This window comes from Clostridioides sp. ES-S-0123-01 (genome assembly GCF_020658415.1).
In the GTDB taxonomy this organism is placed as follows: Bacteria; Bacillota; Clostridia; order Peptostreptococcales; family Peptostreptococcaceae; genus Clostridioides.
Map to the genome: position 1 here is coordinate 346,029 of NZ_JACVWD010000001.1, position 115,343 is coordinate 461,371.

The 115,343-nt window shown below is 27.4% G+C and carries 106 protein-coding genes, 2 pseudogenes, 1 riboswitch and 1 other annotated feature (1 of these 110 only partly in view); of the genes and pseudogenes, 42 read left to right on the forward strand and 66 right to left on the reverse strand.

Annotated features, from left to right (window positions below; translation table 11 throughout):
• On the forward strand, window positions 1-215 hold the 3' portion of the coding sequence (locus IC175_RS01500; protein WP_227851025.1) for an ABC transporter permease. Its footprint begins 2,341 nt before the window's first position; only the last 215 of its 2,556 coding nucleotides appear in the window; the start codon falls outside the window, past its left edge; its stop codon occupies window positions 213-215.
• A gap of 139 nt (window positions 216-354) precedes the next feature.
• Here the strand turns inward: IC175_RS01500 and IC175_RS01505 are convergent, their stop codons facing one another.
• The gene (locus tag IC175_RS01505; RefSeq protein ID WP_227851026.1) at window positions 355-1,554 is read right to left on the reverse strand and encodes a coenzyme F420-0:L-glutamate ligase; all 1,200 of its coding nucleotides are present in this window, start codon (window positions 1,552-1,554) and stop codon (window positions 355-357) included.
• A 118-nt stretch (window positions 1,555-1,672) separates the two neighbouring features.
• Between IC175_RS01505 and IC175_RS01510 the strand changes: the two genes are divergently transcribed.
• Together IC175_RS01510 and IC175_RS01515 are read left to right on the forward strand one after the other, a co-directional pair.
• Window positions 1,673-2,560, forward strand: coding sequence for a LysR family transcriptional regulator (locus tag IC175_RS01510; RefSeq protein WP_227435156.1), 888 nt, complete (start codon window positions 1,673-1,675; stop codon window positions 2,558-2,560).
• Window positions 2,561-2,814: 254 nt separating this feature from the next.
• On the forward strand, window positions 2,815-3,369 hold the full coding sequence (locus IC175_RS01515; protein ID WP_227435157.1) for a GNAT family N-acetyltransferase: 555 nt from the start codon (window positions 2,815-2,817) through the stop codon (window positions 3,367-3,369).
• A 158-nt stretch (window positions 3,370-3,527) separates the two neighbouring features.
• Here the strand turns inward: IC175_RS01515 and IC175_RS01520 are convergent, their stop codons facing one another.
• A complete protein-coding gene (locus IC175_RS01520) occupies window positions 3,528-4,388 on the reverse strand; it encodes a YitT family protein (RefSeq protein ID WP_227830556.1) in 861 nt (286 codons plus the stop codon).
• 502 nt (window positions 4,389-4,890) lie between these two features.
• Between IC175_RS01520 and IC175_RS01525 the strand changes: the two genes are divergently transcribed.
• From IC175_RS01525 to IC175_RS01550, 6 genes are all read left to right on the forward strand, one after another.
• Window positions 4,891-6,297: a sensor histidine kinase gene (locus IC175_RS01525; protein WP_227851027.1), complete on the forward strand. Its 1,407-nt coding sequence runs from the start codon at window positions 4,891-4,893 to the stop codon at window positions 6,295-6,297.
• A 242-nt stretch (window positions 6,298-6,539) separates the two neighbouring features.
• Window positions 6,540-9,056, forward strand: a complete 2,517-nt coding sequence (locus IC175_RS01530) for an FtsX-like permease family protein (RefSeq protein ID WP_227851028.1) — start codon at window positions 6,540-6,542, stop codon at window positions 9,054-9,056.
• Window positions 9,057-9,072: 16 nt separating this feature from the next.
• The gene (locus IC175_RS01535; protein ID WP_227851029.1) at window positions 9,073-9,762 is read left to right on the forward strand and encodes an ABC transporter ATP-binding protein; all 690 of its coding nucleotides are present in this window, start codon (window positions 9,073-9,075) and stop codon (window positions 9,760-9,762) included.
• Between the two features lie 343 nt (window positions 9,763-10,105).
• On the forward strand, window positions 10,106-10,426 hold the full coding sequence (locus tag IC175_RS01540) for a Fe-S cluster assembly protein HesB (protein WP_227435162.1): 321 nt from the start codon (window positions 10,106-10,108) through the stop codon (window positions 10,424-10,426).
• Window positions 10,427-10,565: 139 nt separating this feature from the next.
• Window positions 10,566-11,210, forward strand: coding sequence for a tRNA (guanosine(46)-N7)-methyltransferase TrmB (trmB, locus tag IC175_RS01545; protein WP_227851030.1), 645 nt, complete (start codon window positions 10,566-10,568; stop codon window positions 11,208-11,210).
• 148 nt (window positions 11,211-11,358) lie between these two features.
• On the forward strand, window positions 11,359-12,090 hold the full coding sequence (locus tag IC175_RS01550; RefSeq protein WP_227830552.1) for a hypothetical protein: 732 nt from the start codon (window positions 11,359-11,361) through the stop codon (window positions 12,088-12,090).
• Window positions 12,091-12,236: 146 nt separating this feature from the next.
• Here IC175_RS01550 and IC175_RS01555 read toward each other — a convergent pair whose 3' ends face one another.
• Window positions 12,237-12,515, reverse strand: a complete 279-nt coding sequence (locus IC175_RS01555) for a hypothetical protein (RefSeq protein ID WP_227851031.1) — start codon at window positions 12,513-12,515, stop codon at window positions 12,237-12,239.
• Window positions 12,516-12,785: 270 nt separating this feature from the next.
• On the opposite strand from IC175_RS01555, the gene IC175_RS01560 reads away from it, so the two are divergent.
• From IC175_RS01560 to lexA, 10 genes are all read left to right on the forward strand, one after another.
• Window positions 12,786-13,232, forward strand: a complete 447-nt coding sequence (locus IC175_RS01560) for a hypothetical protein (protein ID WP_227435171.1) — start codon at window positions 12,786-12,788, stop codon at window positions 13,230-13,232.
• 268 nt (window positions 13,233-13,500) lie between these two features.
• Window positions 13,501-13,953, forward strand: a complete 453-nt coding sequence (gene accB / locus IC175_RS01565) for an acetyl-CoA carboxylase biotin carboxyl carrier protein (protein ID WP_227435173.1) — start codon at window positions 13,501-13,503, stop codon at window positions 13,951-13,953.
• Between the two features lie 15 nt (window positions 13,954-13,968).
• The gene (gene accC / locus IC175_RS01570; protein ID WP_227851032.1) at window positions 13,969-15,330 is read left to right on the forward strand and encodes an acetyl-CoA carboxylase biotin carboxylase subunit; all 1,362 of its coding nucleotides are present in this window, start codon (window positions 13,969-13,971) and stop codon (window positions 15,328-15,330) included.
• Window positions 15,331-15,344: 14 nt separating this feature from the next.
• Window positions 15,345-16,199 (forward strand): acetyl-CoA carboxylase, carboxyltransferase subunit beta, encoded by an 855-nt coding sequence (gene accD / locus IC175_RS01575; RefSeq protein ID WP_227435179.1) that lies wholly within the window; start codon window positions 15,345-15,347, stop codon window positions 16,197-16,199.
• Window positions 16,200-16,219: 20 nt separating this feature from the next.
• Window positions 16,220-17,164 (forward strand): acetyl-CoA carboxylase carboxyltransferase subunit alpha, encoded by a 945-nt coding sequence (locus tag IC175_RS01580; RefSeq protein ID WP_227435182.1) that lies wholly within the window; start codon window positions 16,220-16,222, stop codon window positions 17,162-17,164.
• 188 nt (window positions 17,165-17,352) lie between these two features.
• Window positions 17,353-17,613 carry a stage V sporulation protein S gene (locus tag IC175_RS01585; protein WP_003424039.1) on the forward strand — a complete coding sequence of 87 codons (261 nt, stop codon included), beginning with the start codon at window positions 17,353-17,355 and terminating at the stop codon, window positions 17,611-17,613.
• A gap of 153 nt (window positions 17,614-17,766) precedes the next feature.
• Entirely contained in the window at window positions 17,767-18,138 is a 372-nt protein-coding gene (locus IC175_RS01590) for an ACT domain-containing protein (protein ID WP_227435185.1), read from the forward strand.
• A 29-nt stretch (window positions 18,139-18,167) separates the two neighbouring features.
• Window positions 18,168-19,013 (forward strand): hypothetical protein, encoded by an 846-nt coding sequence (locus IC175_RS01595; RefSeq protein ID WP_227823935.1) that lies wholly within the window; start codon window positions 18,168-18,170, stop codon window positions 19,011-19,013.
• Between the two features lie 328 nt (window positions 19,014-19,341).
• Complete coding sequence (locus IC175_RS01600; protein WP_227482655.1) at window positions 19,342-20,469, forward strand: tyrosine-type recombinase/integrase; 1,128 nt, start codon at window positions 19,342-19,344, stop codon at window positions 20,467-20,469.
• 102 nt (window positions 20,470-20,571) lie between these two features.
• The gene (lexA, locus tag IC175_RS01605) at window positions 20,572-21,207 is read left to right on the forward strand and encodes a transcriptional repressor LexA (protein ID WP_227435195.1); all 636 of its coding nucleotides are present in this window, start codon (window positions 20,572-20,574) and stop codon (window positions 21,205-21,207) included.
• Between the two features lie 164 nt (window positions 21,208-21,371).
• On the opposite strand, the gene IC175_RS01610 is transcribed toward lexA, so the two are convergent.
• Window positions 21,372-22,535: a ComEC/Rec2 family competence protein gene (locus tag IC175_RS01610; protein ID WP_227823933.1), complete on the reverse strand. Its 1,164-nt coding sequence runs from the start codon at window positions 22,533-22,535 to the stop codon at window positions 21,372-21,374.
• A 449-nt stretch (window positions 22,536-22,984) separates the two neighbouring features.
• Here IC175_RS01610 and IC175_RS01615 point away from each other — a divergent pair, with 449 nt between their 5' ends.
• Entirely contained in the window at window positions 22,985-24,391 is a 1,407-nt protein-coding gene (locus tag IC175_RS01615; RefSeq protein WP_227851033.1) for a sensor domain-containing diguanylate cyclase, read from the forward strand.
• A gap of 361 nt (window positions 24,392-24,752) precedes the next feature.
• Here the strand turns inward: IC175_RS01615 and IC175_RS01620 are convergent, their stop codons facing one another.
• A complete protein-coding gene (locus IC175_RS01620; protein WP_227435201.1) occupies window positions 24,753-25,385 on the reverse strand; it encodes an OmpA family protein in 633 nt (210 codons plus the stop codon).
• Window positions 25,378-26,736 (reverse strand): hypothetical protein, encoded by a 1,359-nt coding sequence (locus IC175_RS01625; RefSeq protein WP_227851034.1) that lies wholly within the window; start codon window positions 26,734-26,736, stop codon window positions 25,378-25,380. The genes IC175_RS01620 and IC175_RS01625 overlap by 8 nt, the downstream gene beginning before the upstream one ends.
• A 169-nt stretch (window positions 26,737-26,905) precedes the next feature.
• Here IC175_RS01625 and IC175_RS01630 point away from each other — a divergent pair, with 169 nt between their 5' ends.
• From IC175_RS01630 to IC175_RS01645, 5 genes are all read left to right on the forward strand, one after another.
• Complete coding sequence (locus tag IC175_RS01630) at window positions 26,906-27,658, forward strand: ABC transporter ATP-binding protein (protein ID WP_227435204.1); 753 nt, start codon at window positions 26,906-26,908, stop codon at window positions 27,656-27,658.
• Window positions 27,648-28,448 carry an ABC transporter permease gene (locus IC175_RS01635; RefSeq protein ID WP_227435206.1) on the forward strand — a complete coding sequence of 267 codons (801 nt, stop codon included), beginning with the start codon at window positions 27,648-27,650 and terminating at the stop codon, window positions 28,446-28,448. Before IC175_RS01630 ends, IC175_RS01635 begins: the two co-directional genes overlap by 11 nt.
• A gap of 549 nt (window positions 28,449-28,997) precedes the next feature.
• Window positions 28,998-29,132 carry a hypothetical protein gene (locus IC175_RS19340; protein WP_009889851.1) on the forward strand — a complete coding sequence of 45 codons (135 nt, stop codon included), beginning with the start codon at window positions 28,998-29,000 and terminating at the stop codon, window positions 29,130-29,132.
• 221 nt (window positions 29,133-29,353) lie between these two features.
• Window positions 29,354-29,797 (forward strand): deaminase, encoded by a 444-nt coding sequence (locus tag IC175_RS01640; RefSeq protein WP_227836233.1) that lies wholly within the window; start codon window positions 29,354-29,356, stop codon window positions 29,795-29,797.
• A 123-nt stretch (window positions 29,798-29,920) separates the two neighbouring features.
• Window positions 29,921-30,712 (forward strand): N-acetylmuramoyl-L-alanine amidase, encoded by a 792-nt coding sequence (locus IC175_RS01645; protein ID WP_227836234.1) that lies wholly within the window; start codon window positions 29,921-29,923, stop codon window positions 30,710-30,712.
• A gap of 160 nt (window positions 30,713-30,872) precedes the next feature.
• Here IC175_RS01645 and IC175_RS01650 read toward each other — a convergent pair whose 3' ends face one another.
• The 3 genes from IC175_RS01650 to IC175_RS01660 form a co-directional block, all read right to left on the reverse strand.
• Window positions 30,873-31,226 carry a hypothetical protein gene (locus tag IC175_RS01650; protein WP_227435212.1) on the reverse strand — a complete coding sequence of 118 codons (354 nt, stop codon included), beginning with the start codon at window positions 31,224-31,226 and terminating at the stop codon, window positions 30,873-30,875.
• Between the two features lie 2 nt (window positions 31,227-31,228).
• Window positions 31,229-31,612, reverse strand: a complete 384-nt coding sequence (locus IC175_RS01655) for a YtxH domain-containing protein (protein ID WP_227482660.1) — start codon at window positions 31,610-31,612, stop codon at window positions 31,229-31,231.
• A 535-nt stretch (window positions 31,613-32,147) separates the two neighbouring features.
• Window positions 32,148-32,531, reverse strand: coding sequence for a PBECR2 nuclease fold domain-containing protein (locus tag IC175_RS01660; RefSeq protein ID WP_227830545.1), 384 nt, complete (start codon window positions 32,529-32,531; stop codon window positions 32,148-32,150).
• Between the two features lie 440 nt (window positions 32,532-32,971).
• On the opposite strand from IC175_RS01660, the gene IC175_RS01665 reads away from it, so the two are divergent.
• Window positions 32,972-33,460, forward strand: a complete 489-nt coding sequence (locus IC175_RS01665; protein ID WP_255613419.1) for a prolyl-tRNA synthetase associated domain-containing protein — start codon at window positions 32,972-32,974, stop codon at window positions 33,458-33,460.
• A 230-nt stretch (window positions 33,461-33,690) separates the two neighbouring features.
• Here IC175_RS01665 and IC175_RS01670 read toward each other — a convergent pair whose 3' ends face one another.
• The 5 genes from IC175_RS01670 to IC175_RS01690 all read right to left on the reverse strand — a co-directional run bounded on the left by IC175_RS01670 (window position 33,691) and on the right by IC175_RS01690 (window position 39,918).
• Window positions 33,691-36,237, reverse strand: a complete 2,547-nt coding sequence (locus IC175_RS01670; protein WP_227836235.1) for an FtsX-like permease family protein — start codon at window positions 36,235-36,237, stop codon at window positions 33,691-33,693.
• Between the two features lie 8 nt (window positions 36,238-36,245).
• Complete coding sequence (locus IC175_RS01675; RefSeq protein ID WP_227437334.1) at window positions 36,246-36,923, reverse strand: ABC transporter ATP-binding protein; 678 nt, start codon at window positions 36,921-36,923, stop codon at window positions 36,246-36,248.
• Between the two features lie 82 nt (window positions 36,924-37,005).
• Window positions 37,006-37,995: a sensor histidine kinase gene (locus tag IC175_RS01680; protein WP_227437332.1), complete on the reverse strand. Its 990-nt coding sequence runs from the start codon at window positions 37,993-37,995 to the stop codon at window positions 37,006-37,008.
• Window positions 37,982-38,668, reverse strand: a complete 687-nt coding sequence (locus IC175_RS01685) for a response regulator transcription factor (protein ID WP_227830543.1) — start codon at window positions 38,666-38,668, stop codon at window positions 37,982-37,984. The genes IC175_RS01680 and IC175_RS01685 overlap by 14 nt, the downstream gene beginning before the upstream one ends.
• A 515-nt stretch (window positions 38,669-39,183) precedes the next feature.
• Window positions 39,184-39,918, reverse strand: coding sequence for a class I SAM-dependent methyltransferase (locus IC175_RS01690; RefSeq protein WP_227437328.1), 735 nt, complete (start codon window positions 39,916-39,918; stop codon window positions 39,184-39,186).
• Between the two features lie 380 nt (window positions 39,919-40,298).
• On the opposite strand from IC175_RS01690, the gene IC175_RS01695 reads away from it, so the two are divergent.
• Window positions 40,299-41,348, forward strand: coding sequence for an ABC transporter substrate-binding protein (locus IC175_RS01695; RefSeq protein WP_227836236.1), 1,050 nt, complete (start codon window positions 40,299-40,301; stop codon window positions 41,346-41,348).
• 130 nt (window positions 41,349-41,478) lie between these two features.
• Here the strand turns inward: IC175_RS01695 and IC175_RS01700 are convergent, their stop codons facing one another.
• The 38 genes and pseudogenes from IC175_RS01700 to IC175_RS01880 form a co-directional block, all read right to left on the reverse strand.
• Entirely contained in the window at window positions 41,479-41,826 is a 348-nt protein-coding gene (locus IC175_RS01700; RefSeq protein ID WP_227436116.1) for a cupin domain-containing protein, read from the reverse strand.
• Window positions 41,827-42,846: 1,020 nt separating this feature from the next.
• Entirely contained in the window at window positions 42,847-43,056 is a 210-nt protein-coding gene (locus tag IC175_RS01705) for a helix-turn-helix transcriptional regulator (RefSeq protein WP_227436112.1), read from the reverse strand.
• 11 nt (window positions 43,057-43,067) lie between these two features.
• Window positions 43,068-43,397 carry a DUF6442 family protein gene (locus tag IC175_RS01710; RefSeq protein ID WP_227834343.1) on the reverse strand — a complete coding sequence of 110 codons (330 nt, stop codon included), beginning with the start codon at window positions 43,395-43,397 and terminating at the stop codon, window positions 43,068-43,070.
• Between the two features lie 15 nt (window positions 43,398-43,412).
• Window positions 43,413-43,724, reverse strand: a complete 312-nt coding sequence (locus tag IC175_RS01715) for a DUF6442 family protein (protein ID WP_227436109.1) — start codon at window positions 43,722-43,724, stop codon at window positions 43,413-43,415.
• A 278-nt stretch (window positions 43,725-44,002) separates the two neighbouring features.
• Window positions 44,003-44,740: a YdcF family protein gene (locus IC175_RS01720; RefSeq protein WP_227834344.1), complete on the reverse strand. Its 738-nt coding sequence runs from the start codon at window positions 44,738-44,740 to the stop codon at window positions 44,003-44,005.
• A 16-nt stretch (window positions 44,741-44,756) separates the two neighbouring features.
• A complete protein-coding gene (locus IC175_RS01725; RefSeq protein WP_227851035.1) occupies window positions 44,757-48,212 on the reverse strand; it encodes a diguanylate cyclase domain-containing protein in 3,456 nt (1,151 codons plus the stop codon).
• A 33-nt stretch (window positions 48,213-48,245) separates the two neighbouring features.
• Window positions 48,246-49,598 (reverse strand): putative bifunctional diguanylate cyclase/phosphodiesterase, encoded by a 1,353-nt coding sequence (locus IC175_RS19560; RefSeq protein ID WP_413927116.1) that lies wholly within the window; start codon window positions 49,596-49,598, stop codon window positions 48,246-48,248.
• Window positions 49,599-49,652: 54 nt separating this feature from the next.
• A pseudogene (locus tag IC175_RS19565) lies at window positions 49,653-50,378 on the reverse strand (cache domain-containing protein); the annotation flags it as partial.
• A 319-nt stretch (window positions 50,379-50,697) separates the two neighbouring features.
• Window positions 50,698-51,537 carry a prephenate dehydrogenase gene (locus IC175_RS01735; RefSeq protein ID WP_227436093.1) on the reverse strand — a complete coding sequence of 280 codons (840 nt, stop codon included), beginning with the start codon at window positions 51,535-51,537 and terminating at the stop codon, window positions 50,698-50,700.
• 15 nt (window positions 51,538-51,552) lie between these two features.
• The gene (locus IC175_RS01740) at window positions 51,553-52,086 is read right to left on the reverse strand and encodes a shikimate kinase (protein WP_227845314.1); all 534 of its coding nucleotides are present in this window, start codon (window positions 52,084-52,086) and stop codon (window positions 51,553-51,555) included.
• 11 nt (window positions 52,087-52,097) lie between these two features.
• Window positions 52,098-52,907 carry a shikimate dehydrogenase gene (gene aroE, locus IC175_RS01745; RefSeq protein WP_227436087.1) on the reverse strand — a complete coding sequence of 270 codons (810 nt, stop codon included), beginning with the start codon at window positions 52,905-52,907 and terminating at the stop codon, window positions 52,098-52,100.
• Window positions 52,908-52,953: 46 nt separating this feature from the next.
• Window positions 52,954-54,150 carry a prephenate dehydratase gene (gene pheA / locus IC175_RS01750; RefSeq protein WP_227851037.1) on the reverse strand — a complete coding sequence of 399 codons (1,197 nt, stop codon included), beginning with the start codon at window positions 54,148-54,150 and terminating at the stop codon, window positions 52,954-52,956.
• A gap of 2 nt (window positions 54,151-54,152) precedes the next feature.
• Window positions 54,153-55,232, reverse strand: a complete 1,080-nt coding sequence (gene aroC / locus IC175_RS01755; protein ID WP_227823871.1) for a chorismate synthase — start codon at window positions 55,230-55,232, stop codon at window positions 54,153-54,155.
• Window positions 55,210-56,523 carry a 3-phosphoshikimate 1-carboxyvinyltransferase gene (gene aroA / locus IC175_RS01760; RefSeq protein ID WP_227845316.1) on the reverse strand — a complete coding sequence of 438 codons (1,314 nt, stop codon included), beginning with the start codon at window positions 56,521-56,523 and terminating at the stop codon, window positions 55,210-55,212. Before aroA ends, aroC begins: the two co-directional genes overlap by 23 nt.
• Window positions 56,523-57,587: a 3-dehydroquinate synthase gene (gene aroB / locus IC175_RS01765; protein ID WP_227845317.1), complete on the reverse strand. Its 1,065-nt coding sequence runs from the start codon at window positions 57,585-57,587 to the stop codon at window positions 56,523-56,525. The genes aroA and aroB overlap by 1 nt, the downstream gene beginning before the upstream one ends.
• 21 nt (window positions 57,588-57,608) lie before the next feature.
• Window positions 57,609-58,622: a 3-deoxy-7-phosphoheptulonate synthase gene (gene aroF / locus IC175_RS01770; RefSeq protein ID WP_227436070.1), complete on the reverse strand. Its 1,014-nt coding sequence runs from the start codon at window positions 58,620-58,622 to the stop codon at window positions 57,609-57,611.
• Window positions 58,623-59,090: 468 nt separating this feature from the next.
• Complete coding sequence (locus tag IC175_RS01775) at window positions 59,091-60,047, reverse strand: CorA family divalent cation transporter (RefSeq protein WP_227436068.1); 957 nt, start codon at window positions 60,045-60,047, stop codon at window positions 59,091-59,093.
• A gap of 313 nt (window positions 60,048-60,360) precedes the next feature.
• Window positions 60,361-61,059, reverse strand: coding sequence for a response regulator (locus tag IC175_RS01780; RefSeq protein ID WP_227483111.1), 699 nt, complete (start codon window positions 61,057-61,059; stop codon window positions 60,361-60,363).
• Window positions 61,060-61,093: 34 nt separating this feature from the next.
• Window positions 61,094-63,796, reverse strand: coding sequence for a sensor histidine kinase (locus IC175_RS01785; RefSeq protein WP_227823868.1), 2,703 nt, complete (start codon window positions 63,794-63,796; stop codon window positions 61,094-61,096).
• Window positions 63,797-64,094: 298 nt separating this feature from the next.
• Window positions 64,095-65,912 carry an ATP-dependent zinc metalloprotease FtsH gene (ftsH, locus tag IC175_RS01790; RefSeq protein WP_227436062.1) on the reverse strand — a complete coding sequence of 606 codons (1,818 nt, stop codon included), beginning with the start codon at window positions 65,910-65,912 and terminating at the stop codon, window positions 64,095-64,097.
• A gap of 30 nt (window positions 65,913-65,942) precedes the next feature.
• Window positions 65,943-66,386 (reverse strand): MarR family winged helix-turn-helix transcriptional regulator, encoded by a 444-nt coding sequence (locus IC175_RS01795; RefSeq protein WP_227823867.1) that lies wholly within the window; start codon window positions 66,384-66,386, stop codon window positions 65,943-65,945.
• 303 nt (window positions 66,387-66,689) lie between these two features.
• Window positions 66,690-67,322 (reverse strand): TetR/AcrR family transcriptional regulator, encoded by a 633-nt coding sequence (locus IC175_RS01800; RefSeq protein WP_227436059.1) that lies wholly within the window; start codon window positions 67,320-67,322, stop codon window positions 66,690-66,692.
• Window positions 67,323-67,474: 152 nt separating this feature from the next.
• On the reverse strand, window positions 67,475-68,365 hold the full coding sequence (locus tag IC175_RS01805) for a homoserine O-succinyltransferase (RefSeq protein WP_227483113.1): 891 nt from the start codon (window positions 68,363-68,365) through the stop codon (window positions 67,475-67,477).
• 29 nt (window positions 68,366-68,394) lie between these two features.
• Window positions 68,395-69,660 carry an O-acetylhomoserine aminocarboxypropyltransferase/cysteine synthase family protein gene (locus IC175_RS01810; RefSeq protein ID WP_227436055.1) on the reverse strand — a complete coding sequence of 422 codons (1,266 nt, stop codon included), beginning with the start codon at window positions 69,658-69,660 and terminating at the stop codon, window positions 68,395-68,397.
• Between the two features lie 109 nt (window positions 69,661-69,769).
• A riboswitch (SAM riboswitch) is annotated at window positions 69,770-69,872 on the reverse strand.
• Window positions 69,873-69,925: 53 nt separating this feature from the next.
• Complete coding sequence (locus tag IC175_RS01815) at window positions 69,926-72,583, reverse strand: calcium-translocating P-type ATPase, PMCA-type (RefSeq protein WP_227483114.1); 2,658 nt, start codon at window positions 72,581-72,583, stop codon at window positions 69,926-69,928.
• 129 nt (window positions 72,584-72,712) lie between these two features.
• The gene (yaaA, locus tag IC175_RS01820) at window positions 72,713-73,456 is read right to left on the reverse strand and encodes a peroxide stress protein YaaA (protein WP_227851038.1); all 744 of its coding nucleotides are present in this window, start codon (window positions 73,454-73,456) and stop codon (window positions 72,713-72,715) included.
• 15 nt (window positions 73,457-73,471) lie between these two features.
• The gene (gene bcp, locus IC175_RS01825; protein ID WP_227483116.1) at window positions 73,472-73,930 is read right to left on the reverse strand and encodes a thioredoxin-dependent thiol peroxidase; all 459 of its coding nucleotides are present in this window, start codon (window positions 73,928-73,930) and stop codon (window positions 73,472-73,474) included.
• A gap of 257 nt (window positions 73,931-74,187) precedes the next feature.
• Entirely contained in the window at window positions 74,188-75,885 is a 1,698-nt protein-coding gene (gene ade / locus IC175_RS01830; protein ID WP_227483117.1) for an adenine deaminase, read from the reverse strand.
• A gap of 294 nt (window positions 75,886-76,179) precedes the next feature.
• Window positions 76,180-77,334, reverse strand: coding sequence for a putative manganese transporter (locus IC175_RS01835; protein ID WP_227483118.1), 1,155 nt, complete (start codon window positions 77,332-77,334; stop codon window positions 76,180-76,182).
• Window positions 77,335-77,604: 270 nt separating this feature from the next.
• Entirely contained in the window at window positions 77,605-78,444 is an 840-nt protein-coding gene (locus IC175_RS01840) for a 4-hydroxy-3-methylbut-2-enyl diphosphate reductase (protein WP_227436045.1), read from the reverse strand.
• 12 nt (window positions 78,445-78,456) lie between these two features.
• Entirely contained in the window at window positions 78,457-79,053 is a 597-nt protein-coding gene (locus IC175_RS01845) for a lysophospholipid acyltransferase family protein (protein WP_227436043.1), read from the reverse strand.
• A 51-nt stretch (window positions 79,054-79,104) separates the two neighbouring features.
• Window positions 79,105-79,755: a (d)CMP kinase gene (gene cmk / locus IC175_RS01850; RefSeq protein ID WP_227851039.1), complete on the reverse strand. Its 651-nt coding sequence runs from the start codon at window positions 79,753-79,755 to the stop codon at window positions 79,105-79,107.
• Between the two features lie 48 nt (window positions 79,756-79,803).
• On the reverse strand, window positions 79,804-81,057 hold the full coding sequence (locus IC175_RS01855; RefSeq protein ID WP_227834351.1) for an NAD(P)/FAD-dependent oxidoreductase: 1,254 nt from the start codon (window positions 81,055-81,057) through the stop codon (window positions 79,804-79,806).
• 24 nt (window positions 81,058-81,081) lie between these two features.
• Window positions 81,082-81,723, reverse strand: a complete 642-nt coding sequence (locus IC175_RS01860) for a histidine phosphatase family protein (RefSeq protein WP_227436028.1) — start codon at window positions 81,721-81,723, stop codon at window positions 81,082-81,084.
• Between the two features lie 205 nt (window positions 81,724-81,928).
• A complete protein-coding gene (locus tag IC175_RS01865; protein WP_227483122.1) occupies window positions 81,929-82,348 on the reverse strand; it encodes a DUF1653 domain-containing protein in 420 nt (139 codons plus the stop codon).
• A 383-nt stretch (window positions 82,349-82,731) separates the two neighbouring features.
• Window positions 82,732-83,073 (reverse strand): LytTR family transcriptional regulator DNA-binding domain-containing protein, encoded by a 342-nt coding sequence (locus IC175_RS01870; RefSeq protein WP_227436024.1) that lies wholly within the window; start codon window positions 83,071-83,073, stop codon window positions 82,732-82,734.
• Between the two features lie 1,129 nt (window positions 83,074-84,202).
• A complete protein-coding gene (locus IC175_RS01875) occupies window positions 84,203-84,871 on the reverse strand; it encodes a histidine kinase (RefSeq protein ID WP_227851040.1) in 669 nt (222 codons plus the stop codon).
• 530 nt (window positions 84,872-85,401) lie between these two features.
• Window positions 85,402-85,779, reverse strand: coding sequence for a BlaI/MecI/CopY family transcriptional regulator (locus IC175_RS01880; protein WP_227436021.1), 378 nt, complete (start codon window positions 85,777-85,779; stop codon window positions 85,402-85,404).
• A 650-nt stretch (window positions 85,780-86,429) separates the two neighbouring features.
• Here IC175_RS01880 and IC175_RS01885 point away from each other — a divergent pair.
• Complete coding sequence (locus IC175_RS01885) at window positions 86,430-86,903, forward strand: DUF2798 domain-containing protein (protein ID WP_227436019.1); 474 nt, start codon at window positions 86,430-86,432, stop codon at window positions 86,901-86,903.
• Between the two features lie 413 nt (window positions 86,904-87,316).
• Here the strand turns inward: IC175_RS01885 and IC175_RS01890 are convergent, their stop codons facing one another.
• The gene (locus IC175_RS01890) at window positions 87,317-88,528 is read right to left on the reverse strand and encodes a pyridoxal-dependent decarboxylase (protein ID WP_227851041.1); all 1,212 of its coding nucleotides are present in this window, start codon (window positions 88,526-88,528) and stop codon (window positions 87,317-87,319) included.
• Between the two features lie 677 nt (window positions 88,529-89,205).
• Between IC175_RS01890 and IC175_RS01895 the strand changes: the two genes are divergently transcribed.
• Window positions 89,206-89,808 carry a flavodoxin family protein gene (locus IC175_RS01895; protein WP_227483126.1) on the forward strand — a complete coding sequence of 201 codons (603 nt, stop codon included), beginning with the start codon at window positions 89,206-89,208 and terminating at the stop codon, window positions 89,806-89,808.
• Between the two features lie 87 nt (window positions 89,809-89,895).
• Here IC175_RS01895 and IC175_RS01900 read toward each other — a convergent pair whose 3' ends face one another.
• The 3 genes from IC175_RS01900 to IC175_RS01910 all read right to left on the reverse strand — a co-directional run bounded on the left by IC175_RS01900 (window position 89,896) and on the right by IC175_RS01910 (window position 93,717).
• A complete protein-coding gene (locus IC175_RS01900; protein ID WP_227851042.1) occupies window positions 89,896-91,641 on the reverse strand; it encodes a cell wall-binding repeat-containing protein in 1,746 nt (581 codons plus the stop codon).
• A gap of 249 nt (window positions 91,642-91,890) precedes the next feature.
• Entirely contained in the window at window positions 91,891-92,574 is a 684-nt protein-coding gene (locus tag IC175_RS01905) for a methyltransferase family protein (RefSeq protein ID WP_227851043.1), read from the reverse strand.
• A gap of 252 nt (window positions 92,575-92,826) precedes the next feature.
• Entirely contained in the window at window positions 92,827-93,717 is an 891-nt protein-coding gene (locus IC175_RS01910) for an MBL fold metallo-hydrolase (protein WP_227851044.1), read from the reverse strand.
• 148 nt (window positions 93,718-93,865) lie between these two features.
• On the opposite strand from IC175_RS01910, the gene IC175_RS01915 reads away from it, so the two are divergent.
• The 4 genes from IC175_RS01915 to IC175_RS01930 all read left to right on the forward strand — a co-directional run bounded on the left by IC175_RS01915 (window position 93,866) and on the right by IC175_RS01930 (window position 97,548).
• Window positions 93,866-94,726: a YitT family protein gene (locus tag IC175_RS01915; RefSeq protein ID WP_227851045.1), complete on the forward strand. Its 861-nt coding sequence runs from the start codon at window positions 93,866-93,868 to the stop codon at window positions 94,724-94,726.
• A gap of 510 nt (window positions 94,727-95,236) precedes the next feature.
• On the forward strand, window positions 95,237-95,803 hold the full coding sequence (locus IC175_RS01920) for a TerD family protein (RefSeq protein WP_227435995.1): 567 nt from the start codon (window positions 95,237-95,239) through the stop codon (window positions 95,801-95,803).
• A 41-nt stretch (window positions 95,804-95,844) separates the two neighbouring features.
• Window positions 95,845-96,426, forward strand: a complete 582-nt coding sequence (locus IC175_RS01925) for a TerD family protein (RefSeq protein WP_227435993.1) — start codon at window positions 95,845-95,847, stop codon at window positions 96,424-96,426.
• Window positions 96,427-97,230: 804 nt separating this feature from the next.
• Window positions 97,231-97,548: a hypothetical protein gene (locus IC175_RS01930; protein WP_227845328.1), complete on the forward strand. Its 318-nt coding sequence runs from the start codon at window positions 97,231-97,233 to the stop codon at window positions 97,546-97,548.
• Window positions 97,549-97,599: 51 nt separating this feature from the next.
• On the opposite strand, the gene IC175_RS01935 is transcribed toward IC175_RS01930, so the two are convergent.
• Both IC175_RS01935 and IC175_RS01940 read right to left on the reverse strand, forming a co-directional pair.
• Window positions 97,600-98,166 carry a hypothetical protein gene (locus tag IC175_RS01935; RefSeq protein ID WP_227435989.1) on the reverse strand — a complete coding sequence of 189 codons (567 nt, stop codon included), beginning with the start codon at window positions 98,164-98,166 and terminating at the stop codon, window positions 97,600-97,602.
• A gap of 430 nt (window positions 98,167-98,596) precedes the next feature.
• Window positions 98,597-98,908: pseudogene (locus IC175_RS01940) on the reverse strand (DUF1835 domain-containing protein); the annotation flags it as partial.
• 1,201 nt (window positions 98,909-100,109) lie between these two features.
• On the opposite strand from IC175_RS01940, the gene IC175_RS19570 reads away from it, so the two are divergent.
• Together IC175_RS19570 and IC175_RS01950 are read left to right on the forward strand one after the other, a co-directional pair.
• Window positions 100,110-100,229, forward strand: a complete 120-nt coding sequence (locus tag IC175_RS19570; RefSeq protein ID WP_227483130.1) for a helix-turn-helix domain-containing protein — start codon at window positions 100,110-100,112, stop codon at window positions 100,227-100,229.
• Window positions 100,222-100,506: a LysR family transcriptional regulator substrate-binding protein gene (locus IC175_RS01950; protein ID WP_227483261.1), complete on the forward strand. Its 285-nt coding sequence runs from the start codon at window positions 100,222-100,224 to the stop codon at window positions 100,504-100,506. Before IC175_RS19570 ends, IC175_RS01950 begins: the two co-directional genes overlap by 8 nt.
• A gap of 131 nt (window positions 100,507-100,637) precedes the next feature.
• Here IC175_RS01950 and IC175_RS01955 read toward each other — a convergent pair whose 3' ends face one another.
• Window positions 100,638-101,543 carry a LysR family transcriptional regulator gene (locus tag IC175_RS01955; RefSeq protein WP_227435985.1) on the reverse strand — a complete coding sequence of 302 codons (906 nt, stop codon included), beginning with the start codon at window positions 101,541-101,543 and terminating at the stop codon, window positions 100,638-100,640.
• A 127-nt stretch (window positions 101,544-101,670) separates the two neighbouring features.
• On the opposite strand from IC175_RS01955, the gene IC175_RS01960 reads away from it, so the two are divergent.
• Window positions 101,671-103,302 carry an FAD-dependent oxidoreductase gene (locus IC175_RS01960; protein WP_227483131.1) on the forward strand — a complete coding sequence of 544 codons (1,632 nt, stop codon included), beginning with the start codon at window positions 101,671-101,673 and terminating at the stop codon, window positions 103,300-103,302.
• 2 nt (window positions 103,303-103,304) lie between these two features.
• Window positions 103,305-104,252, forward strand: coding sequence for a 4Fe-4S dicluster domain-containing protein (locus tag IC175_RS01965; protein WP_227483132.1), 948 nt, complete (start codon window positions 103,305-103,307; stop codon window positions 104,250-104,252).
• A 283-nt stretch (window positions 104,253-104,535) separates the two neighbouring features.
• On the opposite strand, the gene IC175_RS01970 is transcribed toward IC175_RS01965, so the two are convergent.
• From IC175_RS01970 to IC175_RS01985, 4 genes are all read right to left on the reverse strand, one after another.
• Window positions 104,536-104,799, reverse strand: a complete 264-nt coding sequence (locus IC175_RS01970) for a DUF1883 domain-containing protein (protein WP_227435979.1) — start codon at window positions 104,797-104,799, stop codon at window positions 104,536-104,538.
• Window positions 104,800-104,904: 105 nt separating this feature from the next.
• Complete coding sequence (locus IC175_RS01975; protein WP_227435977.1) at window positions 104,905-105,150, reverse strand: hypothetical protein; 246 nt, start codon at window positions 105,148-105,150, stop codon at window positions 104,905-104,907.
• A 418-nt stretch (window positions 105,151-105,568) separates the two neighbouring features.
• Window positions 105,569-105,937 (reverse strand): C-GCAxxG-C-C family (seleno)protein, encoded by a 369-nt coding sequence (locus IC175_RS01980; RefSeq protein ID WP_227435975.1) that lies wholly within the window; start codon window positions 105,935-105,937, stop codon window positions 105,569-105,571.
• Window positions 105,938-106,378: 441 nt separating this feature from the next.
• A complete protein-coding gene (locus IC175_RS01985; protein WP_227435972.1) occupies window positions 106,379-106,549 on the reverse strand; it encodes a hypothetical protein in 171 nt (56 codons plus the stop codon).
• Window positions 106,550-106,980: 431 nt separating this feature from the next.
• On the opposite strand from IC175_RS01985, the gene IC175_RS01990 reads away from it, so the two are divergent.
• The 5 genes from IC175_RS01990 (at window position 106,981) to IC175_RS02010 (ending at window position 110,736) form a co-directional block, all read left to right on the forward strand.
• On the forward strand, window positions 106,981-107,937 hold the full coding sequence (locus IC175_RS01990) for an L-threonine 3-dehydrogenase (protein WP_227823858.1): 957 nt from the start codon (window positions 106,981-106,983) through the stop codon (window positions 107,935-107,937).
• Window positions 107,938-108,223: 286 nt separating this feature from the next.
• Window positions 108,224-108,574, forward strand: a complete 351-nt coding sequence (locus tag IC175_RS01995; protein WP_227435968.1) for a hypothetical protein — start codon at window positions 108,224-108,226, stop codon at window positions 108,572-108,574.
• Between the two features lie 40 nt (window positions 108,575-108,614).
• A complete protein-coding gene (locus IC175_RS02000) occupies window positions 108,615-109,586 on the forward strand; it encodes a 3'-5' exonuclease (protein ID WP_227435965.1) in 972 nt (323 codons plus the stop codon).
• Between the two features lie 107 nt (window positions 109,587-109,693).
• The gene (locus IC175_RS02005) at window positions 109,694-110,353 is read left to right on the forward strand and encodes a DUF421 domain-containing protein (RefSeq protein WP_227435963.1); all 660 of its coding nucleotides are present in this window, start codon (window positions 109,694-109,696) and stop codon (window positions 110,351-110,353) included.
• A 2-nt stretch (window positions 110,354-110,355) separates the two neighbouring features.
• Window positions 110,356-110,736: a DUF4363 family protein gene (locus tag IC175_RS02010; protein WP_227435961.1), complete on the forward strand. Its 381-nt coding sequence runs from the start codon at window positions 110,356-110,358 to the stop codon at window positions 110,734-110,736.
• Window positions 110,737-110,791: 55 nt separating this feature from the next.
• Here the strand turns inward: IC175_RS02010 and IC175_RS02015 are convergent, their stop codons facing one another.
• From IC175_RS02015 to IC175_RS02025, 3 genes are all read right to left on the reverse strand, one after another.
• Window positions 110,792-111,955, reverse strand: a complete 1,164-nt coding sequence (locus IC175_RS02015; protein ID WP_227435959.1) for a MerR family transcriptional regulator — start codon at window positions 111,953-111,955, stop codon at window positions 110,792-110,794.
• A 226-nt stretch (window positions 111,956-112,181) separates the two neighbouring features.
• Window positions 112,182-113,234: a BtrH N-terminal domain-containing protein gene (locus IC175_RS02020; RefSeq protein WP_227834423.1), complete on the reverse strand. Its 1,053-nt coding sequence runs from the start codon at window positions 113,232-113,234 to the stop codon at window positions 112,182-112,184.
• A 397-nt stretch (window positions 113,235-113,631) separates the two neighbouring features.
• Window positions 113,632-114,831 (reverse strand): argininosuccinate synthase, encoded by a 1,200-nt coding sequence (locus IC175_RS02025; protein ID WP_227435954.1) that lies wholly within the window; start codon window positions 114,829-114,831, stop codon window positions 113,632-113,634.
• Between the two features lie 262 nt (window positions 114,832-115,093).
• Window positions 115,094-115,301 (reverse strand) — a binding site (T-box leader).
• Window positions 115,302-115,343 lie beyond the last annotated feature (42 nt).

The following is a 115,343-nucleotide window of genomic DNA, read 5'->3' on the forward strand; positions in this document are numbered from 1 at the left end:
GTATTATAATGGTAATTGGAAGTATTATTGGGCAATCTATGATTTATTTTATAGTAAAACGCGTATATTTATATATAAATCCAGTTTTCAATATAAATATGTCTCTATATGTGGGTATGATTATTTTAAATATTACTATTAGTATTATTGCAGTTATCATTCCAGTAAAACAAATATTAAAGAGTGATATTATTTCAGAAATAAATAGAGATTAAAATTCTTAATAAAGATTAATAAATTAAACTATGTAAATATTAAATAACCTCTTAATTGATATACAGTAAAGTTATATCAATTAAGAGGTCTATATTAGTTTTTAATCTAAATAAATTACATAAAATGCTTTAATATATATTATTTTGTATAGTTATCAAAATAACCTTGTATGTAAATAATAGGAGTACCTTTATCTCCACTTCCAGAAGTTAAATCTGCTAAAGAACCTATAAGGTCTGTAAGTCTTCTTGGAGTAGTACCTTGAGAAACCATATTTCCTGTTAAATCATCAGATTTATTATCTTTTTCAACTATGTATTTTGAAATTGCTTCTTTTAACTCATCTCCAGATAAGTCAGCAAAATCATTATCAGCTAAATATTTTAATTTCACCTCATTTGGAGTACCTTCTAAGCCTTTTGTATAAGCAGGAGAAACTACTGGGTCAGCTAGCTCCCATATTTTCCCTACAGGGTCTTTGAACGCTCCATCTCCATAAACCATTACCTCTACATTTTTACCTGTAATTTCTTTTATATTGCTTTGAATTTTATTTACAACTTCATCACAATTTATAGGGAATAATTTTACAGTTTCTTCTGTAGCTTTGTTTGAACCTAAAAGTCCATATTGGTCATTATACCCACTACCATCTACACTTGATGTCATTATATCATCAAGAGAATATACCTTTTTAGCACCATTTTGATTTAAAATTCTCTTTGTTCTTTGTCTTGTATGTATATCACAAGTTAAAACACTTGTTGTGTAATTAAGTATAGTTTTTGGGTTGTTAGCAAAAACTATTTCTACTTCTGCACCACACTCTTTAATTAAATTTTTATAATAATCAACATAATCAACACCAGTAAATGTATGTTTATTATATCCAAATAGCTCTCTATATTTTTCTTCTGTTAACACATCTGACCAAGGGTTTATTCCTTTGTCATCAAGTTCATCAATACTTATCAAGTGATTTCCAACCTCATCAGAAGGGTAGCTTAACATTAATACAACTTTTCTACATCCTTTTGCAATACCCTTTAGACATATTGCAAAACGATTTCTACTTAAAATTGGAAATATAACACCAACAGTATCATCTCCAAATTTATCTTTTACATCTTTAGCTATATTGTCAACATGAGCATAGTTTCCTTGTGCTCTAGCAACAACAGCTTCTGTAACAGCAATTACATCTTTGTCTCTAACTTCAAAGTTTTCACCCTTTGATGCATTTAAGACAGAATCAACAACTATTTTAACTAAGTCATCTCCTTGTCTTATAATAGGTGCTCTAACACCTCTTGAAACAGTTCCAACTAATCTATCCATTATTTAAAATCCTCCTAAAGAATTAATATTGTCATATTAGTACCATGTATATTATAATTCAAATATAATCATAAGTAAAATAAATAATACTAATATTTGATATAAGGAGTAGTTATGTATGAACGTAAAACTTGAATTATATAAAGTTTTCAATGCAGTTGTAAGTCATAAGAGCTTTTCTGTTGCTGCCAAAGAATTATTTATGTCACAGCCAGCTGTAAGCCAATCAATTAAACAATTAGAAGAACAATTAGATACTATATTATTTTATAGAAATAATAAAGGTGTAAAGTTAACTCCAGAAGGGAAAATTTTAAGTGAACATGTTGCTACTGCATTAAACTTAATCGCATCAGGAGAAGATAGAATAAATAAATTTAAAAAATTGGAATATGGTTCATTAAAAATTGGAGTAGGAGATACAGCAGCACGTTTTTTTCTACTAAAGTATTTGGAAATTTTTCATAAGAAATACCCACATATACATGTATCTACAATAAATAGAACTAGTAGAGAACTTATATCCTTACTTAAAGATGGTAATATTGATATAGCAATCATAAATATGCCAATAGAAGATGAAACATTAAATATCGTTGAATGTATTGAGATACATGACATATTTGTATGTGCAAATGATTACATAGAATACAAAGGAAAGCAAATATCTTTAGAAGAATTAAATTTGTTACCTTTGATAATGTTAGAAAATAAAGCAAATTCAAGGCTTTATGTAAATGAATATTTTTTATCAAAAGGTATAAAACTAAACCCAGATATAGAATTAGGTTCTCATGAATTACTTTTAGAATTTGCATATATAAATCTTGGAGTATCTTGTGTTATAGAAGAATTTAGCATAGATTACTTAAATAGTGGAAAATTATTCAAATTAGACATAAAAGAGCCAATACCTAAGAGAAGTATAGGTTATTGCCATTTGAAAAATATCTCTTTATCACTAGCAACAAAAGAGTTTTTAAGTATGATATCTAATAATATGTAAGTTTATATTTGGCATTTCTAAAATAAGTTTAATAAAAATAAATTAAAAAGTACCTACATATACATGTATCTTACAATAAATAGAACTAGTGGAGAACTTCTATTATTACTAATAGAGTTGTAGATTTGAGAGATTTATAATAAGCTAATTTTTATTAAATTAGAAATAAGGTTAATTTGAGCACATTTATATAATTAATATCGTATTTTAAATATGAACAGTATATTAGATTAATGTATAAAGGGGGATTAGAAATGTCTGATTCTGAATATCCTCAAATGAAAACCTTAGAAACTAGAAACTGCATACTAAGACCTGCATCATTAAATGATACCGAGGATTTTTTTGATTGTTATAAAAATAAAGTAGTAGTAAAACATTTACCATTTAATGAGCATAAGTCTTTAGAAGACACAAGAAAATTTATAAAATCATTTTTTTTAAATCCATATAAAAAAGGAAAAATAGGTCACTTTGCAATAGTGTACAAAAGAGATAATAAAGTTATTGGGAATATGGGGTTTAATAATATAAATCCAAAGGCATTGGAAGCGGAAATTGGCGTATGTATTAATCCCAATTACTGGGGGCATGACTTTGCTACTGAGATAACTAAAAGAGTAATACAATATGGATTTAGAGAACTAAATCTAAATAAAATCATTGCGATAACCTATGAAGAAAATGCGAATTCTACAAAATCATTAGATTTATTGGGTTTTAAATGTGTAGGAAAATATATCAAAAAAATTCATACTGGAAGCACAATAAAAAATGTCCCATGTTATCAGTATGAATTGAAAAAATAATGAGTATTTAGTGTTCTAATAAATGTTAGATAAAAACAATGCCAAAATCATATCATATTAAAGTGTGAGTATATTAATATACTCACACTTTAATATGATATGATTTTGGCATCTATAAGTTATTAAAAACTATATAAACAAAGTTATAAAACAACTTATTAATTTTCTAAGTTTTTAAATCCTTCTCCAAGAACCTCATGTACATCTGTAACAATAACAAATGCAGTAGGGTCAGTCTTTTTAACTAATCTCTTAAGATAAAGTTCTTGCTTTTTAGAAACTACAACAAGTAGTACTTCCTTGTTTTCTCTAGTGTAACCACCTTTACCATCAAGAATAGTAAGACCTCTATCAAGTTCTTTTGTTATGGCTTGTCTTAAACTTTCAGGTTCTTCAGAAATAATAAAAAATGCTTTTGAATGATCAAATCCTTCCATTATCATATCTGCTATTTTTATTAAGACACAAAGTGCTATCCCAGAGTAAAGGCCTGTTTCTATACTACGATTTACTATACCAGAAGATATAACGACCATTCCATCTAAACAAGACATAAATTTTGTAGCTTTTATCCCTGGAAACTTTTTACTAAGTATAAGTGCAATTAAATCTGTTCCTCCAGTAGAAGCATCTGATTTAAACATTATTCCTAAACCTATCCCAACTAAAATTCCTCCTGCAATAGCTGATAGTAGTAAGTCATCAGTTAATCTCAATTTTGATAGTGGGTCTGTCAATTGGACTATAGCAGAGAATACTATTGTCCCAAATAACGTTTTTAATGAATTTTTTGTACCCATAATTCTGAAAGCAAGTATTACTAATGGAACACCTATGATTAACATGATAGCTGATACTGGAAGCCCTGTAACTTTATTTAATACTAAAGATAGACCACTAAGCCCTCCAGGAGCAATTGTATGTGGTTTTAAAAACATATTTATACCAATACTCATTGATATACAACCAAAAAATAACCCAAGCATTTCAAGTAAAATTGGCGACTTTTGTTTTTTCATATAAACACCTCCATGAACTTGTCACAATTTAATATTATAACATATTTGACCAGTTTATATTATATAAAATTTCTTAACATAAGCAATTTCAAGTGTTTTATTATTCTTAATATTTGTGAAATATTTCCAAAGTACATGATTTTCTGTCATTCTTCTAACACGATTATTTTTTAGTGGAAATTTTTATATGTTATAATTTTTAATTCTTTTATTAAAGTATCCCCTATAAAAGTGGTTCTATGATATGCTTTTCTATTTTCATTAATATACACATATTATTTTGTATTCAGATTTAGATAGTTTAATATTTAATAAGTAATTTTAAACTGTTTTATATATCATCACTGTTTTATATATTGTTACAGTGCTTTATTAAATAACAGATAACTTGATAATATAAAACTATACACATATAATTTAAGATAGTATCATATTTAAGAAGATTTACCTTAAAAATAGTTAAAAAACACAAATATATAAGTTTTGGAAAAGAGTTGATTAAATGCGTAAGTCTGGATACAGGACAATACTTTACTCGTACATTATTTTTTTCTTAGTGCTTTTCTGCCTGGCTTTAACTGCAATAGGAATTTTCTTATCACTTATTAATGTCCAGCATCCAAATGGAAAAAGCATACGTAGTGACTGGCCTCAAAATTTTATGGAAAGTTTTACTGAGCAAATTATATTTATAGATAATAAACCACAAATAAAACAATCTGGTTTGGAAAAGCTTCGGGAAAATCAATTATGGATACAAATCTTAGATAGTTATGGAAATAGAGTTTATGGATTTTCAGAACCAAAAAATCATAAAAATCATTATTCTAATTCTGAGTTATTGGAATTAGCCAAGAAAGATACTTCAAATGCTGATACTGTATACTTGAGTACTATTAAAAATAATGAGGATGAATTTATTTATATTATACACTTTCCACTTAATATTTCTAAAGTAACAATGTTTTTTGATGGGACTAAATTTATAGGTGGAAAACCTATTGTGCTTTCAATAATAGGTATTATATTTTTAATAGTTTTAATTTCTGGAATTGCCTATGGATATTGGATAACAAAATTTATTTCACGAATCACGTCTTCTGTTAGTGATATTGCAAAAAGAACATATCTTCCAACCAAAGCGAAAGGAGCTTTTGCTGATGTCTATGATAGTTTGAATACTCTTAATGAAGAAATTCATATCAGTGATGAAATGAAAAAGAAAACAGATATTATACGAGAAGAATGGATTTCAAATATAACTCACGATTTAAAAACTCCCCTTTCGCCAATAAAAGGATATGCAGAGATACTTGTAGACACTGATAATATTCTTTCATATGAACAAGTACATAAATATGCTTCTATCATGCTTAAGAATATAGAATATACAAATACACTTATTAGCGATTTAAAGTTAACATATCAATTAGAAAATGGTATCATTCCGTTGAATAAGCAAAATAGCAACTTGATAAGGTTTTTGAAAGAGTTAGCTATTGATATTTTGAACTATCCAGAATATGTAACTAATATAATTGAATTTGACAGTAACATTGACAATATTAAATTTACTTTTGATTCTACACTTCTAAAACGTGCATTTAGTAATCTGATTATTAATGCTTTTATGCATGGAAGCCAAGATACCAAAGTTTCTCTGAATGTAATGATAGATGATAAAATTAATATAACTGTTTTAGATAATGGGAAAGGAATGACGGAGGAGGAAGTATCAAATTTATTTAATCGTTATTATCGTGGCACTAATACAGAACAAAAAACAGAAGGAACTGGTTTGGGATTGGCAATAACAAAGCAAATTATTGAGCTTCATAGAGGAACTATATCGGTTGAGAGTATTTTATCTTTAGGAACTACATTTCATATTTCCTTTCCTATCAATTAAGGTTAAATAAGGTTAAATAAAAGATATATTAAGGTTGATAAATTATCATATTTATATGGTAGTTATCAACCTTTTCTTATTTAGGAGAAGACTTAATTTTAGGAGGAAATTTAATGAAAATAAAAAAATTCTATGATTATCATTACATAAGTAAAAGCTTTTTTATCTGACTTTATTTATGGAGTATTAATTAGCATTAAGAAACTTTAGAGTTACATTAAATCAAGAAAGTAGGTGTAAATTTGAAAATTATATTAAAATATATCTTAACAAATATTAAAGAACGAAAAATAAGAACAGCAGTTATGTTGCTATCCGTAATTTTATCAACAGTTTTACTTTTCGTTTCCTTTTCAATTGGATTGTCTTATGAAAGTGCACAGAGAAAAATGGCAAGAGGTATGGCTGGGACTGCAACAATAGCTGTTCAAGGTACAGGTTCAAATAAATTAATTAGTTTAGAAGATATACCAGATTTACATTCCATAAAATCAAAAGTCGGAATATTAGAAAGCTCTGCTGTTTATCATGAAGATGGATATTATGAATCATTCGATATTATAGCAGCAGATTTACTACGACTAAACAAAATTAATAAACCACGATTGGTAAATGGAAATAATATCACTGATTTTTCTGGTGATAAAATTATTCTTCCAGACCGTTTCACATCAAAATATAAAATTAAAAAAGGTGATTTAATCACTTTACAAATTTATAGTAAGCCTTACACCTTTGAAGTGGCTGATATAGCTGCATATGACACAGTCTTTTTGAGACATACAAGAGGGGTAAATGCATTAATACCTAAAGACACACTATCTAAAATTTTAAATAAAGAAAGTGGATATACAAAAATTTTGATAGAGCCGAAAAGTGACATAACAACAGAAAATTTGATAAATGAATTATCAGAAAAAATTCCAACTGAAGAATATAAAGTATCAAATACTGTAAATGAAACTCAGATAATTGCAGATGCTAGACAGAAAACAATGCCATTTTTCCTAATAAGTTTTTTTGCATTAACTATGAGTATTTTTATTATATATAGTAGTTACAAGGTAATTACATTAGAGCGTCTTCCAATCATTGGAACATTTCGAAGTATTGGTGCTAATAAAAAAACAGTAACTAATATTTTACTGTTTGAAAGTATATTGTATGGAAGTGTTGGAGGGTTACTTGGAATTCCGATTGGTATAGTTGTTTTAAATTTTATGCTTCATGGTCTTGGTAATTCTCTTGAACAAGGTATATCAATTCCAACAGTAATATCTCCAATAGTAATTATTTCTTCTTTTGTAGTAGCGATAATTGTTTCTCTACTTAGTTCATATATACCTATAAAAAAGACTAGTAAGTTATCAATAAAAGATGTTGTTTTGGGAACGGTGGAAGAAAAGAATATTTCAAATCGTACTATATTTTGTATAGGCTTTATAGTACTTTTTTTATCTATTCTACTTCCAAGGATAACAACTGAAAATACTTTGTATTTAGCTGGAGGATTTTCGTTATTAGGACTGATTGTATCTACCATTATTCTAATTCCTATTTTTACTGATACTATGTCTACAGTATTTGAATTTATTTATGAAAAGATTTTGGGAAATGAAGGTAAATTAGCTGCCAGAAATATGAAAAATAATAAAAATATCACACAAAATATTACATTACTATTTATAAGTATTTCTGCTGTAATTGCAATAAGTGTTGTAGGAAGTTTTGTCAAGACATATATAGGCGATGTATTTCGTGATGCTAAGTTACAGGGATTCGCAGATGGAGAGATGAATCAAGAATTTATTGAAAATGTTAAACACATGGATGGAATTAAAAAAGTTTTACCTATCTATGTTATGAACAATGAAATATCTTGTGACAGTATAAAAGTTATGAACAATGAAATATCTTGTGACAGTATAAAATTTTCAAGAGTAGAAGCAACTGATAATATAAAATCATATAGTTCTATGTTTGCAATAAATTATACTAATTCTCATATGAAGGAAGTAGCAATTAAATCTTTTGAAAAAGAACGCTCTATTATTTTAAATGAAGATACACTTAAAAAAACAAGTTTCTCTGTAGGGGATAAAATAATTGTATCTAATGGTGATAAAGAGGTTTTTTACACAATAGTTGGAAGTTTTAAATCTCGCGCAAATGATGTAGAAGCTGTTATACCATCTCGTTATGCAGTTAGTGATTTCGGTAAAACTACATATGGATTTTTAGCGTACACAGCAGTCAATCCAGATGTGATTATGATTCAAATAAGAGATTTATTTGGAGATACATCTAATTGGAGTCGTACTGTTAAGGAATTCAACAATGACTCTTTAAATACGATAAATAGCTTTTTATCTCCTATGAATAATATGACCTATTTTATTTTACTGCTTGCTACAGTAGGTATAATTAATAATCTATTGATAAACTATATTCAAAAGCGATGTTCTATAGCTATGTATAAATCTGTAGGACAAAGTGATAAACAGAATATTAAAATGACTTTAATTGAAGGAGTTACATCAGGTTTATTTGGTGCTGTTATTGGAGTATTAATATCTATGTTAGAAATTCAGACGATTTTCATAGTTGCAGGACCAAAGATTTCAATGACACCAAATTTAGATTTTAAAACATTCATTTTTGTTGGAATGTTAGGTATTACGGTAACATTAATAGGTTCAGTAGTACCAATTATAAAAGGAAAGAAAATGAAATTAGTAGAAGAAATTAAATTTGAATAAAAATGGAGGATAACACATGAAAGCAAGCTATAAAAGTATAGCAATAGAAGCAAAAAATATTATTAAAGAATTTAAAGTTGATAATACAACTACTAAAGTTTTAAAAGATATATCTTTACAGGTGATGAAAGGTGAGTTCGTTTCTATTATGGGACAATCTGGTTCTGGCAAGAGTACTCTTTTATATATTTTAGGTGGTCTAGATACTCCAACAAGTGGAAAGGTATATATGAATGGAACAGATATATCACATTTCAATGACGATAAGATGAGTATAATACGTCGTAGAAATATAGGGTTTGTATTCCAATTTTATAATTTAATACCTAATTTAAATGTTGAAGAAAATATTATGCTACCTCTATTACTAGATGGGAAAAAAATGAATGATTACAAAAATCAATTAAACGATATTTTGGAAATTGTTGGATTATCAGATAAACGTAAACATATTCCACGTAAGTTGTCAGGTGGTCAACAACAACGTGTTGCAATAGCACGTGCATTAATAGGAAAACCAGAGATTTTATTTGCTGATGAACCTACTGGAAACTTAGACAGTAAGACAGGAGCAGAAATAATGCAATTACTCCGTAAAATAAATCAAGAAAGTAGTCAAACAATAATTATGGTGACTCATTCACCTGAAGCTGCTGGAAGTAGTAATCGTATTATTACAGTTCTAGATGGTGTAATAGCAGAATAATTAATGGATATATTTTGGTAATTTTTACATAATAATTTTAAATATTCTTAAAGATTTCAAGTCTTTTTAGATTGTATAATTTTTATATATATGAATTAGACTATGTTAAATGTGTTATAATATTAAGACAATGAATAAAAAATTATACTCTATGTAAATTATTTTATTTATTGTTTATTAAACATATTATTAGGGTATTTATTTAAGACAATAAAATATTTAAAAGTTTAAGTAATAATTGGTAGAAGTTTTGGCAAAATATACAAAAACTAATTGATTATATACGTTATATGGGTATATAATAGATATTGTTTTAATAAAATACTTGAAAGGGAATGATTTGATGAAAATTACTTTACCAGAAACAGCTATTGATACTTTAAAAAGTATCTTAAAAGACAATCAAGATAAACCTAACAATGTAAGAGTATACTTTGCAGGTGTTGGTTGTGGAGGTCCTTCTTTTGGATTAGCTTTAGATGAGAAAAAAGAAGATGACTTAACTTATGAAGTCGGAGAATTACAATTTGTGATGAGCTCTGATGAATATAGTCAATATGGAGATATAATTATAGAAGATACAGGATTTGGATTTAGAGTAATTCCTGAAAATATGAAAGATCAAGGTGGAGGAGGATGCTCTGGTTGTTCAGGGTGCCACTAGAATTGATTTTTTAGTATATTGAGAACTCTCTTTGATAGAAATAATTTTCTATTCTAAGAGAGTTCTTTTTATTTTTAAGTAAGATAATGTATAATAAAAAATGTATTTTACTAATTTTTATATGTAAGGAGAATTTATTGTGAGAAGAAGACGAAAAAAAGGTGCAGATGAAAAACTTTTAAGTTATACAGAATATGTCTTAAGAGAAGATATAGACAAGTTAAAGGGCAAATGGAGTATAAAGTTTGGAAATGATAATCCAATACATGTTGAATTTGGAACTGGAAAAGGTCAATTTATTACAACCTTGGCCAAGCAAAATCCTGATATAAACTATATTGCTATGGAATTAAAGGAAGAAGTACTTTTAAAGGCTGTTGAAAAAGCTGATGTTTCTAATTTAAATAATATATTATTTTTATGGGCTGATGTAAGCAATATTCTAAATTATTTTGAATCTAAAGAATTATCTAGGATTTATATAAATTTTTGTGACCCATGGCCAAAAAATAGATGGAGTAAAAGAAGACTTACTCATTCTGGATTTTTAGAGATGTATAATAATATTTTAGAAGATAATGGAGAAATTCATTTCAAAACAGATAATGAAAAATTATTCGAGTTTAGTTTAAATGAAATTGCTGCAAATAATTGGCTCTTAAAGAACATTTCTCTTGATTTAAGCAGTAGTGAGTATAAAAATAATGTTACAACAGAGTATGAGGATAAATTTATGTCACAAGGAATGCGAATATTTAGATGTGAAGCTAAAAAACGTAACTAGTAATATGTTTATAAGTTTAATAGTAGAAATTTATGCTAATTTATATTAATAAAGTGTACGAAAGTAGGCATATATAACAAGGAAACAGAGCCCTCTCATAGAAATTAATTTACTATGTAAAAAATTTTGTTTTATGTGGGAGGGTGCTATGAATTTAGCTAATTTAATACCATTTCTTATTTCTGCGACGGCTTTAAATCCAATAAATTCAAACGATAAGATTTTAAGTGAAAACCAACTTAAAGATATTTTTCCTGATGCTAACCTGAGAGCAGTTGTAAAACGATATGTAAATCCAGATGAAATGACTATAAGTAATATAAAGGCTTTGGATGGTGAATTTTATGCAACTGGAGAAAATATTTCAAATTTAAAAGGTATATCATATCTTGAAAACATAGACAATTTTATTTTTTGGAACAATAACATAAAGGAACTTCCTAGAGAAATACTCGGTCTAAAAGATATGGACTCAATTAATCTTGCAAATAATTATCTAATTAATGATAATACAGTTAATTCTCTTTCAAATAATGGTGTAGATGTAAATTGTGATTTGAATTTTATTGATACAAAAGATAATCAATATAAATTAGATTCTAAATACCATAATATTGACATATCAAAAGGCGAGAGTATTGATTTGAGAAAAATAGTTACAAAGAAAATTGATAGTTATTACAAATATTGGGAAGTAACTAATAGCCTTCCGAAAGATTTAAACTTTGTGGTATCTGTAAGTGATAAGAGTATACTTTCATGTAAAGATATGATTGTTAAGGGTAATAATAAAGGGCAAGCAGTAGTGAAAGTTATACTAAATGACAAAGATGATTTAAATACATCGCAAGAAGTTTTAATCACTGTAAATGTAAAATAACATAAAATAAAGTGTATATTTATACAACTTATTTAATTATTATATTTTTAATTTTAATATTAAATCAAAACAAAGGTTGCTAGTAACAAGGCACTAATATTAATGTTTTGTTACTAGCAACCTTTAGATACCTATAAATAGACTATCTAAAAAATCCCATTTCTTTTGTTCGTAGCCCATATCCCTATTAAAATTATCAATGAATATACTATATACAAAAATATTCTTATATACTGAACATCTAGTCCAAAAAACTCAATATTACTTTGTGAGGTATGCAACATCACAAGTACTGCAGATATACCAATAAGCAAAGGATTAATTACTATTTGCTTATCAGTTCTTAAAATCATTATTTTTCCCATCCAAATTATCGATAATATAAAAAATAAAACTTTAAGACCAAACTCTAATGTATCTACCAAAGCGAAAACATCCCTTCATTTATAATAAATTTTTCAGCTTAATCAAATATAAAACCCTAATATAACCTTTTAAACTTGTACTAAATCCATATAAGATAATTTAATTAAGTTCTATAAAACTTTATCTACATTAATATATACTACACTATACTTTGCATTTCTTAAATATAAATTATTAAAATTAATAAAATTTTGTTCATGAGTGTATAAAGATATATTTCATTATTTAAATGCATATCATTATATATACAGTTTTAGGAGGCGAGGTATATGGAATCTAAATTTTTTAATTGGTACACTCAATCCTTAGGAGGAACTTTTGGTATTATATCATGTATATGTGCTTATTTAAATGGATATATGTTTGTTTATACAAATAGTGCTAGCAGTTACTTTGAAAGTATAGGATTTTTAGGAATAATTTCAAGCTATGTATTACTTCCACTTTGTATGCTAACTTTGGTTTTTGGAATTATACGTTCTTATACTCCAGATACATCTGATAAAAGTATTTTTGATATACCATTTTTTACTTTAAATAAACGATTGATACTTGTTACAGTAGTTTTTGGATTTATTGGTGCTAGATTTTATTTTATAATTCCTGCAATTTTAATGACTTTTAACTTATATAGTAGTATTTTAATCACTAAATTAAAAGATATACTATATAAAAACAAAGAAAATGATACTAATATGAAAGAAAGCGAAGTCTAAATTGCATAATTTTGGTATTTGTCTTAAAAATTCCCGAGGTATTAATTTGTATTTTATTGTATTTTGCAAAACATATTGAATTTTATTCATTTTATACTTATAATTTATATTAATAATGGAAAATTAAAACAAAAGAATTTACTGGTTGTTAATTTAAAATTAAAATATATCTGAATGTGTTGATTCTATAGTCAGCACTTTTTCTTTTATAACTTTGCTTTTTATGATATAATATTAGCACCAGGTAATAATACAAGGGGGTAACAACATGAACATCAATGAAATTAAGGAATTATTAAAGGTCATAGACTCAACTAACTTAGAATATGTAAAGCTTGAAAGTAGTGATTTTAAATTAGAAGCATCTAAAAAAACTGAGGTTACAAGCTCACCTGTTTTAAGTGTACAACAAGAATCGGTAGTAGATCTTTCTTTAGAAAAGCCATTTGTAAACGAGGAACCTGTAGTATCTAATGAGAATTTATCAATAGTAGTAGCTCCTTTGATGGGGACATTCTATGATTCTCCAAGTCCAGATGCAGAAGGTTTTGTCAAGGTTGGCGATGTAGTTGAAGAAGGTGACACTTTATGTATATTAGAAGCAATGAAGCTAATGAATGAAATAACAAGTGAAATTAAAGGTGAAATAATTGAAGTATTAGTTGATAATGAAGAACTAGTAGAATATAATCAACCTTTATTTAAGATAAAACCATTGTAGTAGGAGGTATTTAAGTTGATAAAAAAAATACTAGTTGCAAATAGAGGTGATATAGCAGTTAGAATCATCAGAACATGTAAAGAACTAGGTATAAAAACTGTCGCTATCTATTCTGAAATAGATAAAGATTGTTTTCATAGATATATAGCTGATGAATCTATTTGCATAGGGCCAAACAATATAAGCAAGAGTTATAATAACATAGAAAATATTATATACCTTGCTCTTAAATTAAAATGTGATGCTATTCATCCAGGTTTTGGCTTTTTATCAGAAAACCCTGAATTTGCAAAACAATGTGAAGAGAATAATATTATTTTTATAGGTCCAACAAGAGAACAAATGATTTTGATGGGAGATAAATCTAGAGCGAGAGAAACTATGATGGAATTAAATATCCCTGTTGTTCCTGGTTCAGAGTCTGTTTTAAAAACTAAGGAAGAAGCTTTAGAAGTTGCAAGAGAAATTGGCTATCCTGTTATGATAAAAGCCTCAAGTGGAGGCGGTGGAAAAGGTATGAGAATCGTTAGAAAGGAAGAAGAGCTTTTTTCAAATTTTGATATGGCAAGTTCAGAAGCTTTAGCAGCATTTTCTAATAGTGATTTATATATGGAAAAATTCATAGAAAATCCTAGACATATAGAAGTACAAGTATTTGGTGATAAACATTTAAATGCAATACATTTAGGTGATAGAGATTGTTCTATGCAAAGAAGAAATCAAAAAGTAATAGAAGAGTCTTTAAGTCCATACCTTTCAGATGAAGAAAGAATAAATCTTCATAAAATTGCAGTGGATATAGTAAAAGGTGTAGGGTATATTGGTGCTGGTACTATTGAATTTATAGTTGATAAAGATAAAAACTTTTATTTTATAGAGATGAATACAAGAATACAAGTTGAACATCCAGTCACAGAGATGGTAACAAATCTTGACCTTATAAAACTTCAAATATCTATAGCTAATGGAGAAGAGATACCTTTTAAACAAGAAGATGTTGTTTTTAGAGGTCATGCTATTGAGTGTAGAATAAATGCGGAAGATTCATCAAATAATTTTGCTCCATCACCAGGTAAAATAGAGTCATTAAATTTACCTGGAGGTTTTGGCGTTAGATTTGATACTTTTGTATATACAGGATATACTATACCACCTTTATATGATTCTATGATAGGTAAATTAATATGTTGGGCTGAGACTAGAGAAGAATGTATAAATAGAATTTATAGAGCTCTAGATGAAATTATTGTAGAAGGTATTAATACAAATGTAGAATTCCAAAAGGCACTTGTAACAAGTGAAGAGTTTAGAAAAGATACTCATCATACCAAATTTATAGAAGATGTCTTTATGAAGAAAGAATTTGCTACATTATAAGGAGTAAATAGATTATGATAAAAAAATTTTTATCATCAAAAGAATCTAAGTATGTTACGATTTCTTTAGATGACAACTTTAAAAAGAATAGTGTAGATGATAAATTTTGGACTTATTGCAAAGGATGTAATAGTCATGTATTTAGAAAAGACATAGAAGAAAATTCATTTGTATGTCCAAAATGCTCAAGACATTATGGTTTAAGAGTTCGAAATAGAATAAATTTATTGATTGATAAAGGGACTTTTATGGAATTTAATTCTGATATAGAATTTCAAAATCCATTAAACTTTCCTAAATATAAAGAAAAAGTAGACTCTTATAAGGAAAAAACGAATGAGTCAGAAGCTGTTGTCACAGGTTATGGAAGATTAAATGGAATTAAAACAGTTATTTGTGTAATGAATCCTGATTTTATGATGGGAAGCATGGGTTCTATTGTTGGAGAAAAAATAACTTACTCAATAGAATATGCTGCCAAAAACAATTTACCTATAATTATTTGTTCTGCTTCAGGAGGAGCTAGAATGCAAGAAGGTATGGTATCTCTTATGCAAATGGCAAAGACTTCTCAGGCACTTGCTAAGCTTGAAGAAAAGTCATTACCATATATATCAGTTTTAACTGACCCTACTACTGGAGGCGTAACTGCTAGTTTTGCTATGCTTGGAGATATTATAATTTCTGAACCAAATACATTAATCGGTTTTGCAGGACCAAGAGTAATAGAACAAACAATAAATCAAAAACTTCCTGAAGGATTTCAAACTTCTGAGTTTTTACTTGAAAAAGGTTTTATTGACATGATAGTAGATAGAAGAAAAATGAAGGAAGTATTGTATCAAATTCTTGCTATGCACAAGAAATAGGGCATAAAGGAGGAACTGTTTTGATTGAAAATAATAATGATAAAATAAAAGTCTTGGAAAATGATATTAAACAATTAATAGCTATTTCTGAGGCAAATAACATAGATTTAAGTGATAAAATAAATTCCCTTAATGAAAAATTAGCAAAGCTTAGAGAAGATGCCTTTTCACATCTATCACCATATGAAAAGGTAGTATTAAGTAGAGATATAAAAAGACCTACAACTTTGGAATACATAGAACATATTTGTTCTAATTTTTTAGAGCTTCATGGAGATAGGCTTTATAAAGATGACCCTTCTATAGTTGGAGGAATAGGGCAAATAGGAAAATTCAATGTTACTATAGTTGGTCACCAAAAGGGAAGAGATACTAAAGAAAATATAAAAAGAAACTTTGGTATGCCTCATCCAGAAGGATATAGAAAAGCGTTAAGACTTATGAAGCAAGCTGAAAAATTTGACAGACCGATAGTGACATTTATTGATACATCAGGAGCATTTTGTGGTCTAGAGGCAGAAGAAAGAGGACAAGGAGAAGCTATTGCAAGAAACTTACTTGAAATGAGTAAACTTTCTGTTCCAGTAATTACCTTTGTAATTGGTGAAGGTGGTAGTGGAGGAGCTTTAGGAATTGGAGTAGGCAATGATGTGTGTATGTTAGAACACTCAGTTTATTCTGTAATTTCACCTGAAGGTCTTTCGAGTATCTTATTTAAAGATTCATCTAAAGCAAAGGAAGCTTGTGATGTCATGAAACTTACAAGTAATGATTTATATGATTTAAAAATAATAGATAAGATTATAAAAGAACCTCTTGGTGGTGCACAAAAAGATGTAGAAGCTGTTTCAAAGGAAATGAAGTCTTATATTTTAGAAAGATTAAATCATTATAAAGATATGCCTAAAGAAGAAATAATGTCTCAAAGGTATAATAAATTTAGAAATATTGGAAAATGCTTATAGAATATAAAGAAATTTGTAGATTTTTCATTATAAAATGGTTTTAAAAAATAAAGGTTTTCTTAAATCTATTATAGAAGTATATTTTTATAAAAGTATACTTTAAATGATGATTGTAATTAGTAAATGGCAATTGTGATTTAGTACTTTAGGTAATGGATACTTTAACAAATTAACAAGGAGATGTTGAAATGGAAGTACTAAAAGTTTCATCAAAATCTAATCCTAATTCTGTAGCTGGAGCTTTGGCTGGAGTACTGAGAGAGCGAGGTATTGCAGAAATACAAGCTATAGGAGCTGGAGCTCTAAATCAAGCAATAAAATCAATTGCAATAGCAAGAGGATTTGTTGCACCTAGTGGAATGGACTTAGTGTGTATTCCCGCATTTACTGATATAGAAATCGAAGGTGATAAGAAAACTGCCATCAAACTTATAATTGAACCTAGATAATATATCTTTTTGTTAGAATTTAATCAAGTTTTAAAGGTTGACTATGGAAATGATGTCCTGTAGTGAACCTTTTTTACTTCGATATATTTTATTTTATATAAATTTTAATGTATAATCTTAATTAAACAAATAAGTTTGAAGGAGATGTATATTATGAAATTAAAACTATTTTTAGAAGAATATGCAGTATGTAGATTAAATAATAACAGTAAAATACCAACATGGATAGATACAGAAAAATTTTACTCTATAACTAAAACTGATGATGAATTGAGCATTGTATGTTCAAATAACAATATTCCTTCTGATATTAAGTCAGAAAAAGAATGGAGAATACTTAAAATCTTAGGCCCTTTAGATTTTTCACTTATAGGAATTTTATCTAAGATAAGTGGGTTATTAGCTGATAATAAAATAAGTATATTTGCAATTTCTACATATGATACAGATTATATTTTAATCAAAGAAAAAGATATAAAAAATGCTTGTAAAATTTTAAACTGTAATGGATATGAGATAGAGTAGTTGAATACTTAAATGCGAGGTCATAGTTTATGATTCATATAGTTGAGATTTTTAAAATAAGTATAATAAATATCTTTTGTTTTATAGGAATATTTATTGTATTTGGATTGATTTTTAGTATTATAGAAAATTTAAATAATAAATATATCTTTTTATCTTTTGGAAAAACTGGTGTCATTGTAACTGGAGCTATAGGAACTTTTGTACATGAATTGAGTCATTTAATAATGTGTTTGATTTTTATGCATAAAATAAATTCAGTAAAATTCTTTAGACCAATTGAAAGTAAAAATGATGGAGTATTAGGATATGTAAATCATAGCTATAAAAAAGATAATATTTATCAGAGTATAGGAAATTTTTTTATAGGAATCGCTCCAATTATAGGTGGAACAATGATAATTATTTTACTTTTTAGAATACTATTACCAGATAGCTATATTAAAATAATACAAAGCATAGATTTAAAGTTATATGTAAGTATGATTAATAACTTTAATATAGCAGGTTTTACACAGATTATTTTAGATGATATTTTTAATTTTGTAAAAATAATATTGTTAACGCCTGATATATATTCATTAAGATATTTTATATTTATGTTTTTAATGTATTCAATTTCCACTCATATGTCACTTAGTAGTGCCGATTTAAAAAGCAGTTTAAAGGGTTTGAGTTTTATAGTTATAATTATATTTGCAATTAGTTTAATCATATACTTATTTGGGCTTAATAGCTTAAATATTTCTAATTTAATAGTAAAGTACAATATATTTATAAGTTTTTTTATGACAATAGGTGTTATTTTTTCAATAGTAACTCTCATAATATCTTATATTTTTAGTTTGGTAAGTCCATTTAAAAATTTTAATTAAGATATTAAATCTTATACTATTTTACTTTCATTGAAAAGATAGTAAAATTCAAAATTGAAAGAGAGTTTAATAAAACATAAAATTTCTCGATATATTTTAGTAAATACTTATTAAGTATATATTGAGAAATTTAAAAAGAGCATTTGAATTCAACTAGTCTTTAAATGTGGATTTAGGGAATAGTTAGTGCAAAAACCAATTAGAGTACTACTAATCTCTTAAAAAATACATTAATTGATTAAATTAAATATTTATGCTAACATAGCTACATTGTTATTAATAAAAATAACTTACAAATATTCATATTTTAATTTTAGGAGGTTTAAATTTGAATAATGATAAGAAAATTATAAAAGTACATAATAAGTCTGATAAACCTGATAATATTGTCATCAAAGAAAACGAACTTATAGAAAAATGTCTACTTTTGGAAAATAAACTTCCTGCATTTATGAAAGATTATTTTATATATCTAAAAGGTTCTGTTGCTGTCTCTACACGACTTGCTTATTTAGAAGATATAAAGTTTTTCTGTTTATACATGATTGAGACAAAGGAATTAACAAGTGCAGATTGTATAAAGGACATTACAGAAAGTGATTTTAACATGATAAAATCAAGAGATATAAACTTATTTTTAGGTGATTATTGCAGTAGATATTATAAAAATACAGAGAAAAATACATTGATTTTTGAAAATAACAATAGAGCTCTGGCAAGAAAAAAATCATCCATCTCTACTCTATTTAAATTTTTATATAGAAATTCTCAAATAGATAGTAACATAACTGATGGATTTAATCCAATAAAGCTACCTAAACCACAACCAGATGCTATCAAGCGTCTTGAAATAGATGAAGTTGCAAAAATGTTAGAGTCAGTAGAAACAGGTGAAGGTCTTACTGAAAAAGAAAAAGTTTATTGGAAAAAAACTAGATTACGTGATAAGGCTATATTAGCTCTATTTGTTACATATGGGCTTAGATTAAATGAACTCAGAGAACTTAATATCTCCTCTTTTAATTTTTCAAGAGGTGAATTTAAAATATATAGAAAACGTGGAAAAGAAGTCTTAATGCCTATAAATCATACTTGTGAACATGTAATAAAAGATTATTTACAAAATGAGAGAACAAGAGATGACTTACTAGATGATGAAGTTAAAGATGCATTGTTCTTATCTCTTCAAAATAAGAGGATTACAGCAAAAGCTATAAGAACACTTGTAAAAAAATATACCTCTATTCCATTAGATACAACTAGAGATAATGGATATAGCCCTCATAAATTAAGAGCAACTGCTGCAACTTCTCTGATTCAAACAGGATTTTCTATATATGATGTTCAAAATTTACTCGACCATGATAATGTCACGACTACTCAACTTTATGCCGCACATAAAAAAAATGTAAAACGTGATATAGTTAAGAATTTTGAATGGATTGAAGATGATTAAAAATCAGGAACAAATGTTTGCAGATATAAATGGATTATGTTATAATTAAAAATATAAATGTATGGAAATAAAAACAAAATATGTTTGGAAATGAGTGATGTTATGTATTTAGATCTAACTGAAAAGCAAGTTTTAATACTGGAATTTATAAAATCTCAAATCATATTAAAAGGCTATCCACCTGCTGTAAGAGAAATATGTACTGCTGTAGGGTTACGATCTACTTCAACTGTGCACTCTCATCTAAATAAACTTGAAAAACTGGGATACATAAGAAAAGACCCTACTAAACCAAGAGCTATTGAAGTTTTAGAGCGTAGTAAAGTCAATGATGTTTCTGGAGCTAACCAGGAAATAATAGAACTTCCTTTAGTAGGTCAAATAACAGCTGGAGAACCCATTTTAGCTCAACAAAACATAGAGGAATATATTCCATTCCCTGCCAGTTTAGTAAAGGGCAGTAATAATTTTGTATTAAAAGTAAAAGGCGAAAGTATGATTAATGCAGGAATTTTAGATGAAGATTACGTTGTAGTAGACAAAAAAAATACAGCCTTAAATTCTCAGATAGTGGTTGCACTTATAAATGGTGAATCTGCGACGGTCAAGAGATTCTTTAAAGAAGGAAACTCTATAAGACTTCAACCAGAAAATGATTTTATGGAACCAATTATGCTTAAAGACTCAGAAGTTGAAATTGTAGGTATTGTAACTGGTGTATTTAGAGTTATAAAATAACTATTAAAGAATATCAAAAAAATAAGCTATTTAATAGATAAAATATATCTTAATTTCTTTATTTTATCTGTTCGGAATAGCTTATTTTTATATGCATTTACTTTTTTATAATATTTAATGCTTTTTATTTATTATTTCTCATACTTTAGCTATTGATATTTTAACTATTGCTTTCCATAACATATATCACATGGGTCATTTTTCTTACTTTCTGCAATTGTACCTGATAATATTTTTTTACTTCTTGAAAGCCCACTACAATTTTTAGTTGAGTGATAACTCTTCCCTTTTGGAGTAAAATACACTGTTTTTGACGAATTTGATACATTTTGTTCCTTATTTAAGGATTCATTTTTGTCTGTATTGTTATTTAAATTTTCGTAGTTTCCATCTTCTCTAACACCCTTTTTGTAACTTCCATCTTTACAGCTTGTAAAAACTCCATCACCTGTAGATTCAAATACTATATCTGAACATTCGTCACTTCTATGTACTTTTACACCCATCTTTTTTAATTTGTTCATTGTTTCCTCATGTGGATGACCATATGAATTACCTTTCCCAACTAAAATTACTGCATATTCAGGGTTTACTTTATTTAAAAAAGCCTGAGATGAACTACTACGAGAACCATGATGAGCTACTTTTAAAAGGTCTACTTCTCCAAGTTTTGATAGTATTTCTTTTTCTGTACCTTCCTCAGCATCACCTGTAAATAAGGCTTTATCGTTACCATTAGTATATGCAAGTACTAGTGATTGTTCATTAGTAGTATCTCCTCCATTTGTATTTAGAACTTCAAAATAGGAGTCTTCAAGATAAAACTTTTTATTTTCAAGAGGTACACTTGGAGATAAATCCTTATTTGCTAAAGCATTTATAAAATCTCTGTAACTCTTTGTTTCTGCTGAACCATTTGATACAAAAACATTTTCTATATTGAAATTTTTTACAACAGAATCAAGTCCCCCTAGATGGTCTGCATGAGAATGAGTAGCTATAAGATACTTAATATCTTTTACCCCTTGATTATTTAGGTAGTCTACCATTAAATTCTCATCATCGTTATCTCCCCCATCTATCAACGTAAAAGTTTTGCCCTCTTGAATTAATATTGCATCACTATTTCCAGTATTAATAAAATGAATTTTTATATTTTTATCATTTGATATACTACTAGATAAAGTTTCTTGGTTATTTGATTGATTATTTTCACTGTCTGTTGCACTACTACATCCAGTTAAATAAATAGATATAGAAATTATCAATAAAAATACCAAAGCTTTAATTTTACAATTTCTTTTGTTTTTTATATTACCTTCTATCATAACTTACTCCTCCATTTTTACAATACTTTATGTCATCTACCGACTTATTCTATCATAATTAGCCATTTGATATCAATATTTATCCTATACAGTTAATTTATCTTGTATTAATAATAAAACAATAATATCTCAACTTTTTTTATTTTAATAATATAATTTATTAACTTTTTATATATTTTTAAGTAATAATATTTAATATAATAGTAATGATGATAAATTACAAAATAAAGGATTTTTAAGCTTTAATCCATTGGAAAAATATACTATAATATATGTATTAACCAAGAGAAAATAGCTAAATAAGCTATTCTTAGTAATATAAAAATATATTTCTAGATTTTGATAACTGTCAGTTTAACTATCATAACCTATATTTGAGGAAAGAAATTCCCATTTCAAACCTAGCTAAAGGATGAGTTATTGACAGAATTTTTACTCAGGAGGTAAAAATGAAAGATAATTCACATTATACACTCATTCTAGCATTAGCTGATATAATTATTGGAAAACAAATAGATACAAAAAAAGTCACTAAATCGCTTGAACTTATATGTAATAGTTTTTCGTTTGAATGTGCTCTAGTATATGAAGTAGACCAATATAATCATTTTAATTTAATTGAGAATTACAGTTTGAGTGACATAAAATTATGTAATAGTTTCAATGCATATGAAATTGAATCGGATTTTCAAAAGCAATTAGCTCATCAGAAAATAATTTATTTAGATAAAAATAAAAATTATAAACCATGTGAGATTGATTTTATGAATATTTTTCATGCAGAATCTTTGATTGGAATATCTGTGATAGATGAGAATTTTAATAATTATGGCTTTATTTTATTTTTAAATACTACATCTAGGAAAATAGATTTTTCTGATTCTGAACTTAATACACTATGTATTGTCCTTTCACTACTTGAAAAGTATTTAAGTGTAAGAATACATAGAAATAAAGTTTTCTTCACACAGACTGCACTTGAAAGCATAATAAATAATACAGGCATAGATATTTATGTCATTGATTTTTATACATATGATATTATATATGTAAACAAGTCAATGGCTGAACCTTATGGTGGGATATCTCAATTTTTGGGTCAGAAATGCTGGCAGGTTCTTTTCCCTGGGCAGACATCTCATTGTGAGTTTTGCCCACAAGAAAATCTTATTGATGAAAACGGCAACATTACAGGAGTACATACCTGGAATTATCAAAGACCTTTTGATGGAGCATGGTTTAGAGTATTTAGTACAGCTTTCAGATGGATTGATGGTCGTCTTGCTCATCTTGTTAGTAGTGCAGATATAACTGATAATAAAAAGAATGAAGAATTAATTGAATATATGGCAAATTATGATGTATTAACAGGTCTTCCAAACCGAAGAATGCTTATTGAAGAATGTAAAAATAGAATTGACAATGCTAAAGAAGATGAGCAAGGGTATGTAATCTTTTTCGATATTGATGGTTTTAAAGTAATTAATGATAATTATGGGCATGATGCTGGTGACGAGTTTCTTATAAAATTGGGGGAATTCTTCTCATCAATTCCACTTCTTAAAAATTCAGTTTATAGAAATGGTGGAGATGAATTTGTTGCTGTAATTGGTGGTGACATTACAAAAAATAACATACGTAATTTAGTAAGTTTTATACATGAAAGGTTTAAAAACCCATGGAATTTAAAAAATGGTTCTATATATTGTAATACTAGTGTTGGTATAGCTTGCTATCCAGAAGATGGAAATAATGCTGAAGAATTAATTAATAAAGCAGATCAGGCAATGTATCAAATTAAAAAAGCTGGCGGTTCAGGAATATGTTTTGGCTACCAGTTAATAAAAAATGATTAAATCTAAATTTTTTAATCAGCAGTAAAAGGGTAATAACTAATTCTAGTTATTACCCTTTTACTAATTAATTGTAACATGATATGAGTTTTTACGATGTTTTTTTACATAATATTTAAATAATAATTTATAAAGCAATAACATAGAAAATTGACACCTTATAAGTTTTATATTATATAAAATGAATTATTTTACATCAGTAGTACCCAGTTATGCATTTTAAACGCCCATTTATGTTTAAAATATTGCAAAATTCTTCCAAAAACTATAATATATTAAATATCAACAAAAATAAATAAACTTTTTCCTTAAAGAAGGCTTAAAGCTCACACCAACTGCCTTCTTTTTTTTTATAATTTTTTAACTATTTATTTTGATTAATATTTATTTCATATTTTAGCTCTACTCTTCTAGATGCATCTCTATTTACACTATTATCTCCGTTTTTTAAGAGTTCAGCTTTTGACCTACCTATTGCAATAATATGTTTAGTTACCTTATCTTTATATTTATAATTACCTATTTCATCTCCTACTATAAATTTAGCAACGCTATATGCCCTTCTTTGTGATAAATCTAAGTTATAGATATAGCTTCCTACATCGTCTGTATGGCCTTCTATAACTATTTTAGATATATAGTCGCCATAATCTTTATAAATAGTTTCTATGTACTTTGGAACAAACATTTTTAACATCTCTTTAGCCTCTGGTTTCAAGACATCACTATCTACATCAAACATTGTCCTTTCACCAAAAGTTACTTGACCATTAGCCTTATCCACTTTCACAGGTATACCACTTTTTTTAAAGGTATCTTCAACAGAAGCATTCACATTTTTAGCTAAATCCTGTTCAACTGAACCTGAGATACTTTCTGAACTAAATAATATAAGAATTACAACCATCAACACAGTGGATAATAAATCTGTAAATGTTGGCCAGAAACTACTCTTTTCAAATTCTCTGTTAACAGTTCTTCTATATTTATTATTCATTTAACTCATCCTCACCTATGACCTTTATTTCTTTCTTTTCTATCTCATAAATTTCTTCACTTAAAGGATTAAATATACTATCAATATTACTTTCAAATAAGTCTTCACTATCAAGAGGAACTTCGTCTTGCATGAAGGAGTTATTAAACATAACATCTAGCTTATCTTGAATGTCTAAAGAGTTCTCAAACATTATATCTAGTTTGGCTTGTAAGTCATTAGAAAAGTTCTCAATAATACTTGAAAGATTCTTAATTGAATCGTCTAGAGTATATTTTTCGTCTAAAAGAATTTTTTGATTTTGAGATATTTTGTTTTCATGAGTCATTAATTTAGTTAACAAATCTTGAGCACTTCTTTCATATAAAGCAAATCCTGCATTTATATTTCTTATATAATCTTTAATTTTATGTTGGCTTTCAGTGGAATTATATATATTTTTTGAGGATTCTTTTATATCAAATAAAATTTCCTTATTTATATTATCTTGATTATCATACTTATCAAACAGTTTTACAAATTTTACATTTAAAATATTAAACTGTTTATCTAATTTTCTTACACTTTGGTCAAATGTCTTAATAGAACTTTGAGAGCCTTCTAAAAGACTTTTTAAAGCTTCTATTCCACTAATAAATTCGTCATTAAAATCATTTAAGTCTTTAGATATTTTATCAAATTTTTCAATAGCTTCTATAGACTTGCTTATTTGTTTTATTGTATTTTTTACCTCCTCTACTTTTAAATCCATTCTTTCTGATTTAATATGAGTTACCTCAGAAGTCAGTAGATTCTCAGCTTTTAACATTATTTGTATCAAAACATGTTCACAGTCTTTTATCTTTGTAAAATAGCCTATAATTAGAGAAAACACCACTCCAAATATACTAGTTGTAAATGCAGTTTGCATGCTACTAATAGTCGAAGGAAGTGAATTTATAATATCTTTAGTATCAACACATAAAAGCATTGTAGAAAGCCCAACAAATGTACCTAAAACTCCAAGTAATATACTTATTGAAGATGAATTTTTTATGCTCCTAATTTTTTCTAATATCGGTAAGTTATTATATTTTAAATCTGATACAACTTCTTCTACAAACGAAGTTATATTTACATCAGCATAAGAATTTTCTTTACTATATGTATAGTAATCATTCCTTATTTTGCTATAAAATACACTCGTTTTATAGTCTTGGTTGATTTCTTCTAGTTTTGAACTTACAAACAAATACAACTTGTTGTTTTCCATAATTTTAAAAATAGAATACACAGTTATTGCAAGTAAAAATAATATAGTTATTGGATTAGTAAATATTGACTCTATCAAATTAGTTATTATGTTACTCAATTTTATCCCCTACCTTATAATTTATTTATCTATAATTTATACGTACAAGTTACTAAGAAAATACGTAAATAAACAAAATATTTATATTATATTTATGAAAAATGGTACAAATAGGTTGTAATGTTAATAACATAATATATACGAGCTAAAAGTTATAGGGGGTGGCATAATGAATGACAACATAGTAGAAGTTAAAAATATCAATATGAACTTCTACACTAAGGAAGGCGAGCTTGAAGTATTAAAGGATGTCAATTTTAATTTAAAAGAAGGTGAAATACTAACATTACTCGGTCCTTCTGGAAGCGGAAAATCTACAATTTTAAATATTCTTACTAATCTTTTAAAACCAACTAGTGGTGATGTAAAGATTACTGGAAATATTGGATATATGTTTCAAAAAGACAATCTGCTTGAATGGAGAAATATAATGGATAATATAACTATTGGTTTGGAAATTCAAGGGAAAAAAGATAAAAAATCTTTAGATAGAGTTGAAGAGCTTTTAAAGACTTATGGACTATGGGATTTCAGAAGTATGTATCCTAAAGAATTATCTGGTGGTATGAGACAAAGAGTTGCTCTTATTAGGACACTTTCTGTAAATCCAGATGTTTTACTTTTAGATGAACCTTTTTCAGCTCTTGACTATCAAACTAGACTGTTGGTTTGTGATGATGTTTATAGTATTATTAAAAATGAAAATAAGTCTACTATTTTAGTTACACATGATATTGGTGAAGCAATAAGCATATCAGATAAAGTTGCAATACTATCTAAAAGACCAGCTACTATAAAAAATATTTATGATATTGAACTTAATATGGATGGAACAAAAACGCCTCTCAAAACACGTAAAGTTCCCGATTTTCAAAAGTATTTCGACATCTTATGGAAGGAGCTAGATACACATGAGGCTTAATAAAAGATCTGAAGGATATATAAACTATATTAAAGGTGTAAAAAGAGAAAAAAGAAATGTATTATTTTATCAACTATTAATTTTAATTGGCTTTATTATAATTTGGGAGATTTTAGCTGATTTAAACGTTATAAATACTTTTCTATTCAGCAAACCAAGTGATATTTACAACTTGTTTATTCAATATGCATCTAGTGGCCAACTATTTAAACATATTGGAGTATCTGTATATGAAACAGTTCTTGGTCTTGTTATAGGAACTGTTTTAGGTATTTTAGTAGCTATTGCTCTTTGGTGGTCAGAAAAATTATCAAAAATATTAGACCCATTTTTGGTAGTTTTAAATGCTCTTCCTAAGACTGCTTTGGCTCCTATAATTATAGTTTGGGTTGGTGCTGGAATAGAAGGAATTGTAGTAACAGCTGTAACTATTTCCGTTGTTGTTACCATACTTTCGGCCTATAATTACTTTATGAATATAGATGAAGAAAAAATTAAGATGTTAAAGAGTTTTGGAGCTAGCAAATCACAAATCCTATTTAAACTTATATTACCCGCAAATACAGGAAATTTAATAAACTTAACTAAGATTAATATTGGTATGGCTTGGGTAGGTGTTATAGTAGGAGAATTTTTAGTATCAAGATATGGAATAGGATACTTGATAGTTTATGGCAGTCAAGTATTTAAGTTAGATTTAGTAATGATGGGTGTATTCGTGTTAGCTGTTTGTGCATGGGCAATGTATGCTATAGTTAACATTATTGAAAAAATATATAATTCTAGATAAATAAAAAATATTATTTAGTAAATTTTAATCATTCTAGTATTTATAGGATAATTTTCTAGAAATACTAGAATTGTACAATTAAAAAATTATAACTATATAACTTTAATATGTGAAACTGTAGGAATATTTGTGAGAAACATAAAGCAAATTTACCTACAGTTTTTAGTGTATAAAATCAGTAAAATAAGTTAGATATTTACTGATTTTATTACATAAATCCAATAGTACAATTCATCTTTCCATAATATCTGGAGATGTATCATACAATCTTATTTTTTATTGAGTATATTATAAAGTAATAGAACAATTAAAATACTGATTACCCTATTTTGCAACTTACACAATTGTATATAAAAGATAAAAAATAATTATCATCAAATTCATAATTTTAAGGCTTAATGCATATAATTATATGTCGGTTAAAGGCGCATAAAAATAAAAGGAATTCATAAGTTATATGTTGTATAGATATTGTAGTAGATGTAATATGTAAGAAATTTCAGCACTATTTATATTCTGTACAAAAAGATACTTGAAGGGAGATTGAAAATGGGAATATTAGAAGGAGCTGCAATGATAAGAGAAATTGCAATTAAAATAGCCAAAGAAAAAGGTATTACAGAACAAAAGGCATGGCCTGAAGCTGTAAAAGAGTTTAAAGAAAAATATGAACTTGTGTTATAAATTTTGATTATAAAAAACTGTCTTGATTTTATTAAGACAGTTTTCATATTTTATGATGAAAATTTTATAAAAAGTTTAATGAAATAAGATTTAATTATTAAAAAAACAATTTAAAATTTATTTTATCTTTTATATTTTTAGCTATAAAACAAATTTGTTTTTAATACTATTTTTGAGGTATAAATCTTATATATTAAAGATAAGATTTGGAGGTATTTAGTTTGGAAAGTAAACTTGAAAATAGATGTTCATGGCAAGAGTATTTTATGAGATTATGTGAGACAGTAGCTGAAAGAGGTACTTGTGACAGAGCTTATGTTGGAGCTATAATTGTTAACTCAGAAAACAGAATCGTATCTACTGGATACAATGGTAGTATATCTGGAGATAATCACTGTAGTGAAGTTGGTCATGAGATGAAAGATGGTCATTGTATTAGAACCATTCATGCCGAACAAAATGCCCTTTACTATTGTGCTAAAGAAGGCATATCAGTTAAAGATTGTTCTATTTATGTAACCCATTTTCCTTGTTTAAATTGTACTAAGGCCATAATTCAATCTGGAATTAAACATATCTACTATAAAACTGGATATAGGATGGATGAATATGCCTTGAGATTATTACAATCAAGCAATGTGTTATATACAAAATTGCAATTTTAATACTTACACATATTATTCTATAATTTTACAAAATATTTTATATTAGATAATTAAAGTATAAAAAGAAACAAAATTTTAAATTGTGCATATATTAAATAGAAGTTAAATTTAATCATAAAGGAGATGTATAATTTGAAAGTAGTAGTAATACCAGGGCACACTTTAACTGGGAAAGGTACAGGAGCTGTAGGATATATAAACGAAAGTAAAGAAACAAGAATAATGAATGACTTAATAGTTAAATGGCTTAAATTAGGAGGGGCTACTGTTTATACAGGAAAAGTTGATGCATCAAATAATCATTTAGCTGACCAATGTGCTATAGCAAATAAACAAGAAGCTGATTTAGCTGTTCAGATTCATTTTAATGCAAATGTTACAACTTCAGCCCCAGAAGGTACAGAAACTATATATAAATCTAATAATGGAAAAGCATATGCAGAAAAGGTAAATGCTAAACTAGCTACAGTATTTAAAAATAGAGGTGCAAAATCTGATGTTAGAGATCTTTATTGGCTTAATCACACTAACTCAACAGCTATACTAATAGAAGTATGCTTTGTAGATAGCAAAGCGGATACAGATTACTATGTTAATAATAAAGATAAAGTTGCTAAGTTAATAGCAGAAGGAATATTAAATAAATCTATATCAAATTCTCAAGGGGGAGATAAAGTGTATGAAAATGTAATAGTTTATAAGGGGGACGCTGATAAAGTTGCTGCTCAAATTTTATACTGGCAATTGAAAGATGCTTTAGTAGTAGAAGCATCTAGCTATAAGCAAGGTTTAGGCAAAAAAGTTTATGTTGTAGGTGGAGAAGCTAATAATCTTGTAAAAGGTGATGTAATAATAAATGGTGCTGATAGATATGAAACTGTAAAATTAGCATTAAGACAAGTAGGTAAGTTATAAAATAGATATTATTTTATAACTATATAATAAAAAGATGTATCTACTTATTATGTTTATTCATCAATAGATACATCTTTATTTATTTGTACTTTATAAAGTGTTTTCTGGAAAATTAGTTTAGTAAAGTTTTAAATTCACAGAAATACTAAAGCTTATCGTATTAATATTTTTTATCTGAAAAAATATTTTTAATTATAGTTAATATATCAACTATGACATCCATATTTGATTTAACGCTGTCTTTAGTAACAAGAAAGTCTGCTGTAACTTCAGTAACAGCCTCTGTTACATCTTTCATATTCTCGCCTACTTCTCCAAAACTATCTACAACACTAGGAAGATTATTTAAAGTTGTATTTATATTTTGAGTATTTTCATTTAATACATTTCCAACAGTATTTAAAATCTTATGTAATTTAGCAAGTACAATAATTAAATAAATTAAAGCGATACACCCAAGTATAGCTAATAATACATATATTATACTAATATTAATTGTTATTGTGTTATTCATTGTTATTCCTCAGTGACACTTACTGGTTCAACAATGTCTATTACTTTATCTTCCTCGCTAGAATCTTCAACACGTTTTTTATTATCTATATAATTTCTTATCTTTTGCTTTGATTCAATGAAATTTCCTTTTCTGTCTTCTAATTTCTCAGACATCTTACCTTTTACATCCACTGTTTTCATGTTTATTTTATCCGCAATTTGTTGAGATGCATCTTTTATATCTTCTCTTGTTTCTTTTCCTGATTTAGGTGCTAGTAATACTCCTCCAACTGCACCAGTAACAGCTCCTAATACGACACCAGCCGTTGCAATTTTAGCTTGTTTGGCTTTTTCAGCTCTTTGTTTAGCTTTTCTTTTATCTTCTATTTTTTTTGATAAGCTCATATCCAATCGCTCCTTATTATAATATTTCTAAATATTATAATACATTTTTTTCCATAATGATATAGTTTCTAACTAAATTTTTAAAAACTAATAAAAAGTTCTTTCTAGTATTTATATATATAATAAGAATTCTAAACTACATTCCAAAAATTCTATAATATAAGTATCTGAAAACTCTTTAATATAAGTCTCCTACTCTTTCACTGTATATCAAAAATTTTGATGCAGTTTCTAAATACAATTCTTCATTAGCGTTTAAACATCTTATTTCTTTTGTGCTAAATATCTCCATATTTTTAACCCTTTTAAATAAATTAATTAAAAAAACAATAAGAGAGGAATTAATCCTCTCTTTTAAATTTAATTAGATTTGGCAGGGCGGCGTATCCTGCATCTCTATTAACTACCCTATAAGCAGCGTATTGGGTGCCTTTTCCAACCTCAAATCTAATAAATAAATATTTACATATATATTTATATTATAACTTATTTGATAATATTTTTCAATGCTTTAGGAAAAATTAATAATATTATGTTAACCATCATATTGTAATACTCTTCCACTACTAATTCTACTTTCTAATTTTGCTTCTTTTATGGCGTATAATGAAGAGACATATAGATATCCCTTTTTTGTATCTAGTTCTGTAGCAACTAATATATAATCATCAAGTTTTTTTACAAATTCTACACTTTTACCAGGTTTTTTAGGATGACTTCCTATATACTCAGGAGATTTTAGCACTGTTTTTATAGTTTCTAGTATATCATTAAAAATGTCTTTACTCAATTGACCTCTATGTTTTTTCTTTATATGTTTTATAACACCAGAAGAAGCATAAATTTTACCAGTATATTTAATTCCAGCGAGTTCAGCTAATTCTTCATCTATGATTCCAACAACTTTGTCTGTAGACATATAAAGCACATTCCTTTCTAAGATAATTTATTGCTAAAATTATTAAAATTAAATATCTATATTTAAAGTATAGTTTATTCGAAAAAGAAAAGATAGTATAATATAGTTTTTTCATATCTGACCTTACATAACCTCTTTTTATATGATTTATAAATGGTAACTAAGGCTCTATTTTCAAATTATTTTTGGAAAATTTTTAGTTTTTTAAGCTTATATTATATATATATCATTTTTTACTTGAAAATATATATATTCTGAATTATTATAATAGTAAGAATTGAAATGAAATTAGGCAAGGCTGTTGAAAGATTTTATGATTAGATATGGAGAAAGTATAGTAGACTTTTGTTTGTACAGAATAATAATGCATATTTTATTTTAAAGTGTTCTATGATAATATTATTTTTATATATCAAATAAATTACCAACAGGAGGAAATTATGAACGCTCAACAAGAAGTATATAAAAAATTGGATGAACTAAATATATCTTATGAAATTGTAAATCATCCTGCAGTCTATACAATTGATGAAATGGAACAATTAAAAACACTACAAATGGAGTTTGTTGTAAAAAATTTATTCCTTCGTGATTCTAAGGGTAAAGAGCACTTTTTAGTTGTCTTAGGTAAAGATAAAAAAGCAGATTTAAAGGATATACGCCAAAAAATTGATAGTAAACCTCTTAGTTTCGCTTCTGAAGAAAGACTTGAAAAATATCTAAAACTTACTAAGGGAGCTGTAACACCTTTTGGTATACTAAATGATACTGATGCTATTGTAAAAATTGTATTTGATAAAGATTTATTGAAAATGGATAAAATAGGTATACATCCAAATGACAATACTGCCACTGTATTTTTAAAGTTTGAAGATTTAAAAAGGATTATAGAAAAAAATGGAAATGAAATATACTATGTAGAAGTATAGTTTTATTATTTTACATATAATAAATGATAGATAAAGTGGGTACCTCAAAATAAAAATTTGAGTCATCCACTTTTTTATACAAAAAATAGAAAGGGGGGTTCATAAGAACCCCTAGTATAATTCACACTACTTCCATAGGATGAACTCTGTATTTTCAATGTTTAAATCGCCTTTTGGGACAATTGTGAATCATTTGAACTCAATCACGCAGGTATCTCTTTTATTTTCTATTAAGTCATATCATCCCTAAGCGCATCAATAATATTTTCTCTTTTTATTTTACTAATGGCATACAACATTGTAATGAACACTATAAAGAGAACGACAAACACGCTGATTCCGATACTGGTCCATGGAAGTACAAAATCTATATCATCTTTGACCATTCCTTTATGAATTAGCCAGGAAGAAATTACAGCTATAGGAAGTCCAAAGAGCAGCGACCTCATGCCATAAAAGGCACACTCAAAATTCATCATCTTCTGAAAATCACGTTCAGACATTCCCACAGAGCGAAGCATGGCAAGTTCACGACGGCGTAGCTTGATATTTGTGGAAATTGTGTTGAATACATTGGCTACTGCAATCAGCGAGATCATAATTATAAAAGTATATGCGAACACATTGGCAATAAAGATGTAATTACGGTTTTCGTCCATCATTCCATACATATTGTACAGGTTGTACTCAGCCGTAATCCCTTCCCTCTCGATGATTTTCTCCATTTCTGCAACTGACTGATTGGGATTCTTTGATTTAAAACTCAGGCTTTTAATTCCTTTAGAAATACTTGGAGTCTCAAACGAATCTTTGACCGAATAAGGTGCCAACACCCTGAAGCAGGCTTTCCTCATCTTTGAGTTTCTGACACTTGGTGGAGAATCAGGTGGCACGACTTTTACAAATGAAATGTTTACATTTTGCCTATCGACTGTGTTCGACTTGCTATCAGCTTCAGGAGTAAGTTTAAGATTTATGGAAGAATTTGTGAAGATATCAATAGTATGGTCATCCTCCACCATCATGGAAACGGCAATCATTTTTGCATTTTGCCCAGTGTACTCTTCTGTTGGCAACCCCAGACTTTTGATAATATTCAGATACGTACTGTCATCAAGAAACTGCATATCTACTGGCATATCAACCGTTTCAGATGGCGAATGTGAACCCTCATAGTTCAAGTAATCATCTGTAAGTTCACTTACTTTAACAACACATGAATAGGTCATAAGTTCTTGATACAAGCCTTCATACACACCATTGGTAGTCTTCAGCTTATTGTATAGCTGTAGCATTTTACTGTCATTCATGTCCTGTGTGGAAAAAATGATGTCCTGGTCAGTAACCTCTGATGCCTGATTTGAAACTTGTTTCAAATCAGCTACCAAAGCACTGGTCGATATGAACAGCACTATACTTAAAACAAGCGATAGCACAATACTACGATAGCGTTTCTTGTTTCTTTTAAAATTCTTCAGCGCCAGAGTTCCCTCCAGACCGTAAATACGCTGTGCAAGCTTTGATATCCTTACTGCTTTGGATTCAATTTTCACCTCGTTCGTCTGGCGAATACACTCCATCACTGGTTTGCTGGCAGCCTTTCTAGCTGGAATATAAGCCGATATCAAGATGGTAACCATGCTGACCACTGCCGCAACAACGATTGCTGGGATGGACAACGTCAAGGTCAAAGGTACATTGGTGTAGAGAACATTTGCGAAATTTTTGGAGATAACAGAAATAACAAGTCCAATACTAACTATACCAACCGCAACACCAATTGGTATGCCAACAGCACCAATGCAAAGACCTTCAAATAAAACTGAATTACGTAGCTGCTTTGCTGTAGCTCCAACAGATGAAAGTATTCCAAACTGCTGTGTGCGTTCGTTCAACGACATGTTAAACGAATTATATATCAGAAAAATCGAGCCGAGCATGATTATGGCGACCACAATACCACCAACTGAGTACAAAAGCATATTGAACAAGTTATTGTCGGAAATACCCATGAAACGCAACACATTATCATTTAAAACGTAAGCATGGTCTCCAGTACTGTTTGTATATGAATGAACCTGACGTGGATTTTTCAACGTGACAAACAGGCTAAGGCTGTCAGCCTTGATTTGTGCATCCGCTTTGGTTATCAATGTGTATCCTGGTGCGGAAGATTCCTCAAAGACAGGCCTTTGGCAGGTACCAACAACTGTGTAGCTTCTCTCGCCTTGTGGAACAAGAGTTTCATCTCCAGCAGTATATTGGTCACTCTGACTAAGCTTCTCATTTCCATTCATACGGTTTCCCACAGGCAAAGAAATAGTGTCGCCCACTGCGAATTTGACACCGCCATCTGTTGCAACTTTACCCGAAACAAGAATCTCTCCACTGTTTTCAGGTAATCTGCCAGAAATCAAAGTTATAGGCAAAGTATCAAAGGCTTTTTCGCTGAATCCAGCTATAAAAAGATACGGTTTGTTTGGGTTTTTGTTGCCATCAAGCTTTGCATAGCCAATATTTTCAAATGTTGCGGTATTTGCAACTTTATCATTTCCTATCTGTTTCTGTACGAAAGAGGAATTAACATCCAAAAACTCAACATGCCAACCACCATATTTCTCAATCGAACCATTTACCATATAGTTTTGCAGGGAAATGGCAAGTGTAGCGACTGCTGTAATCATAGCAGCAGACAGAACAACTCCGATAACTGTTACAATCGTTCGTGTGCGTCTCTTTTTCATGTTTTGCAGTGCAACTTTGTTGAAAATGTTCATGGATATACCTACCTCCTTTCATCTCGCGTCACTTTGCCATCTGATATGCAGATAATGCGGTCTGCTTGCAGGGCTATATTTTCGTCATGCGTTACAATGATAAGGGTTTGACGATATTTTTTATTGCTTAATTTCAATAGATTGATAATTTCATGTCCATTTCGGCTGTCTAAACTACCTGTGGGTTCATCAGCAAGCATTACCGCTGGGGCATTCATTAAAGCACGTCCTATGGAAACACGCTGTTGCTGACCGCCAGAAAGCTGATTTGGTAAATGCGTTTTGCGGTCTTTTAGCCCAAGTAGGTCCATCAAGTCATTTAAGCGTTCCTCATTGACCTTTCGCTTGTCCATCAGTATAGGTAAAGTGATGTTTTCCACAACATTCAGAGTTGGAATAAGGTTATGAAATTGGTAAATCAGTCCGACTTGTCGCCTACGGAAAATGGCCAGCTTTTCATTGCTTTGGGCATATACATCCTGACCGTCCAAATACACCTTTCCGCTTGTTGGTACGTCCACTCCACCGATGATATGAAGTAATGTGGATTTTCCTGAGCCAGATGAACCAATGATTGCAGTAAACTCCCCCTTTTCTATTGTAAGCGAAACATTGTCAAGTGCGGTAACTTTGTTCTCGCCCTTGCCGTAGACCTTGCATAGATTTTCAATTTTTAAGAACTCCATTATGTAAGTCTCCTTTCTTATGGTTTAACCATATAATATAACTTTCAACTTACATCTGTGTGACTTTCAGGTGAGAGATTAGTCACTTTGGGAAACGAATTACAAATATCGCGCCACCTTTTTGGTGATTTTTTGCAGTAATCGTCCCTCCCTGTCGTGTTATAATTATTTTACAGAGTGCCAATCCAATCCCATATCCTGTGGCTTCTGCGTTTTTACCACGATAAAATCTATCAAACAAATAAGGTAAATCTTCTTTTTCAAATCCTGTGCCACTGTCATGGATAGTAATCTCAGTAAATAGCGGATTATCCTCACAAACAATCTCAATCTTCCCATTATCGCCTGCACTTTCCATACAATTTTTGAGGATATTCTGAATTGCTTCTGAAAGCCAACCCGAATCACCCTGAATAATCATTCCTTTAGGCACATCTATTTGTAAAGCAATGTTATGCAGTTCAATTGGAATTAGAAATGGTCGAAGTGAGTTGTATATCAAGTTGTTCACATCTATCTGCTCGCTTTGGAAAACTACAATACCTGCATCTAAGCGAGATAACTTCAATAGGGAAGTAATCAACCAATCCATCTTTACAAATAATTCCTCTGTTTCCCTCACCAATGCCTTTCGTTGATTTTCATCAGAGCTATTTGATAGCAATGACAGAATAATATTCGCGGATGTAAGAGGTGTGCGGAGTTGGTGGGCTATGTCAGCCAACGAATCAGCAAGATGTTCTTTTTCTTTTTTCAGCGCATCGTTTTGTTCTCGAATACATAGTGTCATTTTTGTTATCTCGCTGTGCAGAATGGAAAGTTCGCCCTCGTCCGATTCACCAATATACAGATGGTCAGCATTATGAAGCACAAGATCAATTTGATTAGAAATCTGTGCAATATTTTTATATCGAGCTTTGGTAAAAGAGAAAAACGCTAAACCAAAGGCAGTAACAGAAATAATAGAAAGGATTCCCGCCACCATATTTATTGTAAATCCAAGCGTTACAGTGGTGACAGCCATTAAAGAGAACAAAATAGCAAACTGCTTAAACTCTCTATTTCGAAGCATAATCGTCCCCCAATCTATACCCTGTCCCACGAACAGTCAGAATTATTTGTGGGCTTGCTGGGTCGCTCTCTATCTTCTCCCTCAAGCGCTTTATGTACACAGTTAATGTATTATCATTGACAAACTCACCCGCCGCGTCCCATAATTCATCAAGGAGCCTGCTCCTCGTGATAATACTTTTTGGGTTATTAATAAACACCAACAACAAGCGGTACTCTAAAGCTGAAAGAAAAACCTCATTGCTGTTTTTTTTCACAACGCCACTTGTCATATCGACATGAAGCCCACAGATTTCAAAAGCCGCTTCTGAACGTCCGTTTTTTCGTAGGGCAGTTCCAATTCGCGCAATCAATTCACGTGGACGAAAAGGCTTTGTTATATAGTCATCTGCGCCTATATTCAGCCCAGTAACAACACTCGCCTCATCGCCTGAAGCTGTCAGAAAGATAACAGGAACATCTTGCATTTCTTTGATTTCTGTGCAAACTGTAAAACCATTTCCGTCAGGTAAGGAAATATCAATTAACGCCAAGTCAAATTTATTACTGGAAAGCATGGCAATAGCTTCACCTCGTGTAGGAGCGTGAGTGACTTCAAATCCTTCTGAGTGCAGCAAAAGCATAAGATTTTTAGCGATTGCTTTATCGTCCTCAACCAAAAATATTCGTTTCATTTGTTTTCACCATCCTTTACTTTACTATTTCTATATCGTCCATCAGCTGAAACAAATCACATATTCTTCATTTTTTTGTTTACTTAACCCGCTCAGCAGAGTAATTTCATATCACTATTATGTATGCAATTTCCCAATTTTTCAAGGATTCTTTTGTTGTTATATAGCTCACGCGTAACACCTCCATTGCTATATTATATTTCTTTTGATGGAAATACACAAGTTGAGGTCTGGGTAAAACTGCTTTAACAAGCATCTTTACATTTGAAAATAGTTCTCCATAATGAAATCAATTTTCGAAAGTTCTCATTTTGCATTGTTATAGAAAGTAACCATATTCCTGTAAATACAGGTTTGATAAATGCCTTACCTGTATTTACAGTGTCAAATGTACATGTTTATAGTGTAATAAAGAGGGTGAAAGCAACAAGTGCTTTCACCCTCTTTGAATATATAGCTTGTGTCACCCAATAGAATCCCATAATCACTTGCAACCAAAATTCCACTATTTTTTATTACTTTTTCCTTGCAGAAACAAGTAACATCATAGGTCTACGTAATTCATCTTTCATTTCAGGAATCGTATTTAATAATTTCTCTTCTGGTTGAGGTTCGATTATTTCTAATATCTCAAATCCAGTTTTAACTAAAGTATTTAGATAAGTAGTTAATGTTTTATGATATTTTATAACTTCTTCCCCTAAAAAATTTGATTTTCGAAGTCCCTCTATAAAATAGTTATCTACTGGCCAGTGTAAATTGTTTCCATCTTTATCACAGTACCATTCTTGAGCTCCATATGCAGTGAATATAGGATGTTCAACTGAAAATACAAAATCTCCTCCGCTTGAAAGACAATTGCTTATATTTTTACATATATCTTCAAATGATTGAATATAATGAAAAGCCAAAGAACTAATTACTACATCAAAGCAATCTTTTGGGAAGTCTATATCTTCAATAGGCATACATATGTACTTTATATTATCAAATTTGGTTTTATTTCTTGCTTCTTTTAGCATCTTTTCTGAAATATCAATTCCAATAGCAGACTCTGCACCATTTTCAACTGCATATTGACAGTGCCATCCAAAACCGCACCCTAAATCTAATACTCGTTTCCCCTCAAAATCAGGTAACATTTTTTTTAGAGTATGCCATTCTCCAGCACCTTCAAGACCTTTTTTAGAGCGTTCCATATCACTGTATTTACAAAAAAATTCATCATTATCATATTTATTTTGTTTCATTTAATTTCCTCCATTTTAACTGTACTTGTTTAACTATATTTGCCAAAATATAAAATGCAAATCTTCACTACTTTACACAATAACATTTTTTAAATTTATAAAATTAAATTATTATTTATATGAATTAATTTAATATCTATTATTAATAAATTTTGTGCCTATATAATTTATATAAAAACATTACTGTTTTAATTTTATATCTTAATTTACAAATAATCAATACAATCTATTTAATATAATCGATTACTTGAAAAATTCAAATATAAAAATTATTTTTAAATTATTGTAGAAATAAATTCTATAGGTATATATTTTTGTAACAACTACAACAAATATTTAATATTATATATTATTCGGATGTCTTATGGGAGGTATTTATTATGTTTAAAAAAATAATCGCAATTGCAAGTTCTATTGTTATGAGCACAATATGCTTAACTGGATGTGATTTTAACTCTAATGATGAAAATGATAAGTCTGCTTCATCTAAAGACTTAGATAAAGTAACTATTGCAGAAGTTACTCATTCTGTTTTTTATGCCCCACAATATGCTGCTATTACAAAAGGATTCTTCGAGGATGAAGGAATAAAGGTTGACCTTATAAATACTCAAGGTGCGGATAAAACTATGGCAGCTTTAATTTCAGGTGAAGCAAATGTAGGCTTAATGGGTCCTGAAGCTTCCATATATGTATATAATCAAAACAAAAACGATTATGCTGTAAACTTTGCACAATTAACTAAAAGAGATGGTAGTTTTTTAGTTGCCAGAGAAAAGATGCCTAATTTCTCCTATAATGATTTAAAAGGAAAAGAAATATTAGGTGGTAGAAAAGGTGGCGTTCCACTAATGACTTTTGAATATGTTCTAAAAGACAAAGGGCTTACTATTGGAGAAAATTTAAAAGCAGGCAATGTCAACGTAAGAACTGATGTACAATTTGGAGTAATGGCTGGGGCTTTTGCAGGTGGTGAAGGTGACTTTACAACAGCATTTGAACCTACAGCAACTGCCATGGAAAAAGAAGGCAGCGGATATATAGTAACATCTATAGGAAAAGATTCTGGAGAAATACCATTTACAGCTTACTCTACTACTAGATCTTACATGAAAAATAATAAAGATTTAATTCAAAGATTTACAAATGCTGTTTATAGAGGTCAATTATGGGTTCAAAAAGCTCCTAGTAAAGAAATCGCCGAAGCTATGCAACCTTTCTTTGAAGATATATCTCTAGAAGATTTAGTAACAGTTGTAGATAGATATAAGTCAATAGATGCATGGTCTCAAAACCCTGTATTAAAAGAAGAAGGTTTAAATAAACTAATGGATGTTATGAAAGAAGCTAAGGAATTAGACAAAGAAGCCCCTTACAAAGACATAGTAAATACTGAATTTGCAAATAATGCAATAAAAAATATAAAATAAATATGTATCAGTTTTAACTAAAAGCTTACAAAAATTATAAAAAGAGTCTTTTAAAAGACTCTTTTTATAATTGAGATTAAAGTTTATATTAAAAAATAGAAATTAAAGTATCGTAAAGATACCTATATATCTATCCTCTGTATTCTGCTCCAGCATTGATTTTTGTAATTTGAACAGCAACCATTTCCTCATTGCTTCCATTAGTAATTTCATGCCACTCTCCTGTTGGTACAAAAACAGTATCACCTTGTTTTACATCACACTCATGTTCTCCAAGTTTCATTTTCCCTTCTCCTTTTAAGAACACAAATATTTGTTCACCATTAGGATGTCTATGGGCATTAAGAACTTGATTAGGTTTAAAATAATAAACTTCTGAAGTTATATCATTACCAGCAAATACTGGTATTTTTGGTACTGCTGCATCATTATATTGAGCTAAGCTTCCATCTAATAGATTCTTTTTATTTTCATGCATACTATAAATACCTCTTTTCTATATTATAGATTTACTATTATTATTCCAATATAAAAAAATAGTATTCTCCTTATACATAATAGGAATAAAATTCTTTTCTAAATATAATGAATATATGTTATTATATTTTAAATAGTATGTATCCCTATGTTTATATAAAAAAGGCATAAAATATATTATTTTATGCCTTTTTTTAATAATATAGTTTTTTCAATGCTTGTATAAACATAAATCGTTTATTTGTCAGTGAAATGTCAGTAATTTTTTTGTTTTTTTTATTATTTTTTCATCTTTTTAGGATTCTCATAAACATTATATTTGTATTTATATTTTTAAAATTTATAGAAATCAAGTATATTAATTTACCACTCTAAATAGTTTTTACATTAAATTATTTAAACTTTATATTTTTTGTTTTAGCTATACCATATTTCTACCACAAAGAATTTATCGAATTTTATTTTCATTCAAATCCTTTTCAAATTAAAGACTCGTTGTATCGCATAAATTTCCATTAAAAATATTTGCGTTTCTATTTTTTATTTTAGCAAACTTTTCTTTTATTTTTTTAATTAAATTCATAAATTTCATTTTTATAAATTTCAGCCAAAATTTATCTCTCCGCATTTTGGATTTTAAATGCACTCTATAAAACCACGCGATGTTTTATACATATTTCATACAAACTTCCTTAAAATCTATTTAAATGTGTAATTTGATGTTTAAGCTACAAGCGAATCTAAAAAGTTAACTATATTTATATTATGTAAACTAAATTGATTTTTGAAAGCTTCATTTATATTTTTAAATAATTAAGATAAACTTGAAATTATTTTCATAGTGATTTATCTTAATATTATGAATATTTACCAATAGTACTTTAAAGAAAAAAGGGAAGCATTACAATCTATTTAGATTAGTGCTTCTCTTTTCACTTCTTTTCTTCTTTATTGAGTTAATAATACTTTCGCAGTTATAGTTATGAATAGGCATACTATTATTCTCATAAATTAATCCATCCTAAAAGAAAAATAAATCTTCAAACTTTTTATCTAATGCAATGCATAAAATCAATGCAAGTTTAGCAGTAGGATTGAATTGTCCTGTTTCTATTGAACTAATAGTATTACGTGATACTCCAACCATTTTTGCTAATGCTGATTGAGATAATTTTGCTTCTGACCTTGCTTCTTTCAAACTATTTTTTAATATCAATTCTTCTTTTTCCATATCACTTCTACCTATAACGTATAAATGAATTTAAAAATACATAGTGCAAAAATAATTAAAGCCCCTATACTTATCAGCAAATATTTTTTCTCATTTATCTTTCTGTAAACAACAAAATAAGCAACTGATACATAGCCAGTTAATACAGCTAAAATATCATAGAATGGTGTTACTTTTTCAAGACCTCTCATGTCAGATACAACTACTTTGACTGCGAAAACAACACCACAAATAATCGCTAAAGCAATTGAACCAATTGCAGTAGCTTTTTGACTTACTGTATTTTCAAATTCTTCGTTTTTTTCCAATTTTGCCTTGTTTAAAACAGCTTCTTTATTCATATCAATTCCCCTTTCTTAAAATACTTGTGTAATGTAATAGATAAAACTACTCAATGTTATAATAGAAGAGAGAAGGATAATAAAGCCACTCTTTTTATTTAATGCCTTAAAACTCCCATAATAGTTCCCAGTTAACCAGCCCCATAATATAGTTAATAATAAGGATAAATCAGTTGTTCTTAATTTTATAAGATTTAAGATAATGAGCGGTACTATTATACCTACAAATAATAAAGTTCCATATCGTTGACCTTTATTTAATACGAATAAATATCCCTCATCTGATTTTTCTTGTCTACTTCTTTCTAAAATTTCTTCTTTATTCATCTATATTCTCCTTTTATTGCAAAGTTTACTTGTCAATTATAATATAACACTACCAAGTTTACTTGTCAATAACTTTTGCAAAGTTTTATTGTCAAATTAAAAGTATGCAAATCTTATATAGAAATGCACGCTTTTATGATTTACCTTACTATCTTCCAGTTATCGCCTTTCTTCAAGGTCAATTCATACTGTGAAATCTGCATTGGATTTTTACATAAAAAATACTAGATATAAATTTATGATTTATATCTAGTATTTTTATTTGTCACATATCACTTTCACCTATCAAAAACAATTGTTTTCCATATTGCAAAAAATTCTCTTGTATAATATGTTGGAACAAATGAAAGCTTTGACTTACTAGCGTAAAAAGAAATATTTTTATATTCATTTCTAGATGCTAGTATTTTACTCCTAAGAACATGAAAATCAGTTGTTACAATTTTTACTTTTATATTTTTTATTCTTTTTCTACTATGCTCTTCTATCTTTAGCTTTGAATATTTAAAGTTTTCATAAGTATTTGTAGATTTATATTCTTCTATTATTCTATTGCTATCTATACCATTTCTAACAAGATAATCTTTCATAGCTTTTGCCTCAGTTATATTTTCTCCATTACCCTTACCACCTGATACTACTACATAGCATTCACTATTAACTTTTAAATATTTTAAAGCAGTGTTTAATCTTCCCTTCAATGTAGTACTTGGTGTAGTCTTTTTTACAGAAGCTCCTAAAATCAAAAGATAATCACTTTTTGTCTCAAAACTATTTTTAGGATAAAAGATTATTAAGCTTTCAGTAATCATGAATACTATTAAGAAAACACTAATTAGTATTTTTAGCACTTTATAAAAAACCTTCTTTTCTTTAATTTTCTTTTTTAAGATTCGATAAACAATTAATAGTATTCCTATAACTAAGAAAAATCCACTAAATGAAATACCACCAAAAACTATTTTAAGATAAAAATAGTAAATTATAAATATTAAACCCAATATTAAATTAATCATATTTCTATAATCCTTTTTATTTGTTTTTGTTTTTATATAAAGAAATATCTATGCACTCTATAAGACAGTTATATTCTCCATCTATCCAATTAATCCAACTTGCAATTGATACATTTTGTCCAAATATATTTGTCTCTGTTTTAAATTTTGAATCTCTATTTTCTTTTAATCCATTAATCGGGCAGTTATTACAAGGAATATTAGATTTTAATAATGATTTATAACATTTATCTCCTATTTTTATTTCTAAGTCTAAATTTGAGACCTTATTATTAATAAAAATAAGGTCATAAGTATTCGGATTTACTATATATATATAATTATCAATAGAATCAAGAACTTCTTTTAGTGATAGATTAGAATCTTCATATTCAATTTCACCTTTTAGACTTTCTTCTTTCACACTACCATTACTTATATCGGTTTCAAGTTTATTTTCACATATACAATCATTATAAAGTGAATACTTATCTTTTCCTTTATTCTTTGCATAATAAAGTGCCATGTCTGCTTTTTTATAAAGTTCTTCAAATACAGCTCCATGTTCTGGTACGAATGAAATTCCAACTGTACCTGATATCTTATACGTTTTTTTATTTCCAGTATAAGAATTTCTAAATATATTACATATTTTTTCTGCTTTACTTTTAGCATTTTCAAAAGATTGAATATTCTTTAAGAATACTATAAATTCATCACCACCAATACGCCCCACTATATCATTATTTCTAAATATAGGCTTTAGTTGTTTAGAAACTTCATACAAAACTTTATCTCCAAAAACATGTCCTAAATTATCATTTATTGATTTAAAATTATCTATATCAATAATTAAAAAGGCATGAATTCCTGAATTTGATTCTTCTGAATTTAGAAAATCATTAATAAGATTTTCTGTAGTACCCTTATTATATAATCCTGTTAAAGTATCTCTTTCAGCTTTTAATTTTAATTTAATTTCTTCATTTTTCTGTTCGTCGATATCTTTAATATAAGCAAGTGCTTTTATATCATTCGTAATAGAGTCTTTTATTAAATGCATTGTACAAAGTACCCAAATCATTTTATCATCTTGATTCATTCTTCTATATTCCAACTTTATTTCACTTATATTATTTTTATAGGCTTCTAATAAATGTCTACATAAAAATGTATTTAAAAAGACTTCTTTATCATCTTTATAAATAACAGTCTCTGATATAGATTTTACCATTTCAGAGTAGTCATTGCTTGGTTTAATTCCAAATTGTCGATACCAATTTTCATTACCCCTTATAAAAATATCCTTTGATACATTTATTTCATAGGTTATTATTGCTTCTGATAATATAGCGGAATGATATTTGTATGCTTGATTATATCTTATTTCTGCTTCTTTTTGTTCACTTATATCTTCTTGTATCCCAATAGCTCTTATAGGTTTACCATCTTCATCAAAAATAGTAGTTAATGTAATTTTGTTCCATATGTAGCCTTGATCTGGAACTCTTATTTTAACAACACAACTTGCAGTTTTTTCTCCACTTATTATCTTCTCATACATTTTTATAAAATCTTCACTAAAGTCTTTATAAATAATTCCTGCTTCAACTAAGGAATAAGGAACATTTTCATTTATTTTATCAATATTATAATTTTTCATACTCTTATTAGTATTTACAAGAGATTTTGTATTTATATCATACTCAAATATAATATTTGATGTTTGATTTAATGCAATTCTAAATCTTTCTTCATTAATTCTAAGTTTTTGTTCTGCATTTTTTAAATCAGTTATATCAGTTAAAATCCAAATTCCTTTTTTGCTATCATCACTATCAGTAATAAGCCTTCCTTTTAAAGAAACCCATATCATCTTGCCATCACATTTCTTTATTCTATATTCACCTACAGCGATATTTCCAATAATCAACTGATGTCTTAAATTTTCAAGAATCTTTTTTCTATCATCATAAAAAACAAGATTACATGATTTATATTGGAGTTCATCTTCTAACTGTTTACGTGTATATCCAATCATTGATAGATAACCAGAGTTAGCATATTGTATAGTAAAATCTTCATCAAATTCTGTTATAAGTATTCCGCCTAATATATTTTCTGATACCATTTCAAGTTCTAAATTCTTTTGTTCCATTTCTTTTTCTAATTGTTTTGTTTTGGTAATATCTACTGTAACACAATAAAGATATTTTTTACCATCAGGTTCTACTATAAGTTCCCCCTTATCAGATATCCAGACTATATCACCACTTTTAGTTCTAACTCTGTATTCCAATTCAATAGTTTTATTTTTATAAAGTTGTTCAGAGATTTCTTTTTTTACTCTTTCAACATCATCTTTGTGTATTATTTTATAAAAACTATTATTAAATTGCATTTTTATTTCTTCTCTTGTGTAACCAAACAAATCAACAAATCCATCACTTAAAAATTCAAACTCAAATTTTTCATCAACAGTACATTTTTGAACTCCTCCAGGAATGCTATTTGTAATAGATGATATTTCCTTATTGGCTTTTAGAATATGCTTTTGTGATTTATTATTTTTATAGAAGATATATATTATTAGTGCAATAAATAATAAGAACACCTTACAAATTAAAGAAAATGCTAATTGATTTATTTTATCAATATTTTTTCTTACAGTATATTGTGGTATTACTGAGAGAACATACCAGTCATTTACACCTATTGGTGTGTATGTTGCATAACGTTCTTTACCTTTGTATTTATATGAAATAAATCCACTCTTTTTATGTTTTGTATCTTCATATACTTTTTTATAGCTATAACCAGCATCAAAAGAAGCTTCCTTGAATATATCGTATATATTACTACTTGCTCCAACTATAGCATTTGTATGTGAAGATTTCAAAACAAATTGTCCGCTAGATTCAAATATATCTATATATCCTTCACTGTTGAAACTTGTTATGTCAATGAATTCAGCTAATTTATCATTATAGTATGAACCATATAAAACACCAATCACTTTATTTTCTTTGTATACAGGTGTAGCTATAACAAAAGTATCTTTTCCATCAATAGGAGATTTTACTACTTCAGATATGTTACTGTCTCCACTAATAGCTTTCTTAAAATATTGGTAATTTGATATATCAACAACTTTCCCATCGCTAGTACGACTTATTCCATTAGGAGAAGCAATTGATATTCTTTGAAAATCAGATTCTTTTGATATTTTAGCTAATAACGGGATTATCTCAGGATTATCTATAGTATCAAAATATGAAACCATATTCGCTATACTCTTAACAAATGATAATGAACTGTCTAGCTTTATTTTTATAGCATTAGAACTTTGTAAAGATATTTCTTTTAAACTAACTTTATTGTTTTCTTCTTCTTGAACATTAGTTTTAAATGCAAAATCAGAAAAAGAAATTATTGTGAATAAAAATATTAATATAATACTCATTACGCTTTTCAACGATTTTGCTCTTATCACTTACTTACCACCTCCAAATTAAAATTTATTGACCTATATTTTATAGACTAATTTCTCAAACTCTTTAACTGGTAATGGTTTTGAAAAATAATAACCCTGAATAATGTCACAATTTGCTTCCCTTAACATTTCCACCTGACTTTTTGTTTCAATTCCTTCAGCAACGACTCTTATTCCCAATTGTTTAATAAGCGAAACTATACTTTTTATAACAATTTGACTTTTATCAATATTCTTATCATCAATAAAAAATCCTCTATCTAATTTGATTACATTTAAAGGTATATTTTTAAGCATATTTACAGAAGAATATCCTGACCCAAAATCATCCATTGAAATTATAAATCCAATATCTTGAAGTCTTCTACTTACATCAAATAGAGTATCCGTATCACCAAACATACTAGATTCAGTAATTTCAATTTCTATTAAACTATATGGTATTTTATATTTATCACATATATTAACTATTTTTGTGATAAAATCTTTTTTTAAAAAATCAACTCTTGAAAAGTTCACAGATATAGGTAAAGGTAAAATACCTTTGTCAAATAAAGTTCTAATTTCTTTGCAAGCTTGTTCTAGTATGTACATATCAATTTTTGTAATAAAACCATTTTTTTCAAATATAGGAATAAAATCACTTGGATATATAAATTCTTTTTCTGTGTATTGCCATCTAACCAGTGCCTCACTTCCACAAAATTTATCTGATTTAATATTGTATTTTGGTTGTAAATACATTATAAATTGATTATTTTCAAGTGCATATTCCATCTCTTTCTCTATTTTATCTTCAAGTAATAACTTATCCCTTAACTTATCGTTAAAAAAAGCAAAATTTATATCTCTATTGTTTTTTATTGATAATTTCGCAAGTGAAGCTCTATCACTATATGCACTTATAGATAAGTTCTTATCCTTAATTTCATAGATTCCAAAAGACAAATTTACAAAGTCATTACTAATAATGATTTTTTTAATAGTATTTACTATATCTTCTTTTGTATTATATTTTAATAAGATATTAAAATTATCAGAACTAACACGAGCAAAAGTCTCATTATCATGAGTCATATTATTTAATGTATCTGCAATATCTTTTAAAATTGAGTTGCCTTTTTTATGGCCATATATATCATTAATTGCTTTGAATTTATCAATATCAAATGTTACCATTGCATGTTTATCATTTTGTGATGCTTTCTTTAGTAAATTTATAGCATCTGATTCAAATTTTCGCCAATTTGAATAACCAGTTACAAGATCTGTATATGCTATTTTTTCTATAGTCTTTTGACTCTTTGCTTTTGAATATAATATGTACAGTATAACACCTAAAAACAAAAATGAAAGTATAATCCATCCAATAATTGTAATCATCATTAAATTGTTTAGCTTTTTAGATACAACTATCTTTGGAACGATTGATATTATAAACCAGTCATTTATTCCTAAAGAAGTATATGCCATATAAATTTCTTTTCCTGATTCTTTAGCCTCTACTACTCCTTTATCTGATATTTTCATATTTTTAAAAGTAAATGCTTTTTTAAAATTAACTTGTGAAAGATTTGTAATATTTGAATTTGAATTTTTGTGATAAGATGGTATAATTATTTCACCATTACTATCACATATAAGTGAAAAACTTTCACCATTAAAAGTTGAAATAGACAAAAACTCAGATACAAACTCAACATCATAATCAGCTGCAATAACAGCAACAATTTTACCATTATTGTATAATGGGACTGCATATGTTTTCGTCAATTTTCCAGTATCTTTATCTATTAAAGGCTTTGATATATTAGCTGTACCTTTAATGGCCAACTTAAAATAATCCCTATCTGAAAAATCTGTTCCAAAAATACCTTTAGCATAGCCTTTGCCATTAGGTAAAATCATACCAATATTATTATAGTTACTATTTTTATTATATGATTCCAAGATTTTCAAAGTTTTTTCTAAATTAAAATTATCTTCTATTTCTAAAAACTTAGAAATACTTTCTAATTCATTTAAATTACTTTTCAACTTACTATTAATTGCAATCTTACTCTCTTCACTAATTTCTGATAAATAATTCTTTGTCTCATATTCTAATACATTATCCATATTACTTATATAAAAAAACGCAAATACACTAAAAAAGAATAGTACCATAAATGCTATTAATATACTTTTTAATATTTGCCTACTATATTTCAAGTAGCTACACCTCACCCTCTCCACTAGTTATATTTAGTTGATTCACTTTATTTTACTATTAAAAACTCTTTTTTACAATTGAGTTTTATAAATTGTTAATAAAGAACATATTAAATAAGTATTATTTATAGGATAATAAAATTAAGGGTATAAATACAGCAATAGCATATTTAATTACATTAGTAACAATAAGACTAATATGATTAAATATGTTATTGTTTATATTTATACCCACTTACATGTAATTTTAAATTTATATAATTTAAATAAGAGTCTATTTTTCTAAATACTCTCTTCTGACTGAAGATGTTTTAAAATATTCAACAAGTTTATTTTTATCATTATTAAAGATAGCCTCTTTTATTAAATTCACTTCCATCTCAAAATTTTCTATAGATTTTAATAAATTATCTCTATTTCCTAAAAAAAGTTCACTCCATAGGTCTTCATTCATATTTGCAATACGAGTTAAATCCCTATAGCTATCTCCAATAAATTTGCCTGTATCTCTACCTTCTTCATCACTATTTATAAGAGCAACTGCCATTACATGAGGTAATTGAGATGTAAAAGCTATCATTTCATCATGTTTTTGTGCAGTTAATTTTTTTACTCTTTTAAATCCTATCTCTAAAATTAAATTCTCAACAAACTCCAAGTTTTTTATATTATTTCTGCCAGTTGGAGTAATTATATAATTTGCTTCTTTAAATACCTCATCACTCGCAAAATCAATTCCCTTTTTTTCTCTACCTGCCATTGGATGACCAAATATAAAATCTATATCATCTGGAATAATTTTTAAGACATCATTTATAAGAACTTCTTTTATTCCTGTGGTATCAGTAATTATAGTTCCTCTTTTAAAATACTCTTTATTATTTTCTAAAAAAGTTACAATTAATCTAGGATATATAGATAATATAATCAAATCAGCTTGTTTGAAAAATTCCTTCCCTGTAGTACATCCTTTTTTGATGATTTCTAACTCTTCTGCTTTTTTCAGAGTTTCAGAATCTATATCTACTCCAAACACATCTTCATATCCAGCTTTTTTTAATGCCTTAGCAAAAGAACCTCCTATAACTCCTAATCCTACAACAACAATATTCATTATTCTTATTTCCCCCTAGATTATTTTTTCATTAAATTCAAATTTAAAATTTTTATTAATTGCATTTTTGATATTATATACAGCATCATTTAATGATTTATCATTTAAAATTTCTATATCCGCAGAATTTTTATAAAGATTTATTCTTTCATTATAAAGATTGTATAATTTCTCTTTTCCATCTTGTAATAAGGGTCTTGAATTAATATTTATATCTTCTAAAATTTTTTCTATAGGTCTATTAATAAAAAGTATTATTCCTGCTTCTTTGAGTATTTCTATATTAATATCTTTTTTTATTACACCACCACCAGTAGAGACTACTGTTTTATCGCTAGTAGAAAGTTCTCTACATGCTTGAGTTTCATAATTTCTAAAAACCTCTTCTCCTTCTAAAAATAATTCTGCTATACTTTTTTGAGATATTTTGTTTATATAATCATCCATATCACAAAAACTACAATTATATTCCTGTGCTAAAAGTTTTCCAATTGTAGTTTTTCCACTACCTGGCATACCTATTAATATTACTTTTTCTTTGTTTATCATAATCAATCCCCCTATAAAAAGTTTAATTTTATTTCTTCATATATAATATTTAAAACACCATTATCTATTTTAGTATTCTGCCATATTTCTTGAGATTTTATTGCTTGCCCAACCAACATATATAATCCATTACACGTTTTTTTACCTAGATTCTGACCAATTTCTAGAAAAGAAGTTTTTTTAGGATTGTAAATCAAATCTACTAATATATCAAAATTTTGTATAATAGATTTTGAGACAGGTGATAATCCTATATTAGGGTACATTCCTACTGGAGTTGCATTTAATATTATATCTCCTTTTATATTCTTAAGTTCTTCATAATCTATTAATATAGCTGAATTATTTGATAGCTTTTTATTATCTTTTTTTCTACTTGAAACATAAACTTTATCTATTCCAGAATCAAGAAGGTATGTTATGGCTGCTTTAGATGCACCTCCAGTACCTAATATAACAGCTGTCTTTCCTTGAATATCAATATTAGCTATTTTGAACATAATGTCAAGTCCAAAATAATCTGTATTATAGCCATATAATTTATTCTCTTTAAGTAAAATTGTGTTAACTGCCCCTATACGCTTTGCTTCTGGAGATATAAAATCTAAAAACTCCATGACTCTTTCTTTATATGGGACAGTAACATTTACACCTTTGATTCTTAATAATTTTATAGCATCATCCAACATTGGTATATTTTCTTTTGAAATCTCAAAGTTCTTATAAGCACCTTCAATATTCAATACTTCAAATAACCTCTTATGAATTTGAGGTGAAACGCTATGAGATAGCTTTTCACCTATTAGACCAAAAAAATTCATCTTTCCACCTCCAATCATTCTGTTTTAAAGAAAAAATTACATTTATCTATTCAATTTTATTTCTATATACACCGATAAATTTGAAGTATGCTGTATTACGTTCTATCATGTCTAATAAGCTACATACTTTTGAATCATATATAGAACATTCAAAATCTATATAAAAGAAATATCTCCAAGAAGCATTTTTCATTGGTCTTGATTCTATTTTTGTCATATTTATATCGTTTTCAGCAAAGTATCCAAGTATTTTATAAAGCTTTCCAGCTTCATGCTCAACAGAAAATACAATACTCATCTTATTTGACTCTTCTTCAATGTGTATCTCATTACTAATTACCACAAATCTAGTATAATTATCTGTTATATCATTTATACAAGGACTTATTATTTCTAATCCATAAATCGTTGCGGCTTTTTTACTAGCAATTGCTGCCTTTGTTTTATCTTGAAGCCTTTTAACAAGTTCAGCACTAGTTGCTGTATTATTAAAAGGTATCAATTTCCATTGACTATTTTGTTTTAAAAATTCACTACTCTGACCTATTCCTTGTGGATGTGAATATATTTCTTTAATATCTTCAAGGTTTGTGCCCTTTATTCCAATTAAATTTTGATTTATTTTTATACACTCTTCCCCAACTATATAGAATCCATATTTTCCTAAAAGGTCGTAAGTTTCAGAAATTGCTCCTGTAGAGGAGTTTTCTATAGGTATTATTCCATAATTTATTTCTTTATTTTGAAGTGCTATAAAGACATTTTCAAATTCTTTAAATTGTTTTTTTGTGATTTGAGTGTTAAAAAATTTTGTTAGTGCTTCTTCTGTGAATGAACCTGATATACCAGGAAATCCTACTAGGAGATTTTTTTTATTAAGTTCACTTTTTAATGACTTATATTTATATAGATTTAACAAATCAAAATTTTCATTTGATGAATTTGAACTGTTTTCATTTTTTTCCTCTACATCATTATCTATTAATCTTTTTTGCAAATTTCTACTAACTTCCATTACTGAATTGAAAAATTGTACAGTCTCTTGTGAATATTTTTTATCTTCTAGATTATCTACTGCTTTACTCAATACTTTTTCTTCTCTATCTTTTTGAAGTATAGTAGTATTATTTTTCATTTTATATCTAGCAATTTCGAGAACTATATTCATCCTTTTTTCAAATAGTTGAACAAGTTCCTTATCTATATCATCAATTTTATTTCTATATCTCGTTAAATCCTCCATTATTATCGTCCTTTCATCAAATCAAAAATTCCAATAGCTGTTACTGCTTCTATTACAGGTACAGCTCTTTGAACTATACAAGGGTCGTGTCTACCTTTAATAGCTAAAACATCATCTTTTTTATCTTTTATATTAACAGTATTTTGTTGTTTACTAATTGATGGAGTTGGCTTAATTGCTACTTTAAAAACTATTGGCATTCCAGTTGTAATACCTCCAACAATCCCACCATTATTATTAGTTTTACTTTTTACTGTATCTTCATCATAGTACATTTCATCATTACTTTGAGAACCATACATGTCTGTAATATCAAATCCTAATCCAAATTCTACACCTTTTATAGATGGAACAGAAAATAGTAAATGTGATAGAGTAGATTCAACAGAATCAAAAAACGGATTTCCAACACCTACATTAACACCTACTACTGCACATTCAATTATACCACCAACTGAATCTCCCTGATTTTTTGCATCTAGAATAGTATTTTTTATAGCTTCTTCTTTTGATAAATCAAGCAAAGGTAATTCTAAATTTTGTAAATTTAATAATTCTTGTCTTGAGATGTCTATATAATTAAAACCCTTATCCTCTATATTCTTGATTTTTTTTATGTGGGCTCCTATCTCTATACCTTCTTGTGATAAAATTTGTTTACATATAGAACCACAAAATACTAATGGAGCAGTTATTCTTCCTGAGAAATGTCCTCCTCCTCTATAGTCATTAAACCCAGAATATTTTATATGACCTGTATAGTCTGCATGACCTGGTCTCATCAAGTTTTTAACTTCTCCATAATCTTTTGAGCGAGTATCACTATTTCTTATAATTGCACATAATGGAGTTCCTGTAGTTTTTCCATCAAAATATCCACTTAAAATTTCTGGTATATCACTTTCATTTCTTGAAGTTGATATAGAATTTTTTCCTGGTGCTCTTCTCTTCATTTCTTTATCAATTTTATCAAAGTCTAACTCAATGCCAGCTGGAAGACCATCTATATTTATACCTATAGCATTTCCATGAGATTCTCCAAAGATGGATATTTTTAAATTATTTCCCCATATTCCACTCATCAATTCTTCCTCCTAACATCTCAAAATCTTTAAAAAAATGTGGATAAGACTTTGATACACACTCAAAATCTTTCAATATGATTGGTTTATCACATCTACAGGAAGCAATTGCAAGTGTCATGGCAATCCTGTGGTCTTTGTGACTCCATACCTCTACGCCTCCATTTAATTTGCTTACTCCCTCAATTATCAAACTATCCTCTTTTTCTTCTATATTTGCCCCAAGCTTACTTAACTCAACATTTATTGCATGAAGTCTATCACACTCCTTAATTCTAAGTCTTCCAGCATTGATTATAGTCGTCTTCCCTATACTTAAAGCTGCTACCACAGATAAAACGGGTATTATATCTGGGCATTGAGATGCATCTATCAAAGTACTATTTAGACAATTTGTTATTCCTTTGATTTTGTTGTCTTCTCTTAAAATTTCCACACCCATCCTTGATAAAATCTCAATAACTTCACTATCTCCTTGAAGAGAATTTTCTTTAAGGTCAAGTATGTTAATATCTTCTCCAATAGCATCTGCTGATAAATAAAATGCACCTTGAGAATAATCTCCTTCAACTTTATAATCTATAGCTTTATAAGTTTGATTTCCTTTTATGATAAATTCTTTATAATTATTGTTTACAATTTCTACCCCAAAATCTTTCATAGTTGAAATAGTTAAATCTAAATACCCTTTAGATTCCAGTTCAGTGGTAATTATTATCTTTGAGTCACTATCTAATGTAGGTAATATAAATAATAATCCTGTTATAAATTGAGAACTTATATTTCCTTTTACTCTAAATTCGTCTGGTTTAAGTTTTCCTGATACAATTAAATCCAGTTTATTTTCTTTGTAGTTGTATTCTATGCCTTGTCTGTCAAATATCTCATAATAAGTATCAAGTGGCCTTTTTCCAAGATTACCTCTTCCTATAAATCTTTTTACTCCATCAAAGGCTAAAGATATAGGTACCAGAAACCTTAAAGTAGAACCTGATTCATTACAATCTATAGTCAATTTAGGCTGATTCAACTGATTCTCTTTATTTAAGATTGCTTCTTTAGAGTAGATTCCTGTAATTTCTAAAATATCTTCTTTTTTTTCTATGGTTGCTCCTAATGATATCATTGCTCTTATAGTAGCTATAATATCATCAGAAAAATCTATATTAGAAATTCTACTTTTTCCATCACTTAAAGCAGCACAAATAACTGCTCTATGTGCCATACTTTTTGATGGAGGAATTTTCACATCTCCTGATAATTTGCTTGGATATATTTTTAAGCTTCCCATCATTTTACCTCCTGAAAAAATTTAGAAGTAGTATCATATATAATACTTTCTCCAATATCATTTAAAAGTATTATTTTTAGTGTATCACCTAGATTTTTTTTATCAAGAGATATAGTATCTATTATGGATTTATTATCTCCTAATTCAACATCATAAGGTAAATCATAATTTATTAAAATTGATTTTATAAGCTCTGATGTACCTTGTTTTGTAATCCCTTTTTTTTCACTCTCTAATGTTATCTTATACATGCCTACACCAACAGCTTCTCCATGAGTATAACCTGTAAAGTTATAGTGTTTCTCAATAGCATGACCTAGTGTGTGTCCAAAATTTAAAAGCATCCTATCTCCTAAATCTCTCTCATCAGCTTCAACTACAGTTTTTTTGATAAGGCAACATTTGTGTATAATGTATTCTATATGTTGCATCACTTCTTCCCTATTTTTTAAGTTTGCAAGCTTATTAAAAAAAGTTTTATCTTTTATACATCCATACTTTATAACCTCTGCCATTCCATCTCTATAAAATTTTTCTGGAAGAGATGATAATACATCTGGGTCAATAAATACTGCTTTCGGCTGATAAAAACTCCCTACTAAGTTTTTTCCCCTTTCAAGGTCAACTCCAACTTTTCCACCTACAGAACTGTCCACTTGAGCTAATAGAGATGTTGGAATTTGAATAAAATTTACACCTCTTAAAAAAGTTGCTGCCGTAAATCCTCCTAAATCTCCAATTACCCCACCTCCCAATGTGATAATCAAATCTTTTCTAGTTAACTTAAAGTCAAGTAAACTTTCATATATTTTAGGTAGAGTATTAAATGACTTTGTCTCTTCACCAGCTTCTAATATTATAGCTTTAGTTTCAAATCCAGATTCAATCAAATTATTTTTAACTTCATATAAATATAATTTTGCTACATTTTCATCTGTAACAATAAAAATCTTATTTCCAGAATATATTTTTTTAATTTCTTTACCTATATTTTTTAATATACTTTTTTTTATAAATATATTGTAACTATTCTCTTTTAGATTAACTAATAATTTTTCTTCCACGTTTAACCATCCTTCTATAGATTATATTTCTCTTCCAACTGCTGATGCGATAGTTTTTAGTTCATTTATTAATCCTTCATACTCATCTGGTTTAATTGATTGTTTACCATCACAAAGTGCATGAGCTGGGTCATTATGAACCTCTATTATTAAACCATCTGCTCCAACCGCAATTGCTGCTTTAGATAGAGAGTCAACCATCCATGATTTTCCTGCTGCATGACTTGGGTCAACTATAACTGGTAAATGGCTAAGTTTTTTTACAGCTAAGATTGCACTTAAATCCAAAGTATTTCTAGTGTATGTTTCAAAAGTTCTTATACCTCTTTCACAAAGAACCACACTTTCGTTTCCTCCAGCCATTATATATTCAGCTGACATTAGCCACTCTTCAATTGTAGCAGATAATCCTCTTTTTAAAAGTATTGTTTTATTTGTTTTTCCTAATTCTTTCAATAAATCGAAGTTTTGCATGTTTCTTGCTCCAACTTGAATTACATCTACATTTTCTTCAAATACATCTATATCTTGTGTTGACATTATTTCTGTAACTATAGGAAGACCTGTTTTTTCTTTTGCTTTTTTTAATAAATCTAATCCATCATATCTTAATCCTTGGAAAGCGTATGGAGATGTTCTTGGCTTGAATGCTCCTCCTCTTAAAAATCCTGCTCCTGATTTTTTTACATCTTCAGCTATAGAAACTATTTGTTCCTCTGTTTCAACAGAACAAGGACCAGCTATCATAGTAAGTTTTTTTGACCCAATTTCCATACCATCTACATTTATAATTGAAGGTTCTGGATGAAATTTTCTATTTGCTTTTTTAAAAGGTTCTACTACATGCATAACTTTTTCAACCACCTTATTTGCTTCTATTCTTTTGGCATCTATTTTACTAGTATCTCCAACTAACCCCAAAACAGTTAATTCTTTTCCATCTATAGGATTCACTTCTACACCTTCTTTACAAATAGCTTCTATTAATTTCTTAACTTCTCTCTTATCTGCTCCTACTTTTAATACCACTATCATCTTTACTACCCCCTAATGTTATATTTTTATACTTGAGTTTAAAATAAAAAAGAGAACTCATTAATGAGTTCTCTAAAATAATCTATTAAGCATCAAATCTTACATGACCATATAAAATAATCATTTTTATAAAATTGACCTATGCCCAAGGTTATTAAAATCAAGGCCTCACCAGAAAGGAATTACATGTATTTTTGTAAAAGAAATAGCCAGCGCTAAAATAAAAGCCCCAGAACATAAAATAAAAAAAGCTATAAAGTTTTGCCACTAGTTCTTTTAAAATCCCTTTCATAGTATTATCCTCCATTTTTATAATTTATTAATCTTCTTGTTTAATAATTATAGCAAAGAAAATATAATTGTCAATATTTTCTATAAATATTTTCAATTTAAAATATTTTTTTATTTTCTTAATACACTTTTTCTTTTAATATATTTTTCTAAAATCGTTTAAAAAGCATCTTATTTTTACAATAATTTTTTTATTTTAAATATTATAATTCCAACAAAAACTATGCCTAACATCAAAAGTAATGTTGCTGGATATCCATAAAGCCAGTTTAGTTCTGGCATATACCTAAAGTTCATTCCATATATTCCTGTTATAATTGTAAGTGGTGCAGAGATAGCCGTAAGTAGGGTCAATTTTGTAATTAAGTGATTCGTTTTTTCACCTACTCTAGAAGAATAAATATCTAGGAGTTTATCTGCTAACTCACGTGTTGATAGTGCAAAATTATATAATTTATCAATACCAAAATCTATCCCTTGAAAATTTTCAAGATTATATTTTTTTACATTCGAGTATTTTAAATATCGTATATTTTCTTTAACTATTCTATCTCCAATATATAAAAGTGGTCTGGTGTTTTTAACTATAGTTCTAGTCAATCCTCTTACATCACTTATTCTAGAAACATGATTTTTATGAATATTGTCCATCATCTCATCTTCTATTTCAAGAATTAATTCTTCAACTTTTTCTAAAGATTCAAAACCATTTTTTATAACTTCTCTAAAAATTAAATAATTTATCTTAAAAAGGTTTATGACAGGATTTTTTTCAAGTTGAGAGTTTTTTAAAATAAGATTCTTTACAAATTCAAATAGAAAATGCTCTTCATTTACAACAACTAATATAAAATTATCTGATAAATACATATTTACTTCTTCTATAACAGCTTCTCCATTTCTCAATTCAAAAGTATTTAGGCTCAAAAAATCATAATTATCAAATAAATCAAGCTTTGTTATTTCATCAAATTTAAGACAATCATTAAATGTTATTTCATCTATATCCAAAGTTTCCTTGAGTAATTTTAAATTTTTTGGAGCACTTAATATAAGATATGAATTTTCTGGTATATAAAATTTTGTTCTAAAATCTTTTGCAATCTCTCTTGTATTTAAATTCAATATATACATAAATCTACTCCTAAACCTCAATTTACATTTTTAAAATTATATATATTTATTACTGTAATTATTTTTCACTATTTCAGTAATTATTATTTAATATTTATTTATATTAAATTTATTAGAAAATAAATATTAAATCTTTTATTTTTTAACTTAGACTTTTCTTACAAATTATACCATACTTTTATTTTAAAATGTGTTTAATATTATCAATGTTAAAAAAGTACTAAAAAATGAAATGCATATACTTAAATTAATAATAGCATACACACTTCATTTTAACTTAATCTAAATTATACAATTTTAGCATCCATTTTGCCTATTCATCATTTAGTCTATATCCAACACCAACTTCTGTAATTATATACCTAGGGTCAGCAGGTTGCTTCTCTATTTTTCGTCTTAATGTTGCCATAAAAACCCTTAAAGACTTAGTTTCATTGCCTATAATACTACCCCATATTTCTTTTATTATAAAATTATGAGTAAGTACTTTTCCATGATGCTTTGCAAGTAATGAAAGAATATTATATTCAATTGGTGTCAAATGTACTTCATTATTGTCAACAATAACTTTTCTTTTATCAAAATCAATAAATAATTCACCTACTTCAAACGTAGACCTAATCTCTTCTTTTTGTTGTAATTCTACTTGTGAGTGTCTAAACGCTACTCTGACCCTAGCTAATAACTCTACTATAGAAAATGGTTTTGTTAAGTAATCATCTGCACCTGCATCAAACACTTCTACCTTTTCTCTGTCTTGTTCTCTCGCTGAAACTACAATTATTGGTATATTTGAAAACTGCCTAATAGCTTTTATTACCTCTATTCCATCCATATCTTCTAACCCTAAATCTAATAGAACGACATCTGGAGAATATGATACAGCAATTGATATTCCTTCTTTACCAGTTATAGCCTCTTTAACATCATAATCTTGAGTTGTAAGTGCAGTAGATATAAATTTTCTTATTGTTTTATCATCCTCTACTAACAATATAAGTTTTTTACTCATTTCTTCCTCCAAAACTAAATTTCAAAATTTCATACTATTCATTTTCTTTTGGCAAACTAAATTTAAAAGTTGAACCTTTATCTTTATTGTTTACTACTAAAATTTCACCTTTATGAGCTTGAATTATAGATTTACAAATTGATAATCCAAGTCCAACACCTTTTCTAGAATCCTTAGTACCTTCTTCTCCAGTAAAAAATCGATCAAATATATGCTCTTTCAATTCTTTTGATATTCCAGGACCATTGTCAGACACTTCAAACCAAACATAATCTTCTTTTTCATATACAATTATATTTATCTTACAATCCTCTTTTGAATATTTTAAAGCATTATCTATTAGATTAATTAAAACCTGTTCTATTAATTTGGCATCCATAGGAACAAATAATATTTGCTCTGGTATATTAATATCTATAATTGCATTTTCAATTCTTTTTTTTATATTTTGCAATGACTCTGATATAATTTCCTCAACAAGTTCAGAACGTTTTTTGACTTCTAACTTTCCTTCATCTATCTTAGTCATGCTAAGCAAATTTTCAACAAGTCTTATTAACCACTGAGTATCTTCATATACACCACTAAGTAATTCGTCTATTATATCCTGACCTATAGTATCCTTATTTTTTATAATTGTACTAACTGCTCCAGATATTCCTGCTAATGGTGTTCTGAGGTCATGTGAAACTGCTCTTAAAAGATTGCTTCTAAGCCTCTCTCTTTCTATCTCAAGATTAGTGTTTTCTTTTGCTTCTGATAGAATTTCTCTATCAAGAGCTATTGCCATTTGAGCAGTTATTGTTTCAATTAAACTTATATCTTCTGTATCTAATTTTGAATCAACACATGATATACCAATGACTCCCAAAGTTGAATTCATACCTATAATTGGTATATAATATCCTTTTGAACCAGGAAGTGTATCTGTATCACTACCTGCTACTGTTGAATTAGACAATACCCAACTTGCAACAGCCTTTTCATCTTCTATATCTAAATCATTTTTGTCCTTATTAGCAGTATTTTTTTTATAGAACTTTGATTTCTTATCCTTATCCACATTTAAATAACAAACTATATCTCTACTTAGACTAAGACATAAAAGTTCTATACCCTTATTTACTATATCATCTTTATTCGACAATCTTAAAAATCCCTTAATGATTTGATATATCATTTTTGTATTTTCTTCTCTTTTAGCAGCTGTATCTGCTTCATGTTGTATCTTAGATGTAAGAGTACTAGTTATTATACCAACTATTGAGAATACAACTAATGTTACTATATAATTTGAATCAGCTATTGACAGTGTATATAAAGGTGCTGTAAAAAAATAATTTAACAGTACTATGTTAAATACAGAACTTATTATACCTGTACTATATCCTTTAGTCCACATAGAAACCAAAACTACACCTAACATATATATTAGTAATATATTTTCTCTTATAAATCCCATACTTTGTACTATATATGCCAAAATGCTTATCACTGAAGTAATAATTATAAGTTTTATAAAATCAGTTTTACTAATTTTAAATTTTGATTTTATTGATGAGTTATCTTTTTTAGGTCTATATTTAACCTCTGAAGCAAATTTATAAGGGATTATATGTATATCTATATAATCAACTTCATCTATTAATTTGTCAACTATATCTTTTTTCAGTTTTTTACTCAATTTTTTAGTATTTGAATGATTTCTGCCTATTACAATTTTTGTTACATTTCTTATCTTGGCAATTCTAAGTATCTGTTCTATTACATTTTCACCATGTAAAACAATTATCTCAGCACCCAACTTCTTAGCTAGTTTTAAATTGTTTTGTAATTGTTTTTGCTCCTCAAAAGGCAATTTTGCTGTATTTGGAGTTTCAACATATAAAGCTATCCACTTAGCAAACGTACTATCTGCTATCCTAGATGCAGTTCTAATAACCTTGGCTGAAGATGGAGATGGGCTTATACATGCAAGAAGTGTATCTGATGTAGGTATTACTGTTACATCACCCTTTGATAATCTAGTCATTTGAACTTCTTTATTTACTCTTTCGGCTGTTTTTCTAAGTGCAATTTCCCTAAGTGCAACTAGATTGTCTTTTATAAAAAAATTATCTTTTGCTCTAATTGCCTGTTCCTTTTTATATATTTTACCTTCATTAAATCTTTCAAGAAGTACGTCAGGTTCAACATCTATAAGCTCTAATTGTGTACTTGTATCTAAAAATTTATCTGGTATAGTTTCTTTGACTGATACATTTGTAATTATCTCCACAATATCATTTAAACTTTCTAGATGTTGTACATTTACAGTAGTATATACATTTATACCTGCTAGTAATAATTCTTCTATATCCTGCCATCTTTTAGTATGCCTTAACCCAGTGACATTAGAGTGAGCAAACTCATCAACTAATATAACTTCTGGCTTTCTTGCTAATGCTGCATCTAAATCAAACTCTTTTAATTTTATAGATTTATATTCTATTTCTTTTACAGGAAGAGTCTCTAATCCGTCAAGTAATGCTAATGTTTCTGGTCTAGTATGTGGTTCAATATATCCAACAACTACATCAACCCCTACTTTTTTTAAATTTTGTGCAGACTCCAACATAGAATAAGTTTTACCTACACCTGCTGCATACCCAAAAAATATTTTTAACTGACCTCTATTTAGTTTTTTTTCTTCATTCTTTATTTTTTTTAATAGAATATCAGGATTTGGTCTGTCCATCAAACAACCTCCTTGTACATTTCATTACTATTATAATATCAATTCTAGTATAAAAATGTAGTTAAGATGTATTTTTAATGATTAAGATTATGTAAAGATACAAGTATGTAGTTTAATTGTAAAATAAAAATGCCTATTATTTAGGCATTTTTATTTTTTACACAGTCATTTTTATCGATTCTCTTGTTTTGATTTATATAGATATTTATTTATATTTTATTGAAAATACATTAACATTTTTAAATATGCGAATATGTCTTTAAATAAAACTATTACTACAATCTTTATTTCAACATGGTTACTTTAAATTCAGTATTTCCATGAACTCATCACCTGTAATTGTCTCTTTTTCTAATAAATATTCAGCAAGTTCATGTAGCTTATCAATATTATTCTCTAAAATCTCAATTGCTTTTTTATGACAAGTCTTTACTATTCTAAATACTTCTTCATCAATTTTAGCTGCAGTATCTGAAGAACAAGCAAGAGAAGAGTCTCCTCCTAGGTACTGATTACTTACTGTTTCAAGAGCAACCATATCAAATTCCTCACTCATACCAAGACGAGTAACCATAGCTCTTGCAATCTTAGTAGCTTGCTCTATATCATTTGATGCACCTGATGTACAAGTATCAAAAATAACTTCTTCAGCAGCACGACCACCTGTAAAAGTAGTTATTTTATCAATGGCTTCCTCTTTGGACATAAGTACACTTTCATCTTCTGCAACTTGCATAGTATAACCCAATGCACCTGAAGTCCTAGGTATTATTGTAATTTTATGGACAGGTGCAGAATGTTTCTGCATTGCAGCAACAAGTGCATGACCTATTTCATGGTAAGCTATGATTTTCTTTTCTTTATCAGAAATCACAGCTCCTTTACGTTGATATCCTGCAATTACAGTCTCAACAGATTCCTCAAAATCTTGTTGCTCTACTACATCTCTGCCAGACTTAACTGCTAAAAGTGCTGCTTCATTTACAATATTTGCAAGTTCTGCTCCAGATGCACCTGATGTAGACCTAGCAATTGCATTATAATCTATATTTGAGTCTACATTTACATTTTTAGCATGTACCTTTAAGATAGCTTCTCGTCCTCCAAGGTCTGGAAGTTCAACTGGTATACGTCTATCAAATCGTCCTGGGCGAAGTAATGCTTTATCAAGACTATCAGGTCTATTCGTTGCAGCTAGTATTACTACACCTATTCCACCATCAAATCCATCCATTTCACTTAATAATTGATTTAAAGTTTGTTCACGTTCATCATTTCCGCCTATTCCACTTCCATTATCACGCTTTTTACCTATAGTATCAATTTCATCTATAAACACTATACATGGAGCTTTTTCTTTAGCTTGTTTAAATAAATCACGTATTCTAGATGCTCCCATACCTACAAACATCTCAACAAATTCAGAACCAGATATTGAGAAAAATGGTACATCTGCTTCGCCTGCTACAGCTTTTGCAAGTAGTGTTTTTCCTGTTCCTGGAGGCCCTACTAAAAGTGCACCTTTTGGCATTTGTGCTCCTATTTTTTTGTATTTTTCTGGATTGTGTAAGAAATCTACTATCTCGCTTAGAGCTTCTTTTGCCTCATCTTGACCAGCTACATCATTAAATCTTTTTCCACTTTGAGCAGATACATACATTTTGGCATTACTCTTTCCAAATTGCATACTATTGCCACCCATTCGTTTTTGCATTGATTTCATCATTAAATTACCAAATAGCATAAGAATACCTATAGGTACTATCCATGTAAGTAAAATACTCAAAAGAGGTGAATTTTCTTTAGGAATAATCTTAGTAAATTCTACTTTTGCATCTTTTAATCTATCAACTAGTTCTGGGTCATCCATTCTACCAGTTATGTATATATTTTTATCCTTACTACTAGATGGGCTTATTGCAATTTTATTACTTTCTATTTCAACAGATTTAACCTTTCCTGAATCTAACATTGTAAGAAATTTTCCATAATCAATCTCAACCATTTTTTTATCCATTAGACTTGGAAATATTAAAGCATTTAAAAACATTACTACTATTATTATTATTGTATAATAATAGAGTATTGACCTCTTTTGTGGTTTGTGTTCATCCATAATTTTGTTCTCCTTTAAATTAATTTTATGTTATTTGCAATCAATATGAGTTAAAAGCTTATTTAATTTTTCTAAGCCCTCTATTATATCTTCCATATCTTGCAATTTTTCACTAGTCATATTTTCAAAATAGTCATCAAAAATACTACTTGAAATATTTTCTTGTATATCCAGCGATTTTTCTGTAACTTTAACTTTTACAATTCGTTGGTCTTCTTTATCTCTTATACGATTTAAAAATCCATTTTTTTCGAGTCTTTGACATATTACTGACACATTGCTATTTGTCATATTCAAATTTTTACCTAAATCACTTATTTTTTTCTCTCCATGTTCACATAGTTCTGATAAAATCAAAGCTTGTACTGCTGTAATCCCAAGTGGTTGATAGAACTGACTTAATGAAGTTGTAAATTTGATATTTATATCTCTAGTTAATTCTAGCAGTGCTTTTTTAAAACTTATCTCATCCATATAAATTCTCCCTGTAAAAATACTTTATTTTACTAATATTTTTAACTTTAAATTCAAAAATATTTTATAAATAATCCTTAACACTATAAATATTTAATGTATTAAATATTATAGTATTAAGGATTTATTGTCAATAACAATATTGTAACTTCAGTTATAATATAAATAGTTTATCTTATCTTATTGAAATTTTTGAATAAGATATTTTTAATAAAAAATCGATGTATTTATTTTACACCGATTCCTCTCATTTTAATCTTATTCAAAAATAAAAATCTAAAGTTATTTACTATTACAATAAATTTAATCTTCTGTTAACATATTATATACAAAATCAAAACTTCCTTTATGTGCTCCCAAGGTCGTTTCCATAATACAAACAAATGCCTTTGCTTTTTGCAGTATTTCATCATTATCCCAATCAAACATGCCTTTATCAAATATACACTCAGAAGAAACAAGTAAAAACTCTATTGTCTCTTTTGGATATTTTGTATTGAATACACCTTCTCTTATACCTTGTTCTACTACCTCTGTTAATATAGGTGTAAAATTTAAAATAGTTTTGACTATTGTCTTTTGATGCATCTCAGCATTGTTGGGTTGTTGAAATTGGTTAATCACTTTTTCTTTACTTCCTCCAACTTTAGGTCTTTGAGATATTAATATCTGAAAGAACTTTTCAATAACTGGAATATCTGGATTTGAAGCAATTTCTTTCAACATCTTTATATCATTATCTATAATTCTAGTTATAATTTCATCCATTACCTCTTCTTTAGATTTAAAATAGTAATAAAATGTTCCTTTTGCAATTCCAATCTCATTTAAAATATCATTTACAGTAGTTTTTGTATAACCTTTAGTACAAAAAAGCATTTCAGCTGTATCAAGTATTTCATTTTTACGTTCTTCAGGGTCTTTTATAATTCTCATATACTTTCTCCTTTCAATAGACCAACAGTCGGTTTAGTTTTATTATATAAAACTACTTTTATAATGTCAATTTTATAAAATAAAAATAAGGTATAAAGAAGTATGATAATTACTTTTATACCTTATAGATTCTCATATTTTTTAGTTGCGTTTTATATTATTAGATAGTTTTTTATCCAATTTCTAAACAAAAGTTCTGAATGCTTTTTCCATTTAACAGTTGGTTCTTTTGAAGGATCATCATTTATATAATAATTTTTAGGTATTGAGATTTTATCACCTCTATCTACATCTCTTTTATATTCTTTATCTAAAGTGTATTTATCATACTCACTGTGACCCATTACAAATACATCTCTTGAATTTGTAATTATATAAGGACCAGCTTCTTTAGAATGGCTTACAATGCTCAATTCATCATTATTTTTCAAAGTTTCAATATTTACAGTAGTGTGTCTTGAATGTGGAGCAAAAAACTCTTTTTCAAATCCATCTACTATCTTACTATTTTTATCCACTTCATGCTTAAATACTCCAAAACATTTTTGACTTAATGGAAGTTTTTTTACATTGTAGTATTTGTAAAGACCTGCTTGAGCTGCCCAACATATATATAATGTAGATTTAGCCTTTCTTTTAGAATAATCCATAATATCTTTTAGTTCATCCCAATAATCAACTTCTTCAAACTCCATTTGTTCAACTGGAGCTCCTGTTATTATAAAACCATCAAAAGATTCTTTTTTTGCTTCATCAAATGTTTTATAAAAATTCTTAACATATTCATTACAACTTCTTTTACTCTCTCTTGTTGAGATTTTAATAAATTCTACAGATACATTAAAACCTGTCTTGTCTATTCTTCTAAGTAAATCTAACTCTGTATCTATTTTTATTGGCATTAGATTTAATATAGCTATTTTAGTATCTATATTTTCTTTGTATTCTAAATCTTTATTAAAGTCTTCTTTACAAATTACATCTATTCCTTCATCTAATAATTTATTAATAACAGGTAGTCCCTTTGGTAGTATTAAAGCCATATCTTTTCACTTCTCTTTCTCTTATACTATTAGAAATTTAAAGCTTGATTTAAATCAGCTATTAAATCCTCTACATTTTCTATTCCAACAGATAATCTTATTAGGGAAGGTAATACTCCAGACGCAATTAATTGTTCTTCTGTTAATTGTCTGTGAGTAGTTGAAGCTGGATGTATAACACAAGTTCTTACATCTGATACATGAGTTACTAATGCTGCTATTTGTAGTTTTTCCACAAATTTTTTAGCATTTTCAAGTCCTCCTTTTACTCCAAATGATAAAACTCCACTACATCCTTTTGATAGATATTTCTTGGCATTTCCATAATACTTATTATTTTCAAGCCCTGGATAGTTAATCCAATCTACATTTTTATGTTTTTCTAAAAACTCAGCTATCTTAAGTGCATTTTCACTATGTCTCTCCATTCTAAGATGTAGTGTTTCAATATTTAAATTAGTAAGATATGCGTTAAATGGACTCAGGCAATTTCCATAGTCTCTAAGTAATTGAACTCTTGTTTTAGTAGCATATGCAGCATTGCCAAACTTCTCAGTATAACTTATTCCATGATATGTTGGGTCTGGCTCAACTAATTCTGGAAATTTCCCATTGTCCCAGTTAAAATTTCCACCATCTACTATAATTCCACCAACACTTGAAGCATGGCCATCTAAGTATTTTGTAGTAGAATGAGTGACTATGTTTGCTCCATATTTTAGCGGATTACAAAGTACTGGTGATGCTAATGAGTTATCAACTATAAATGGAACATTAATTCTTTTAGCTACATTTGCTATTTTTTCAAAATCTATAACTTCAAGAGTTGGATTTGCAAGTGTTTCTGCAAATACAACTTTAGTATTTTCATTTGCAAGTTCTACTATTTCATCTTCACTTGCATCTAAATCAAATGATATTAAATCTATTCCAAATTTTTTAAGACTAGGCCCTAATAAATTAAATGTTCCTCCATATACTTTTGAAGAACAAAGTATACTATCTCCAGATTTACATATATTTAAAACTGCTAACATATTTGCAGATTGACCTGATGATACAGCAACAGATGATACTCCTCCCTCTAACAAACTTATCTTTTCTTCAAAAGCTTGAACTGTAGGATTACTTATTCTGGAATACATATGACCATCAGCTTTTAAATCAAATAAGTCAGCAAGTTGGTCTATACTACTATATTTAAAAGTTGTACTTTGATATAAAGGTAAAACTCTTGGTTCTCCATTTCCTGGCTTATAATTTCCTTGCACACATATTGTTTCTTTGTTATACATTTTTGTATCCCCCTTAGATTTTAATTAAGAAAATTAAACTATTTGTCAGATGAGATTTAAAATAAATAAAGCCTGAGTATATAACTCAGGCTCTGTATAAGCTTAATTATACTCATCTCTCAGCTTTCGCCGCAGGATTTAGCACCAATGTATATAAATATACTGGTTGCCGGGTTTCATAGGGCCAGTCCCTCCACCTCTCTGGATAAGATTTATTTAATTTTTCTATGTTTTATATCTTATATTTTTTTCCTAATTTTGTCAACTATTTTTTATATAATTTTCTTTTAAGAAATTTTCCAACCTCTACTTGAACTACAGACATTATAGCTAAAATAACTGTTACAAGCCACTGTGAACTATTTAAAACAGTTAAATTAAATGCATCTCTAAAATTAGGGACAAATAATATAACTGCCATAAGCAAAGCAGAAGTTAAAAATGAGATTAAAAGAAATGGGTTTTTACCACTATTTCTAGTAAACATAGAATCTGTATTTGAACGCTGGCTAAATGCACGCAACATTTGTGAAAATGCTAATACACAGAATGCCATTGTTTGACCTACAGTATGGTTTCCTATATTAAGACCAATTTTATATGCTAAAATGGTCATTATTGCTACAAATATCCCCTGAGTAATAACTCTTTGTACAAGGTTTTTTTCAAACAAACTTTCTGATTTAACAGGCTGATGCTTCATTATATTTCTACTTGGTGGGTCAACTCCAAGAGCAAGAGCTGGAAGAGTTGCTGTTGCAAGGTTTACCCATAGAATATGCACAGCAAGAAGTGGAGTATCCCAGTTTAACAATATTGCAACAAATAGTGTAAGTATCTCTGCTATATTTCCAACAAGCAAGAATTGTATAACCTTTTGTATATTTCTATATACACGTCTACCTTCTTTTATTGCATATGCAATTGTGGTAAAACTATCATCCATTAAAATCATATCTGAAGAATCTTTTGCCACATCTGTACCACTTATACCCATAGCTATACCAATATCAGCAGACTTTAATGCAGGGGAGTCATTTACCCCATCTCCAGTCATTGCTGGTACTTCTCCAATTCTTTTTAGAGACTGTATAATTCTAAGTTTATCAAATGGTGATACACGAGCAAATACTGTCACATTTTTAACAGCTTTATCAAGTTCATCATCACTTAAATTATCAAGTTCATCACCAGATATAACAGTATTTCCTTCATTCCAAATTCCAAGTTCATGAGCTATTGTTGTGGCAGTGACTTTATGGTCACCTGTTATCATTATGGTTCTTATGCCCGCTTCTTTACAAGTTTTTACTGCATCAGTTACCTCGGTTCTTGGTGGGTCAATCATACCAACCATACCAATAAATGTCAAATCATATTCTATGTTTTCACTATCTTCCTTTGGTATCGATAGAATTTCACGCTTAGCAAAACCAAGTACACGTAATGCATCTTTAGACATAGTAAGACATAATTCGTGTATGTTTTTTTTGTCCATCTCTGTAATGTTTCTTTCACCTTTTGATGTTAATATTTTGGTACATAAATGGAGAAGTTCATCCACTGCACCTTTAGTATATGCTGTGATTTTTCCATCTATATCATGAACAGTTGTCATACATTTTCTGTCAGAATCAAAAGGTTGCTCAAATACACGTGGATATTTCTCTTCAAGAGCTTCTTGATCTATTCCAAATTTATTAGCCATAAAAATCAATGAACCTTCTGTTGGATCACCTAATATTTCATCTTTTTTATCTGGATTTATACATGCATCGTTACAAAGTGCACCAGCATAAACAAGCTCTTTATATACTAGTGGATGTTTCTCAGACGCAGTATCTATTGATGTTACTTTTCCAGATTCAAAATCGCCATTTACAGCAATATGTGTAACAGTCATTTTATTTAAGGTTAATGTACCAGTTTTATCACAACATATTACTGTAGCTCCTCCTAATGTTTCAACTGCTGGCAACTTTCTAATCAAAGCGTTTCTTTTAGCCATACGTTGCACACCTAGAGCCATTACAATGGTTGCTGTTGCAGGTAATCCCTCTGGAATGATTGATATAGCAAGTGAAATTGCAATCATAAACATTGGTAAGAGAGGTCTCTGATAAAATGCACCTATTGCAAATATAATAACGCATACAATAATACCTATAACACTTAATGTTTTTCCAACAGTATTAAGTTTACGTTTTATAGGAGTATCAAAATCATTTTGTGAATCTAAAAGATGTGCTATATTACCTACTTCTGTGTCCATCCCAGTTGCAACTACAACACCTACACCTCTACCATATGTGACAATTGAAGACGTATAGGCCATATTACTACGGTCTCCTAATACACATTCTTCAGGTAAAATGCCATCTGAATCTTTTTCTGATGGGACAGACTCTCCTGTTAAAGAAGCTTCTTGAATTTTTAAACTAGATGTATCTATTAAACGAATGTCTGCTGGAATCATCGCTCCATCTTCTAAAAAAACAATATCTCCTATTACAAGATTACTTGCTTGAATAACATTTTCTTCACCATCACGTATAACACGTGCTGTAGGTGAATTCATATTTTTTAGTGCTTCCAATGATGATTCTGCTTTTTTTTCTTGAACAATACCAATAACTGCATTTACTGTTACAATTATTAGAATTACAAAAGCTTCTGTAAATTCTCCAAATGCTAAAGATAATACTGATGCACCTATTAGTATCAATACCATAGCATCTGTAACTTGGGTCCAAAGCATTTGTAAAACTGTTCTAGGTGGTCTTTTTCTCAGTTCATTTAAACCATACTCTTTAATCCTGTTTTCCGCCTCGGTATCGGTGAGCCCCTCCTCTGATGAGTCTAAACTCTCTAATACTTCATGTGTTGCCATCGAATGCCAAGGCATCTGTTTGTGATTTTCCATTTTGGAAGATCACTCCTTTCTTTTTTTGATTTAAGAATAATTATATTTTAAAATCCAATTCAATTCAATACTCAGTAATTATATTTTACCTAAATTTAACAATTCAATTTAAAGTCTATATAAAAATATCTACTCTTTTACAAACACATACTCCTTATTATTAGATAAATCTTCTTGATATTTATACCCTTCTAAGTTAAACTTTTTTAAGTCGTTAATATCTTCTATTTTATTTTTAACAATATATTTTACCATCATTCCTCTAGCTTTCTTTGCTTGTGTAGATTCGACTTTTAACATATTATTTTTATTTATTTTAAAATTACATGTTACATATGTATGATTGTCATCAATAAATTTTTCCACAGTTTTGCTGTATTCACTTGATGCAAGATTGACAATAGCTGTATTTTCTTTGTTTAATTCGTTATATATACTGTCTCCCCAATATTCATATAAATTTTTAAATTCTCTTATCTGTAACTTTGTCTGCATTTCTAATCTGTATTCATATATACTATCATAGGGTTTTACGACCCCATACAATCCACTTATGATTCTAATACAACTATTTGCAAATTCCTCATCTTGCTTTGTAAAATTCTCTGCTTCTATATTTTTATATTGTATTCCAGCATAAGTTAAGATTGCAGGAGTACCTAAATTGTCAAATTTAAAATTATCAAATCTACTCTTGTTTAATATAGCTAATTTTTCGTTGATTTTCATTTTACTTTTGAAATCCTCTACACTAAAGGTTTTTATATTCTTTGATATTTCTTTTGCTTTATCTATGAAACAGGGCAAGCTTAAATCTCTATCAAATTCTTGTACATTCTTCATATTTTTAGCTGGTGATAACATTATGATCATAAATTTCTACTACTCCTATTTTTCCAAATATTCAAGAATCTCTTGTGCATTTGTATCTGGTTTTGCTTTTTCAAAAACTTTTTCAATAATTCCACTTTCATCTACAATATAAGTTGCACGAACAACTCCTAAAGCAGTTTTCCCATACATTTTTTTCTCTTTCCACACATCAAAAGCCTTAATAGTAGTTAAATCTGGGTCAGAAAGTAAAATAAAAGGAAGCTCATGCTTTTCTGCAAATTTTTGATGTGATTTAATACTATCTTTACTTATCCCAATAACTGGTATATCATTATTTCTAAATCCTTCATATGCGTTCCTAAATGCACATGCCTGACGTGTGCATCCTGGTGTATTATCTTTAGGATAAAAATATATTACCACTTTTTTCCCCTTAAAATCAGACATACTGACTTTATTTCCATCTTTATCTTCTAATGTAAATTCTGGTGCTTTTGTACCTATACTTAACATAAATATCTCTCCTTTTGTTTTTAATCAATAATTTATACTATATTTATATTACTACCCTATATTTCTGTATATAAATAAAATATTTTACTTTTTATATAGAAATTTTCATGAATATGTAAATCTTATATACTGAAAATTTCAAGCTTTATTTGATTAGAACATTTAAACTGGAATTTATGTTAAGTAATTAAAATAAGCAGGATTTAATTTATGTATTAAATCCTGCCTATTTATTTTTATTCTTCTAATACTCTAATCTATATAAATTTAAATTCTTCTACATCAAACAGACCTAAATCAGTAAGTCTTATTTTTGGAATAACAGGAAGAGCCATAAATGAAAGTGTAATAAAAGGGTCTACATACTTTGGAACTCCCATTTTTCTTGCTATTTTTAACATATTATCAGTTGTTTCTTGCACTTCATCTGCTGGAAGAGTACTAATTAATCCAGCTACTTTAAGACTTAAGTGAGCAAGTACTTTTCCATTTGATACAATTACATAGCCACCCTGTATATCTCTCAAGTAATTTACTGCAACTATAATATCATCATCATTATCTCCTGCAACTATGATATTATGTGAATCATGAGCTACAGTAGTTGCTATTGCTCCATTTTTTATGCCAAACCCTTTTAATGGTGCAACTGATATGTTTCCAGTCATTCTGTGTCTCTCAACAACACAAAGCTTTGAATATTCTTCATTTGGATTGAAATATCCATTTTTGTTTGGTATAGATTCAAATAATTTATTTGTCAGAATTTGATATGGTACAATTTCCATTACATAATTTTTTTCATTTGACTTTAATTGTATTTTTTCTCTATCAACGTCTTTAAATTTGACTGTATTGAGTAAATCTTTATCCTTAATTTCATAATTATAATCAGAAAAAATTCCCTCATCTATCAATTTACCATCTTTATAAACACTACCTACCTCCATGTTTTCTAAATTGTTTAAAACAACAACATCCGCTTTATACCCAGCACCTATTGCTCCAATTCTATTTAGACCATATGCTCTTGCTGAATTGTAAGTTGCAATTTTAATAGCTTTAATTGGCTCCATACCCAAATCGATTGCACACTTTATATTCCATCTTATATGACCTTGTTTTTCTATATCATCCAAATGTTTATCATCTGTACAAAACATAAATTCTTCAATTGGTAAGTTGTGTTTCAATAATCCCTTTATTATGGCTTCTAAGTTTTTTGCTGCACTTCCTTCTCTTATAAAAATTTTTAAACCTGCTCTTAATTTTTCATACACTTCATTAAAAGTTATACATTCATGGTCATTTTTTATTCCTGCACATACATATGCTTGAAGTGACTTCCCACTTATATTTGGTGCATGTCCATCTGCAATTTTATCTTTAAAAGCCTCTAATTTATCTAAAATTTCCTCTTCCGCAGATATAACATCATTAAAACACATTACCTCTCCTAATCCTAAGATTCTAGGATTATTTATGTAAGCATCCATATCTTTTGCACTAAAAGTTCCTATTCCATTAGTTTCAAATCTTGTTGCAGGGACAGATGATGGTAGCATAATATATACATTTAAGGGTATTTCTTTTGTTGATTCTAGTAAAAAGTCTATTGCACTTGCTCCTTTTACATTGACTAGTTCATGAGGGTCAGCTATAACAGTTGTTGTACCTGACTTTAGTAATTTTTTTGATAATTCAATTGGCATTACCATTGTAGATTCAATATGCATATGTGCATCAATAAAACCAGGTGATAAGTATTTACCACTACAATCAATCTCTATTTTACCACTATATTCGCCGATTCCAACAATTGTATCATCTACTATTGCTACATCTCCTACTATTAATTCTTCTGTGAATACATTTATAATTGTTCCATTTTTAAGTACAATATCAGCTTTATCTCTTCCACTTGCAACATCACACTTTTTTTTCAAATTGCTCATTTTTACAACTCCTCTTAAATTTTTTATATCAATATACTTGTTGTATCATATATTATAGTTTGATTTATTAATATATATTATATATGAGTTTCAATAAAAAGTATTGATTGAAATTTATTCCATAGCTTATTAAATTAAATAAAAATAACATAAGAAACAATAATATTATTTCTCATGTTATTTATAAATATTTTAATTATATTAAATTTTATTTTTTATATTTTTAATACTTGTTACTATATCCATAGTATAGATTTATGTATTTTTATCATTTATATTAAAATCTACTTTCAATTAACCTAAAAAAGCATAAACTATAATTCCTACGATTATAGCCGGTATAGTAGTAATAATCATAGCCCATAAGGAAGATTTTTTATCCATTGCTAAAAGCGGAAAAAGTGCATCTCCATCTTGAGATATTGAATTAGCTATTACTGCACCAAGTGGTATAGTTCCTTTCAAGTAAAATGACATAAGTACAATTTGTATACCGCACCCTGGAATAAGTCCAAGACCTGCACCTATAAATACACTAATTACACCTGTTGATAAAACTAAATTAACTAAGTATTCATCTCCACCTAAAACCAATATTATCAAATCGTAAATAAGATATGCAATAAAAATCCATGTAATAACAAATGAAATTTCACCTACAGAATGTATAAGCATTTCTCTTAGGGAAATTTTCTTATTTTCTTCCTCTTTTTGATTAGAATTTTTAAATACCTTTTTAAAACACCACATATAAACTATTGAGAATAGTATTCCTATAACTGCTATTGCTTCTTCTAGTGAATGTAATTTTTCAATAATAGGAAGATTTATTCCAGAATGAGCAAGAGACATAAATATAAAACCTATTAATACAATTCCTATATAAATTTTGTACCCTTTACCATGTGTTATTATAAATGCAAGTCTATTTGTATTTCCATGAGATTTAGCTAAATTATCCAAAATTATATCATCATGATTATGCGATTCTTCATTATCTTTATGGTAATTTTTATCTGTATTATGTTTTTCTGATTTTCCATATTTATTTAATTTCAATTTTTCTTCTAACTTAAAATAATCTACTAGTTGTCCTGTTATTACTCCTGTAATTGTACTAACTATAGTCACAAAAAAATACATTTTAATATTTGATGAAATAAGTATAAATGCAGCATCTCCCATACTTGCTATTAAGCTTGCAATGATTGCTCCAAAGCTTAGTTTTCCACTTATATATAATGGCATTATTGCCAAACTCCCACCACAACCTGGTATAGCTCCTATCAAAGCTCCTATTAAAGGTTGATATTTTCTATTTTTTGATATAATATTAGTAAAATTACCACTAGTTTTATAGTTTATATATCCAAATAGCAAAATAAAAAATCCAATCATAGAACCCACATGTAAAAATGCTTCTTCAGAAGCAGATATTAACATTTCCATTAATTTACCTCCTATATTAATTTCGCAATAATTATATTATATTTCATTTATTATTGATAATCAATATCATTATATCTTTTAAATTTCTAATATTAAAAAGTGCATATCTTATATTGTTAATTTCTTGCATATTAAGATACACACTTTCTGATATTAGGTTATCTAGTTGCCATATGTAATTTTACATTATAATATAAAATTACATATAGATATTACAACAAATTTTATATATTATACCGATATTACACATTTTTTCATCGTTTACTATATTTATAAATTTTCAATAAATGTTATTACTTCCTCTATTATCCAATCTGGTGTAGATGCTCCTGCTGTCACTCCTAAAGTTTTATACTTCTTAAGCATATTTACATCCAATTCGTCTTTAGTTTCTATTGCAAAAGTTGGAACTAAATCTTCACAAACTTTTACTAACTTTTGAGTATTAGAGCTGTGTTTTCCACCTATAACTATCATACAATCAACTTCTCCTGCTAATGCTTTAGCTGCTTCTTGTCTAGTTTTTGTGGCTGAACAGATTGTATCATTAAATACTATATTTTCTAGTTTATCAGCTAATTTATTAACTATATTTGAATATAAATCTGGATTTATTGTTGTCTGTGCAACAACACAATATTGTTTTGAATTATCAAATTCCATATTCTCCATTTGCTCTACAGCTTTTATTATTATTGCTGAGTTTTCGCACCATCCATTTATACCTATCACTTCTGGATGTTTCATATCTCCAATAACTATTATTTCATAACCCTTATTATGATACTCACTCACTACTGTATGTATTTTCTTTACAAATGGACATGTAGTATCTACAATTTTAAGTTTTTTATTTTTAGCTTCTTTGTATACTTTCTCAGGAACTCCATGAGATCTTATTATCATATTTTCATAATCTGGTATTATATCGATTTCATCTACAGTTTTAAGACCTTTTTGTTCATATCTTGCTACTGCTTGCTTGTTATGAATAAGAGGTCCTAAAGCATATATTCCAGAATCATTTTTCTCTACTTCATCCCATGCCATTTTCATTGCTCTCTTTACTCCAAAGCAAAATCCTGCATTTTTTGCTATTTTAACATTCACAAAATCCCCCCCTTATTTTGAATATTTAAAATAATTCTGTTTTATTATTTCTAAAACTTCTTGCGACATTCTTTCATGGTCATCATTACTTAACTTTTCTTTAAAATGTTCTTCAAATGATATTGGCTCTCCAAAGTACACAATTACTTTACTAAAAGGTTTATACTTAGATATTATCGATACTGGTACAACCTTAGATTTACTCTTTATTGTAAATAGAGAAAGACCTGCCTTAGCTTTGCCAAAGTTGTCTCCTTTAATTCTTGTTCCTTCTGGAAATATTCCTAATATATAACCATCTCTAATTGACCTTAAAATAGTTTTTATAGTGGATACATCTGGCTTTTCTCTATTTATAGGCATAACATGCAATTTTTTTAATATAAAACCTAGTGGCTTCACTTTAAATAATTCTTGTTTTGCAATAGCTGCTATCTCTCTATTCTTTATAGCTGCAGCTAAAAATACAGGGTCAAGATTTGATTTATGATTTGAAGCCACCACTATATTTCCTCTGTCTGGTATATTTTCGGCACCTATAACTTCATATTTAAAAAACACTTTAGAAAAACATCTAAAAATATTTATTGCAAATCTATAAAAATTCACGTTTATCTCCCTTCAATACTACATTATATTTTCATTTTAGATACATTAAGCTCAAAAACTTATCTTAGATACAACTTCTTGTACAACCTGATCTATAGTCTTTCCTGTTGTATCTATTTCTAGTGCATCCTCAGCTTTTACTAGTGGTGCAAATTCTCTATTTGAATCAATTTCATCTCTCTTTACTATATCCTCAATTACTTTTTTTAAAGTAGTATTATATCCTTTATTGCAAAGTTCTTTATAACGTCTACTTCCTCTTTCTTCTGGTGTAGCTACTAAAAAGAATTTATAATCTGCATTTGGAAAAACATATGAACCTATATCTCTACCATCTAATATTACTGAACTTTTTGTTCCAATTTTTCGTTGAACTTCAACCATCAACTTTCTTACTTCTTTTATCTTAGCTACATTGGAAACATTATTGCTTACTTCTATTGTTCTTATTTCATTATTTATAATTTTTTGGTCTAAGTATATGTTATTATTTTCAAAATCTATATCTGAATTTTTAGCTATTTTAATAACCTCTTTTTCATTATTAACATCAATATTATTTTTTAAACACTTATAAGTAACAGCTCTATACATAGCACCTGTATCTATATAATTTATATTTAGTTTTTCTGATACTATCTTAGCTATTGTACTTTTACCAGCCCCTGCTGGTCCATCCACAGCTATAATCAAATTACTCATATCTACACCTCTATTTTATTTATATTTAATAATCGACTTATCAAAAACTTATACACTAATCCCTGCAAGATATCCAGTTGAAAATGCTATTTGTAAATTATATCCACCAGTTTCTGCATCTACATCTATCACCTCACCTGTAAAAAATAAATCCTTTATTAACTTAGACTCCATTGTAGAAGAATTAATTTCTTTAACTGAAATACCACCAGAAGTAACCATTCCAGTGTTTATCCCTGTAGTTCCATTACAAGTTAGTTTCATATTTTTTATATACTCAATAATTTTAATCTCATCAGCCTTAGATAAATCATTTGCTTTTTTATCACTTAAAGATAATATAGAAAGAATTTCTTTTAAGAAGTTTTGAGGTAATATCTGTTTAAGATTATTTAAGATATTTTTATTTGGAAATTCTCTAATTATATTAGAAATTTCATTGACATCTAAGTTTGGTAAAAAATCTATATTTAATTCTATCTTATCTTTTTCAATAATCTTGTTGATATAAGAAGAGATTATAAGTACACAAGGACCTGTTATCCCAAAATGTGCAAATAACATGTCTCCTGATTTTGATATTTTCTTTTTCTTAATCTTACAAGATATTTCTACATTTCTCATAGATATTCCTTGCAAAGCTTTAATCCATTTTTCTTCTATTGTAAGTGGCGCTAAAGCAGGATATAGTTTATTTAATGTATGTCCATGATTTTGAAGAACCTTATACATTGAACCATCTGAACCTGTTTTTGAATAACTAACTCCTCCAGTTGATATAATGACTTTATCTCCTAATATCTTATCTCCATTATCTAAAATGACACCTTTTATTGAATAATTTGCTTTATTATTGTTATGGTCACCTTGTTCAGTAATTTCTTCAGTTATAATATCCACAACTTTTTTATTATACATTATCTTTACATTATGATTAATTAAGTCCTTATTTAATAATTCTATTACTTCTATAGACTTATCATTCTTAGTATAGACCTTGTGGTCATTTTCTTCTTCAATCTTATATTCTAAATTTTTACTTTCAAAGTACGATATAAGATTTTTATTTGTAAATGTATAAAAGCTACTGTATAGAAATTTTTTATTGTTCACAACCTTATCAAAAAAATCTTCTATCTCTCTATTGTTGGTAAAGTTACATCTACCTCCACCAGTTGCTCTTAACTTTCTCCCTAACTCTCCATTTCTTTCAATCAATATTACTTCATTATTATTTTTCGAAGCTGACAAGGCTGCCATCATGCCAGATGGACCTCCACCAACCACTATAACTTTACTCATAAACTTCTCCTTATAATTTGATACTTACTCAAGTGCAGAATTATTTATTTTTACATGATTTTTTATATGACTTGTATCATTCATCTTTATTACTACTGGACCATAATCTTTAAACTCTACTATATTTAAAGCAGTATTATCTTGCTTAATTCTGTATATATTTTCCATACCTGACTCTAAGAATGATAGTAACATAACCCTCAATGTAATTGAATGTGTAACAAGAACTATATTTTTATCATTGTATTTTTCATTTAATTCCTTTATAAAAGTATCCACTCTTTCTTTTATAATTTTAAGAGTTTCTCCTTCTGGTATATTTACTAAATGTGGCTCATTTCTCCATGTTGAATATATATCTGAATAGTCTTTTTGAATTTCTTTTATTAAAAGACCTTCCCAAACTCCAAATCCCATTTCTCTAAGTGCTTCAGTTTTTTGTACTTCAATATTGAGCTTATCACCTAAAATTTGAGCTGTTTGCATTGCTCTTCCTAAATCACTACTAAAAATATAATCAATCGAATACTTACCAATGTCTTCAGAAAGTTCTCTTGCTTGTTCTATCCCTTGTGGTGTAAGGTCAGAGTTACCATGACCTTGTGTTTTTCCTAATAAGTTCCAGTCTGTTTGTCCATGTCTTACTATATAAAAAGTATTTCCCATATTTCCTCCTAATATATCTGTCTATTTTTTATTAAATATAAATTGTCACTTCTCAAACTTTAATTATACCATATAATAGTTTACTATGTTTCTATTTTATAACTTAATCTAATATATCCTTCTTAGCTCATACTATTTATATTTACCACAATTTATTATATAATAACAGGTTTTTTATCAACTTATAAAAAATAATCATCATATTTTATTTATAAAATTCTTCAAATCTATATTCTTGAATTGGATTAAAATACCTATCTCTATCTACTTTTGATAAAAACATATCTAATGGCCTTGCAAATATCCCTGTATCATCATATAGAGTTTTATATAAAACCAAATTATTATTATCTTTTTCTTTTTTATGATAAAAACTTCCATTCATGTCTATATATATATAAATATTTTCATCTAGCTCAGTATGCTTAACATCTAGCTTATACCTAATTTTGTTTTTAGTTGAACCTTTTTCATTGTATGTTTCACAGATTTTTTCTATATCATTATTATCAATGGCTTTGCTCAATCCCATTGTAGCATAATATTTTCCTTTAAAATGCTTATAAATACAAGGACATTTTAATTTTCTTTCATCAATGTTTAGACTATTTTTTGGTTTATCCATTTTACTATCCTCTCCTATATGTATTTTTTAAAAAATATGCTTTATCTTATTATTTTTTATTTTAAAATAAATTTACAAACTAAGTTATTTAAACTTTTTCAAAATACAGCAATTTTTAATATTCAAATTATATATTATAATTTGTCTAATATTTTTACACATCATATAATATATTTAGTTGTTTATGAATTTAATTTTTATTTATATAAATATATTCTACTTTTCTTATTATGTAGTTATATAAAATCATATAGTTATATAAAACTTATCCTATATTTTATTTATTAAAAGCAATGCTTGTCTTATATTTTATCATAATTTAAAGTTTATTAATAATACAATAAAATAAATAAAGAGGCTGTATAAAATACAGCCTCTCAAAGTTAATATTTATAATCATATAATTTTTCTAACTTCTTTTCTAATTTCTTTTTTCTATCTAAACCTAAAACTCTTATAAAATTATTTCCTACAAAAATACAATTATTGCTGAGATAAAATTCACACTTATCTAAATTTACAATATAACTGTTACTGCATTTGAAAAAATTTTCTTCTTTCAGTAGTTTTCTTACACTAGAAGAATTTTCTCCAATATAATAAGTTCCATTTTCTGTATAAATTTTTGATTCATACTCTTGCTTTTCTATGTACAAAATTTCTTTAATGTTAATTGAAAAACGTTTATCTTCGTATTCAATATTAATAAAACATTCCTCTTTCATTACCATCCCTCCAAGTATTCTTATTAATTTAATTTTAGTGTTTTTTATCAATATAATCTATCGGAAATATATGTAAGATTAGTCTATTTGAGATATTTATAAAGTTATTTTTGATACTGACCTACAGACTCTTTTTTTAACATTAATTTTTAAAGTTAAAATAGCTTATTATAAATAACATCAGTAATTATAAATACATATTTCTTTAATAAAATAACTTTTCAATAAAATTGTGTAAAATTATACATATAAAAGTAAATATTGACTTTTATATGTATAATTTAAAAAATTAAGATTTAATTATGAATTTGTTAAAATAATTTTATACTTCTTAATTATCAATTAAAATCTCAATAGACATATTATAAATATATATGTATATTTATGTATTTCTTTTTTGATATTCTGTTACTCCCTCAAGTTATATCTAAGCAAATTTAATAATATAATCTTTTTACTATAAAAACTTGATAAAAGTGTTCCCATATATTTTACACATACATTTCATTTTTTCAAAAAAACAATGAAGTTCATATTTGTAAATTTTTTTAATTTCTGTTGAAAGAATTCGAACATTTGCTTGTTCTGAACTAGAAGCAAATGGAAAACGTAAAACACCTTGCAGAGTAACTGGAGTCTGTTCAGAGTGTTTTTCACTTGAGTACATGTGTTGCAATATAGTTGTTACACATATGTCTAGATATAAAAAACGCATAAAAGTGATTTTGGTTGATACATAGCTAGGATGTTAATATTACATTTTTTTATATTTACTAATATCTCTCCTTACAAAATAGGCATTTCTTGAAGTTATTAAAAAATCTATAAGTAATTTTACAAATGTTACATGGTATAGTTATAGACATAAAAAAACAGTCTATATGTTAAAATAAACTGCTCTATAAACTAAAACTTGATAATTTTTTAAATATTATCAGTTCTTCTACCATACAACTTGAGAATACATTTATGTAATCTTACTTATGTCACTAATACGCTCATTTTAGAAAGTCTTAGCATAATCAACTTTATCTACTTCACCAGATAATTCAATTTTCAATCTTTTAAAACAAATAAGCTATAATATATCAATTAGAAATATATACTAAGCTATTTTTATATGTATTAATTAATTTATTATATTATCTTTTTTCTCTTTAATTTTAAGTATTATACGTATTAATGCAAATATTGAGATATTGGATAATATCAATAGTAAAACTATTGCTAGAAAGACAACTCTTCTTTCAGGAGAAATCTTTATAAGATTAATAACATAATCGTAAAGTATAAAAAATGATAATAAATTTGCTATCATTGGAACACATATATACAATTCTTTTTTACTAATTTTAAAATTAGTACAAGAAATTTTATAAATGTATAATAATATAATTAAAATCAATTTGCCAAAAAAGATAGCTTCATACCTGTATAAATTTCCACTAAGTAAAATATTCATATTATCTAAATTGTTCATTGAAACTACTAATAGCATACTCAATGCATTTATACCTATTAACACCATCCAATAAAAAAACAAAACCACTAAACATTTATATATATTGACCTTATAATTAGACTTATAAAAAATAAAAGTTATAAGAATACATATCCATATTCTATCATTAGCTCCTACATTTATATAAAAAGAACCGATAATAAGAAAAATAGAAAATAAGAAAGATATATTTAGTTTCATTAAATTAGTTTTTACTTTACTTGTATAATCAAAAACTTTCTTGCATGCCCATATCTCTATAATAGAAGAAACAATTGTTATAAACGTGTCTAACATAATAACTCCCCAAAAATAATTAATTTATATCTTCACAATAAAATATACCATTAAAAATACATACTAATTATAACATAAAATGGCACTTAAATTTGATATTATCACTTAATGATTTTAATAATAGTATAAAATCAACTAACGAAATATTAACCACTAAATTGTTAACATTACAATTAGAAAATATAAAAATTATTTCCTCATTTTATTTTAATTATGCTCAAAAATATAAGTTGACTCTAAGAACAATTAGAAACAATTAAGGAAGTTTGATATGATTAAATAAAATAACGGCTTGAATTAAGGAAAAGTAATGAATTAAAAAATTATTTTTAAAGCTAAAAGCATGGAGAACTAAAATAGGTGGTATCATTTAACTTGATACCACTTACTTTAATTATTAATAGGTATTTTATTGAATTTACGCCTATTAATCATCAATTTATAAATAGTTGGTAACTTATTAAATAATACCAATATAGATTTTTGTATATATCTATCTATTAAAAACTTAAACATATAAATACATATATTTATTCATCCTTTAAATTTTTAAAATGATTTTCAAATAAATCTAATGCATCTTTGTCAATCACTTCATCTTCATGTAATGCTGAAAGTAAACTTTGTAAAGAATTATCATGTATATTACTTAAAAAATCTTTTGTCTCAACATTCAAATATTCTTTGTGACCAACAACTATCGTATAATGAGTATATCTATCTATTTTTTCTGCATTCAAGAAATGCTTTTTAACAAGTCTTGATAAAAGTGTCAATGTTGTTGTTTGTTTCCATCCATATTTTTGTTCCATAGCTTCAATAGTTTCTTTTGATGTTACTGTATCATTTTTCTCCCAAATAAACTTCATAACTTTTAACTCTGCTTGTGGTATTTTTGAAATTGTCATAGCCTTACGCCCCTCTCAAACTTTTATTAAATTAATACTATCGCAATATAGTTTTTAAGTCAAAGATTTTGTCGATAATAATATTTTCCAATTTTTTCCATAATTTATTTCTTGCTATAATTCTATAACAAATTACATAAGTAATGATTATTCTACATAATAAATTTAAGTACATAAATAAGATATAGATTATCAAAGAAATAAAAATTTAAATTTTCTTATTGATTCATATATTAGAGACCATATATATCATAGACATGTTTATATTTCCTATTTTTGTAGAGAAATGATTTCAAAAAACTAAAAGTGTATTTGTATTTAATTTTTTGGAATATTCTTCTTAAGATTAATTTAGATTTCAATAATATGTCTATTTTTAAGTTAAAGTTTTTTTTAAATCTTTGATTTATTCTATCTTATTTTAGACAATATAAAATAGTAATTTTCATAAACTGTAACTTAATTTATAATAACTATTCTAATTACTTATCCTCTTAAAATCATATCCTATATTTAAATTTAATTTTTCATTATATCAAAATAATTTTCAATTAAATAAAAAAATGAAAAATAAAAAAAATTACTTACACTAAAATTTTTCTTAATGTATAATCCTAATATAAATAAATTAAATTGGGAGGTAAATAAGTATGCCACAAAATAAAAAAGAAAGTTTGATATTCACAGTGCTTATGTGTGCTTTTATGGTATTTTTTATGAGTATCTATAATATCTCTTTACATGAAGGTCTTTCATCAGAAACTGTAAAAAATGCTTGGATGGGGTTTCCGCTAGCCTATGTAGTAGGTATGATTTTTGATTGGTTTATTGTTTCTAAAATTGCTAAAAAAATTGCATTTTGCATTGTAAATCCACAAAGTAAACAAATTGCAAAGGCCATTGTTATATCAAGTTGTATGGTATGTGGGATGGTTATATGTATGTCTTTATTTGGAGCCATTGAATCAGTTGGTTTCTCTAGCACAACCTTATTTGTATGGGCTGTTAATATACTCAACAACTTTATCATTGCATTGCCGTTGCAACTACTAATTGCAGGCCCTTTAGTGAGATTTGTTTTTAGGAGATTATTTCCTGAAGGAACAATTGTAGACTGTTTATAATTCACAAAACTACATAAAACTTTATACTATAAGTATGTTTATCCTAAAGCAAACTACTACACTATACAATAATTTTTAATTAATGGCAAAATAAATTTATTACCAAATTTATTTTGCCAGCAAATTTATTCTTAATCGTATTTTAGATTTATGAAATACTATTCAAATTCATTTAATTTATTTACATCTAATTTTTCATCTTTTCTATTTATTAAAACTGAAATTAAAATCTTAAGTTAAATTTTATGTATGTTCTTTATAAATCTTTTTATTTCAAATTTTTGATATTTCTTTTGCTAACATTTTATAAAATTTACATTTATCTCTTTTTTAACCATCAAAGGATATTTCAACTTTTACTTATCAAAAGTCAGTAAATGTAAAGTATTCCAGTTTTAATATATCATAAAAATTTACTCAATCCATCCATCTTTTCTTCTATAGTATTGTTTAGGAAATTCATAGCTTGAAAACATTACTGGAGATAGAGAATATGAGTAACTACCTGCATTATTAATTGAAATCACATCTCCTATAACTGCCTTTTTTAATTTAACATTATTAGCTAACACATCTAATGATGTACAAAGATTTCCAACTATTGTTACATATTCTTCTTCTTCTGAACTACTTAATACTGAAAAATAAAATGCATGATTTGATGTATATAATGGTTCTTGCCCTTCTAATTCTACACCACAAGTTACTTTCTCAATTAAATTAGAAATAATAGGTCTCATAAATCCATTAAGACCATTTCTTACAACAAGATACTTTATCCCTCTTGATACCTTAATATCGACAATTTTAGTATAGTAATTACCTGATGTGCAAACTACAAAACGACCTGATTCAATAAAGAGTCTAGCCTTTAATGTATTTGCATTAGTAGAAACAATCTTTTCAGTTAATATTGAAAGCTTTTTAAGATTAACTGGACTTTCTTTAAGATTGTCATATACTACTCCAATACCACTACCAAAATTTATAAATTCAATATTTATATGTTCACTTTTATTTAAATTTAGTGCTATGAGAAAACATTTTTCATAATAACATCCTAACTTTTCAAAATCTAACACTTGAGATTTAATATGTATATGAATTCCAACCACAGATATATAGTTACAAAGATTTAGTATTTTAAAAACATTATCTATATCTTCTATATCAATACCAAACTTGCTTGATATAGAGCTATCATCATCCATAGTAAAAGCAGGATTTATTCTTATGCCTATTTTAATTTTTTTATTTTGTTTTTCTGATATTTTATTTATAAGTTCTATTTCTGTTATACTATCTGCAATAATTATACACTTATCTAAAACAGCTTCTAGCTCCTCTTCTAGCTTTCCTGGTGCAGAATAGTAAATATTATCTCTATCCACTCCACATTCTTTTGAAATCAATACTTCTTTCATGGATGCTGCATCTGTTCCAAACCCTTGTTTAGCAATGCTTTTTACAATTTTATTATATGGATTTGTTTTGATGGAATATAAAAAATCAAAACCTAAAATACTATTTTTTAACTCCATACACCTTTCGATTATATTAATCTCATCATATATATAACATGGTGCATGTTCTTTTATAAAACTATATTCTTGATTTAAATACATATTTTATACCTCCAAAGTTATAGATGATTTTATTAATTAAGTTCCTATACTGTTTATAATATATTTTACTATAGATTGGTATAGTTAACTATATACATATGCTTAAAGTATGCATTTCAAGTATTTTATATAGTAAACATTCAATAGTAATATTTATAAGTTTTTATGCCATAAATTCATCTATCTAATAAAAAAATATAACTTAAAATTATTATATTGAATATATTTTATATCCAATCTTAATTGTTTTTGCCTAATTTTTTGAATGATTTATTTCAACTTTATTACAGATTAAAAAAGTGTATTGTTGTTAATGTATTCTCGTAGTATCCTAAATTTATATGAAACTTTAAAATTGTGAGGTTATATATGAAATTTTTAATGGTCTTTTTAGCATATTTTTTAATGTATATTTTACTGGTACGTATTGGAAAAAGAATTAATAAGATATATCCATACAAAAATCATATTTTTACATGGATGATTTTAATTTTATTAGCATTCTACATAGTTACTAATATTGCTAGTTTTCTAAAATCACTTCTTTAGGCTGTTGGTTTTAAACTACTAAATGAAATGAAACTCATTTTATAGAATATATATTTAAAAAGTTTTTATAAAATTTAAATATTACTATATCATTAAACATTATTTTAAAATAATATGGAGGTGTTAATATGAAAGTATGTATTCTTATGGGAAGCCCTAAGAAAAATGGTAATACTGCTTCTATTTTAGAACCATTTATAGAAGAACTAGAAAACTATAATGCAAATCTTGAAATGTTATGGTTGTATGATTATCAAATAGAACCTTGTATTGCCTGTAAAAAATGTCAAGAAAATTTATCTTCTTTTGGATGTTGTCGTCAAGATGATGTTCATAAAATTTTCAAAAAGGTTCTTATGTGTGATTTAATTATTCTTGCAACTCCAATTTATTCTTGGTATTGCACTTCTCCAATGAAAGCATTGCTCGATAGATTGGTATATGGTATGAATAAATACTATGGTGATGAAAAAGGACCAGCACTATGGTCAGGAAAATCAGTAGCACTTATTACAACTTGTGGATATAGACCTGAAAAAGGAGCTGATATCTGGGAAGATGGTATAAAGCGTTATTGCAAACATTCACAGTTAAAATATATAGGAATGCTTGTTGAACGTGATTTAGGTAAGCCTAATTTTATGGATACAGAAAAAGAAGAACATTCTCGTCAATTTGCAAAACAAATTTATGATATTTTAGAGAATTCATTTAAAGCAGATAACTGTTAAGTACATAATGCTACATGGAAAGTATTGGTAATATAAATAGAGCTTATAATAATTTTAAAATTATATAAGCTCTATTTTTATATGTTTTTATTCTCCAATTGATATATTATTTATGCCACTGTTTTTAACTTCGACAATTGGTTGTCCATTTCCTAAGATATAATCTTTAGACCAACCTTCTGGTAATTTATTCAGACCATTTCCAATCAACTTCAAGTGTAAATTTGATGGTTCTTTTTTCAAGTTTAATTTGAATATGCCATCAAAGGTATCTTTGCTGTCCTTTCCAAACAAACTTATATTGCCACTTATATTTGTAGCTGTTACATTTACAATTCCATTGTTTCCTCTAAACTTTATCTCAGATGATATAGTTTCGGCTGTTACACCTGAAATCCCACTATTAGTATTTATATTAAAAGGATATGTTACACTTTTATCGATAACTTTCGCAATTCCATCATTGACATCAACTCTAGCTCCCCCCTTAATATTATAAAGTTCTACTGAGCCTCGTTCAACATCTACTTTAAAATTAGAATACACTTTATCTGGAATTCCAATCTTTATTACATTTACTCTCTTATCTTTATTTGCATTTATCATATTATCGCCATTCATATCTTGCAAGGGACCATCTTTCTTCTCTATTGTTTTCTTAGCACTTACAACCAACTTTCCATTTTTTCCATTATTAGAAGCAGTCTCTTTATTCACAGAAAAAGTACAATTTTTTTCATTAGTTACACTTACATAATCAAACTCAAATTTATCAGTATTCGTCTTTTCAACAACTACACCTAAATTATCAGTTTCTATATATACTTCAGAAACTTCATTTCCTTCAATTGAAGTTAAGTGTTTTACAATATTTGGAGTTATATTCATATTATTATATTCCACCATATCTAAACATTGTTTATATATATTGGCATCAATTCCTCCAACTTTTGTTATACTTTTAGCTCCTTTTAAAATACTTTTATTACTTCCATCAGCAACTAAAACAATTGGCTTTTCTTTTGCTAGAGGAGATAGTGTTAATGCATCTACTAATTGATATCCTCTTGTTATGTAAAAGTCAGTTGATTCATTATAAAACTTTTCTATTACTTTTTTATTGGTTTCAAATCTATCATTTCCACCAACTCTAGTTGCATTAGTCTCCCTTACCAAATCCTCATTTATTGCAGATTTGCCACCTATAGCATAAATATTTAATCCTTCAATCTTAAATGGAATTGATTTACCATCTGTAAGTATTATAGCTCCTTTGTTTTTTGCAGCTACAGGTGCTATGCTCATAGCATCAGCCTCTCCTACAAACCCATTTGTCAACATGACATCTTTTACCTTACTAACTTCATTTATTTTTTTTGCTACATTGTAACTAGTTTCAATTCTATTATTTCCACTTATCCTTTCTACTTCAATACCTTTTCTTTTTATATCTTTTTCCACGGAACTTTCAATAGTATTATAACCACCAATTATGTACACTTTTTTTACAACGTTCAAATTCTTGTTATCTAGTCTATTTGAAGTGGCTTTTGGTATTTCATCCTTTTTAGTCAAAAGTATTGGCGCGTTAATAGCCCCAGCTAGTCCACTTGATGAAAGTCCATCAGATAAATTTTTATCTCCATTAACCAATATTACAGTGTCATAAGTCTGCCTATCTGCTATAAGCCCTGCTGTTTCATATCTATCAGTTCCTATTATAGAATCTTCTTTGATTTGTGCACTTGCAGTTAAACTATTAAAAAGAATTAGAGTCAAAGCCAAAGTTGATATACCTATTTTTTTACTGAATTTTTTGAACTTTTTATTCATAATTCCTAATATTTCCCCCTTATTATAATTAATTATTTTTTTAATTTTTATAAATTTACCTCTTTACTTACAAATTATAGCATAATTTTATAATTAAATATCTATTCACCTAAAATTATTTAATATAAAAAAGCTGTATTTCTATTTATTAATTACTTGACTATTAATTAATAAATAGAAATACAGCTTAAAATGTTCGACTTTTTACCAAGGTTATTTAATCCGATTAATAAACTAAAAATTTGCACTCTACCAAATATAAGGTATAATACGATATTTTGTTTTTTGACAATATTCTTTATACCCATCAAGTTCAGCACTAAGCAACTTTTCTTCATCTAATATACGAAACACAACTATTATGCATAAAGGAATTGCAGCAATCATTCCCCACCATGAATTCAGTGCTAGAGGTGTAAAAAGTATAATTAATATAGCGCCTAGATACATAGGGTGTCGCACAACTGAATATGGTCCATCAGTAATTACTTTTTGATTACTCATAACAACTATAACTTTTGATGTAAAAGAATTGTAGCGAAAAACAAAGAATACAATTATAAATCCAATTAAAATAAGTACATCTGATATTATTGTCAAAATAATTGGAATACTAGACCAAGCAAAGCGGTTGTCTAGAGCTGGTACTCCTAGCAATCCAAATAAGAAAAGAAATCCAGCGATACTTTGACCAAGTATTTGTTGTGGACGTGTTTCCTTTGATTTGATGCGACGTTCAAGTAATACTGGGTCATTAATCATCACGTAAATTGTAATTATACAAGTTGGAATACAAAAGGCAGTCAGAAATATCCATCCTTGCCAAAAATCAATTGTACCAGTTAAACCAAAAATTAAGCATGCTAAAACTAATATAAAAGCAATAACAGATACACTTGCTAAAATGTATAAAGATTTTATTTTTTCTTGCATTTAAAACCTCCAGCACAGCTTTTTTCTATAAAAGCAATAAACTATATGTAAGATAAATTAAGATAAATATAGAAAACAATTATAAGTTAATAAAAAATTAAGTTCCTTAGACTTTTAAATATATTATAAAATTATTTGCTACCATATGTTTGTTATTGTGGCAATTTGGTAGCAAATTTTATTTCTATCCCATTTTTTAGAATATACTTATATTAAAATATTTTTATTGCATAGTTTGATATTTTTCAATATTTATACAGCTTTTATCATCATCTTGCCACCATCAAATACATACTCAACCATATTATGTTCATATAAATATGTTATATAAGAACGTATTGTACTACCAACTAGAACGTATTGATTAGCATCTAATTTAACATTGTACACATCACACATTTTTTCAATGACTTCATCAATCATAATTGGTTCACAGCAAACCTTTTTAATATTAGATATTATTTCTTCCATCTTATCTTTATTTACATCAATTAAATCTTGTATACTTGTAGTCTTGACAGAGTGACTTGGAACAAAAAAATCTGCATCAAGAGTTTTCATTTTTTCTAACGTTTTAAATTGTGAATCTATATCTAACAAAAAAAAGAAATGATATTTACTAATTATATTTTCTGGTGTAAGACTGTCTGCAACAAACAAAACATTATCTGGAGTTCTAACACCAATCATTTCAAAATAATGACCAGGAAGAGAAATCGCTTCAAGTTCTGTATCTAAAATTTTTCCATTTGAAGGTATAATATAATCAACTTCACTCTCTTTTGCTAATAAAAATTTATTTTTTAGTGCTTTACTTGGATACCCTCCATACAAAAATGCCGATTCTAATATTGGATTTTCTGTAAAGTATCCTTCTATTTTAGTTGTAGCAATCTTACATTTTGTTTGATTTTTCAAATATGCATTCCCTCCTATATGGTCTGCATTTGAATGAGTGTTTATTATTAATTTAGGATTTAAATTATGCTCCTCTAATAGTCTAAGAATTTGTCTAGCAGTATCTTTGTTATTTCCACTGTCAATTAAAATTGCATTATTTCCATCTACATATACACCTACTATTGTAGGAAGTGGAATATAATATGTATTTCCTTTTATCTTCTCTAAAGTCAGTTTAGCCATTTTATAACCTCCCTTTAAATTTATTTTTAATTATAGCATTAATTTTCAGAAAATTCCAATCAAATTATTTTTATAATATGTTTTTATTTTTTTTATTAAAAATTGGAAAAACTATATAATATATATTATAATCTATATATAAGGAGTGATGTTATTGAAAAAAGATAGAATAACTTTTTCAGAAATTTTAATATTAATTGTAGGCTGTATATTAATGGCAATTTCTCTTAACATGTTTTTTAATCCACATGCAATTGCTGCTGGTGGTATAACAGGTCTTGGAGTTGTTTTAAATTCATTATTTGGTGTACAACTTTGGATTGTCAATTTACTTTTAAATATACCTCTATTCATATTTGCTTACAGAATACTTTCAAAAAAAGATTGTTTTAAAACAGTCTTAGGAATAATTTTTCTTACTATAGCACTTAAAGTTACTGCAAATATGACTACACTAGATATTACAAATGATATGTATCTTGCAATTATATCTGGTTCTATTTTAATGGGAGTTGGTCAAGGCCTTATTTTTAGAATAAATGGCTCTACAGGTGGAACCGATTTGATGGCACTCCTATTGAATAAATATTTCCCTACACTTAGTATTCCTGTTTTGATGGGTATTGTTGACTGTGTTGTAGTAGTACTATCGGGAATAGTAAATAAGCAAGTTGAGATTGCACTTTATTCAACTGTGGCACTATACATTTTAGTAAAGGTCAGTGACTTACTTATTGAAGGATTTAATTATTCAAAATCATTTACTATTATATCTGACCTGTCAAAAGATATAAGTAAAAGAATCATGGAAGATTTAGATAGAGGCGCAACTATTCTAAAAGGTGAAGGTGCTTATACTGGAGAAAATAAAAATGTGCTTTTAGTTGTAGTTGAAAAAAAAGAAGTTGTCGAACTAAAAAAATTAGTGAAAAGTGTCGACCCTAATGCGTTTATAATAATTACAGATATACATGAAGCTTTAGGAAATGGATTTAAAAAAATAGAATAATCACAAAAACAAACAGCAAGCATAAATTTCAAATATAAAAAACTTATATTTTTATATTTGAAAATTGTGCTTGCTGTTTTTCATACAATAAACAGTCAAAAAATACACTACTTAGATTTATTTTAAGATTTATCTCATTATTCTAAGTTCACATTATTTATTAGTTTAATATCTATAATTACATTATAATTATCTCCCAACTTTGTATAAATTCCTATGCATATAATCTTATCTGCAAACTAGAAGTTTTTATAATTATTATTCTCCATTATATCATTTATTGATTTTTTTAACAATTAAAGCAAATATAAACTTAAACACCTATGTAATTACTAACTATAAAGTGTTTTAAAATTACACAAGACCTATATTTATAGATTATAAGATATTTATATAAAAATGATTTATAAATATAGCCAAATTGCTCTGAATATGTATATAATAAAAATAATATGATGATTATATTTAACACTGTCAATAAAACTAAAAATATTAAAAGGAGAACTTAAAATGAGTGTTAATTTACAAAAAGGACAAAGAGTAAGTTTAGTAAAAGATGCTAATCCTGTAAAAAATTTAATTGTAGGATTAGGATGGGATATGAACAAATTAGGTAAAAAAAACTATGATTTAGATGCATTTGCAATAGCATTAACTAGTGAAGATAAAATGAAATCATCAAAAGACTTAGTTTATTTTGGACACCTTAAACATCCTTCTAAATCTATCATACATACTGGTGATAACTTAACTGGAAGAGGTGAAGGAGACGATGAACAAATAAATGTCAATTTATGTGATATACCTGAATATGTACATAAAATAGTTTTTGGAGTTTCTATATACAGAGCTAAAAAAAGAAATCAAGATTTTGGCCAGATGAATAATTCTTTTATAAGGCTAGTTGATTCAAATTCTAGACAAGAATTATTTAAATATAACCTTCAAGAAGACTTTTCTGGTAAAGTAACAGTTTTGGCAGGCGAAATTTATCGTAGAAATAACGAATGGAAATTTAATGCCCTAGGAATTGGTCAAAATGAAGAGCTTCATGAATTAACTGATATATATCGTTAATACTAACTATAACAAAAAAATTATAAAAGGAGTTGTTTTAAATGGGTATAACTTTAGCAAAAGGACAAAAAGTAAGTTTAACAAAAACTAACCCAGGTCTTAAGAAAGTAATGGTAGGATTAGGATGGGATACTAATAAATATGATGGTGGTTTTGATTTTGATTTAGATGCTTCTGCATTTTTAACTGGAGCTGATGGTAAGGTAACAAATGATGGGGATTTCATATTCTACAATAATTTAAAACATGCTTCTGGAGCAGTTGAATACATGGGAGATAATAGAACAGGAGTTGGAGATGGTGATGATGAGCAAATAAGCGTTGACTTATCTAAAATACCACAAAACATTGCAAAGATATCATTCACTGTTACTATAAATGAAGCTGTTACAAGAAGACAAAACTTTGGACAAGTTGAAAATTCATATATAAGAATTTATAATGAAGAAACTAGTGAAGAGCTTATCAAATATGAGTTAGGTGAAGATTTTAGTATAGAAACAGCAATAGTGGTTGCAGAGTTATATAAACATAATGAAGAATGGAAATTCAATGCCTTAGGTTCTGGTTTTGAAGATGGGCTTGCAGGATTATGTGGAAATTTTGGTGTTAATATAGGTTAATAAGTAGTTTAAAATAAAAAGGTAGCTACTATTTTAAGTGCTACCTTTCAATCTACTCCTCTTATTCTTGCTGACTTTTTATTCATTCTTCTAATGCTTCCATTTTATCGCCTTTAAATTATTCTTTCTCCTATAGTTTTGAAAGATAATAATAAATATATATCTTATTTCCTGAATATTATATGCTTCTCAATGTAATGCATTGTAGTTAGAAACTCACTGAACCATACTTTAATACAAGCCAACTATCCCTATTGTAATTGTTATAGTGGTCTATTGTATTGGTTTGTTTCCATATTGCCTACCTTTCATATATTGGAAAATATAAATAATCTACTGTGTGCATTGTTCGGCTAAGCCAAACAAATACAACTCAATTTTATCTCATTCTAATATAGCCATAAAATATCTTATGTTTTAGGATGATAATTTTCATTCATTTTATTACAATTTATACTATAGTTTTATGTGCTTTGTTAATATTTGTAATATTTTAGACACTCTTTATACTTATGTTACTGATATACTTTGATTAAGAAAAGTAAATATAATATGAGTTGGTGATTATTTATGAAAGATATTTTAAAGAATTCTTTTCGTACTATACTAGGGTTTTGTATTGGTGCGTTAATATGTATATCTTATGAATTTATTTCTAAAAAAGAAATAAGCTTTTATACAATTAGACTATTTATTTTTTTACTTGCTGGAGTGCTTATAGGTACTCTAATACGTATAATATTTTTATATTTAAGACAAAACAGAAAACATTAATAGAGTATATTATAAAGGAGATAATGCTATATGGATTTTTGGAACAATACACTTTTAAGTATAGGAGTAATATTCTCAATAGGAACTACAATAAGATACTTAATTAAAGGTAAAACTAATTATTGCAAGAAAAAATATTTAGATAAGTTAGAATTGAAATATGGAAATATAGACAGAGAAAAAGCTATTAAACTAGAACTATTTTTTAACTATTTAATAAGTTTAGAATACATAATAATGGGTTTATTAATAAAAAAATTTGATACTGCAATAATATCAGTGATATTAGTATCTATTATAACACTAGTATCTTATTATTTAGTTAGGAAGAAATATATAACTCTATAAGAACCACTAAGATTAATTAAATTAAAAAAAGAACTCCTGTTATTGAGTTCTTTAATACGCCTTTATTGGTATCCTAAATTCTTTTGTTTCCATGTTATCAGCTGATAATACTACTTCTATATAAGCTTCTTTTTTAAGCATAATACAATTTTTAAAATTAAATTGTTCTATTCTAAAATTTATTCCTTTATGAATTGTAGTATTATCTTTTGGGTGCCATCTAAGTTCTTTATTTATCTGTTCAAAATTGTTATTTTCTCCAATATCTACTTCCATATTAATAAATTTCAAACTTAATATGGGGCTTTTTGCAACAATAGTACTTTTATTTTCTATTACAAAATCAACTAAGTTATTACTATGAATTTCAGCATAAATATTAGCTTTATCATCTAACTTATTTGAATCAAGTCTAATATATCCATTACCATTCTCATAATAATCACCTGCCATATTATTCTCATTATTTCTTCTATATTTTAATATCAATTTGGCTTGTTTATTAGATTCCATAAAAGCCATAATTGATATAATTAAGGCTGCTATTGCTGCAAATGATGCAATTACAGAAATTATATTTACATAATTACCAAGAAATTCATTAAACTGATTGAGCATATCTTTTTCTCCTTAAAAACATTACTTTATCTTATTATAGTTGTATAATATTTTTTACATTTACTTTTAATTTATTACACAAACTTCTTATATAAAAAAAGACCATCTATCAAGATGATTCTCTAGACTAAGTATCTATGTTTTTGTTTATACTCTGTAACAGCATCATTTCATGCCTCTTGCTCTCTTATTCCCTTTTCTCTAGCAATTCTCTGTGCTATCTTTCTAACTAATTCAGCATTTTTTAATATTCCTATACTAACCACTTCCTTATCTCTATTTTATATTATACCATACAATAAGGAATAAAGCTAATTCCTATTAAGTTTTGTTGCTCGTTTCATAAGTTCAAAAACTTAATCCCCCTAACATCTTCTTTTAATTTATTATATAAAAAAGACCATCTATCAAGATGACCTTTTGACTTAATCTATTTTTTACCTTTACACCACTTCTTATTGGTATCATCTTTTATGTAAGTTCTAAATATTTCACAACAACCTAAACATAAATCAGAACATTTCTTTGAGACTTTAGAGAAAAATCTTGGATTATTTGCATACCATATTATTATATCTCTATGTTTTACTAATTTTCTATCTTCTAGTAAATTTAGGTTAAATAATAATTTAGGATTATTTTCTCTTAATTCCTGATTATTTACATCTGAAATATTACCTATTGATAAATTATCTTCAAATGATACAATTTTATTATGTGGTATTAACTTTAACTTCATTGCTTCTTTTAATAAATAACAGCATCCTCACACCCTGCCTAGTCAGTTCAATAAGCTAGAGTAATCTCTTAATTCTAGCCTAGTATATATTTAGTTTTAATAGTAAAATTCTTCATTTCCACAATATTATTATCTTACATAATTATCAATAAAAAATCTCAGGATAGTTTCTAAATAGTCTCATTTTCAAGCTTTTCATGAAAAAATGGGTAATTCAAATTCCTTTATTTTGAGATATAACATATTAATAATCTTACTATTGATAACTGAATTATTTAATAATCTTATTTTTTCTACTTCTATAGTTCATAGCATTTTGATTTCTTTACTTAAATTTTCATCCATAATCCATATCTCCTTTTCCTTTTGAATAATTTATTTCAATTTATTTACAGTTCTGCAAAATTGATTGCTATTATTAACAACTCATATTACTCTAGAGTTATACTAATTTATGAGGTAATTATTTATGGACTATTATCCTATGTTAAAGTATTTAATAACTTTTTTAATTGCGATTTTTGTTTTCATTCTGATAAATTCCATTTGTCAAAAGATAGAAAAAAGTTTCAAATTAAATGGATTTAAAAAGTTTCTTTTTTATTTATTTACATATTTCATTGGTTATTCAATTATTAGGTATTTAGATTATTTTTTTACAATTTATAGTTAATATTAGGAGAATAAATTTATGACTGTCTTTTCTTATTTGCAAGAATCAAACACATTTATCATTCTGTCTATAATTTTAGGAATACTTATGACAATCAATGATAATAAAAAACAACTATTAAAATTTAAAATACTGAATTATTGTTTTTTTATATGTATGAGTATCTCTTATATTTTTTCTTTTTTAGTCTTTTTTAAAGACTTTAGTTCAAACATATTAGAAATTATTGCTCATATTTTGTCTATAATACTATTAATCGCTTGTAATAGAGTTTCGACTAAAAATACTTTAAATACTAGTCTTTACACTTTACTAGCATTTTGGTTTAGTCCTCTATTTGCAATAATATTATTATTTTGGATACACAAACCTCACAAATATCTTAACAATTAAGTTTCTTATTTTTAGAAGGTAAAAAATATAATAAAATTTCTCTCAACACTTGTAATTACAATTCTTTTATATTATAATTCTTTAAATTAAATATTTAAAGTTATACTTTAAAATTATTTAACTATCTAGGAGGAAAACATGTATCTTAAATATCTGCAAACTTTTAAGACTATTGTTGAAGAAGGTAGCTTTTCAAAAACGGCAGACAAACTGAATTACACACAATCAACAATTAAAAATACCATTTATAATAGATGAGAAAAACTGCATTTTTAGACAGATATTTGAGACATATTTACGAGAAAAGGATATTACTTTAGACCATACAATTGAACTTTGGAGTATACCAACAATTAAAAATTTAGTAAAAAATGATATGGGTATATCTTATCTCCCCACATTTACAATAGAAAGTGAAATTAAATCAGGAGATTTATGTGAAATTAAAACAGATTTAAGTAGTAAAACTATCACAGCTGTCTGTGCACATCACAAAAATAAATGGATTAGCCCTCTTATGCAGTTATTTATTTAGTTAGTTGCTGCAAATTAAAAATAGTAAAACAATAAATATGACATAATAACCACTCAACTTCTAAATTCAAAACTTTGTAGTTATGAATATACTTTAGATATGAAAAAGAAGGTAACAACTATACTTAGTTGCTACCTCCTAATCTTTTTTCTCATTTCTTTTTTCCCAAACTCTACTGAAATATCAAAAAATGATGCTATATTCTCAGTAAAAAACTTATTTTTATGATATGCAATATCAAATGTCCTGCATAAGTCAATGCCTTCAATATCACAAGACCATAAAAGATTTTTCTTTACGTAATCTTCAACAAGAAGTTCAGATATAACAGCAATACCAAAATTATCTGTAACTGCTCTTAGAATAGCTTCAGAGTTATAACATGACCATCTAATATTCATTGGTATTTTTAATTCTTTCAATTGATTTTCTAATTGCGCTCTTGTTCCACTTCCCAGTTCACGCATAATTAATGGCTGGTTTGAAAGTTCTGAAACTTTTACTGAATCTCGATTGTAAAATTTATGCTTATTGGAACATACAAGTACAAGGTGGTCCTTAATAATGCTTTTTATCACAATATCTGGATGATTAATCTTTCCTTCTACAATTGCAATATCTAATTCACTATTAAGTAATTTTTTTACAATTAGACTTGTATCTTCAACAAACACTTCAGGTTCCACTAAAGGGTTTCTTTTATATAACTCTAATATTATTGGGCTTATCACACAAGTACCAACAGTTACTGTTGCTCCAACTCTTATTCTAATATTTTTAGCACAATGTTTCATACAATCAATCATCTCTTCATTTATAGATAAAAGATGCTTTCCATATCCTAGAAGCTTTTTTCCTGCTTCAGTTAGGTATAGTTTTTTTGAAATTCTATCAAATAATTTAACTCCATACTCTCTTTCTATTTCCGAAATAGCTTGACTAACTGACGACTGTGTAATATACATATTTCTTGCAACTTCACTCATTTTGCCACATTCAGCAACCCTTACAAATATCTCAAGGCTACGAATAGTCATATTATCACGACCTTACCAAATATTAGTAAATACTTATGATTTTATTAACATTTTAGTATTTTACAAATACATTGTCAAGAACTATAATTTTAGCATAGAGTTATAAAAAGGATTGGAGTGTGATATTGTGAAAGTATTAATTATAGGTGGAGTTGCTGCTGGAACAAAAACTGCTGCAAAAATAAAACGTGAAATGGGTGACAATTGTTCTGTTACAATCCTCAATAAAGGCGAACATATTTCTTATGCAGGCTGTGGCTTACCATATTATGTTGGTAAGGTTATTGAAGATAAATCATCTTTAATTGTAAATACACCTGAGAGCTTTTCTAAACTAACAGGAGCAGAAGTTCGATGTGGAGTTGAAGTTACATCTATTGATAGAAAATCAAAACAAGTAGTTTTGAAAAGAATTTCAACAGGAGAAGAAGAAACTATTAGTTATGATAAACTTGTAATTGCCACAGGAGCAGACCCAATAAAACCACCAATACCTGGAATCGATTTATCTGGAGTATTCTTCATGCGTACTCCAAATGATGCAATAGCATTAAGAGATACTGTCGAAAATGGAGTCAAGAGAGCTGTTGTCATTGGTGGAGGCTTTATTGGTCTTGAAATTGCTGAAAATCTTTCTGCTATGGGTATACGTGTAAGTGTTATTGACATGGCCGAACATGTTATGCCTGGATTTGATACCGATTTCGCTGAATATGTTGAAAATCACCTAGCTGATAAAGGTATTATGATTTTCACAGGCGACCAAGTTATAGGAATTGAAGGTGAAAATAAAGTAGAAAAACTTCGTACCAAAAATAGAGTTATTAAAACAGATTTAGTGGTTATGTCAGTTGGAATTCATCCTAATACAGCCTTTTTAAATGATACAGATTTAGAATTTGCTCCAAACAAAACACTTATAGCTGATGAATTTATGCTTACAGCTGATGAAAATATATATGTAGTTGGAGATTGTGCTTGTGTAAAAAATGCTTTGACAAATAAACCTACATGGTCACCTATGGGTTCATCTGCAAATCATGAAGGTAGAATTTGTGCTCAAAATATAGCTGGAAAATCTAAAACTTATAAAGGAGTTCTTGGAACAACTGTAGTCAAATTGCCAGAACTTAATGTAGGAAAAACAGGTTTAAGTAAAGAGTCAGCTAAAAAAGAAGGTTATGATGTTTGTTCTGTTACTATAGCTACTGATGATAAGGCTCACTATTATCCTGATGCATCTAATTTTATAATAAGAATGGTTGCTGAAAAACATACTAGAAAGTTATTAGGTGTTCAAGTTATGGGCCCTGGTGCAACTGATAAGATAGTAGATATAGCTGCCACTGCAATAACTTTGGGAGCAGACCTTTATTCATTAGAAAGTATGGACCTTGCATATGCACCACCTTTCTCAACAGCTATTCATCCTTTTGTAGTGGCAGTAAACGTGTTACAAAATAAACTTGATGGAGAACTCGATAGTGTTTTACTTGATGAAATTGAAGATTTTGATAGCTGGACTAAACTTGATGTTTCAAAAGCCCCTTCTATTCCTAACCTACGTTATTTACCTGTTGGTGAAATTAATGGAGAAATTGAAGGTCTTTCTAAAGATGAAAAGATTCTTCTTCTATGTGCAAAAGGTAAAAACAGCTACATGGCTCAAAATCGTTTAAGACGATTTGGTTATACAAATACAAAAGTCCTTGAAGGTGGAATACTATTTTATCCAAATCTTAAAGCAATGGAGGATTAATTATGAATAAGATTACAACAGAACAAAAAAAGGAATTAAAAGGTAGAGGCTTTTTACCAAGTAGAGATGGAGAACATTTTGCTGCACGTATAATAACTGTAAATGGAGTAATCAATACCTCACAAACGAAAAAGATTGCTGAGGCTGCTGAAAAATTTGGAAATGGTCAAGTAGCATTTACTACTAGATTAACAGTAGAATTACCTGGTGTAAAATTTGAAGATATTGAAGCTTTAAGTGAATTCATTGCCAGTGAAAATTTAATCACAGGTGGAACAGGTTCAAGAGTTCGTCCTGTTGTAGCATGTAAGGGAACTGTTTGTGTTCATGGATTGATTGATACACAAGCACTAGCTGCTGAAATTCATCAAGAATTTTATAAAGGATGGTACGATGTAAAGTTACCTCATAAATTTAAAATCGGTGTTGGTGGATGCCCTAATAATTGTATTAAACCTGACTTAAATGACCTTGGAATTGTTGGTCAACGTGTACCTGATTATGACCCTGAAATATGTGTTGGATGCAAAAAATGTTCTGTTATGGAAGTCTGTCCTGTCAAAGCCGCTAAATTAACAAATAAAGGAAAGCTTGAAATAGATAATAATTTGTGCAATAACTGTGGTAAATGTATAGAAAGTTGTAATTTTGATAGTATTGAAGAAAAAGAATCTGGCTACAAAATATACATAGGAGGAAAATGGGGCAAATCTGTTCGCCCTGGAACACAAATTGATAAACTATTTTCAAAAGAAGAACTTATGACTTTAATTGAAAAAACTCTTCTTTTATTTAGAGAACAAGGTAAAACAGGTGAACGCTTTGGAATTACGATTGATCGAATTGGTGTTGATAAATTTATAGAAATGCTTTTATCAGATTCTGTATTGGAAAGAAAGCAAGCTATACTTGATGCTCCTTTACATCTTAAAGGTGGAGCTCAGTGTTAATAAGAGTATTTTTAATTTAAATTTTAAGAGTATATTTAGCGTATATAAATAATCTATATAAAAATAATATAGTAATCATATGCCAGATAGATATAGACACAAAGGATTTATAAAGATAAATTTTTAATGCATCTTTATAAATCCTTTCTTTATCAAAACTGTATACTTATTTTATTCTAATTATATATCAACACTCTTTTTAATATTTATTAAGATAATTTTATATATAAACCATGATACAATAAAAAGACCTAGATATTAATCCAAGCCTTTTAGTATTAAATTAATTTTGAATTGTATTAATTGAAAAGTTTACTATACCACTATTTCCATTTTCATTTACAACCAAATACCAAGTTCCTGTATTAGGAACTTTCATTCTACATAGAGTTTTCTTAGCAAATCCACCATAATAATCATAGTTTCTTTGATTTTTAAATTTAACATAATTTATATGATCTAATAATATCACATTAGCTTGTTTCTCCAAGTTTACTTCTACAATATCCCCTTTTTGCAGATGCATCTTACTATAACTATATTCCATTTAATTAACCCTCCACAATTGAATAACTTTTCTTATTTATTACATATTAGTCCTCTATATCTGAAAATTTATTTAAAATATCATAAATACTATATAATTACATGATTAACCAGCTCTAACCTTATCTACTACAACCCAAAGTCTATTTAAAATATTATTAGCAACAACTTTTCCATCCCATGTTACTTTTTCATCCTTATTTTCTAACAAAGCATAATACCCAGAGTCAGAACTTTCATCTTTATAGATTGTAACATAAAATTCTTCATCACTATATTCAGGTCTATCTTTAAAGTCTTCAGATATTTTACATTTTATTATATATCCTTCTAATTCTTCCTCTATAAACAAATTAATTCCTCCAATCTCTATATTTTTACTAATTATACCATATTATGTCATAATCTATGTATTTTATAGGAAATTTCTATTTTTTCTTTATTTTATAAGAGTATTATATAATTTTATACTTTTTTACTTTATATTATATTCATTAACTCTTTTATTTTCTTATATATTTCTTTATAATTAATATATTTTTTTATTAGTTTCTACAATCTTATAGACATAATTATATCTACTCTCTTTATGTTAAATAATTTATTTTTATTTAGCATAGTATATTTTTTCTTGTCAATTAATATTTTCTATATTAAATTATATTGGCTAAAATATAATCAAATTGATTTAAAAATTATATTAAAAGAAAATACTATTTATCTAATAAAAAATAGCACTCCCCTAAATGGGAAATGCTCATTTTTCAAGATTATTTTTGATCTTCTAGTATATCATTTAAGGCATCATATGTGAAATTTATTATTTCACCACAGCTTACTTTATTTTTTTTCAATGAAGCACATATTTCTGTACTGTATTTAGCCCTTACTTTATTCATTAATTCTCTTGAATACTTTCTTGCCATATTTTCATCTAAGTTATTATTTCGTCCATTTAAATATCCTATTATAACAACTGCTGCATTTACAGCTCCACAGACACTCCCTACAGTAATTCCAACTCCCATACCACTTCCTATTGAAATTGGTATATCTGTTTCATGTTCTTCATTATAAGATTTTATTAATGCTTCTGCACAAGTGTATCCTTGGCTATGATATATTGATGGTCTTGTCATTTTTATACTTCCTTTCAATTTTTATTTTAGTTTACGTGTTCTCATAGTGTATAAATAAAATATTATTAACCTTTTTATATAATATTTATTATGACTATAAACTTAGAATTGTATTTACTTCAAAAAATTCATAATTTTATTCATTTGATTGTCTAATACTTCAAATATTACAAAACAATGTTTAACAAAAAACTACAATAAGTTACAACTAAACTAAAAACAACATTTATACTCAGTTCAATACTTATGATACTTTTTTATTTGTAGAAACATCTTTGTTATATCTTAATATTATATCCTAAATTTACTTTGATTTCTGTGACTTAGTCACATACTCTATATTTATACCTCATTAAGATTTAATTTAATAAGAAATACGCTTATAAAAACATATAATTTTTATTCTCAGATTTTATGGGAAGGATATATCAAAGTTATTCTTTAAACTAAATACCTATACTTTTGTTTATATACACTAACAGCATCATTCCATGCTTCTTGTTCCTTTATGCCCTTTTCCTTAGCTATTTTTTGTGCTAATTTTCTTATTAATGTAGCACATTCCAGTATTCCAATATTAGATATTTTATCTCTATCAACTCTATATAACATATAAATTTATCTCCTTTAAACTTTTATACAAATTAATTTAATTTTTAATCTTACTTAATACTTATCTTTGTAGTAATTTTAAACTTTATATATGTGATATATGTGAAGTACATTAGAATAAATTTAGAATTTAAACAAAAGTAATCTTATAAATATTACTTTTTAAACTTAATCCACTGTCCACTTTGACTCTCTTTGTACTTTACCTATCTTTAAAAACAATTTCATAAATAATATATATAAACGTTACTATTACTATGTCTTACCTATATACTATATACTTAATTTTGATATTTATTACATTAAACTCTGAAACATTTATTAAATTAAGTAATGCATTAAGTAGTTTAATTCTTTGTATTTAAACAAAAGATTTGCTAAAATAAAAATAAGCAATAATACACAAATTAAACTCTAAGGAGGTTAGCAAATTGAAAAAAATACTTATAACAGGTGCATTAGGACAAATAGGCTCAGAATTAACACTCAAGCTAAGAAATGAATATGGAGAACAAAATGTAATTGCTAGCTCAAGAAGAACAAAAGAAGGAAATCCTGTATGTGAATCTGGTATATTTGAAATATTAGACGTCACAGATAAAAATCGATTCTTTGAAATCGCAAAAAAATATGATGTGGATACTATAATTCATCTAGCTTCTCTGCTTTCAGCAGTTGCAGAAAGTAAACCTTTAGAAGCTTGGAATTTAAATATGGATGGATTGATAAATGGTCTTGAAATAGCTAGAGAATTGAATTGTAAGTTTTTTACACCTAGTTCAATAGCTGCATTTGGTGAAAATTCTCCAAAAAACATGACTCCTCAAGATACACTACAAAGACCTAATACTATGTATGGTGTCACTAAAGTCTCTGGTGAATTACTATGTGATTATTATCATTCAAAATTTGGAGTGGATACTAGAGGAGTTAGATTTCCTGGTCTTATTTCTTACGTTACTCCTCCTGGTGGTGGAACTACAGACTATGCAGTTGACATATATTATGAAGCATTAAAAAATAAAAAATATAAGTCTTACATAGCAGAAGGTACAAAAATGGATATGATGTACATGCCTGATGCTCTTCAATCTATAGTAGATTTAATAGAAGCTCCAGCTGAAAAACTTATTCATAGAAATGCTTTTAATATCACTGCTATGAGTTTTGCTCCTGAAGAAATAGCTGATTCTATAAAAAAATACATACCCGATTTTACAATAGAGTATGATGTAGACCCTGTAAGACAAAGTATAGCTGATTCTTGGCCTAATTCATTAGATAGTAGCAGTGCTGTAAATGAATGGAGTTTTAAAGCTAATTATGATTTAGATAAAATGACTAAGGATATGCTAGAAAAATTATCAGAAAAAGGAATTGGCAAATAACAAATTAAGAATTTAGTACCAAAAAATTCAGAGAATAAAACATCTTATATTTATGATTCTATTTTATAATCTTCACTTTTACATAGCTTTTATTCTCTGAAAGACTAACAATTTTTATTTTTAACATACAACAAACTATTCTTTATAAGCATATTAGTAGTTTTCTAATATGGATTAATCATATAAAAATAAACAGAAAGGAAAAAGCTACTATTGCAAGTATAATAAAAAAACTTAATCAAATTTTACTATACTTTGCATATTATAATACAAGTAGTAGGTGTTAATGTTGCTAAATTTAAGAGAAATTAGAGAAGAAATAATTAAAGAATATATAGGCAATAATTTAATCTCTGAACTTACAGAAGAATTAAAGAACATTCTTATAACTGATTTAAAATCTAACCCATTTAAAAGTAATATTGAACTCAGTATAATACCCGCGAATATAGAAATATTTAAAAAGATAGAAACTAAATTGTTAGAAGCTAAGGTTAATCTAAAAATAGGTTGGGAAAGAATACTTATAAATTCTATCTTAAAAGATTCCTTTGATTTAAATTACGAAATAAATAAAAGTTGTAATGAGCCTTTGATGTTCAGAATCATTATATCAATTGATTCTTATGACGCTTAATCTCATTAAATAAATATCTATGAGGATGTGCTTTTAATTTATGAAATACAAGTTATTTATAGACTTTGAATTTAATATATTAGATGATAATAAATACAAGCTAGAATATAGTGGAGCTGAATTGATTTCAATAGGTTGTGTTTTGGTAGATAATGACTTTAATATAGTTGATGATTATTATTCTTTAGTTAAACCAAAATACAATGAAATACTTTCATTTAAGTGTAAAAAACTCACTAAATTAAACCAGTTAGAAATTAATAATGCTCCTAATCTTTTATATGTTATGGATGATTTTTTCAAATGGTTTAAAAAATTTAGCGATGTTACAATATATAATTGGGGTGATTTTGATATTGCTGGTCTTCTAAATTCCTTTAGAGTATATAAATATGCGGGTACCTGCTTAGAGTTATTCAATATGATGATTGATATTCAACCTTTTATATCTCAGCATATTACATATAAAAATAGAGTCTTATCTAAGCAACTATCTTTACTAAATATGAAAAAGATTTTTTCTGTAGAGGGAGAAATTAAACATAATTCACTTTCAGATGCTTTGGATTTAATGAATGTATGTAAATGCTTTTACCTTAACTATCCTAAAGATACTAATACACTTGAAGAATTATACAATAAACTTCCTCCTATTAAAAATCCTTTATATTATATTCCCTATTTTGAGGATGAAAATTTTGAACTTAAATTTGATAAGACTCCAGAAGATATAATAATGTATCTTAAACAAATATTCAATATATTAAATATAAGTAAAAAAGACATTTATTTTAAAAAAAGAAGTGTATTAGTAAATAATTCTAAAATTATCAACTTCAAAAACTTATCTTCTTCTTTTAAATTAATAAAGCTCAATGAATTTGAAGAATATCCTGATTTTGTATTGAAATTAGGTGATAAAAAGAATTTTGTTGAATCTGTAGTTAAGATAAATAAAAGTAATAGAAAATCCATAAAAAATTTAATATTGAGATTATCAAGAGTACCTTAAATGATTGAATTCAATTGTTTAAGGTATTTTTTATAATCTGAATTATTTTTTTTATATAGGATATACTAACTTAGTATAAATATTTTTTAAAGGAGTAATTGATAGATATGACAGTGGTATTAATAAGAAGTATTATATTATACATAACAGTGTTGATTGCACTTAGAGTCATGGGAAAAGGTGAAATCGCTGAAATGAACTGTTTTGACTTGGTCATAACACTTTTAATTGCAGAAGTTGCATCCGTCCCAATGGAAAATAATAATATACCAATTATAAATGGTGTTGCAGCAATAACTGGCCTTGTAATTATGCAGACTCTAATTTCATTTTTATCCTTAAAAAGCAGAAAATTAAGTTCATTTTTATCAGGTAAACCTTCTGTCTTAATTGACAAAGGAAAGATTGTATATAATGAACTTAAAAAAGAAAGAGTTAGTATAGATGAGTTGTTAGAACAATTGAGAATTCAAGGTTACTTCAACATAAAAGATGTACAATATGCTATTTTAGAGACTGATGGTAATTTAAGTGTGGTTCCAGCATCAAGTTATAATAGTACTCCTCCAAGAGCTTTTAACCATTTACCAATTCCACTTATTTTGGATGGTAAAATAATAAATAAAAATCTTGATATGGCTGAAAAAGATACTAACTGGTTAATGGGTATCTTAAAGTCTAACCACATAGAAACTTTTAAAGATGTTCTTATTTGTGTTTTAGATGAAAATGACAAAATATTTATTCAAAATAAGAAGGGTGATTAATATTGAAATCTACAACATTTGTTATACTATGGGCTGTTTTATTTATGCTATTTGGATTTTATGTTAATAATAAACTATATGATTTTACGGAAGATTACAAAAACAATATGTCTATATTAGAGAAATCTATAGAAAATGAAGAATGGGAAAAAGCTCAAAAAGAAGCTGATTCTATATCTACTAGATGGTCTAAAGAAAGAAATCATTGGTATAAAGTTTTAAATCATGAATACTTTGACGAAATAGGTCTAAAATTTAATATTCTTGATAAAGCAATTTATACTGAAAATAAATTAAAATCTTTAGAAGAAGTTGAAAGCATAAAAACATATTTAGGAAATATTGTTGAAAGTGTTAAGTTTGATATAAATTATATATTTTAACAGTCACAAATAAGGATATAGATAAAGTAATTATTCTATATCCTTATTTGCTTATTTACAATTTACTACTATCAGAATAAATTTTTAGAGCTTCTCCAATGAATTTGGATGCTCCTTTACCATATTTCTTATCAGTCACCTGTATATAGCTAGAATTTTGTAAATAAAGTTCTGACAAATAATCTAAATGATTCTCTCCTTCATCTATCTTGTAAAATTCATTCATTCGGTTAGTTTCATATACTATATCTCCAACAATATCTTGAATCTCTTCTGAAGAAGGATTTTTACTTAAGTCTGCCACAAGCTTTTCATATAATATGTTTATTTTGGGTTGTTTATTACCTAAATAACTCTTCAAAACTTCTCCAATAAATTTACACGCTCCATTACCATACTTTTTATCAACTTCTTTTATCCATATAGGATTTAGTAAATAATTTTGCACCATGCTATACCAATTATCATCTCCATACTCCATATTAAAAAGTTCATAATCTTTCTTAGATGTATCTGTTATCTCTTTAGCAATTTTTTGAAGTTCCTTTGATAAAGGATTTTTATTTAAATCTGCTACAAGTATTTTATATAGTTCACTTAATTTTGGATGATTATCTTCCAAACAGTCTTTTTTAAATTCATCAAATTGTTCTGCTAAAGTCAATATATCACTATTAAAATTTTTCTTTATAGCCTCAGAATATTTCTCAATACTTCCATATATTTTTATAGCCATTTTAGCAATTTCATCTTCTTTAGATTTAAACTTCTCAATATGTTCATTATATTTCTCTACACTACCATAAATTTTAATTACTTTATCTTCATGCTCTATTTTAAATTCCTCTAATACTTTAAAATATTCACTCATATCAAATTCTTTGAAGTTTACTACATTTTCTCCTTTTAACGTTTTGTCTATAATTTCTATTAGACTATCCAATCTTTTACGTTTTATAATAAGTAGCTTTCTTTGACTTTCTAGAGCATGCATTTTATCAAAGTATGGGCTTAACATTATATCTTTAACTTCTTTTAAAGGTATCTCAAGCTCTTTAAAAAATAAAATTTGTTGAAGCGTTTTAATAGCTTCATCATCATAAAACCTGTACCCTGCTTCTGTAATTTCACTTGGTTTTAATAAACCTATCTCGTCATAGTAATGTAATGTGCGCACACTTATTCCTGTCAAATCTGAAACTTGTTTTACTGTTCTCATTGCCTCACCTCAAAATTTTATTTTACAGCTACGAATATTAATAAATATTTATATACCTATCAGTATTTATTAATATTTTCAAACTATGTTTTCATATTACAATATAACGTGGTGTTAGAGTCAACACTTTATAAATATATAATTTGATTTTTTGAACTCATTTCATATTTAAATTTTGATTATCTAGTTAATATACTTTTTATTAAAAAGAAATCTTGTTCTATATTCATATACCTAACATTAAGTATCCAGATTTCATTTGTTTCAAAATTTCGGAAAATAGTAAAGGAAGTTTTTCAGTTTCATCAGCCTTATTCAATAAATAATCTATTATTATATTAGATATTTTTTCAATTATAATTGCGCTTTCTTCAAAAATCTCTGCTACTTCTACCCAACAGTCATTTTTGTATTCAGTTCCAATAGATTTAAGCATCTTGCTCATTTTATCAAAACCACCTTTAAATTCGACACTATCTGGTTCTTCAATTCCTTTGATTGCATTTGGAATAGTTGGTACTGTTCCAAAAAACATAACCATATTAGCTAAAATCCTATCATAGTCATCTTTTTCCAGTTCATGTTTCCATTGTGACAATTCTTTGATAAACTTTTCAAAACCTTTATATCCTAAAAACCCTGTAGGTGGATTTAAAAACATATCACGCTTTATAGCGAGTGCTTCTTGAGCAATCTGATATTTATTCTTTGAACTATTCATTCTAACTGTACAAATTGTATTCGCTTTGCTTAATCCAGGATAACTACAATTCATACATTCACATAGTTCATCATAAGAAATAGAGATTAAATCAGTTATCCCACAATCATATAAATATATTCTTTCTTCTATATCATCATACCCTACCATAAGCACATAATGAAAAGGAATATGCTCTTTATGATATAATTTTTCATAATATGGCAGATAATACATATCTAAGGCTCCTAAAACAACTGGATAACCAGAATCAATTTCTGATTTTGCTTTTTTTAAAGCTTGTTCATACTTTTTAAACTCATAGTGTTTATATTCAAAACCAACAATAGGTGCTAAAAATTCATACATTTTTTTGGTTCTTCCATCCCCCAAAGCAACCATTCTCTTTAATTCTTTTTTATTTGTTTTTAGATAACAAAACGAGCCAAAACCTGATAATAAAAAGAAAAAATCATTTGGCAGAGATTCACCCATTTTATTCATATATATATCTTCTATACCATTCCACATACATTCATAATCATGTAAATGGTGCTTTATTTCAATTATTTTCCTCATTTAATTTACCTCCATTTATAAATAATTTCATTATGGAATTAATAGTGTTTTCATAAATTATATCTTTATAATTTCAAATGATATGGTTATTGCCTTCTACGATTAGTAGCTTTTTCATGTATATTTTTAATTAAACCTAGTATAAACCCTCCTATAATGTGAGAGTCAATGGCAAAATTCAAAAATAAGTATTCATATTGTGTAACTTATAATAAAATTAGACTTTTAATGCTTGTAAATAAGTAGAAAATCTTGAGAAAAATAAGTTTTAAAATTTCTTGTATTGTAATCAAATAAATTATTACAAATAATATAATAATTTTATATAAAAAAGAGTATATAAAAAACTAAAAAACGTTTCTTATATACTCTAATAATTTTAATTTACTATATTCTATTATTTCCCAGCCTTCATAGCTCTAATTTTTAGTGGTAAAGTAAATAAATTAATAAATCCTTCTGCATCTTTATGGTCATAAAGTTCACTATCTCCAAAAGAAGATATTCCTTCATCATAAAGTGCATTTTCAGTAAATATTCCAGCAGGTTTTATATTACCTTTGTAAAGTTTAACTTTTACTGTCCCTGTAACATTATCTTGAGTTTGTTCCATAAATGCATCTATAGATTCTCTTAATTTACAGTACCATAATCCATTATAAATAAGCTCTCCATATTTGTAAGATATCATTTGCTTAAAGTGTAGTGTGTCTTTATCTAAAGTAGCACTTTCTAAAATATTGTGTGCTTCATAAAGAATTGTTCCTCCTGGAGTTTCATATATACCTCTTGATTTCATACCAACAAGTCTATTCTCAACTATATCTATAACTCCAATTCCATGCTTACAACCTAACTCATTTAATTTATGAATTAATGCCACTGGAGATAATTCTTCACCATTTATCTTTTTAGGCTCACCTTTTTCAAAATAAACCTCTACATATTCAGCTACATCACATGCATCCTCAGGGTCTACACATTGTTTATATACATCCTTTTTATGTTCATTTTGTAAATGTTCTATGTCTCCACCTTCTGTTGATACATGCCAAAGGTTAGCATCTACTGAATATATTTTAGCTTTAGTTGCTGTTACTTTTATGTTGTGTTTCTCAGCATAATCTATAGCATCTTCTCTTGATTTTATATCCCATATTCTCCAAGGAGCTATAACTTTTATAGTTGGGTCAAGGGCTGCAATTGTAGCTTCAAATCTAACTTGGTCATTACCTTTTCCTGTACATCCATGGCATATATATTTTGCTCCTTCTTTATGAGCAACTTCAACTAATTTTTTAGCTATTATAGGTCTTGCTAAAGAAGTTCCTAATAAGTATTTTCCTTCATATTTTGCTTCTGCTTTTACAGCTTTAAATATAGTTTCCGTCACAAACTCTTCACTTATATCATCTACATAGGCTTTTGATGCTCCACTTTGTAAAGCTTTTTCATAAACATCTTCCATTTTATCTTCTTGACCCACATTTCCACAAACAGCTATAACTTCTATATCTTCATAATTTTCCTTTAACCAAGGTATTATAATTGATGTATCAAGTCCTCCTGAATATGCTAATACTACTTTTTCCTTCATTGTTAATTCCTCCCAATTTTAAATTATAATTTTATATTTTTTATTTTTTAATAGAAACTCTTAATATTGAATGACTTTAAAAATATAGATTCTTATAAAATCATTTTAATACTAAAAAAACCCCTCAGTATTTTTAAATACTAAGAGGCGAAATATCCGCGGTACCACTCTTATTGATAAACTTAGCTAATCAATCAGTAAATGTATAACTACTAAATACATATTAGTAAATAAATATATTAAAAAACGCCTCTTGGAAAAACCAAGAGACGAAATATATCCGCGTTACCACTCTAATTGATAAGATAAACTTATCCACTCTTTCTCTTAAGGCGAGATTACCTACTAACATACTAAATTCAATTAGCATCCTCCAAAGTTCTTTTCACTAATACTTATTTGCTAAGCTTCCACCATCCTCAGCTCTCTATAAAATACATAAAAGTTACTCTCTTTTTCATCGGATTTAAATATCAAATTTTTTAGACATCTCTTATAGAATATATAATAGT

What these genes read in the sequence shown, in the direction of transcription:
- IC175_RS01505 (WP_227851026.1), bottom strand. Translation starts at nt 1,554, where the DNA reads ATGGATAGATTAGTTGGAACTGTTTCAAGAGGTGTTAGAGCACCTATT.
- IC175_RS01510 (WP_227435156.1), top strand. Translation starts at nt 1,673, where the DNA reads ATGAACGTAAAACTTGAATTATATAAAGTTTTCAATGCAGTTGTAAGT.
- IC175_RS01515 (WP_227435157.1), top strand. Translation starts at nt 2,815, where the DNA reads ATGTCTGATTCTGAATATCCTCAAATGAAAACCTTAGAAACTAGAAAC.
- IC175_RS01520 (WP_227830556.1), bottom strand. Translation starts at nt 4,388, where the DNA reads ATGAAAAAACAAAAGTCGCCAATTTTACTTGAAATGCTTGGGTTATTT.
- IC175_RS01525 (WP_227851027.1), top strand. Translation starts at nt 4,891, where the DNA reads ATGCGTAAGTCTGGATACAGGACAATACTTTACTCGTACATTATTTTT.
- IC175_RS01535 (WP_227851029.1), top strand. Translation starts at nt 9,073, where the DNA reads ATGAAAGCAAGCTATAAAAGTATAGCAATAGAAGCAAAAAATATTATT.
- IC175_RS01540 (WP_227435162.1), top strand. Translation starts at nt 10,106, where the DNA reads ATGAAAATTACTTTACCAGAAACAGCTATTGATACTTTAAAAAGTATC.
- IC175_RS01550 (WP_227830552.1), top strand. Translation starts at nt 11,359, where the DNA reads ATGAATTTAGCTAATTTAATACCATTTCTTATTTCTGCGACGGCTTTA.
- IC175_RS01560 (WP_227435171.1), top strand. Translation starts at nt 12,786, where the DNA reads ATGGAATCTAAATTTTTTAATTGGTACACTCAATCCTTAGGAGGAACT.
- accB (WP_227435173.1), top strand. Translation starts at nt 13,501, where the DNA reads ATGAACATCAATGAAATTAAGGAATTATTAAAGGTCATAGACTCAACT.
- accD (WP_227435179.1), top strand. Translation starts at nt 15,345, where the DNA reads ATGATAAAAAAATTTTTATCATCAAAAGAATCTAAGTATGTTACGATT.
- IC175_RS01585 (WP_003424039.1), top strand. Translation starts at nt 17,353, where the DNA reads ATGGAAGTACTAAAAGTTTCATCAAAATCTAATCCTAATTCTGTAGCT.
- IC175_RS01590 (WP_227435185.1), top strand. Translation starts at nt 17,767, where the DNA reads ATGAAATTAAAACTATTTTTAGAAGAATATGCAGTATGTAGATTAAAT.
- IC175_RS01595 (WP_227823935.1), top strand. Translation starts at nt 18,168, where the DNA reads ATGATTCATATAGTTGAGATTTTTAAAATAAGTATAATAAATATCTTT.
- lexA (WP_227435195.1), top strand. Translation starts at nt 20,572, where the DNA reads ATGTATTTAGATCTAACTGAAAAGCAAGTTTTAATACTGGAATTTATA.
- IC175_RS01610 (WP_227823933.1), bottom strand. Translation starts at nt 22,535, where the DNA reads ATGATAGAAGGTAATATAAAAAACAAAAGAAATTGTAAAATTAAAGCT.
- IC175_RS01615 (WP_227851033.1), top strand. Translation starts at nt 22,985, where the DNA reads ATGAAAGATAATTCACATTATACACTCATTCTAGCATTAGCTGATATA.
- IC175_RS01620 (WP_227435201.1), bottom strand. Translation starts at nt 25,385, where the DNA reads ATGAATAATAAATATAGAAGAACTGTTAACAGAGAATTTGAAAAGAGT.
- IC175_RS01630 (WP_227435204.1), top strand. Translation starts at nt 26,906, where the DNA reads ATGAATGACAACATAGTAGAAGTTAAAAATATCAATATGAACTTCTAC.
- IC175_RS01635 (WP_227435206.1), top strand. Translation starts at nt 27,648, where the DNA reads ATGAGGCTTAATAAAAGATCTGAAGGATATATAAACTATATTAAAGGT.
- IC175_RS19340 (WP_009889851.1), top strand. Translation starts at nt 28,998, where the DNA reads ATGGGAATATTAGAAGGAGCTGCAATGATAAGAGAAATTGCAATTAAA.
- IC175_RS01645 (WP_227836234.1), top strand. Translation starts at nt 29,921, where the DNA reads ATGTATAATTTGAAAGTAGTAGTAATACCAGGGCACACTTTAACTGGG.
- IC175_RS01650 (WP_227435212.1), bottom strand. Translation starts at nt 31,226, where the DNA reads ATGAATAACACAATAACAATTAATATTAGTATAATATATGTATTATTA.
- IC175_RS01655 (WP_227482660.1), bottom strand. Translation starts at nt 31,612, where the DNA reads ATGAGCTTATCAAAAAAAATAGAAGATAAAAGAAAAGCTAAACAAAGA.
- IC175_RS01660 (WP_227830545.1), bottom strand. Translation starts at nt 32,531, where the DNA reads ATGTCTACAGACAAAGTTGTTGGAATCATAGATGAAGAATTAGCTGAA.
- IC175_RS01665 (WP_255613419.1), top strand. Translation starts at nt 32,972, where the DNA reads ATGAACGCTCAACAAGAAGTATATAAAAAATTGGATGAACTAAATATA.
- IC175_RS01670 (WP_227836235.1), bottom strand. Translation starts at nt 36,237, where the DNA reads ATGAACATTTTCAACAAAGTTGCACTGCAAAACATGAAAAAGAGACGC.
- IC175_RS01675 (WP_227437334.1), bottom strand. Translation starts at nt 36,923, where the DNA reads ATGGAGTTCTTAAAAATTGAAAATCTATGCAAGGTCTACGGCAAGGGC.
- IC175_RS01680 (WP_227437332.1), bottom strand. Translation starts at nt 37,995, where the DNA reads ATGCTTCGAAATAGAGAGTTTAAGCAGTTTGCTATTTTGTTCTCTTTA.
- IC175_RS01685 (WP_227830543.1), bottom strand. Translation starts at nt 38,668, where the DNA reads ATGAAACGAATATTTTTGGTTGAGGACGATAAAGCAATCGCTAAAAAT.
- IC175_RS01690 (WP_227437328.1), bottom strand. Translation starts at nt 39,918, where the DNA reads ATGAAACAAAATAAATATGATAATGATGAATTTTTTTGTAAATACAGT.
- IC175_RS01695 (WP_227836236.1), top strand. Translation starts at nt 40,299, where the DNA reads ATGTTTAAAAAAATAATCGCAATTGCAAGTTCTATTGTTATGAGCACA.
- IC175_RS01700 (WP_227436116.1), bottom strand. Translation starts at nt 41,826, where the DNA reads ATGCATGAAAATAAAAAGAATCTATTAGATGGAAGCTTAGCTCAATAT.
- IC175_RS01705 (WP_227436112.1), bottom strand. Translation starts at nt 43,056, where the DNA reads ATGGAAAAAGAAGAATTGATATTAAAAAATAGTTTGAAAGAAGCAAGG.
- IC175_RS01710 (WP_227834343.1), bottom strand. Translation starts at nt 43,397, where the DNA reads ATGAATAAAGAAGCTGTTTTAAACAAGGCAAAATTGGAAAAAAACGAA.
- IC175_RS01715 (WP_227436109.1), bottom strand. Translation starts at nt 43,724, where the DNA reads ATGAATAAAGAAGAAATTTTAGAAAGAAGTAGACAAGAAAAATCAGAT.
- IC175_RS01720 (WP_227834344.1), bottom strand. Translation starts at nt 44,740, where the DNA reads ATGATTAATTTAATATTGGGTTTAATATTTATAATTTACTATTTTTAT.
- IC175_RS19560 (WP_413927116.1), bottom strand. Translation starts at nt 49,598, where the DNA reads ATGATGATTACAATTATTGGATGGATTATACTTTCATTTTTGTTTTTA.
- IC175_RS01735 (WP_227436093.1), bottom strand. Translation starts at nt 51,537, where the DNA reads ATGAATATTGTTGTTGTAGGATTAGGAGTTATAGGAGGTTCTTTTGCT.
- IC175_RS01740 (WP_227845314.1), bottom strand. Translation starts at nt 52,086, where the DNA reads ATGATAAACAAAGAAAAAGTAATATTAATAGGTATGCCAGGTAGTGGA.
- aroE (WP_227436087.1), bottom strand. Translation starts at nt 52,907, where the DNA reads ATGAATTTTTTTGGTCTAATAGGTGAAAAGCTATCTCATAGCGTTTCA.
- pheA (WP_227851037.1), bottom strand. Translation starts at nt 54,150, where the DNA reads ATGGAGGATTTAACGAGATATAGAAATAAAATTGATGATATAGATAAG.
- aroC (WP_227823871.1), bottom strand. Translation starts at nt 55,232, where the DNA reads ATGAGTGGAATATGGGGAAATAATTTAAAAATATCCATCTTTGGAGAA.
- aroA (WP_227845316.1), bottom strand. Translation starts at nt 56,523, where the DNA reads ATGGGAAGCTTAAAAATATATCCAAGCAAATTATCAGGAGATGTGAAA.
- aroF (WP_227436070.1), bottom strand. Translation starts at nt 58,622, where the DNA reads ATGATAGTGGTATTAAAAGTAGGAGCAGATAAGAGAGAAGTTAAGAAA.
- IC175_RS01775 (WP_227436068.1), bottom strand. Translation starts at nt 60,047, where the DNA reads ATGTATATATTGAATTTAAATACAAGAGAGATTGCAAAAGATTTTAGA.
- IC175_RS01780 (WP_227483111.1), bottom strand. Translation starts at nt 61,059, where the DNA reads ATGAGTAAAAAACTTATATTGTTAGTAGAGGATGATAAAACAATAAGA.
- IC175_RS01785 (WP_227823868.1), bottom strand. Translation starts at nt 63,796, where the DNA reads ATGGACAGACCAAATCCTGATATTCTATTAAAAAAAATAAAGAATGAA.
- ftsH (WP_227436062.1), bottom strand. Translation starts at nt 65,912, where the DNA reads ATGGATGAACACAAACCACAAAAGAGGTCAATACTCTATTATTATACA.
- IC175_RS01795 (WP_227823867.1), bottom strand. Translation starts at nt 66,386, where the DNA reads ATGGATGAGATAAGTTTTAAAAAAGCACTGCTAGAATTAACTAGAGAT.
- IC175_RS01800 (WP_227436059.1), bottom strand. Translation starts at nt 67,322, where the DNA reads ATGAGAATTATAAAAGACCCTGAAGAACGTAAAAATGAAATACTTGAT.
- IC175_RS01805 (WP_227483113.1), bottom strand. Translation starts at nt 68,365, where the DNA reads ATGGCTTTAATACTACCAAAGGGACTACCTGTTATTAATAAATTATTA.
- IC175_RS01810 (WP_227436055.1), bottom strand. Translation starts at nt 69,660, where the DNA reads ATGTATAACAAAGAAACAATATGTGTGCAAGGAAATTATAAGCCAGGA.
- IC175_RS01815 (WP_227483114.1), bottom strand. Translation starts at nt 72,583, where the DNA reads ATGGAAAATCACAAACAGATGCCTTGGCATTCGATGGCAACACATGAA.
- yaaA (WP_227851038.1), bottom strand. Translation starts at nt 73,456, where the DNA reads ATGATCATAATGTTATCACCAGCTAAAAATATGAAGAATGTACAAGAA.
- bcp (WP_227483116.1), bottom strand. Translation starts at nt 73,930, where the DNA reads ATGTTAAGTATAGGTACAAAAGCACCAGAATTTACATTAGAAGATAAA.
- ade (WP_227483117.1), bottom strand. Translation starts at nt 75,885, where the DNA reads ATGAGCAATTTGAAAAAAAAGTGTGATGTTGCAAGTGGAAGAGATAAA.
- IC175_RS01835 (WP_227483118.1), bottom strand. Translation starts at nt 77,334, where the DNA reads ATGGAAATGTTAATATCTGCTTCTGAAGAAGCATTTTTACATGTGGGT.
- cmk (WP_227851039.1), bottom strand. Translation starts at nt 79,755, where the DNA reads ATGAGTAATTTGATTATAGCTGTGGATGGACCAGCAGGGGCTGGTAAA.
- IC175_RS01855 (WP_227834351.1), bottom strand. Translation starts at nt 81,057, where the DNA reads ATGAGTAAAGTTATAGTGGTTGGTGGAGGTCCATCTGGCATGATGGCA.
- IC175_RS01860 (WP_227436028.1), bottom strand. Translation starts at nt 81,723, where the DNA reads ATGGGAAATACTTTTTATATAGTAAGACATGGACAAACAGACTGGAAC.
- IC175_RS01865 (WP_227483122.1), bottom strand. Translation starts at nt 82,348, where the DNA reads ATGGATAAACCAAAAAATAGTCTAAACATTGATGAAAGAAAATTAAAA.
- IC175_RS01870 (WP_227436024.1), bottom strand. Translation starts at nt 83,073, where the DNA reads ATGAAAGAGGAATGTTTTATTAATATTGAATACGAAGATAAACGTTTT.
- IC175_RS01875 (WP_227851040.1), bottom strand. Translation starts at nt 84,871, where the DNA reads ATGTTAGACACGTTTATAACAATTGTTTCTTCTATTATAGAGATATGG.
- IC175_RS01880 (WP_227436021.1), bottom strand. Translation starts at nt 85,779, where the DNA reads ATGACAATTTCAAAAATACCACAAGCAGAGTTAAAAGTTATGAAGTTT.
- IC175_RS01885 (WP_227436019.1), top strand. Translation starts at nt 86,430, where the DNA reads ATGCCACAAAATAAAAAAGAAAGTTTGATATTCACAGTGCTTATGTGT.
- IC175_RS01890 (WP_227851041.1), bottom strand. Translation starts at nt 88,528, where the DNA reads ATGTATTTAAATCAAGAATATAGTTTTATAAAAGAACATGCACCATGT.
- IC175_RS01895 (WP_227483126.1), top strand. Translation starts at nt 89,206, where the DNA reads ATGAAAGTATGTATTCTTATGGGAAGCCCTAAGAAAAATGGTAATACT.
- IC175_RS01900 (WP_227851042.1), bottom strand. Translation starts at nt 91,641, where the DNA reads ATGAATAAAAAGTTCAAAAAATTCAGTAAAAAAATAGGTATATCAACT.
- IC175_RS01905 (WP_227851043.1), bottom strand. Translation starts at nt 92,574, where the DNA reads ATGCAAGAAAAAATAAAATCTTTATACATTTTAGCAAGTGTATCTGTT.
- IC175_RS01910 (WP_227851044.1), bottom strand. Translation starts at nt 93,717, where the DNA reads ATGGCTAAACTGACTTTAGAGAAGATAAAAGGAAATACATATTATATT.
- IC175_RS01915 (WP_227851045.1), top strand. Translation starts at nt 93,866, where the DNA reads ATGTTATTGAAAAAAGATAGAATAACTTTTTCAGAAATTTTAATATTA.
- IC175_RS01920 (WP_227435995.1), top strand. Translation starts at nt 95,237, where the DNA reads ATGAGTGTTAATTTACAAAAAGGACAAAGAGTAAGTTTAGTAAAAGAT.
- IC175_RS01925 (WP_227435993.1), top strand. Translation starts at nt 95,845, where the DNA reads ATGGGTATAACTTTAGCAAAAGGACAAAAAGTAAGTTTAACAAAAACT.
- IC175_RS01930 (WP_227845328.1), top strand. Translation starts at nt 97,231, where the DNA reads ATGGATTTTTGGAACAATACACTTTTAAGTATAGGAGTAATATTCTCA.
- IC175_RS01935 (WP_227435989.1), bottom strand. Translation starts at nt 98,166, where the DNA reads ATGCTCAATCAGTTTAATGAATTTCTTGGTAATTATGTAAATATAATT.
- IC175_RS19570 (WP_227483130.1), top strand. Translation starts at nt 100,110, where the DNA reads ATGTATCTTAAATATCTGCAAACTTTTAAGACTATTGTTGAAGAAGGT.
- IC175_RS01955 (WP_227435985.1), bottom strand. Translation starts at nt 101,543, where the DNA reads ATGACTATTCGTAGCCTTGAGATATTTGTAAGGGTTGCTGAATGTGGC.
- IC175_RS01965 (WP_227483132.1), top strand. Translation starts at nt 103,305, where the DNA reads ATGAATAAGATTACAACAGAACAAAAAAAGGAATTAAAAGGTAGAGGC.
- IC175_RS01970 (WP_227435979.1), bottom strand. Translation starts at nt 104,799, where the DNA reads ATGGAATATAGTTATAGTAAGATGCATCTGCAAAAAGGGGATATTGTA.
- IC175_RS01980 (WP_227435975.1), bottom strand. Translation starts at nt 105,937, where the DNA reads ATGACAAGACCATCAATATATCATAGCCAAGGATACACTTGTGCAGAA.
- IC175_RS01985 (WP_227435972.1), bottom strand. Translation starts at nt 106,549, where the DNA reads ATGTTATATAGAGTTGATAGAGATAAAATATCTAATATTGGAATACTG.
- IC175_RS01995 (WP_227435968.1), top strand. Translation starts at nt 108,224, where the DNA reads ATGTTGCTAAATTTAAGAGAAATTAGAGAAGAAATAATTAAAGAATAT.
- IC175_RS02000 (WP_227435965.1), top strand. Translation starts at nt 108,615, where the DNA reads ATGAAATACAAGTTATTTATAGACTTTGAATTTAATATATTAGATGAT.
- IC175_RS02005 (WP_227435963.1), top strand. Translation starts at nt 109,694, where the DNA reads ATGACAGTGGTATTAATAAGAAGTATTATATTATACATAACAGTGTTG.
- IC175_RS02015 (WP_227435959.1), bottom strand. Translation starts at nt 111,955, where the DNA reads ATGAGAACAGTAAAACAAGTTTCAGATTTGACAGGAATAAGTGTGCGC.
- IC175_RS02020 (WP_227834423.1), bottom strand. Translation starts at nt 113,234, where the DNA reads ATGAGGAAAATAATTGAAATAAAGCACCATTTACATGATTATGAATGT.
- IC175_RS02025 (WP_227435954.1), bottom strand. Translation starts at nt 114,831, where the DNA reads ATGAAGGAAAAAGTAGTATTAGCATATTCAGGAGGACTTGATACATCA.